Below are 115,343 nucleotides of genomic sequence, written 5' to 3'. Positions count from 1 at the left end.
CAGGTCGTTCGAGGTGATGTTCTTCAACTGATAGGCCGACTGGCCGGTGCCGAGCGCGTAGTTGGTGTAGCCGGCGAGATTGACCGAGCCCATGTCGACGTAGCTGTAGGCCAGTTCGAGCGTCAGATTCGGGCTGACCTTGTAGGCCAGACCGGCATGCGCCGCCCAGGCGAAATTCCACTTCGAGACGTTGTCGTAATAGGTGGTGCTGAGCACCGGGACCGAGCCCGGCAGATAGCCCGCGCCGTCGTCGCGGAAGCCGCTGATCTTGACGTTGGCCATGCCGACGCCGGCGCCGATGAACGGCGTGACGCACCACCAGGTGCCGAGATCGACATAGGCGTTGGCGAGCACCAGAAATTCCGACTTGTTGCCGGAATAGTTGTCGGCCAGGATCTGGCTCGGGCTGGTGTAGATGTTGGTGGCGCCGTGCAGCGCCGCCTTGCCGCGGTACTGGCCGGTCACGTCGGCGCGAAACCAGTTGTTGACCTGATAACCGACGCCGAGGCCGAACAGCGTCGAGCTCGCCGATTCGAAGCCGCGATCCTGATAGCCGGCGCTGGCCGGATTGGTATCCTTGAACTTCAAGTCCTGATTGGTCATGCCGATATCGCCGCGCAGATACCAGCCGCCGAAATCTTCGGCCGGCGGCGGCGCGTACATCGCCGGCGGCGGCGGGGCGATCGGCATGTCCGCGGCAAACGCCCCGGTGATCGGCAACAGAGAAGCCGCTCCGGCGGCCAATAGTGATTTCACGCTACGCATTGGCTTCGTCCTTTTGTCAAAGAGGCGATTACGGAGGCCCCGAACCTGAAACTGACAAAGCGACGATGGCAGCAATTTCTTAAGCGCCACTTAACCCTAATAATTAGGGTTGACATTTGGTGACGATTTTTGTTGCGGGTTCCGCGCCGGCCACGGGCCGGCGCCCCAATCACTAATAAAAGTTAACGACGAGCGGCGCCGGGTTAACGAACGGTTAGTGGGCGTGGCGCGGCATCTTCGGCAGGAACATCGCGAGCAGCCCGATCGCCGGCAGGAAGGCGCAGATCTGATAGACGAACTCGATGCCCTTGTGGTCGGCGACCTGGCCCAGCAGGGCGGCGCCGATGCCGCCGGCGCCGAACGAGAAGCCGAAGAACAGCCCGGAGATCATGCCGAAGCGATGCGGCATCAGTTCCTGGGCATAGACCAGGATCGCCGGCATCGCCGAGGACAGCACGAAGCCGATCACGATGCTGAGCACCGCGGTCCACATCAGGTCGGCATAGGGCAGCATCAGCGTGAACGGCAAGACGCCGAGGATCGAGAACCAGATCACGTAGCGCCGGCCGATGCGGTCGCCGATCGGGCCGCCGAAGAAGGTGCCGACCGCGGTCGCGCCGAGGAACATGAACAGGTAGATCTGCGAGGTCTGGGTGCTGACGCCGAATTTCTGCATCAGGTAGAAGGTGTAGTAGCTGGTCAGGCTCGACATGTAGATGAACTTGGAGAACACCAGCAGGATCAACAGGCCGATCGCCACCGCGACGCGGCGCGAACTCGGCGCCCCGGGGTGCCGCTGCGGCGCGGTGCGGCTGCGCGGCACGATCCGCGGCTTGTACCAGCTGCCGATCCGCCACAGCACCACGATCGCCAGCGCCGCGATCAGGCAGAACCAGCCGAGGCTGCCCTGCCCGAACGGCACCACGATCAGCGCCGCCAAGAGCGGCCCCATCGACTGGCCGAAATTGCCGCCGACCTGGAACACCGACTGCGCAAAGCCGTAGCGCCCGCCGGACGACAGCCGGGCGATCCGCGCCGATTCCGGGTGGAACACCGCCGAGCCGAGCCCGACCAGCCCGGCCGCCACCAGGATCACGAAGTAATGATGCGCGATGCTGAGCAGCGCCAGCCCGATCAGCGTCGAGCCCATGCCGATCGCCAGCGAATAGGGCTGCGCCTTCTTGTCGGTGATGTGGCCGATCACCGGCTGCAGCAGCGAGGCGGTGATCTGGAAGGTCAGCGTGATCAGCCCGATCTGGCCGAAATCCAGCGCGTAGTTCGCCTTCAGGATCGGATACACCGACGGGATCAGCGACTGCATGGTGTCGTTGAGAAAGTGCGAGAAGCTGATGCCGCCGAGCACCAGATAGGCCGGCCCGAGCGCCTTCGCCGTGCTGGTCGGCGGCATCTCGGCGATCACGATGGGGGCGGATTGATCTTCCGCGTTGACTACCACGGGCTTGTTCACGGCGTTTCCAGACGGTTCTGCAGGGTGATGAAAACAGGGTGATGGAACAGGTAAGCCGCCCCGTTGCCGGGGCGGCACCTTGGGAAAGTAGAAGATGCGAGGGCGAAGCGCTAGCATCGCCCGGCCATGGCTGGGTTGCGGCGGGCGCCAACGCTGCTCTCAGGCGGGCGCCAGCGCCGGTCTCAGGCGGCGGCGGCCGCGGCCTCGCCGAGCGCCGAGCAGATCGTATCGACGATCTCCTCGACCATCTCGCGGTCGTCGCCCTCGCCCATCACCCGGATCACCGGCTCGGTGCCGGAGGGACGGATCAGCAGCCGGCCGTGGCCATTCAGCCGGGTCTCGGCGGCGCGGATCGCCGACTTCACCTCGACATTGTCGAGCGGCTTGCCGGCGCGGTAGCGCACGTTCTTCAGGATCTGCGGCAGCGGCTCGAACAAATGGCAGACCTCTGACACCGGACGGCCGAGCTTCTGCACCACCGCCAGCACCTGCAGCGCGGCGACGAAGCCGTCGCCGGTGGTGGCGTAATCCGACAGGATGATGTGGCCGGAGGGCTCGCCGCCGACATTATAGCCCTGCTTCAGCATCTGCTCGAGCACGTAGCGGTCGCCGACCGGGGTGCGGATCATCTCCATGCCGTTGCTTTGCAGAAAGCGCTCCAGCCCGAGATTCGACATCACCGTGGAGACGATGCCGGGCTTCGACAGCCGGCCGTCTTCCTTCCAGCTCTGTGCGATCACCGCCAGCAGCTGATCGCCGTCGACCACGTGGCCGCGCTCGTCGACCAGGATCACCCGGTCGGCGTCGCCGTCCAGCGCGATGCCGATGTCGGCGCGCATCTCCCGCACCTTGCGCGACAACGCTTCCGGCGCGGTGGAGCCGCATTCCTTGTTGATGTTGAAGCCATCGGGTTCGACGCCGATCGCGATCACGTCGGCGCCGAGTTCCCACAGCGCCTCCGGCACCACCTTGTAGGCGGCGCCGTGCGCGCAATCGATCACCACGCGCAGCCCGTCGAGCGACAGGTCGCGCGGCAGCGTCCGCTTGGCGAATTCGATGTAGCGGTCGTGCACGCCGTCGATGCGCCGGGCGCGGCCGAGCTTGGCGCTCGGGGCGAGTTTCTTGTCGAGCGTCTCGTCGAGCAGCTGCTCGATCTGCATTTCGACGTCGTCGCTGAGCTTGAAGCCGAGCGGGCCGAACAGTTTGATGCCGTTGTCTTCGAACAGATTGTGCGACGCGGAAATCATCACGCCGAGATCGGCGCGCATCGACTTGGTCAGCATCGCCACCGCCGGCGTCGGCATCGGGCCGAGCAGCAGCACGTCCATGCCGACCGAGGTGAAGCCGGCGACCAGCGCGGTTTCGATCATGTAGCCGGACAGCCTGGTGTCCTTGCCGATCACCACGCGATGCCGATATTCGCCGCGCTGAAACACCAGGCCCGCGGCCTGCCCGACCTTCATCGCCAGTTCCGGCGTGATCAGGCCGTTGGCGCGGCCTCGAATCCCGTCCGTGCCGAAATATCTGCGACTCATCAAATCCCCCAGCATGGCCTGTGCCGGCCGGCAGTTCCGGCCGGGCACGAACCCGCCTTATAGGTCGTTTCCGGTTGAAATGACCTCAAAAAATATGATGAATCATTACCAATCGGGAACCATGGCCGCGCCAACCCCTTGATCGGGCCGGCTTTATCGCAGTGCGACGGGACCGCGACCGCGCCGTGACGGCCGCTCCCGCGGGACCGGAAGCTGGGGATTAATGCTTGGCTTTATGCTTCGGCTTGGCGTCGGCGTCCGGCTTCGAGGGCGCCGGCTGGGTCAGGCTGACCGGATCGGAACCCGGAAAGGATTCCTGCAGGGCCTCGTCGAGGGCCTTGTCTTCGGCCTTCTTGTCTTTTTCGGTGGCAGTATCGGGCATCGGGTTTCTCCGGTCTGAGGATCGAACCAACGCCGCCCTGTCCCGCGGGTTCCGCGGGCGCACGGAGCGTCCGGCCAGAGCGCGAGGCTGCCTCAAACCGAATTCCACTTCGGCGGAAAATGCTCTAGAGCACGGCACCAGCAAAAAAGGAAAAGGGCGGGGCCGCTCATGAAACAGATCACCTGCATCGACGACCTGCGCGAGATCCATCAGCGTCGGGTGCCGAAGATGTTCTTCGACTACGTCGATCGCGGCTCCTATGCCGAAGAAACCCTGCGCGCCAACCGCGACGATTTTCAGGACATCAAATTCCGCCAGCGCATCCTGGTGGATATTTCCGAGCGCGATCTGTCCACCGAGATCATCGGCGAGCGCGCGGCGCTGCCGTTGATCCTGGCCCCGGTCGGCTCCACCGGGATGCAATATGGCGACGGCGAAATCCACGCCTGCCGCGCCGCGCAGGCCGCCGGCATTCCCTACACGCTCTCCACGATGTCGATCTGCTCGCTGGAGGACGTCGCCGCCAATGTCGAGCAGCCGTTCTGGTTTCAGCTCTACGTGATGCGCGACCGCGGCTTCGTCAAAGCGCTGATCGAGCGCGCGATCGCCGCCAAATGCAGCGCGCTGGTGCTCACCGTCGACCTGCAGGTGATCGGGCAGCGCCATCAGGACATCAAAAACGGCATGTCGGTGCCGCCGGAAATCTTCCGTCTGAAGAATTTGATCGACATCGCCACCAAGCCGCGCTGGGTGAAAGGCATCCTCGCCGGCAAGAGCCGCAACTTCGGCAACATCGCCGGCCACCTGCCGGGCTCCAAGGACCTCGGCTCGGTGTCGGCCTGGGTGGCGTCGCAATTCGATCCGTCGCTGAACTGGAAGGACATCGACTGGATCCGTTCGATCTGGCCGGGCAAATTGATCATCAAGGGCATCCTCGACGTCGAGGACGCGGCGCTCGCGGTGAAAGCCGGCGCCGAGGCGCTGGTGGTGTCGAACCATGGCGGCCGCCAGCTCGACGGCGCGCCGTCGTCAATTGAGGTGCTGCCGGACGTGGTCGACGCGGTCGGCGACCAGATCGAGGTGATGTTCGACGGCGGCATCCGCTCCGGGCAGGACGTGATGCGCGCGCTGGCGATGGGCGCGCGCTCCTGCATGATCGGGCGGGCCTATATCTACGGCCTCGGCGCGTTCGGCGGCCCCGGCGTCACCAAGGCGATCGACATCATCAAGAACGAACTCTCCACCACCATGGCGCTGTGCGGCGTCAACTCGATCGAAGAAATCGACGATCACGTGCTGGCGCTGTAGTCGGGCAGCTATGCAAGGTGACGTCATCCTGAGGTGCACGCTGGCGGCGCTCTTGCGCCGGCCGGCGTGCCTCGAAGGATGAGCTGCAGGCGCGGCCCGCAACTACCTTGTAGCCCATCCTTCGAGACGCCGGCTTCGCGCTCCGCGCTCCGCCGGCTCCTCAGAGTTTGTGAATCTATTCGAATTTCAGCGTCTTTGCGGCAGCTAAGTGCTTGATTTGACTCAACTCGAAAAACGCAAAATCTAATAGATTCACAGGCTCTCAGGATGACGTCGCGTTGTGGAGAGGCGCAGTTGCCGAGCAACGCTGCGCGAGCAGGTCATACGTCCGGCCATGAGATTCTATTTCAACCTCAACCAAGGCGGCGGCGCGCTCCCCTCCCCCTTGCGGGGAGGGGTTGGGGGTGGGGGTGCCGCGGCGGGATAGTCTGACGTCGCACTACGCGATTGCACGCCGTCGGGCTTGGAACTCATCAGTCCGAGACAAATTCGACGAGCGCCGTGCTTGGGGAGCCCCACCCCCGACCCCTCCCCACAAGGGGGAGGGGAGAAGAGAACGCTGCGGTTCTTTAGAGCATGATCCCGAAAAGTGGATACCGGTTTTCGGAAAAGATCATGCTCAATCAAAAAGCTAGAGCAGGACGACGTTTCGAAGAAGCGTCATCCTGCTCTAGTTAGTCCCGGCCAGATCCGCCTCAAGCAACGCACGCAGTTCGGCCGTCACCGTCGGGCGCTGGCCGAACCACAGCTCGAAACCGCGCACCGCCTGGTGCAGCAGCATGCCGAGGCCGTCGGCGGTGCGTAGTCCCCGCGCGCGGGCGGCGGCGAGCAGCGGCGTCTCGAGCGGCACATAGACCAGATCGGCGACTGCGGCCTCCGCGGGCAACAGCCCGAGATCGATGTCGAGCGAAGGCTGCCCCTTCATGCCGAGCGAGGTGGTGTTGACCAGGAGTCTTGCCCGCGGCAGCACGCTCGCGATATCCGACCACGGCGTCGGCACCACGTCGGCGTTGAACTGATCGGCCACCGCCTGCGCGCGCTCCAGCGTGCGGTTGGCGAGATGGATGCGCTTGATGCCGCGCTCGATCAGCCCGAACACCACGGCGCGCGACGAACCGCCGGCCCCTAACACCAGCGCCTCGTCGATGGCGTCCCAGCCCGGCGCGCAGGCGTCGAGATTATTCAGGAAGCCTTCGATGTCGGTGTTGGTCGAGCGCAGCGTGTCGCCGTCGTACCACAGCGTATTGGCGGCGCCGACCGCGCGGGCGCGGGCGTCCGGCTCGGTGAGCAGCAGCGCCCGCTCCTTGTGCGGGATGGTGACGTTGGCGCCGAGATAGCCGTGCGTCGACAGATGCAGCACGAACTCGCCGAAACCCTCCGGCGGCACCGACTCGATGGCGTAGCCGCCCTCGATGCCGAGCGTGCGCAGCCAGTAGTGGTGAATGATCGGGGAGCGCGAATGCGCCGCCGGCCAGCCGATCAGGCAGGCGGCCTTGATCTTGTTCATGATCGAAGATCCTTTTCGCCGCGCACCGCCATGGCCTCAGGATCCCACCGGCGGCGGCGGTCCGGGCTGTTTCAGCCGCACGCCGCGCCCGCCGTCGTCGCTGCGGCCATGCTCGCCGATCAATTCCACCCCGGCGCGGTTCAGCGCCTCGACCACCCGGGTCAAGGAATCGACAATGCCGCGGACGTTGCCGACGCTGGCCTCCATGCGCTGGATGGTCGGCACCGAAACACCGGCCAATTCGGCCAGCGTGCGCTGGTCGATCCCCAACAGCGCGCGCGCGGCGCGCATCTGAAATGAAGTAATCAAGCTCGATATCCGATTTCGCGACGCAGGCCGCAAAGCGACACGCCGCGAATATAAACGGCTTCGATGATGTTTGATACATCATCGAAGCCGGTTTGTGTTTGACTCCGGCCGGCGCGAGGCGCCGCTAGGCCGCCGCGGGGCGGTGTGCCGCGATGATCTGCTCGGCGGCGCGGCCGGTGACTTCGGCCATGTGGTCGAAGGTCCGGGTGAAGCTGCCGGTGCCGGCGGTCGCCGAGCGCAGCTCGACGATCAGATCGCCGATCTCCGCCTCCGGCATCATCGCCCGGACGGTGTCCCAGCCGGGCCAGCCGTCGCGGGTGTCGAAGCCGAGAATCTGGCCGCGACGCCCGGACAGGATGGCGTTGACCTTGGCGGTGGCCTCGGTCGGGCAGACGATCTCGACAGTGTGGATCGGCTCCAGCAGCACCGGCTGGCACTGCGGCAGCGCTTCGGCGACGCCGATGCGGCCGGCGGTGCGGAACGCCATGTCGGAGGAGTCCACGGTGTGGAACGAGCCGTCGATCAGCGTCACCTGCACGTCGACCACCGGGAAGCCGAGCGGCCCGCGCAGCAAGGCATCGGCCGCGCCCTCCTCGACCGCCGGGATGTAGTTGCGCGGCACCGCGCCGCCGACCACCTTCTCGGTGAAGCTGAAGCCGCTGTTGCGCGGCAACGGGCCGATCTCCAGCACCACGTCGCCGAACTGGCCGTGGCCGCCGGACTGCTTCTTGTGCCGGCCGCGCTGGGTGATCGATTTGCGGATCGTCTCCTGATAGCCGATCGCCGGCGGATGCGACTTCACCGTCACGCCGAAGCGGTCCTGCAAGCGTTCCAAAGCCACCCGCAGATGCATCTCGCCCTGCCCCCACAGCACGATGTCATGGGTGCGGCTGTTGTGGATCACGGTGAGCGAGGGATCTTCCTCGTTCAACCGCAGCAAGGCCTGGCCGAGCTTGACGTCGTCCTTGCGGTCGGCCGCCGACAGCGCCATCGCCAGCACCGGCGGGGTCGCCAGCACCTGCACCAGCGCGGCCGGCGCGGTCTTGCCGGTCGACAGCGTGTCGCCGGTCTTGATCGCGTCGAGCTTGCCGAGCGCCACCATGTCGCCGGCTGCAGCTAGCGGACGCTTGGTGTCGTGACCGCCGGTGACGGCGTGGATGCCGGAGATCTTGCCGGCCTCGCCGCTGGAGGCGTGGACGAAATCGCCGTCCTCGAACTGGCCGTGCAGCACCCGGGCCAGCGACAGCTTGCCGCCGTGCTGCAGATGGTTGGTCTTGAACACATAGGCCTGCGCATCGGGACCCGAAGCGCCGAGCCGGGCCGCGGTCTCGGTGACGTCGGGCGCCTCGTGGCGCAGCGCCTTCAACAGCCGCATCACGCCGTTCTCGCGCAACGCCGAGCCGAGCAGCACCGGGCAGATCACGCCCTCGCGCAATTCGCGCGCGAGATCGTCGAACACCGCGTCACGCGGCGGCGCGACGTCCTCGAGCAATTGCTCCATCAAGGCGTCGTCGTGGTCGGCGAGCTTCTCCAGCATCGAGAACCGCGCTTCCTTGCCGCGGTCGAGATCGCCGCCCGCAAGCTCGATGACTTCGGAGGCCTTGTGCTCGCGATAGACGAAGGCGCGCTCCAGCGCGAGATCGACATAGCCGGCGATCAGGTCGTCGTTCCAGATCGGAATTTGTCGCAGCACCAGCGGAATCCGCGACGCCGGCTGCAGGATGCTCAGCGCGTCGCGCGTCGCCGTGGCGGCCTTGTCGATCTTGTTGAGAAACAGAAACCGGGGAATCCCGAGATCTTCCAGTTCGCGCAGGATGATCTGCAGCTGCGGCAGCTTGCGCTCGTCGGCTTCGCAGACCACCACGGCGGCGTCCACCGCCGGCAGCGCGGCGCGCATGTCATGCGCGAATTCGACCGATCCCGGACAATCGATGAAGGTGTAGGTGTCGTCCATGAAGCTGGTGGTCGCGGCGGAGAGCCCGACGCCCATCTTGTGATGACGCGCCTCCGGACTGGCATCGCCGAACGAGGTCCCGGCATCGACGCTGCCGGCGCGGGGGATCGCACCGGTGCGGGCCAGGATGGCTTCGAGCAACGTGGTTTTTCCGCTTTGGAAAGGGCCCACCAGTGCGATGCACCGTGGACCGCGGGGACTTCTGAGGTTCTGTCCCATCGCCGCCTCCGTGGTTGGAGCTCGGCCCATGATTGGGTCGGCGGCGGATCGTTTCAGGGGCGCAAACGCTTTGCAAGCAGGAAAATAGTCGCGCGAAATCGTAACAGTTGAGAAAGATCAAAGACATGCCAATTCGCCCGGACGCTGCGGGCGGCGCCGGCGTGCGATTCACACCGGCGATCAATTGATCAGCAGAGGAGTTGTTAGCGCCCCGGGCGCAGCTCGAGGCCCTCGAGCCCCACCGCGACGTTGAAGCCGGTGGAGCCCTGCAGGCTCAAGGGCTGCAGCGCGACCGAATTCGCCGAGCCGCCGACCAGCACGTTGGCGCCAAGCCCGACGCCGACCGATGCGGATCCCTGCGCGCCGGCGTAGTTGCCGGACAGGTTGCCCACCCTGGCGCGCTCGATCGGCGCGAACACCGCCCAGGCCAAGCCGGTCTCCTGGGTGATACCAAGATCGAGGCCGACCTTGCGGATGGTGGCGACATAGGGCTGGTCCGGATGGCCCTCGGCCCGCAGCACGCAGCCGAGATTGGTCACCGAGCCGACGATGAAGCCGACGCTGGCGCCGCCGCGGCACTCCAGCACGCCGATCTGGACCCGGGATTGCTGCGCCTCGGCGCTGCCGGCGACGAACGCCGCGGTGGTGATACCAAGCAGGAGCGAAAGTCGGCGCATGACAAATCTCCGGGGTGAGCAAGGTGATGCAGGATATTGCAGGCCGGTCAGGCGCGCAGCGCAGCGGAACTACGCGGCCGCAGTCTAGTCACAGCCGCTGCCAATCTTCAATCGGCGGCGCTGTGACGCGCCAACAAAAAGGGCCCGCCGAAGCGAGCCCTTGTCCGACCGCGGCCGAGCCGCGATGGTAACTAGTTATTAGCGATGACGGCGATGATGCCGGATGTGGCGGCGCGGGCCGCGCAGATCGGCGGGACGCAGCTGCAGGTCGGCGACGCCGGCGGTGACGTTCAGGCCGGTCTGACCCTGCAGGCTGAGCGGCTGCAGCGAGTAGGCATTGGACGAACCGCCAACCAGCAGGTTGCCGCCGAAGCCGACGCCGACCGACGCGTTGGCGCCGACGCCACCGTAGCTGCCGGCGAGATCGCCGCGGCCGAGCCGGTCGGTCGGCGCGTAGACCGCCCAGGCAAAGCCGGTGTCCTGGGTGAAGCCGAGGTCGAGGCCGAATCGATGAATGGTAGCAACGTAGGGCTCCGGACGACGACCGTCGGCACGGAAGGCGCACTGCAGCTCGGTCACCGAGCCGACGACGAAGCCGACGTTCTGGCCGCCGGAGCATTCGAGCACGCCGACCTGCAGCTGGCGCTGCTGCGCGTTGGCGGTTGCAACCGAAGCAACCAGCGAGAGCGCTGCGATACCGAACAAACTTGAAAGTCGCATAGTGGTAGTCTCCGATGAGGATTGTGCCGGGGCACAGGATGCAAGCGCCGTGTTCAAAACAAGGCGCTCACGTCAAATTTTGGCGAAAAGATTCCCAACCTTTGGCTTATTTGAGATTCCCGCAGAACCGTTGGATGCGCTTGCAGGCCTCTTCGAGGTCAGAGGTCTTGGTGGCGTAGGAAATCCGGAATGCCGGGCCGAGGCCGAACGCCGAGCCCTGCACCACCGCAACGCCTTCGGCCTCCAGCAGTTCGGTGACGAAGTCCTGGTCGTTCTCGATCACTTTGCCGGACGGCGCGGTCTTGCCGATGGTGCCGGCGCAGGACGGATAGACGTAGAACGCGCCTTCCGGCCGCGGGCAATCGATGCCGTTCGCCTGATTGAGCATCGACACCACCAGATCGCGGCGCTCCTTGAACACCTTGTTGTGAGTCGGGATGTAGTCCTGCGGGCCGTTCAGCGCTTCGACCGCGGCCCATTGGGCGATCGACGACGGATTCGAGGTCGACTGCGACTGGATCGTGGTCATCGCCTTGATCAGCTGCGACGGGCCGCCGGCATAGCCGATCCGCCAGCCGGTCATGCAGTACGCCTTGGAGACGCCGTTCACCGTCAGCGTGCGGTCGAACAGCTTCGGCTCGATCTGCGCCGGCGTGGTGAAGACGAAATCGTCATAGACCAGGTGCTCGTACATATCGTCCGTCATCACCCAGACATGCGGGTGCTTCACCAGCACGTCGGTCAGGGCTTTCAGCTCGGCGCGCGAATAGGCGGCGCCGGTCGGGTTCGACGGCGAGTTCAGGATCACCCATTTGGTCTTCGGGGTGATCGCGGCTTCCAGCGCCTGCGGCTGCAGCTTGAAGCCGAAGTCGGCGGTGCAGATCACCGGCACCGATTCGCCGCCGGCCAGCGCCACCATCTCCGGATAGCTCACCCAATACGGCGCCGGGATGATCACCTCGTCGCCGGGATTGAGCGTCGCCACCAGCGCGTTGTACAGCACCTGCTTGCCGCCGGTGCCGACGATGACCTGGTTCGGCATGTAGTCGAGGCCGTTCTCGCGCTTGAACTTGGCGATGATCGCCTGCTTCAACTCGGGAATGCCGTCGACCGCGGTGTATTTGGTCTTGCCGGCCTCGATGGCGTGGATCGCGGCGAGCTTGATGTTGGCTGGGGTGTCGAAATCCGGTTCGCCCGAGCCGAGCCCGATGACGTTGCGGCCAGCCGCTTTCAGCTCACGCGCTTTATCCGTCACCGCGATGGTCGCGGACGGCTTCACACGGTCGAGCGCAGCGGACAGAAACGGCATCATGATCTCCTTGCAAGCGTCGAGAACCAGCGATTGTCACGGGCTCGATCTGACGGGATGGGCGCACACTATGCGGCGCGCCGCCTCGCTGCAAGAACGTTACATGCATGGCGCGTGCGCTGTTACGCTCCCGACAGCGTTAAAACGGGCTCGCCCGGGTCTGCGCAACTTTTAATAAGTAGCGCGGCGGCATGGCTTTTTCGGCGATCGGGAAATCCTGACCGGGCGCAGCGGGCGGGGCTGACGCGGGCCCGCGCCGGCCGCTCGCCTGCGGCCGCTCGGTCGCGGCGCGGTGGCGATGCTCGGTTGGATGACCTGCGCGATCGCAGGCTGCGGTCGCGCAGCGGCATCCGCCGGTCGCCGCTTTCGCTTTCGGCTTTCGGCTTGCGGCGGGCGATGAGGGATTGCGCTGATTCAGCCGCAGCCGACGCGCTTCTGATCGCCTTTGATTGGCAAAATCTGCTCGACGGTTGCAGTGCGGCAGGCGATTTCGAGCTTTTCCGGATTGAGGGGCTTGCGAGCCACCCCCCGCCGCATCATTGTTTAGCCGCGGTGACGATGGACAACGAAAATCCACGCACAGGGCGGCGACGGAACCAAGCGGCGACAGAATGTACAAACTCTATTCGATGCAGCGTTCCGGCAACAGCTACAAGGTCCGCCTTGCGCTGGCGTTTCTCGACGCGCCGTACCATGCGATCGAGGTCGACATTCTCAGCGGCGAAAGCCGCACGCCGGATTTCCTCGCCAAGAATCCAAGTGGCCAGGTGCCGCTGCTCGAGGTCGCCGACGGCCGCTTCCTCGCCGAGTCGAACGCCATCCTGTGGTATCTCAGCGTCGGCACCTCGTTGTCGCCGGAATCGCGGATCGATCGCGCCGACGCGCTGCAATGGATGTTCTTCGAACAGCACGCGCTGGAGCCCAACATCGGCGCGGCGTATTTCTGGCTGTCGCTGGTCAAGGGCGGCCGCGACCTGCAGACCCACGCGCTGGAAGACTGGATGGAGCGCGGCTACGCGGCGCTGCAGGTGATGGAGAATCACCTCAAGAGCAACGATTACTTCGCCGCCGGCCGGCTGACCATCGCCGACATCGCGCTGTACGGCTACACCCACGTCGCCGATCAGTGCGACTTCGACCTCGACGCCTTTCCGGCGATCGGCGCCTGGCTGAAGCGGGTGCAGCAGTCGCCGGGCTACGTCTCGATGAACTGGCGCCCGGAGACGATGGCCACCGACGCGCCGGGCATCGCCGCCGAGGCCTGATCGGGCGGCCGGGCGAGCCCGAAGGCAAACCGGACAAAACTGCGTGGAAATGGGTAAATAGCGGGCACAACAGGCGAATTAGCCTTCGTTCTGCCATTTTCGAGGGCTTTGCCGCCGCAAAAATGCCTGCGAATGCAGGGAAATTCCCCCTGTCGCGGTGATTCGCCGCGTCTTTAGGGAATCCTGACCATGCAACGGTCGCCAGGCACGGCGGGCTTCAAAAGCCCCCGAGCGCTCTCCCCCTCGCGTTTGACCCACGCCGTCGTGGCCGCGCTGGCGTTCAGCTCGCTGTCGCTCTGCCTGATCGTGGCCATCACCGTGTTGTCGACCGGCATCACCATGGCGCAGCCACTCTGATTTCGCCTCGCCCTCCCAGCGCGACGCCACGCCGCGCGGGATTGCGAGCCTCAGCTTTCGAACGACCATCGCCGCATGAGGCTTTGCGATGAAAGCTCCTGTCGTCTGGGTCACCGGCTCGCTGGCCGTGGCCATCGTGCTGACCACCTCGTTCCTGATCGCCACCACGGCGAGTCGCGGCGAGACCACCTCGTTCGCCTCCTCCGCGGGTCCGCTGACGGTGCACACCGTGGCCTCCGGGCTGGTCAACCCGTGGGGCCTGGCGTTCCTGCCGGACCAGCGCATGCTGGTGACCGAACGGCCCGGCCGGATGCGCATCGTCACGCCGCAGGGCCAAGTCTCGCCGCCGCTGCGCGGCGTGCCCGAGGTCTGGGCCTCGGGGCAAGGCGGGCTGCTCGACGTCGCCCTCGACAAATCCTTTGCTGATAACGCCACGCTGTACTTCTGTTTCGCCGAACGCGCCGGCAATGGCGGCCGCACCGCGGTGGCGCGCGCCAAGCTCGACGAGACCGGCCCGCCGCGGCTCGATGACGTCAAGATCATCTTCCGCCAGGACGGCCCGCTGTCGAAGGGTCTTCACTATGGCTGCCGGATCGCCCAGGCGCCGGACGGCAATCTGTTCGTCACCCTCGGCGAGCATTCCTTCACGCCCAACGAGGCGCAGAACCTCGGCAACCATCTCGGCAAGCTGATCCACATCACCCCCGACGGCGCGGCAGCCAGCGACAATCCGTTTCTCGGCCGCGGCGACGCCAGAGCGGAGATCTGGAGCTACGGCCATCGCAACCCGCAGGGCCTCGCCTTCAATCCGGCGTCCGGCGACTTGTGGGAAATCGAGCACGGCCCGCGCGGCGGCGATGAAGTCAATATCATCGGCAAAGCCAACAATTACGGCTGGCCGGTGATCGGCTTCGGCATCGACTACAGCGGCAGCAAGATCCACGAGGCCACCGCCAAAGACGGCATGCAGCAGCCGATCAAATACTGGGTGCCGTCGATCGCGCCTTCCGGCATGGCGTTCTACAGCGGCGCGCTGTTTCCGGCGTGGAAGGGCAGCCTGTTCACCGGCGCGCTCGCCGGCCAGGCGCTGGTGCGGCTGTCGCTCGACGGCGACAAGGTCAGCGGCGAAGAGCGGTTGTTGAAGGAACTCGGCGAACGCATTCGCGAGGTCCGCCAGGGCCCCGACGGCGCGCTCTATCTGCTCACCGACAACGCCGCCGGCCGCATCCTGCGAGTCGCGCCGGCCGGCAAGTAGTTCGTGTCCCGGACCCGAAGCTGCGCGGCTTCGGGAGCCGGGACCGTTACGGATGCCATGCACCGCTACGGCCCCGGCTCGCTTCGCGCCACGCCGCATGCGCGGCGCGTCGCGAATCGTCCGGGGCACGCTGGCTGCCACGCCCGCCTCACGACCACTTGTGAAAGATGAAGAACGCGCCCGCCGCGATGAAGGCGAAGCCGACCGCGTGATTCCAGCCCAGCGGCTCCTTCAGATAAAAAATCGAGAAGCCGGCGAACACCACCAGCGTGATCACCTCCTGCATGGTCTTCAGCTGCGCCGCCGAATACACCTCGCTGCCCCAGCGATTCGCCGGCACCGCCAGCCAATACTCGAAGAACGCGATGCCCCAGCTGACCATCACCACCAGCGCCAGCGCGCTGCTCTTGTATTTGAGATGGCCGTACCACGCGAAGGTCATGAACACGTTGGACGCGAGCAGCATCAGGATCGGCAACAAATAGGGCGAGACCGGCATGGAATTCCTTCCAAAAAAGGGAGCTAACGAGACAGGCATCGGCAAGTTCCGGCATGGCGAAACGGCCTTGGCCACGCAGCAAACGGACCTGCTGTGGACAACTCCGACGTCATTACCGCGTAACAATGCCCAGCTAGCCTTCCGATGCGGTGATCGACAACCCCCGTCGCCGATCATCGCTCCCAACGCGGTCCCCGTCAGTCGCCGCGCCTGCCTGGGACCGCACCTTTTTGATCAGCCTCTCGCTGCCGCATCGTCCGGCTCGGTGATTTGCCTCGGTCGATCTGTGCAGCCCCTGCTCCGCCTGGCGCCTTGTGGCCGCCGCGGGAAAAGAACATTGCCATGATCCGTTTTGTCCTCGTGCTCGCCGCACTCGTCACCCTCACCCTCATTCTGCTGCCGTTCCAGCTGTTGGCGATGGCGTTCGATTGGCGGCTGCAGCGGACCATCCCGCAGCTGTTTCACCGCGCGCTGTGCCGGCTGATCGGCGTGCGCATCCGCCAGGTCGGGCAGCGCAGCGCTGACGCCCCGGCGCTGATTCTCTCCAATCACGTCTCCTGGCTCGACATCTGCGTGATCGGCGCGCTCGGTCCGGTGGTGTTCGTCTCCAAGAGCGAAGTCGCGCGCTGGCCGGTGTTCGGCTGGCTGTCGCGGCTGCAGCGCACCGTGTTCATCGACCGCAAGGCGCGTCATCGCACCGGCGCCGCCACCCAGGAAATCGGCGACCGGCTCGCCGGCGGCGACGCCGTGGTGCTGTTCGCCGAGGGCACCTCGAGCGACGGCGTCCGCATCCTGCCGTTCCGCTCGGCCTTGATCGGCGCGGTGCATCACGCGCTCGGCCAATCCACCAAGCACAGCGCCATCACCGTGCAGCCGCTGTCGCTGGCCTATGTGCGCTTCGCCGGATTGCCGGTCGGCCGCGCGCTGCGCGAGCGCGTCGCCTGGTACGGCGACGCCGACCTGATGCCGCATCTGATGGGCGTGCTGTCGGCCGGCGCGATCGACGTCACAGTGAGTTGGGGCGACGCCGTCGCGCACGATCTGTCCGCCGACCGCAAGGAAATCGCGCGCCGCGCCGAAGCCGAGGTGCGGCGGATGACCGGCGCGGCACTGCGCGCGGCCCCCCCCGCGCTGCCGGCGCCTGCCACCGAGAAGCTGCCGCTGCCCTGGCCGCAGCCGGCCTGAGCCGCTGCGCGCAGCCGCCCGCTGTCGTGGCGCGGTCCTGCAGGCGGTCGCCTCCCTTGCCGTCGCCCGGCGCGCACGCCACAATGCGCGCGGGGCGTTCGACAGGATCAATTCATGGAATTTCGCAATCTCGGCGGCTGCGGCCTGCGGGTCTCCGCGGTCGGGCTCGGCTGCAACAATTTCGGCCAGCGCACCGATCTCGACACCGCGCGCAAGGTGATCCACAAGGCGATCGATCTCGGCGTCACGCTGTTCGACACCGCGGATATCTACGCCAACCGCGGCGGCTCGGAGACCGTGCTCGGCACCGTGCTCGGCACCCGCCGCAAGGAGATCGTGCTGGCGACCAAATTCGCCAAGCCGATGAGCGACGACGGCGCCAAGCAGGGCGCCTCGCGGCGCTACATCATCGCCGCGGTCGAAGCCAGCCTGACCCGGCTGAAGACCGACTACATCGATCTCTATCAGCAGCACGATTTCGATCCGCTGACCCCGATCGACGAGACCCTGCGCGCGCTGGAGGACCTGATCCGCGCCGGCAAGGTGCGCTACATCGGCCATTCCAACTTCCCGGCCTGGCGGATTGCGGAAGCCGAGTATGTCGGCCGCGCGCTCGGCGGCAACCGTTTCGTCTCGGCGCAGGACGAATACAGCCTGCTGGTGCGCGACATCGAAAAGGACGTGCTGCCGGCGGCGCAGGCCTACAATCTCGGGCTGCTGCCGTTCTTCCCGCTGGCCGGCGGCATGCTCACCGGAAAGTATCAGCGCGGCGCCGCGGTACCGGCCGACACGCGGTTCGGCAAGACGCCGTATATGCGAGAGCGCTATCTGACGCCGAAAAATCTCGACATCGTCGAGGCCTTGCAGGCGTTCGCGCAGGCCCGCGGCCATACCATGCTGGAATTGGCGTTCAGCTGGCTGGCCGGCCGCCCGCAGGTCGCAAGCGTAATCGCCGGCGCCTCGACGCCCGAGCAGGTCGAACAGAACATCGCCGCGTTGAATTGGACGCTGAGCGCGGAGGAATTCGCCGAAATCGACAAGATCACGCTGGGGAAGTGAGGACACTCTCCATCGAGATCGTCGCGTAGCCGGCGTGACGAGCGAAATCGCACCGGGAATTCTTCTTTCTGGGCCGGCCCCAAACTGCTAGTCTCGCAGGATGACGATTTCGCTCGAACAGGCCGTGGCATCCTTGCGCGATCTGCCCGCGGAGACGCAGGACGCCTTGGCGCGACTGTTGTTGCAGTTCGCTGGCGTCGACCAGCCACCGCTCGAGATGAGCGCCGAGGAGACCGCCTCGTTCGATGAATCACTCGCGCAGGCTGAGCGCGGCGAATTCGCCACCGACGAACAGCTGCGCGCGATTTGGGCGAAGCATGGGCTGTGAAGCTACGCTTCACCATCCGCGCCGCCGCCGAGCTCGATGAAGTGCTCTCGTCGATCGAGCGGCAATCGCCGCAAGGCGCCCAGCATATCAAACAGCGGCTGTTCGCGGTCATTGCGCTGTTGCGGCAGTATCCGCAAGCCGGGCGATTGACCAACAAAGCCGGGCTGCGGCGGGTGGTCGCCTATCCTTACCCTTACCAGATCTATTATCGCGCCGGCGACGCCGAGATCGTGATTCACGGCGTGCGCCACAGCGCGCGGCGGCCTTTGTCGCGGCCGAAATAGCCATGCCCATGGACCCAGCCCGCGATTTGCTGGACACTGGCCCGCAGATTCGCACATCGCCAAAGGAAATACCCATGTCCTCGTTTCGCATTCGCACCGCGCTGGTCGCCGCGCTGGCGCTCGCCGGCCTCAGCGCCACGGCTCCCGCAAAGGCCGATAGCGGCACCATTCGCATCTCGGTGCTGAAAGGCGGCTGGTTCATCGGCGCCTCCGGCGGCAGCGGCACGCTGACGTTTCGCGGCCGCAAATATCCGCTGTCGATCGGCGGGCTGAGCGCCGGGCTGGTGTTCGGCGCCTCGCAGACCTATCTGGCCGGCCGGGTCAGCCACATCACCCGGCCGTCCGACGTCGCGGGCGTCTATGGCGCGGGCGGCGCCGGCGCCGCGATCGGCCGCGGCGTCCGCGGCATCGTGCTGACCAATGAGAAGGGCGCGGTACTGGAACTCAGCGGCCAGCAGACCGGGTTGATGGTCAACGCCGATTTGAGCGGGCTGGCGGTCTCGCTGAGGTAGGCAGGCGGAACACTTCACCTCTCCCCGCTTGCGGGGAGAGGTCGACCTGGCGTAGCGCAGCGAAGCCGGGCCGGGTGAGCCGGGTCGGGTGACGGGGCGTCTCGGCACATCATAAGCTTATGATCGAAGGCCACGCCCCCTCACCCCACCCCTCTCCCCGCAAGCGGGGCGAGGGAGCGCGCCGCGGATCTTGCGAGTCATCGCTCAATATCAACGCGACTACGCCACCAAGCCCGCCACCGATAGTTCCTGCACGTCGCCTTTCGCCGTCGCGGAGCATTCGGGCGGAAATGATAAGCGACGCAACCGTTGCGAGCGATTATACTCGGCCCTGCGATGAACCCGACATGAAAGCGGCGAGAGTGCGATCACCTTCATGACAAAACGCTCTGCAATCCCGGCGCCGGCGGCGCGCCGCCTGGTGTGTTCCTGTTGCGGCGCGGAGTTCGGCTGCAATCTCTCCAGCGACTGCTGGTGTGCCGACGAATCCGCCAAGCTGCCGATGCCGGAGCAAAGCAGCGACGGCGATTGCCTGTGCCGCGACTGCCTTCGCAAGGCCGCCGCCCCCGCGGTCCACTAAGCATCCGCACACGGAAGACCGCCGACGTGACCGAGCAATGGCAAGTCGAGGCGGTGCTGCTCGACATGGACGGCACGCTGGTCGACACCGAGCGGGTGTACATCACGAGCCTCACCGAGGTGCTCGACGGCTTCGGCTATCCGGATGCCAGCGCCGTCTGCCTCAGCATGATCGGACTGCCGGGTCCGGAATGCCAGCAGCTGCTGGTCGATCATTACGGCGCCGATTTTCCGCTGCCGAAGATCAACCGCGCCTTCGCGGAGAAGCGCGACGCCATGCTGGCCGACGGCCTGCCGCTGAAGCCCGGCGCGGTCGCATTGCTGGACGCGCTGCGCTTGGCCCGTTGGCCGATGGCGGTGGTGACCTCGTCGTCGCAACGCACCGCCGACGCCCACCTCACGCTCGGCGGCATCCGCGCGCGGTTCGAACTGATCGTCACCCGCGACGACGTCGCGCGCGGCAAGCCGAGCCCCGATCTCTATCTCTTGGCGGCCGAGCGGCTTGGCGTGGCGCCGCGGGCCTGCGTCGCGGTGGAGGATTCCAGCGTCGGCATCGCCGCGGCGGCGGCGGCCGGCGCCATCGCGCTGATGGTGCCGGATCTGCTGCAGCCGAACGACGCCACCCGCGGCCAATGCGCCGCGGTGCTGCCCGACCTCAACGCGGTGCTGGCGCTGCTGCGCGAGCGCGCGGGGCTGTGAGCCGGTGACCATGAGGGCTGCGGCGCTTTGGGGCGAGCCGAAGCGCTCCCCCACAAATAGGCTGTCATCCCGGGGCACGAGCAGCGTGAGCTGCGAGTGAACCCGGGATCCAGTACTCACCGCCCTGGAATACTGGATTCCGGGTTCGCTCGGCCTTTCGGCCTCGCGCCCCGGAATGACGGCTGCGCTATGAACTAACCGCAGCCGATCAGCACAACCGCCCTACACCGGATAACCTTCGGATTTCCGCGCCATTCCGTCGAAGGCGTCGAGCATCTTCTCGCGCCAGGCATAGACCGGGTCTTCCGGCTTCAGCAGCGCGAAGGCGCTGGTCACCCGCGCCCATTGGAAGCCGCCGAACATGATGTAGTCGGCGTAGTTCGGCGCCGCGCCGCCGACGAACGGCTGAGACTTCAGCGTCAGCCGCAGCGGATCGAGCCCCTTGCGGAACCCCTCGACTTTTGCGTCGCGATCAGCCGCCACCGCTTCCAGTGACTTGCCGAACCGCGCCTCGCGGGTGTTGCGGAAGTAGTCCTGATCCACCGGCCGCAGATGGCCGTGGATGTCGGCGGCGATCAGCGGAAACATCGCGCCGATCACCGCGATGTCGCCCCACCAGTTCAGCATCCGCGCCATCGCGCGACCGCCTTCGCCGCCGAACAGCGACGGCCGGTCCGGATAGGCGACTTCCAGATAGTTGGCGATCGCCCAAGAATCCACGACCGACGCGTCGCCGTCGAGCAGCACCGGCACCTTCTCGGACTTGTACGGACTAATGGCGTCCTTCTCGGTGAAGCGCCACGGGATCGAGGTGGCGTCGAGCCCCTTATGCGCCAGCGCCATCCGGATCCGCCAGCAATACGGGCTGAACGGCCGGGTCTCCTCGACGCCGACCAGTTCGTAGAGCCGCAGCGCCATTACTTCACCACCGAGGCGGTCTGGCCGAACAGCAGTTTGCGCTCTTCGTCGGTGCGGATCGTCGGCTGGCCGAAATCCGGGTTGACCTCCTTGGCCTTGGCGTAGGCGCGCTGGGTCGCCGGGCGCTGCTCGATCGCGGTGAGCCAGCGCTTCAGATGCGGGAAATCGTCGATGTTCTGGCCCTGGTTCTTGTACGGCACGATCCACGGATAGCACGCCATGTCGGCGATCGAATACTCGCCGGCGATGAAATCGCGGTCGGCCAGCCGTTTGTTCAGCACGCCGTACAGCCGGTTGGTCTCGTTGACGTAGCGGTCGATGGCGTAGGGGATCTTTTCCGGCGCGTAGTTGCTGAAGTGGTGGTTCTGCCCGGCCATCGGGCCGAGCCCGCCCATCTGCCAGAACACCCACTGGATCGCCTCGTAGCGCGCGTTGAGGAACGACGACAGGAACTGGCCGGTCTTTTCGGCGAGATACAACAGGATCGCGCCGGATTCGAAGATCGAAACCGGCTTGTCGCCGCTCTTCGGCGCGTGATCGACCAGCGCCGGGATCCGGTTGTTCGGCGCGATCTCGAGAAACTCCGGCTTGAACTGATCGCCCTTGCCGATATTGACCGGAATAATCGTGTAAGGCAGCGCCGCCTCTTCGAGGAACATCGTGATCTTGTGGCCGTTCGGCGTGGTCCAGTAATACAGATCGAGCTGCGGCGCGGTCATCGGCGGTCCCTGTCGGTCTTGAGGTGTGGGCACCCAGTTGGATGCGACTGCATGGACTTTTCACCCAATGCGAGGCGAAGTCAATGGCCTCGCGGGTTTATGGCCTCGCGGGTTACCGGCGCTTGAGTGTTGAACTGTGCACCGCACTGGTGCAATCTCAAGTAGTGGTGCAGGTGCCGGCGCAAGACCGGCCAAGACAAAGGGGATGAACCATGACGACGCGACGCACGGTGCTGCTGTCTCTGGCGCTGGGGATGATGGCGAGCAGTCCGGCTTTTTCGGCCTCGGCGCTGAAAGTTCTCGATCCGGACAAGGACGGCACCGTCGATCTTGCCGAGGCCAAGGCCGCGGCGTCCAAGCTGTTCGACAAGCTCGATGGCGATCATGACGGCACGCTCGACGCCCGCGAATTGCGCGGCCGGCTCGGCAAGGCGGATTTTTCCGCCGCCAATCCCGACAATGACCGCACCATCGACAAGACGGAATATCTGGCGCTGGTGGAAAAGCGCTTCGCCGCCGCCAATCCGGACAATGACGGCACGCTCGACGCCAAGGAACTGGCCTCGCCGGCCGGCAAGGCGCTGCTCAAGCTGTTGCTCTAAGGCGCGGAGCTTGCTACGCGGCGGCGCCGACGCTGCCGCGTAGCACCGCGTCCCTCGCAAATATCAAAAAAGCGGCGCGTCGACCGCCAGCGCGAACAGGCTGATTTCCACCAGACTCAGCAGCGCGAAGAAGGATTGCGCGCGGCGGCAGATCGCCGGGTCGTGCCACTCCCATTGTTTCAAATGGCCATAGACCGCGACGCCATCGGTGATCGCGAACAGCACCACCGCCACCGGCGCCCAGAGCACCGCCCACGGAGCGCCGCCGAACAGCGCCAGCGCGATCAGCCCGCGCGATCCGGTGTGGCCGATCAGCGCGAATAAGCGCTCCACCGGCACGCTGTAGCGCACGCACCACGACGCCCGCGCGCCGCGCACCCAGGCCGCCAGGTCGTCCTCGTTGGGTTTCGGGCCGAGCACGCCGAGCCACAGCACGTAGCCGGCCTCGGCCGAGCCGGCGCCGACGCCGAAACCGACCATGTCGATGACGCGCCACTCGAACGGCGCCAGCGCCGCCAGCGCCGCCAGATAGGCGGCTGCGGCCGCCAGTTCCACCGCCGACACGAAGCCCTGCAGCACCGCGTTGGCGGCCACCGAGCCCGGCTGCGGCAGCGCCGGGTTGCGCAAGGCGCGCACGATCCGGCTCTTGGCGACCACCGAGAGAAACCACACCACGGCGCCGGCGGCGACCAGATGCCAGGGCGCCCCCCCTGGCCCGATGCACAGCCAGGGAGGAACCAGGGTGATGGCCACCAGCGCCGCGAGCGACGCCAACGACCAGTGCCGGGGAATGTCATCAACGTCCGCCATAAGCCACGGGTCTATGTCAAACCGGAATGATGGTCCGGCACACGGAGCGCCGTGCGGCGCTCCGCATGGCCCGGCCTCGCGGCGGTTGTCGTGCAACTACTCGCGCTCCTTGGCCTCCAACGCGGACACCGCGACGCTGGAGACGGCGACGTTCACCACCGGCTTGGTGCCCTTGGTCAACACCCGCACCACCGGGCTGACGAAGGCCGCGACCGACGCATCGCTGACGTTGGTCGACGCCGCATCGCCAAGCCCAGCCGCAGCGGCGCGCGTTCGGGTATCGCTCAGCGCCTTCACCTGGTTGCTGTCGAGCGTGTAGCCGGCGGCCTTGAGTGTGCTCTCGGGATCGCTTTCGAGCCCTTGCGCGAACTTCTCGTCCGAGAAGATCCGGCCGACGATCTTGGAAAATTCTTTATCCGAGTTGGTTGCTGGTGCTGCCATGTCTGTCTCCTTTGGTTTGCGGGCCTATCGGTTGCTCACGTGGGCACTCGCCAGAACGATCACGCGCCGATGTGGCGGAGTGGCCGCTCCGTCGAGATCGCTCGACTGGACACCGGGTCGAGACGAATCGGCTGCAGCGTCTTTTCCGGCATCGCCACCTCGCGCAGGCTGGCCAGCCCGTCCGGATGCCGGGTCATCACCTCCTCCGGGTAGAACAGCGCGATCGGCTCGGGATGGCCGTACTCCACCATGGTGCGATCCGGATATTGCAGTCGCGACATGGTCTGCAGCGAGGTGACCAGCCCGGAGATCTGCCAGATCTCCTTCGGCGACAGCTTGACGCCGGCGCGGAACAGATAGAGGTCGCGGAAGAAACCGTAATTGTTGTACATCGCCTCGTTGACCAGCCCGGCGTCGCGATCGGCTTCCCACAGCCGCGAGCCCGGGATCTGGCAATACCATTGCAAGAGGATGCGCACGCCGTAGGTGGCGAACAGATGCGCCGCGAAGGCGCAGGTCTGGCGCACTTCCTTGGCGGTCTCCCACGGCAGGCCGATCACGAAGGAAAAGTCCGCTTGGCCGGACAGGCCGTGTTTGTGCAGCATGCGCGCGGCATCTTCGAGGATCTGCGTGGTGGTGCCCTTGCCGATCTTCAACAGCCCCTCGTCGTAGCCGCATTCGGCGCCGACCAGAAACTGTCCGGTGTAGGGGGCGATCGAAGCGATCAGTCCTTCATGGAGCAGATCGGTGGCGCGGGAATCGAACACCAGGGTCGGCGTCAGGCTGCGCTTGCGGAAGATCTCGGTGATCTCCAGGGTGCGCTTCGGGTTCATGGTGAACTCGTCGTCGATCACATGGATCATGTCGAGCTGGGTGCGCTCGGCCTGCGGCATCATCTGCTGCAACCGATCGACGAACACCTCGGCCGGCATGCCCCGCCAGGTCTTGCGGTACGAGGTGCTGCAGAACGAGCAGTCGAACGCGCAGCCGCGCGAGGATTCGATCGACAGCCCCTTGTAGAGTTTCATCGGCAAGCTGCTGAAGTCCGGCAGCGGGAAATCGCCGAGCGCGGTCTTGCTGAGCTTGGGGCCGATCGGGTTGCGCACCACCTGGCCGGAGCGGTCGCGCCACGACAGATTGGGCACGTTCTCGACGCCGTCGCCGCGCTCCAGCGCCGCGCACAGCGCCTGGATGGCGATCTCGCCCTCGCCGCGCACGATGTAGTCGACCTGGTAGGTGTTGAGAATGTAGTAATCGAACATCGTCGGATGGATGCCGCCGAGCACGATCGGCACGTCCGGGCGCAGCTTGCGGAGCTGGATGATCACCGACACCGCGGTCGGCCACGACATCGAGGTCGCGGCGATGCCGACCAGCCCGCAATCCTGCAGATCCTTGAGGTAGGGCTCGATCTGGTCGGAACCGTCGGCGATCAGGTCGGCGACGATCGCCTCGTGCTGGGCCTGGCGCAGCACCGCCTGCAGCAGATAGACCCCGTAGGGCGGGCACTCCCGCACCGCGTCCATCGCGATGGCCTGCGGCTTGTCCCAGAACAGGTCGTCCATGATCGGAGGCGCTACCAGCAGGACTTTCATCTCGTCGCCCTTTCCTCGGTCATGTTCGGGAAGAACAGCCTAGTACAACGCCGAGCCTTATGCAATCTCAAGTTGTGTTATTTATAACTTACAACCCGAACGGACGGTGGGATGCGGCGGCGCAATGGTGTTAGGTCGCGCAAAGGGCCGCCCGCGGCTCGCCGCGCGATCCACTGAACGACAACGCTGCCTGCGTCGACCAAGCGATGCCGGGTGGCGGCCCCTCTTTCGGAGTGCGAGACCGATGACCCCGACAACCCGCTTTGCTTCGCCCATCGGATCGGCCGCATGACCTACTCGCTTCGCGATCTCACCGCCGCCACCGAGGCCGGGATCATCTCCTCCGAGCAACTGACGGCGCTGCGCCAATTTCTCGACGCCCGCCGCAATGCCGACGACGACGGCCGCAGCGCGCCGCGGTTCGATCTCGTGCACCTGCTGTGGTACGCCGGCGCGCTGGTGGTGATGAGCGCGATGGGGCTGTTCTCGACGCTGGCCTTCGCCAAGATGGGCGGCGCCGCGCTGACCGCGACCGCGCTGGTCTATGCGGCGCTGTTCGGCGCCGCCGGGCACTATCTTTGGTACACCAAGCGGCTGCGCACGCCGGGCGGGCTGTTGATCGCGGTGGCGGTGTCGATGGCGCCGCTGGCGGTGTACGGCGTGCAGGACGCGCTCGGGCTGTGGACCGAGTTCGGCAAGCCCGGCACGGTCCGCGACTTCTACGTCTGGGTGAAAGGCAGCTTCGTGTTCATGGAGCTCGCCACCGTCGCCGCCGCGTTGCTGGCGCTGCGGTTCTATCGCTTTCCCTTCATCGTGCTGCCGATGGCGATCGCGCTGTGGTTTTTCTCGATGGACATCGTGCCGTGGATCACCGGCACCCAGCTCGGCAACTGGGAGATGGCGCGCAAGGTCTCGATCTGGTTCGGGCTCGGCGTCATCGCGGCGGCGGTGGTCGTCAATCTGCGGCAGCGCCGCGGCGATTTCGCGTTCTGGCTCTATCTGTTCGGCGTGCTGACGTTCTGGGGCGGCCTCACCGCGGCGTCCGACGGCACCGAGCTGCAGAAGGCGCTGTATGCCGCGCTGAACGTCGGCTTCCTGCTGGTCTCGGTGGTGCTGGCGCGGCGGGTGTTCGCGGTGTTCGGCACCATTGGGCTGGCGATCTATCTCGGCGACCTCGCCGAGAAGATCTTCCGGGACTCGTTGCTGTTTCCGTTCGCGCTGTCCTTGATCGGCATCGCCATCATCGCACTGGGACTGTACTTCCACCGCCACCAGGCGGCGATCACCGCCTGGGTCGACGCACGGCTGCCGGACGCCGTAAAGCGGCTGCGGCCGGCGTGACCGCGGCTGCGCATCGCCCCCGCATGGGACGCGCGTCCGGGGCTTTCGTCGCGGGGCGACTCTCCCCATATTCCCGTCATGGCGAAAACTCCCGACTCTTCGAAAAAGCCCGTCAAGAGCCCGAAATCCAAGGCGCATCGGCCCGACGTGAAGCCGATCGGCCCGGCTTTGGCCGAACTGCTGAATCCCGCGATCAATCGCGGCGACGCCGGCATGGGCTCCGGGACCGGGCTACAGCCGCCGCCGGACAATTCCCGCGACCGCCGCACCGGCGGCGAGGCGGCGATCCACCGCGCCCGGGCGTCGACGCCGAAGGGTTTTGAGGGCGATGGCGTCTCGCGGAAGGGCGCCGACTCAGCATCCGGAGCTTACCCCCCTCCCCGACCCTCCCCCGCAAGGGGGGAGGGAGAAGAAAGCCAGGCCGCGCCCCAGCCCTCCCCTCCCCCTCGCGGGGAGGGGGTGGGGGGAGACACGAGTGCTGACGCCAATCGTGACGCAGCAACAGGCGGCTTCTCCGAAGCCCCGCAATCCGACTTCGCCACGCCGAATTACGGCACCACAGCCACCATTCCGACGCTCGATCCGGAGCTCGCCAAGCAGCTCGGCTTCACCACCGAGGAAGAGGACGAGGCCGCGCTGGCCCGCCCGCCACGCAACAAGATGGAAGCGCTCGGCGTGCAGGCCACCGCCGACGCGCTGGAAAATCTGATCCGCGACGGCCGCCCGGAATTCATGGGCGAGGACGGCCGCGTCAAGCTGTGGACGCCGCATCGCCCGCCGCGCCCGGAGAAGACCGAAGGCGGCGTGCGCTTCGTCATCAAATCCGAATATGAGCCGAAGGGCGACCAGCCGACCGCGATCAAGGAACTGGTCGAAGGCATTTCGCGCAACGACCGCACGCAAGTGCTGCTCGGCGTCACCGGCTCCGGCAAGACCTACACCATGGCGAAAGTCATCGAGGCGACGCAGCGCCCGGCGATTATTCTGGCGCCGAACAAGACGCTGGCGGCGCAGCTCTATGGCGAGTTCAAGAGCTTTTTCCCCGACAACGCCGTCGAGTACTTTGTCAGCTATTACGATTACTATCAGCCGGAGGCCTACGTCCCCCGCACCGACACCTACATCGAAAAAGATTCCTCGATCAACGAACAGATCGACCGGATGCGCCACGCCGCCACCCGCGCGCTGCTGGAGCGCGACGACGTCATCATCGTCGCCTCGGTGAGCTGCATCTACGGTATCGGCTCGGTGGAAACCTACACCGCGATGACCTTCGCGCTGAAAAAGGGCGAACGGATCGACCAGCGCGCGCTGATCGCCGATCTGGTGGCGCTGCAATACAAGCGCACCCAGCACGACTTCACCCGCGGCACCTTCCGGGTGCGCGGCGACGTCATCGACATCTTCCCGGCGCACTACGAAGACCGCGCCTGGCGCGTCAATCTGTTCGGCGACACCGTCGAGACCATCGAGGAATTCGACCCGCTCACCGGCCACAAGCAGGACGAGCTGGAATTCATCAAGATCTACGCCAATTCGCACTACGTCACGCCGCGGCCGACGCTGTTACAGGCGATCAAGTCGATCAAGGCGGAATTGAAATGGCGGCTCGATCAGCTCAACGATCAGGGCCGGCTGTTGGAAGCGCAGCGGCTCGAGCAGCGCACCACCTTCGACATCGAGATGATGGAGGCCACCGGCTCCTGCGCCGGCATCGAGAACTACTCGCGCTATCTCACCGGGCGCCGCCCCGGCGAGCCGCCGCCGACGCTGTTCGAATACGTCCCCGACAACGCGCTGGTGTTCGCCGACGAAAGCCACGTCACCGTGCCGCAGATCGGCGGCATGTTCAAAGGCGATTTTCGACGCAAGGCTACATTGGCCGAATATGGCTTCCGGCTGCCGTCCTGCATGGACAATCGGCCGCTGCGCTTCGAGGAATGGGACATGATGCGCCCGCAATCGGTCGCGGTGTCGGCGACGCCGTCGGCGTGGGAGCTGAATGAGAGTGGCGGCGTGTTCGTCGAGCAGGTGATTCGCCCGACCGGGCTGATCGATCCGCCGGTCAATATCAGGCCGGCGCGCACCCAGGTCGACGATCTGGTCGGCGAGGTCCGCGCCACGGCCGCGGCCGGTTATCGCTCGCTGATCACCGTGTTGACCAAGCGGATGGCCGAAGACCTCACCGAATATCTGCACGAGCAGGGCATTCGGGTGCGCTATATGCACAGCGACATCGACACCATCGAGCGCATCGAGATCATCCGCGACCTGCGGCTCGGCGCCTTCGACGCGCTGGTCGGCATCAATCTGTTGCGCGAGGGCCTCGACATTCCGGAATGCGCGCTGGTGGCGATTCTCGACGCCGACAAGGAAGGCTTCTTGCGCTCCGAAACCTCTTTGATTCAGACCATCGGCCGCGCGGCGCGCAACGTCGACGGCAAGGTGATCCTTTACGCCGACCGCATCACCGGATCGATGCAGCGGGCGATCGCCGAGACCGACCGCCGCCGCGAGAAGCAGGTCGAATACAACACCGAACACAACATCACGCCGGAGAGCATCAAGAAATCCATCGGCGACATTCTCAACAGCGTCTATGAGCGCGACCACGTGCTGGTCGAGATCGGTAGCGGCGGCCAGAGCGGCAGCTGGTCCGACGACGTCGGCGCGATCGGGCATAATTTCGAGGCGGTGCTGGCCGATCTCGAAGCCCGGATGCGCGAGGCCGCGGCCGATCTGAACTTCGAGGAAGCCGCGCGATTGCGCGACGAGGTGAAGCGGCTGCGCGCCACCGAATTAGCAGTGGTCGACGATCCCACCGCCAAGCAGCGCACCGTGCAGGGCAAGGCGGGCTCCTACGCCGGCGCCAAGAAATACGGCGCCGCCGCCAACCTGCCGGCTCAATCGAAAGAACGCGGCGGCAACAACACGCCGAAGGTGCGCGGCGCAACCGGCTCTTCGACGCAGCGCGACGGCTCTTCTCCCTCCCCCCTTGCGGGGGAGGGTCGGGGTGGGGGGTCTAAAGCGGCAGCCTCTCGCATCCACAAGCCCGATCTCGACGAGATGGGCATCGCCACCTGGCACGAGGTCAAGCCGGATCGCAAAGGCCGCGCCAAGCCGCGCAAACCGACGCTCGACGAGATGGGCCCGGGCACCGAGAGCAGGATCTTTCAGCCGAAGACGTCGCGCGAATCCGGCCCCTCCCCGCGCTCATCGGGCGGCGCGCCGGGGCATCGGGGTGGGTGGAAGAAGAGGTAGTTGGCGCCGCTGAGGCGATTAGCGCGTTCCAACATGCTTGAATGTCCCCGCACCTGCGCTATCGTCCCAGCGTAAGGTCACCAGGAGGCCATGATGTCGCCGAGCCTGACCATTCAGGTTGACTACGATGAGGACGCGCGAGTCTGGGTCGCCCAAAGCGACCAGATTCCACTGGTCACCGAGGCCGAGACCTTCGAGATCCTGTTCCGCAAATTGCCGGACATGATTCAGGACGTGCTCGCCGACAACGCCGATCCGCGCGCCGGGACCGACGTCCGCTTCGAACTGATCACGCACTCCCATGCGCGCCCGCGGAGCCGGGTCGCCTGAATGACCGACTTCGCGCCGGCCGTGAAGGACATCCTCCGCCAGAACGGCTGCGAATTCGTCCGCCAGGGCAAGGGCGACCACGAGATGTGGAAAAGCCCGATCAGCGGCAAGACTTTCCCGGTCGATTCCAAGATCAAATCCCGACACACCGCCAACGGCATCCTGAAGCAGGCGGGATTGCCGAAGGCATTTTGAATGAAGGGATGCGCATCGGCACTGTATTGACAGGGTAAGGAATCTTCCTTACTTTGGACATCGACCCGAGGAGCCGCCATGCCCCACCCGTTCGAAGAACTCAGCACCTTGTCATCGAAGGGTCAGACCACGGTCCCGAAATCGGTGCGGCAGGCGCTGGGCCTCAGCGAAGGCGATCAGATCGCGTTTCGGGTCGATGACAGCGGCGTCACGCTGCGCCGCGCCGACGACGCGCAGGACGATCCGGCGCTGCAGGCGTTCCTCGGCTTTTTGGCCAAGGACATCGCCCGCCGGCCGAGCCAGCTCAAGACGCTGTCGCCGGCCACCGCCAAGCACATTGCCACGCTGACGAAGGGCATGACGTTCGACGCCGACGAGCCCATCGAAGGCGACGTCGACCTTTGAGCGCGCGATGATCGTCAACGGCTGGACGATCTACTGCCATCCGCTGTTTCTCGATCAGCTGGCGCGGCTGATCGCCGGCGTGGAACGCGACCGGCAGAAACATCCGGCCGACTACACCAAGAAATCGAACGCGAAACTGCTGAACGCGATCCGCACCATCGCGCTGGAGCGGATTCCGCAGGACCCAACCGACAAACGCTACCGGCTTGGCGCCACGCTGGGCGAGCAGCACAAGCACTGGTTTCGCGACAAGTTCGGCAACGGCCGGTTCAGGCTGTTCTTTCGTTACGATCTGCGTGCCAAGATCATCGTCCACGTTTGGGTCAACGACGCCACGACGTTGCGCGCCTACGGCGCGCGGTCCGATGCCTATGCGGTGTTTGCGTCGATGCTGAAGGACGGCAATCCGCCGGACAGTTGGGATCGGTTGCTCGAGGCGTGCAAGACACCGGACGTCACGTCGCGCGCGGCGGAGTTGCTGAACAAGGACGACGACTGAGCCTCGTGCGGCGCCGCGATTGTCGGCCCCATCCGCGCGCTCATCCCTCCCCCATCAGCACCCCCGCCGCCTCTTCAGCCTGCCCCGCGTCCTTCACCAACACATACTCCCCTCGCCCGAGCGTCGCGGCGCTGGCGGTGACGACGGCGCGTTTCGGGCAGATGCCGAAGCAGCCGGTCATCACCACGCGCGGGCGTTTCACGCCGCGGCTCTGGCTGCGCTGTTTCAGTTCGGATTTCAAAGCCTGCTTCAGCGCCTTGCCGTCGTCGACGCGCGACAGGCATTTGCGGCAGATCAGGACGGGCGGGGTGCCGCGGGGACGCGCGACGATCGGCGATGGAGGAAGGAGCATGATTGGAATATAGGCGGCCGGGCCGCGGATGCCAGCCACCGCCGGCCGCGGCGTCGGGGACACAAACTGAATCCGCTTAGCGAACACGACCGAACAGATCCGCGCCGCGTGCAGCCGCTTTGGCTGCCTAGGCCTTACGTCCTACCGCCTCCGACCAGATCCAGACCTCGCTGTTGGAGCTGCGCGGCAATCCGGCCACCCCGGCCAACGTCAGAGCCGCGCTCGACAAGATGCAGGAGGTGTTCGTCGAACGCTTCGGCAAGGAATTGAAGCTGGTCAAGGCCGGCGCGGTCAGCGGCAAGTACGAGCACGATACCGAGACCTATTTTGCCGAGACCCAGCTCGGCCTCAACACCGTGATCGGGGTGCGCGAGGCGTTCTACGACAATGCCGAGGCGCTGCTGGCCGACGCCCATGGCGGCGCGCGGCTGAGCTTCTTGATCGCGCTGTTGGTGCTGCTGGTGGTCGCCGCGGGCAGCGTCGGCATGATCGTGATGGTGCGTCGCCGGATCTGCCAGCCGATCGTCGAACTCACCGCCTCGATGTCGCGGCTCGCCGGCGGCGACGCCCAGGGCGCCATTCCGGCCAGCGATCGCAAGGACGAGATCGGCGCGATGGCGGCCGCCGTGCAGGTGTTCAAGGACAACATGATCCGCGGCGAGCAGCTCGCCGCCGAGCAGACCGTGGCCAACGACGCCAAGATGCGCCGCGCCAGGCTGATCGACGAGCTGACGCAATCCTTCGAGGCCCGGATCGGCGAACTGGTCGAGGGGCTGTCGTCGTCCTCCGCCACCATGGAGTCGACCGCGCGCTCGATGTCGTCGACCGCCGCCACCACCGACCGCCAGGCCGGTCTGGTCGCCGGCGCCTCCGAACAGACCTCGTCCAATGTGCAGATGGTGGCCAGCGCCACCGAGCAATTGACCTCGTCGATCAGCGAGATCAGCCGCCAGGTGGCGCAATCCGCGCAGATCTCCGCCCGCGCCGTCGCCGACGCGCGGCGCACCGGCGATACCGCGCAGTCGCTCGCCGCCGGCGCGCAGAAGATCGGCGACGTGGTGACGCTGATCCAAAGCATCGCCTCGCAGACCAACCTGTTGGCGCTCAACGCCACCATCGAGGCGGCGCGCGCCGGCGAGGCCGGACGCGGCTTCGCGGTGGTCGCCTCGGAGGTGAAATCGCTGGCCGGCCAGACCGCGCAGGCCACCACCGAAATCTCCGAGCAGGTCGCGGCGATTCAGAACGCCAGCGCCGACACCGTGACGGCGATCCGCAACGTGCTCGAGGTGATCACCGAGATCGAGCAGATCGGCGGCGCCATTGGGGCTGCGATCGAACAGCAGGGCTCGGCCACCAAGGAGATCGCCCGCAACGTCCAGCAAGCCGCGCACGGCACCCAGGAGGTCAACGCCAACATCTCCGGCGTGCAGCAGGCCGCCAACGAGACCGGCTCGGCGGCGAGCCAGGTGCTGAATGCGGCCGAGCAATTGTCGCAGCAGTCGCAGGACCTCGCCGGCCAGGTCAACCGCTTCCTCGCCGACGTCCGCGCCGCCTGATCGCGACCTCTTGCCAGGCGCAGCAAAATCGCTAAGCCATGCGCAACCGCATAGTTAGCACGCAGACTCGTTGCTGCGACACGCAAAGGACTTGAAGCCATGGCGGACGCCGATCTCGATGTCATCATCCGGCAGCTTGCAAAGCAGCAGAGCAAGACGCTGACCGCCGCCACCAAGACCCGGCGCGACCGCTATCTCGGGCTCGCCGCCGAGGCCAAGGACGCCGCCGCCAAGGCGCGCTTCAAAGCGCTCGCCAAGGAAGCCTTCGAGCAAGGCTCCGCCGCCGCCAAGCGGCTGCAGACCTCCGCCGACAATGCCGCCGACTCGTATTCCCGGGCGATGCGCAAGGCGACCGAGGCGGCTGCCGCGCAGCCGGCGGCGAAGACGGCTGCTCCGGTGAAGAAGACGCCAGCCAAGACTCCGGCGGCCGACAAGCCGGCGAAGCAAGCCGCGTCGGCGAACAAGCCCGGCAAGGCGACGAAAAAGCCGGCCAAGAAGCGCTGATTGCAGCGCGGCGGCGGCGCGAAAAAACGCGCCGCGCTCAGCGGCGGAAATCCGGCCGGAACGGCCGCGGCTGCCAGCCGATCTCGGTCGCAGCCGGCGTGAGGTCGAAGGTCATGTTCTTGGCCATCCGCCCGACGATCGCGCCGGAAATCCCCGGCACCACTTTGGCCGCCAGCGGCACCACCACCGCCCAGACCAAGCCCGGCAACGGAATAATCATCCGCCGCAGCCCCAGCCCGTCGAAGATCCGGCCGACCATTTCGCGATAGCTCAACGTCTCGCCGCCCGGCAGATTGTAGGTCTTGTTGAAGCAGGCCGGCCGCGCCGCGGCGGCGATCGCCGCTTGCGCCAGATCGTCGGCATGCACCGGCTGGCGCAGCCCCTCGCCGCCGCCGGCCAGCGGAAAGAAACGAAAGCGGCGGATCAGCGCGGCGATCCGCGACACGTTGGCGTCGCGGCCCTCGGCATAGATCAGCGTCGGCCGCAGCACCGTCCAGGCGATGCCGCGCGCGGCGCATTGCTCGATGATGCGGCGCTCGGCGTCGGCCCAGCGGCGGATCAGTTCGCGCTCGTCGGGATCGTCGGAGTTCTGCTTGGTCTCGAGGCTGGTCGAGGTGAAGACCACGAGCCGCGTCATGCCGTGCGCGGCGAGCGCGGGGATCGCATCGGCCACCAGCGCCGCCGGACTGGTCGCATACACCGTCTCAAGCGAAGGCAGCGCCAAGCCGGCGGGATCGGCGAGGTCCGCGGTCAGCCATTCGATGCCCGGCGCGGCCTGCGGATGCCGCGACACCCCGATCGGCTGTTGTCCGGCTTCGGCGAGCCGCCGCAGAATCAGCCCGCCGACCATCCCGGTCGCACCGATCACCAAGGGCCGCGGCGCGGTGGTATGGCCGCCAGTTGCGGCGCTGTGCCCCGAGAGAGTCATCAGCAACGAATCTATCCTCGTCCATCGAATGTCAACGTTCGTTCCTTCCCTTCCACGCTTGCTCGCCAACCTTTCAATGACTATTTTGCAGTCATTGACTGATGGAGGCCGGCATGGCGGTGATGACGATCCGGAATATCGACGATGCCATCAAGAAGCGGCTCCGCGTGCGCGCCGCCGTCAACGGGCGCTCGATGGAAGACGAGGCGCGGGACATCCTGCGGTCGGCGCTGTCGACCGACGAGCCGCGCGCGCGCAATCTCGCGCAGGCCATCCATGAGCGGTTCGCGGCGCTTGGCGGCGTCGACCTTCCCCACACCCCGCGCGAGGCGATCCGGCCGCCGCCGGATTTCGGCGAATGATCGTCCTCGACACCAACGTCATTTCGGAACTGATGCGTGCAAAGCCGGATGCCGCGGTGATGGCGTGGTTCGGCGAACAACCGATCGCCGGCGTGTTCACCACGACCCTGACGCAGGCTGAGATTTTTTACGGCCTGGCACTGTTGCCCGAGGGCCGCCGCCGGGACCAACTGATCGCCGCCGCGCGACCGATCTTCGAGATCGATCTGGCCGGTCGCGTGCTGCCGTTCGACACCGACGCGGCCGACGCCTATCCGGCCATCGCGGCGAGCCGGCGACACGGCGGACGACCGATCAGTCAGATCGACGCCCAGATCGCCGCCATCGTCCGCTCCCGCGGCGCCCGGCTGGCAACGCGCAATGTTGCGGATTTCGCCGACTGCGGGATTGCGGTGGTCGATCCGTGGATGGGGAGGTAGCGGTCCACGTAGCAAGCGTAGCCCGGATGGAGCGAAGCGTAATCCGGGTCTTCCGATTGCCGACGCAGCTCCCGGATTTCGCTTCGCTTCATCCGAGCTACCGGCTCAAGCAATCGCAGCGGGAGTGGAAGATCCGGCTGATCGAGCAGCAGAACCCGGATTGGATTGATCTCTACTTCGGCTTGTCACATTGACACTGGGGGTTATGGATTCCGGGCTCGCTTGCCGCTGGCGCGGCTCGCGCCCCGGAATGACGAACTCTTGCGTTGCTCAGCAAAAAGCCCCGGATCGCTCCGGGGCTTTTGTCGTGATGGATAGCGGGTCGAGCCCGCGATGACGGGCGTTGGTATCAATACCGATAATGATCCGCCTTGAACGGCCCTTCGACCTTGACGCCGATATAATCCGCCTGGTCCTTGCGCAGCTCGGTCAGCTTCACCCCGATCTTGGCGAGGTGCAGCCGCGCCACCTTCTCGTCCAGCGACTTCGGCAACACGTAGACTTCCTTCTTGTACTTGCCGTCCTTGTTGTTGGCGTAGAGTTCGATCTGCGCCAGCGTCTGGTTGGTGAACGAGGCCGACATCACGAAGGACGGGTGGCCGGTGGCGTTGCCGAGGTTCACCAGGCGGCCTTCCGACAGCAGGATGATGCGGTGGCCGTCCGGGAAGGTGATCTCGTCGACCTGCGGCTTGATGTTGTCCCACTTCAGGTTCTTCAGATGCGCGATCTGAATCTCGTTGTCGAAGTGGCCGATGTTGCAGACGATGGCGCGATCCTTCATCGCGCGCATGTGCTCGATGGTGATGATGTCCTTGTTGCCGGTGGCGGTGACGAAGATGTCGGCGCGGGGTGCGGCGTCTTCCATCGTCACCACTTCATAGCCTTCCATCGCCGCCTGCAGCGCGCAGATCGGATCGACTTCCGACACCATGACGCGGGCGCCGGCCTGGCGCAGCGACGCCGCCGAGCCCTTGCCGACGTCGCCGAAGCCGGCGACCATCGCGACCTTGCCGGACATCATCACGTCGGTGCCGCGGCGGATGCCGTCGACCAGCGATTCCCGGCAGCCATAGAGGTTGTCGAATTTCGACTTGGTCACCGAGTCGTTGACGTTGATGGCGGGCCACAGCAGCGTGCCGGCCTTCTGCATGTCGTACAAACGATGCACGCCGGTGGTGGTTTCTTCGGAGACGCCCATGATGTTCTTGGCGATCTCGGCGAAATAGCCCTTCGGCTTGTCCTTCAGCTGCTTCTTCAACAGCGCGAAGAACACCACCTCCTCGTCGGAGCCGGGCTTGTCGAGGAAGGCGGTGTCGCCGTTCTCGGCGCGCAGGCCGAGATGGACGTACATGGTGGCGTCGCCGCCGTCATCGAGGATCATGTTCGGGGTGAGGATTTCACCCGGCTTGGCGCCGTGCCAGTCGAACATCTTGGCGGTGTAGGCCCAGTAGTCCTCCAGGCTCTCGCCCTTGATGGCGAACACCGGAACGCCGGCGGCGGCGATCGCCGCGGCGGCGTGGTCCTGGGTCGAGTAGATGTTGCACGACACCCAGCGGACGTCGGCGCCGAGCGCGACCAGCGTCTCGATCAGCACCGCGGTCTGGATCGTCATGTGCAAGGAGCCGGCGATCCGCGCGCCCTTCAACGGCTGCTTGGGGCCGTATTCCTCGCGGGTGGCCATCAGGCCCGGCATCTCGGTCTCGGCGATCGAGATTTCCTTGCGGCCGTAATCGGCGAGGCCGATGTCCTTGACGATGTAGTCGGTGAAGCTGGGCTTCTTGGCGGTGGCGGTCATATGGGTTTCCTGAAACGGAGTAATTCGGACACGTCGATACGAAATAAAATCGAGCGTTTTGTGACGATTCCCGCGAGCACAGCGTCATCCTGAGAGCCCGCCCCGGACTCGATCCGGGGTGCGCGCACTGTTGTGCGCGCCTCGAAGGATGGCCGCGGGCACTTCGCCGGGTCATCCTTCGAGGCGCGCCGAAGCCGGCTCACACCTCAGGATGACGGCACGACCTCCCCCGGCGAGCTGCCAGGGGAGCGACTTGCTGACTTAGATGGCGCGCTTCAGCGCCTCGGCCAGATCGGTCTTTTCCCAGGAGAAGCCGCCTTCGGCGTCCGGGGTGCGGCCGAAATGACCGTAGGACGAGGTCCGCGCATAGATCGGCTTGTTGAGGTCGAGATGCTTGCGGATGCCGCGCGGGGTGAGGTCCATCGCCTCGGCGACCGCCTTCTCGAGCTCGGCCTCGGTGACTTTGCCGGTGCCGTGGGTGTCGATGTAGATCGACAGCGGCCGCGCCACGCCGATCGCGTAGGCGAGCTGCAGCGTGCAGCGGTCGGCGAGGCCGGCGGCGACGATGTTCTTGGCGAGATAGCGCGACGCATAGGCCGCCGAGCGGTCGACCTTGGTCGGGTCCTTGCCGGAGAACGCGCCGCCGCCATGCGGGGCCGCGCCGCCGTAGGTGTCGACGATGATCTTGCGGCCGGTCAAGCCGGTGTCGCCGTCCGGACCGCCGATGAAGAACTTGCCGGTCGGGTTGATGTGCCAGATCGTCTTGTCGGAGATCCAGCCTTCCGGCAGCGCCTGCCGCACATAGGGCTCGACCCGGTCGCGGACCTGGTTCGAGGTCATGTCCTCGACCAGATGCTGGTGCGAGACCACGATCTCGCGGACGCCGACCGGCTTGCCGTTCTCGTACTGGATGGTGACCTGGCTCTTGGAGTCGGGGCCGAGCACCTTCTCCTGGCCGGAGTGGCGGGCTTCCGAGATCAGCCGCAGGATCTTGTGGGCGTAGAAGATCGGCGCCGGCATCAGGTCGGGGGTCTCGTTGGTGGCGTAGCCGAACATGATGCCCTGGTCGCCGGCGCCCTCTTCCTGGTTGGTGCCGGGCTGCAGCGCGTCGACGCCCTGCGCGATATCGGCCGACTGCGGATGCAGCAGGATCTCGATGTCGCAGTTCTCCCAGTGGAAGCCGTCCTGCTCGTAGCCGATGTCCTTGATGGCTTCGCGCACCACGTGCTCGATGTGCTCGTTGGTGACCGAGGCCGGGCCCCGGGTCTCGCCGGCGATCACCACCTTGTTGGTGGTAGCAAGCGTCTCGCAGGCGGCGCGGATCGCCCAGGGGTCGATGCCCGCCTTCGGGCCTTCGCGGAAGAACAGATCGACGATCTCGTCGGAAATCCGGTCGCAAACCTTGTCGGGATGACCTTCTGAAACTGATTCACTCGTGAACATATAAGACGCGCGCATCAAACCAACCCCTTTCCGCCGGCACCCGGCGGCCCTTTCCTGATCATGTCCTGATTAGTCAATCGCGTCGACGCGAGATGACGTAGGATTCGTCGTAAAACCAAAGCCCGCTATACTTCCGCAGAACCTCTCTGGTGGCGTCCAGATAGGAACCGCCTTGAGTCATTTCCGTTAGTCGGTCGTCCTCGATTTGGGCCACATAGACCGCGGCATTCCAGGCTGCGAAAGCCGTCGAGGTTCCAATCGATCCGGTGACCTCGTTGGGCAGCGCTTCCATATCATATCGGAAGATCGAACGGCTATCGGCATAAGCGTTAAAGTTAAGGTCACGGCCGGCCGACCCCAGCTCGTATTTCACCGCGCGCAATAGCTCATGACGGCTCACCGCAAAAGGATTTTCTCCGGGCCACACCGCGCGGACGATTTCCAGCCCCGGATCCTGGCCGTGCGAGTGGATCCCGATCAGCCGGCCGCCGGGACGCAGCGCGCGGGCCAGCGGCGCGATGATCCGCTTGGCGCGGAAATTCACAGAAGATTTCGCCCGGTACGGCTGCGAGGCGATCACCAGGTCGAAATTGGCCTCGCTGCGGCCCGCCCGGGGAATCATCGAATCCAGCAAAAAGCGGTGATCTTCCCGATAGATAACGATGGCGACCGGGCGCTCATAGATCGGCATGCCGGATTGCTTGCTGATGCTGGCGCGCCAGTTCTCTTCCAGGAACGGGCCGAGTTCCGCGATCTGGGTCTCGAACTCCCCGGAGGAGGCGCCGCGTAGCACGACTTCGTGCCAGATCATGCCGGCCGCCGCGGCCGGTGAGGCCGGGGTCAGCCAGGGCGCTTCGGCGTAATACATATTGGTAAGAACGAACACCGTGGCCGGGTGCTCGAACAGCCGGTCCGGAACCTTGTCGAGGGTCAGCCGGACGTCCTCCAGGCTGAGTTCCTTGCCGGCGATATAGAACGGCATATGCGGGAACCGGCCATGCATCGCGCGCAACACGCGCGCCAGCACCGTCCCATCGCCGACGCCGGCGTCGAACACCCGAATCGCCGGTGGGCGGGGATGGATGCTGCCGAGCTCCAGCGTCACGCGCTCGGCGATCACCCGCTTTTCGCTGCAGGTGTGAACGAACAGCAGATACTTCTGGCGGTTCTCGAAGAACCGGAAATTGCCTTGCGGATCGCGCCGTTCCGGCGGCACCACCAGGCCGCGCGGCGGCGCCACGCCGTCGGTCCCAGCCGCGATGAAGGCCCGGATGCGGTCCAGCGTGTCGACGGTGATGCGCTTGCCCTCGCGCAGCCGATGCACCAGCTTGCCGTCATTGACAGCGCGGCGGCCGAAGGTGGTCTCGGCCACCCCGGCGCGCCGGCAGTAGTCGGAAATCTCGCCGAGCAATTGGTCGTTCTTCATGGGGTGCCGGTGGGCAGGAGGATTTGGCGTTGCTGGTAACACAATCTGCCCACCGATGAAAACGCCCGGCCACGCGGCCCGCTGCTGCCATGCAGCCGTCGTATCGCTGCGCTAGGAAACGGTGATCCGGTGCAAGCCCGGCTTTGGCAGCCGTGCGGGGGTCTGCTAAGACGCGGCACCGCAGCGGCCTGCCCGGGCCATCACCAGCGACAGGTTTTTCGATGAAAATTGCCATGATCGGCACCGGCTATGTGGGGCTGGTGTCCGGCGCCTGCTTTGCCGATTTCGGCCATCAGGTCACCTGCGTCGACAAGGACGAAGCCAAGATCGATGCGCTGCGGCGCGGCGAAATTCCGATCTTCGAGCCCGGTCTCGACGCCCTGGTGGCCTCCAACGTCAAAGCCGGGCGGCTGGATTTCGCCACCGAACTCACCACCGCGGTCGGCGAGGCCGACGCGGTGTTCATCGCGGTCGGCACGCCGTCGCGGCGCGGCGACGGCCATGCCGACCTCAGCTACGTCCATGCCGCCGCCCGCGAGATCGCGGGCGCGCTGAAAGGCTTCACCGTGGTGGTGACCAAGTCGACGGTGCCGGTCGGCACCGGCGACGAGGTCGAACTGTTGATCCGCGAGGCCAATCCCTCCGCCGACGTGGTGGTCGCGTCGAACCCGGAATTTCTGCGCGAAGGCGCTGCGATCCGCGACTTCAAATTCCCCGACCGCATCGTGGTCGGCACCGACGACGAGCGCGGCCGCAAGGTGCTGGGCGAGATCTACCGGCCGCTGTCGCTGAACGCCGCGCCCTTGATGTACACCGCGCGGCGCACCGCCGAACTGATCAAATACGCCGCCAACGCCTTCCTCGCCACCAAGATCACCTTCATCAACGAGATCGCGGATCTCGCCGAAAAGGTCGGCGCCGACGTCCAGGAAGTGGCGCGCGGCATCGGCATGGACAACCGGATCGGGCCGAAATTCCTGCACGCCGGCCCGGGCTTCGGCGGCTCCTGCTTTCCCAAGGACACCCGCGCGCTGGTCAAGATCGCGCTCGACCACGACGTGCCGCTGCGCATCGTCGAGGCGGTGCTGGCGGTCAACGACAACAGGAAGCGCGCGATGGCCCGCAAGGTCTCGCACGCACTCGGCGGCCATATCCGCGGCAAGACCGTCGCGGTGCTCGGCCTCACCTTCAAGCCCGACACCGACGACATGCGCGAGGCGCCGTCGATCCCGCTGGTCACCGGCTTGCTCGACATGGGCGCCAAGGTCCGCGCCTTCGATCCGGTCGGCATGGAGCAGGCCCGCGCCGAACTGCCCGACATCACCTATTGCGACGACGCCTATGCCTGCGTCGAGGGCGCCGACGCGCTGGTAATCGTCACCGAATGGGTCCAGTTCCGCGCGCTCGATCTCGGCCGGCTGAAGGCCGCGATGAAGCAGCCGGTGGTGATCGACCTGCGCAACATCTATCGCCCGGAGCAAATGGCCGCGCACGGCTTCGTCTATGAGAGCGTCGGACGGGGGACGTCGTAGTTCCGGCCGCGGTTACGAGCCCGCCCCGGGGCGACCGAACACCGCCTCGATAAATCGCAAACGGCCCCCGCCGCCGTCGAGCGCCATCGACATGTGGAGCCGGTCGCCGCGCAATTCGAACTCGACGATGAAGGTCTTGCCGTCGAGCGGGTTGTTCGGCGCGCGCCATTGGCCGCCACCGCCCGCCGTCGCCATGCCGTTGCGTTCGTGCTCAACAATGGTCGCGGTCCAGCCGTTGCTGGCAGTCACGCGCAGCGCGCCGATGCCGTCGATGGTGATCCGGCAGCTCGGACAATTGCCCGCATTGGAACTGATTTGCTGCCACGGGCCGGTCAAGGCTTCGACCTGAGCCCGCGCGACCGATGGGATCGCTGCGGCAAGGACCATCATCAACGTCAGACCGCGCAGCATCGCTACCTGCCCCACACCTCTTGCGCGACCTCGACCGCGAGCCGCAGCTTGTCCCATTGCTGGTCTTCGGAGAGGCCCGCTTCGGCGAAGCCGCTTTGCGGCGACAGCGCGAGTTGCTCGAGCGGCACCAAGGCGGCGGCCTCGGCGATCCGCCGCTTGAGGTCGTCCTTGCGCTCCAGCGCGCCGCGCGACGGGTCGATCAGGCCGAGCACCACCGTCTTGTTGCCCTTCGGCAGAAACCGCAGCGCCTCGAAGCCGCCGGCGCGATCCGGCTCGAACTCCAGCAGATAGCCGTCGTAGTGCGTGCCGGCGAGCAGCGTCTCGGCGACGCGTTCGTAGCCGCCGGTAGCCAGCCAGTTGCCGCGAAACGCGCCGCGGCCGGCATAGCTGGTGATCACTATGTCGGACGGCCGTTCGGCGATCGCGTAGTTGATGACGCGGGTGTAGGCTTGCTGCAGCTGGCCGGCGTCCTCGCCGCGCTGCCGCAGCATCTGCCGCTCGGCCTCCGAACACAGATGCGCCCACACCGGATCGTCGAATTGCAGGTAGCGGCAGCCGGCGTCGTAGAGCGCCTTCACCGCGCGGCGATAGGTCTTGGCGAGATCCTCGAAGAACAGCCCGAGGCTCGGATAGGCCTCCGACGCGATCGCCTCGGGGCCGCTGCGCCAATGCAGCAGCGCGGGCGATGGAATCGCCAGCTTCGGCGTCACATGGGCGATCTCGGCGTGGCGCTGCAGATGCTTGAACTGCGAAAGCAGCGGATGATCGTCGGGAAATTCCAGCTTGCCGGTCACCCGCAGCGAGCCGGGCTCGCCGCCGGCCGCACCGGGCTCGCAGCCGCCGAGCGCGGTGAAAAAGTCGAGCTGCTCGGCCGCGCCGCGGAATCCGCCGTCGGTGGCGAGCTTCAGCCCGTAGCCCGACTGCTTGTGCGCCAGCTTTTCGATCTCGACGTCTTCGATCTTGCGCAGATCGTCGGCGGTGATCGCCCCGGCCGCGAATCTGCCGCGCGCCTCCTCAAGTTTTGGCGGGCGCAGCAGGCTGCCCACATGCTCCGCCCGAAACGGCGGTCTGGTCCGTTGCATCATGCTCCCCGTCGGTCGACTACGATCGGCGCGCACACCGCTACACGTTCGACCGGCACTCCCAAACGAGGTTAGGAAGACATCATTAATCGAATGCAAACCAAACAAAGACAGCTTGCCGCGCCTCGGCCCGCCGCGTGGCAGCCGCCCTCGATTGCTGGCAAGCCGGCAGCGGCAGCCATATCATTGCCATGGAGGCCAGGATCTATCATGAGGGTCCGGTGAATTGCTGTGGCGTGCGGCATCTGGTTTGCGAGGCGACGATCGTGTGGGTTTCTGATTTGCTGAACGTCGTCTGCTGGCAGCGCCGCGGCGCGCTCGCCGCCGTGCTGCTGGCGTGTAGCCTCGGCGGCTGCGGAACCATCAACGAAAAGCTCGCCGCCGGCTCCGGCGATTACGTGCCGCAATGGGCCGGCGGTCTGCCGGCCGACGCGCCGCCGCGGCCGGGCACCCCGAAATACGAGGCCTGGCAGAAGGAGATGGCGCGGCGCCGCGCCATGCCGGCCCCCCAACGCCAGGAGCTGGAAAAGACCGATCCGTCCGGCTTGCGGCAGTCGAGCGACCAGTAGTCGGTTCGGCGATTCCGGCGATCATCGGGCGGGCTGCCCTGCCGCCGGAAGCCGCCCGATGGACGGCGAAACCGCGATCCCCTATACCGCGGACACCGCACGGCTTGCCCGCACCCCTGAGCCTCGATCCCGCCATCCATGCCGAACGACGCGCTGCATCCCGCCTGGTTGATCTGCCTCGGCATCGGTGCGGCGGCGCTGCTGGCCGCGGCGCTGATCCGCCTCAGCCTGCCGCTGCTGCAGCGCTACGCGCTGGCGCGGCCGAACGCGCGCTCCTCGCACAGCATTCCGACCCCGCAAGGCGCCGGCATCGCGGTGGTCGCCGCCGCGCTCGGGGTGGCCGGCACTCTGATCGCGTTGCAGGCGCCCACGGCGCTGGCGACGTTGGCTCCGGTGTTCGCCGCGGCCTTGCTGCTCGCCGCGACCGGCGCCATCGACGACATCGCGCCGTTATCGGTGACGCCGCGGCTGATCGCCCAGGCCGTGGCCGTCGCCGCGATGGTCTGGGCGCTGCCCGACGACCTGCGGATCGCGCCGTTTCTCCCGGCCTGGCTGGAGCGCGCCGGGCTGCTGCTCGGCACGCTGTGGTTCGTCAACCTGGTCAACTTCATGGACGGGCTCGACTGGATCACGGTCGCCGAAGTGGTGCCGGTCAGCGGCGCGCTGGTCGCGCTTGGCCTGCTCGGCACGCTGCCCTGGCCCGACGCGGTGCTGGCGGCGGCGCTCGGCGGCGCTTGCCTGGGCTTTGCGCCGTTCAACAAGCCGGTGGCCCGGGTGTTCCTCGGCGACGTCGGCAGCCTGCCGATCGGGCTGCTGCTGGCGTGGTGCCTGATCGGCTTGGCGGCGCAGTCGTGGGCCGCCGCGCTGCTGCTGCCGCTGTACTATCTGATGGACGCCACGCTGACGCTATTGCGGCGGCTGTGGCGGCGCGAGGCGGTCTGGCAATCGCACCGCTGCCATTTCTATCAGCAGGCCACCAGCAACGGCTTCACGGTGATGCAGGTGGTGACGCAGCTGTTGGTGCTGAACCTGGCGCTGGCCGCGTTGGCGATCGGCGCGGCGCTGAGCCGCTCCTGGGTCGTCGAGGCAGCGCTGCTGGCGCTCGGCGTCGCCGCGGTGGCGCTGCTGCTGCGGCGGTTTTCCCGGCCGCGCCGCTGATCACCGCGCCGCGCTGCGCAGCTCCGGCTCGGTGTGGAATTCCGGCACCGCGTCTTTCAGCACGCTGGTGATGTCGGTGCAGGTTTCGTTGGCGACGCCGTGCTCGAGCTGCACCAGCCATTGCCGCAGCAATTCCATCGGCGGCTGGTTCGGCTTGGCGGCGACGATGCCGGCGATGCCGGTCTCGCTGATCGGCTCCTGCTCGGCGAACAGGATCTCGTTGAGCCGCTCGCCGGGCCGCACCCCGGTGAACACGATCTCGATGTCGTAGCCGGGCTGCAGCCCCGACAGCCGGATCATCCGCTCCGCGAGATCGACGATCTTCACCGGCTGGCCCATGTTCAGCACATAGACCGAGGCGTCGAACCGCTCCGGGCTGAGCGCGTGGGTCGCAGCCGTGATCACCAGGTCGCAGGCTTCGCGGATCGTCATGAAGTAGCGCACCATGTCCGGATGCGTCACCGTGATCGGGCCGCCGGCTTCGATCTGCGCCTTGAATTTCGGCACCACCGAGCCGTTCGACGCCAGCACGTTGCCGAACCGCACCGAGATCAGCCGCATCGGCGGCGTGCCGCCATTGGCGGCGATCATCAATTGGCTATCCAGCGCCTGGCAGTACATTTCGGCGAACCGCTTGGTCAGCCCCAGCATCGACACCGGCTGAATCGCCTTGTCGGTGGAAATCATCACCATCGCGGCGGCGCCCGACGCCAAAGCGGCGTCGGCGACGTTGACCGAGCCGAAGATGTTGGTCTTGACGCCCTCGGTCCAGTCGCGCTCCAGGATCGGCACGTGCTTCAGCGCCGCGGCGTGAAACACGATGTCCGGCTTGAACGCCGTCAGCAATTGGTGGATGCGGTCGCGATCGCGGACGTCGGCCATGCGGCCTTCCACCGCGACCGCCGGCCCCTTGCCGAGAATCGTCTCCATCGCCGCATGCAGCGCCGGCTCGGAATTCTCGATGATCAACAGCCGCGCGGCGCCGAAGGTGGTGACGCGGTCGCAGATCTCGAAGCCGATCGAGCCGCCGCCGCCGGTGACCACCACCGATTTGCCGCGCACTAAGGCCTCGAGCCGGGCGTAGTCGATCTTGACGCTGGGCCGCAGCAACAGATCTTCCACCGCGACCGGCGCCAGCCGCGGCGTGTCGCGGCTTTCCTCCAGCGACGGCAGCCGGCTGACCGCGAGCCCCAGTTTGCGCGCGCGCATCAGCACCGATTCCGGCTGCGCGTCGCTTTCGAACGCCGACGGCGTCATCACCATGCGCTTGATCGGTTTGTCGCGGCTGGCGAAATCGTCGACCACGTTGGTCAGGTCGTCGATCGTGCCGAGCACCGGGATGCCGCGAATCAGCTGCCCGCGATCGGACAACGCCGGCGACAGAATGCCGACCGGCCACAACCGCTGCACCGCGCCGCTTTCGACCGCGCGCAGGAACACTTCGGCGTCGGCCGCCCGCCCGATCAGCAAGGTGGCCGCGGCGTTCTTCGCCAGCGCCTTGTTGCGGGTGCGGGTGTAGCGGAAATGCCGATAGGCCAGCCGCGAGCCGCTGAGGAAGAACACCTCCAGAAACCAGTAGATGATGATGGTGGTCTTGCCGAGGAAGAAGGTGCCGAACACGTTCGGCGCCAGAAAGATGTAGTCGAGCACCAATAGCGCGACGGTCAACACGCTGGCCGCGCGCAGGATGTTCAACAGGTCGGGGACCGAAATGAACCGCCACTTGGTGGTGGTGAGCTGGAAGAAGTAACAGACGAAAAAACTGAAGACGACGAAATACGGCAGGATGGTCAGCAGCAGCGGCAGCCGGTCGGTGAAGTTCTCGCCCTGGAAGCGGAGGAAGAAGCTGGCGACGACCGCGAACGCCGTCACCCCGGCGTCATGGATCGCGATCAGCCAGTTCCGATAGGTGAATGCGGAGATCCGGGTCATCGAGCGGCGGGCAATCTGTGGGGGTGCTTCATCACTCACTTTCACTTACGCCGGGCACGCGATGCGTGGTCAGCCTGCGGTAGCGTGGCATAGCAGATTGGGAGACGCGCGCCCGCTGCAAATAGCGGCACGCAAGCTTTCGCTGTCGCAGTGCGACGGGTGGGGAACAGCGCTGGTAACATCAAACTTCGAAACCTTTGGCAATCGCTTGCAATCCGGCTCGGCTTCATCCCGACCATCGCAATAGGCGGGGCCTTGCTGCGGTTCCCGTACGGCCCAACCAAGTCGAATTTAAGAATATGAATTTATGTTCAATTATTCCGTTCACGCGTCAGCCGCGGCGCTGCAACGGCCTCAATCCATGAAAATCACGGTCTTCTTGCCGTTCAGGATGACACGATCCTCGAGGTGATAGCGAATCGCGCGCGACAACACCCGGCGCTCGATGTCGCGTCCCTTGCGCGCCAGATCTGCCGGGGTGTCGCGATGGCTGATTCGCTCGACGTCCTGGTCGATGATCGGGCCTTCGTCGAGGTCGCTGGTGACGTAATGCGCGGTGGCGCCGATCAGCTTGACGCCGCGCTCATGGGCCTGGTGGTACGGCCGCGCGCCCTTGAAGCCCGGCAGGAACGAGTGGTGGATGTTGATGCAGCGGCCTTCCAGCCGCCCCGACATCTCGTTCGACAGGATTTGCATATAGCGCGCCAGCACCACCAGGTCGGTCTTGGTGTGGGCGATCACGCCGGAGATCGCGGTCTCCTGCTGGCGCCGGGTCTCCTTGTTCACCGGCAGATAGTGGAACGGGATGTCGCCGAACTCGATGTCCTTGTAGGTCTCGCGCGGGTGGTTGGAGATGATCGCGGTCGGCTGCATTTCCAATTCGCCGGTGCGCCAGCGATACAGGATATCGACCAGGCAATGATGCGACTGCGACACCAGCAGCATCACCCGTCGGCGATTGGAGCGGTCGCGCAGATGCCAGCGCATCCTGAACCGCTCGGCGACCGGCAGGAAGGCCTCGCGCAAGCCCTGCAGCGAGGCCCTGGTCTGCGCCGCGTTGAACACCACCCGCATGAAGAACAGGCCGGTTTCGCTATCGTCGAACTGCTGGGCGTCGATGATGTTCTGGCCGTTGTCGAACAGGAAGGTCGAGACCGCTGACACGATGCCCGGCAAATCGGGGCACGACAGCGTCAGCACGAATTGATGATGAGGCATGAGGCCAGCTTGATGGGAGGACGAAGCAGGAACGCGGGGCGAAACGACTCTGCTCTAACATCCGGGGCGGCCTTGCGCCAATCCCGTCCAAAGCGGCAAGATGCCGAGGCCACGAGCGCAGGACATCCCATGGTCGAACGACTGGACGGCTACCGCATTCTGATCCTGGAAACCCGCGAGGAGGCGCAGTTCGCGAGGCTGCTGACCGAACAGGGCGCCGCGGTGCTGCAATGCCCGATGTTCACCATCCACGACGCCCCCGACCCCGCCCCGGTCGAAGCCTGGATCCGCCGCGCCATCGCGCAGCCGTTCGACGACCTGGTGCTGACCACCGGCGAAGGGCTGCGCCGGCTGGTCAAGGCGGCGCGGCGCGTCGAGCTGGGCGAGCCGTTGATCGTCGCGATCGGACATTCGCGAAGCTTTGCGCGCGGGCCGAAGCCCGGCCGGGCGCTGCGGGAGATCGGCCTTGCGGCCAGCGTGGTCACCGAGGTGCCGACCTCGGACGGCATCGCCGCGACGCTGAAGGGCGTCGACCTGCACGGCCGGCGGGTCGGATTGCAGCTCTACCCCGACAAGGACCACAGCGCGCTGATTGCGGCGATCGTCGCCGGCGGCGGCGCGGTCGATCCGGTGCTGCCTTATGTGTATGACGCCCGCGCCGCCGAGAGCAACGTGCTGGAGGCGATCGACGCCATGGCGGCGGGCCGCGTCGACGCGCTGGCGCTGACCAGTTCGGGGCAGATCCGCCGGCTGATCGACGTGGCGCGGGCGCATCACTACGAGCCGCGGCTGCGCGCCGCGCTGGAGGCCACCCCGATCGCCTCGGTCGGCCCGGTGGTGTCCGAGGAACTGGCCGCCTACGGGCTGCGCACCGACATCTATCCGGCCAACGACGCCTTCTTCATGAAGCCGTTGATCGCCGCGATGGCGACCGCGCTGAGCACCCGCAAGCCGCGCGCCGCGGCGCAGTGAGCGGCGCTATTGCTCGTCGAGGATGCCGCGGAAATGCGCGATGGTCCGTTGCAGCCCCTCGCGCAGCTGCACCTTGGGCTCCCAGTCGAGCAAGCGCGTCGCCAGCGAGATGTCCGGCTTGCGCTGCCGCGGATCGTCGGACGGCAACGGTGCGAACACCAGCTTGGAACGCGCGCCGGTCAATTCCACCACCTGCTCGGCCAATTCGCGAATGGTAAACTCCACCGGATTGCCGAGATTGACCGGGCCGGTGATGTCGTCGGCGGTTTCCATCAGACCGATGATGCCTTCGATCAGGTCGTCGACGTAGCAGAACGAGCGGGTCTGCGCGCCGTCGCCATACAGCGTGATGTCCTCGCCGCGCAGCGCCTGCACCACGAAATTCGACACCACGCGGCCGTCGTTGACGTACATCCTGGGCCCGTAGGTGTTGAAAATCCGCGCCACCTTGATCGCGGTGGCGTGCTGGCGGTGATAATCGAAGAACAGCGTCTCGGCGCAGCGCTTGCCTTCGTCGTAGCAGGAGCGCAGCCCGATCGGATTGACCCGACCCCAATAGCTCTCGACCTGCGGGTGGATCTCCGGATCGCCATAGACCTCCGAGGTCGAGGCCTGGAAGATCTTGCACTTCAGCCGCTTCGCCAGCCCCAGCATGTTGATGGCGCCGTGCACGCTGGTCTTGGTGGTCTGCACCGGGTCGTGCTGATAGTGGATCGGCGAGGCCGGGCACGCCAGATTGTAGATCTGGTCGACCTCGATATAGAGCGGGAAGGTGACGTCGTGGCGGATCACCTCGAAGTCGGGGTTGGCCAACAGATGCTTGATGTTGCGGCGCTGCCCGGTGAAGAAATTGTCGACGCAGATCACCTGATGGCCGAGCCCGAGCAACCGCTCGCACAGATGCGATCCCAAGAAGCCGGCGCCGCCGGTGACCAATACTCGCTTGCCAAACTTCATCTTCAGACTTCCAGAGCTATGCCGCCGTCCCGTCGAGGAGACGCCGCAGGGTATGGACGCATTGCGCGAGCGATGCCAGCCCGCAGCGGACACCGCAATCGGCCGATTGGATCATCCGTGCCGCGGCAGCCGGATCGCGCGGTGCGCGGTGCGGGACATGCCGCGCGACGACAACCTGCGGTTCGGATGCGGCCCCGAGTGACGCTTCACCTCGATGCGATCAATCGTCGCGCGGTGCCAACGCTTCGATCGCCGCCGCGGCTATTGCGGCGCGCGACATTGCGCAAATTGCGCGGCCGATCGCAAGCCCCATCCCGCTGCGCGGAATGACCAGCGCCTTGCCGCAAGACAGCGATGCCGGCAAGCCCGCACACCGCCAAATCATGGTTCCCAAAGCGAATGGCGGGCCCGAACAAACCATGCGCGTGTCACCATCGGCGCCCTTGCGGCGCCGCGATCATTGCCGCACAATCAAAACCAAATCGGGATTGTCGGACGGCTTGAAAACTCAAACTCGTTCGGCAATACCCGGGACATAACAAAAAACCAAGGAGGAGACCCCGATGCGTAGACTCGTAGTGGCTGCCGCGCTGGCTCTGCCGATGCTCGGCCAGGCCGCGATCGCCCAGGAGACCGTCAAGCTCGGCTACATCGACCCGTTGTCGGGCGGCGGCGCCAGCGTCGGCGAAGGCGGCCTGAAGACCTTCCAGTATCTGGCCGAGGAGTTGAACGCCAAGGGCGGCATTCTCGGCAAGAAGGTCGAGATCGTGCCGCTCGACAACAAGACCAACCCGCAGGAAAGCCTGATCCAGGCGCAGAAGGCGATCGACGCCGGCGTGCGCTACGTGACCCAGGGCAACGGCTCGGCGGTCGGCGGCGCGTTGTCCGACTTCGTCACCAAATACAACGAGCGCAACCCCGGCAAGGAAGTGCTGTACTACAATTACGCCGCGGTCGATCCGATCCTGACCAACGACAAGTGCAGCTTCTGGCACTTCCGCTGGGACGCCAATTCCGACATCAAGATGGAAGCGCTGACCAACTACATGAAGGATCAGCCGGCGATCAAGAAGGTCTACCTGATCAACCAGGACTATTCGTTCGGCCAGTCGGTGCGTACCACCGCCCGGGCGATGCTGGCGAAGAAGCGGTCGGACATCCAGATCGTCGGCGACGAGCTGCACCCGCTGTTGAAGATCACCGACTTCGCGCCCTACGTCGCCAAGATCAAGGCGTCCGGCGCCGACACCGTCGTCACCGGCAATTGGGGCCAGGACATCGCGCTGTTGCTGAAGGCCTCGGCCGACGCCGGACTGAAGGTCAACTGGTACACCTATTATGCCGGCGGCTCGGGCGGCCCGACCGCGATCAAGCAGACCGGGCTCAATCACCAGGTGTTCCAGATCACCGAGGGCTTCGCCAACGTCGATCACAAGGAGTCGCAGGACTTCGAGAAGGCGTTCCGCGCCAAGGTCGACTTGAGCCTCTGGTATCCGCGCGCCGTCAACGAAATGCGGATGTTCGCCGCCGCGGCCGAAAAAGCCAAGTCGCTGGAGCCGATCAAGGTCGCGCAGGCGCTCGAGGACATGAAGTTCGAAGTGTTCAACGGCGGCGAAGGCATCATGCGGAAGGACGACCATCAGTTCTTCCAGCCGATCTACATCTCGTCGTTCGGCGAGCGCAGCGAAAAGGAGCCGTTCGACGATGAGAAGACCGGCTGGGGCTGGAAGCTGGTCGCCAAGGTCGACACCGCCCAGACCATGCTGCCGACCACCTGCAAGATGGACCGGCCGTAAGCGCTCGCGGAAGAAGCACGGCGAATATGCGCGCACGGCGCGCTCCCTCTCCCCGCTTGCGGGGAGAGGGTCGGGGTGAGGGGGCGCCTTCGCAAGACGCGGACTCCGCGTTCTAACCGAAACGCCCCTCACCCGACCCGGCTTCGCGGAGCCTGTACGCGGACGGCGCAAAGCGCCGATCCGGGCGCTCCGCCGGATCGACCTCTCCCCGCAAGCGAGGAGAGGTGAAGACGCAACCTCTATTCTCAAGATCGCAGGCCACAACCGTGCTTGAACTGATCGTCATCTCCACCTTGAACGGCGTGCTGTACGGCATGCTGTTGTTCCTGATGGCCAGCGGCCTCACCGTGATCTTCAGCATGCTCGGCGTGCTGAACTTCGCCCATGCCAGCTTCTACATGCTCGGCGCGTTCTTCGGCTTCCAGATCAGCCGCTGGGTCGGGTTCTGGCCGGCGCTGCTGATCGCCCCGTTGCTCGCCGGCGCGATCGGCGCCGCGGTGGAGCGCTACGGGCTGCGCCGCGTGCACAAGAACGGCCACGTCGCCGAATTGTTGTTCACCTTCGGCCTCGCCTTTGCGATCGAGGAGATCGTGCAGATCATCTGGGGCAAGAGCCCGGTGGATTTCCGGGTGCCGCCGCTGTTGGACTTCCCCGCCTTCACGATCTTCTCGACCAACTACCCCGCCTTCAAGATGTTCATGCTGCTGGTCTCGGTCGCGATCTTCTTAGGCCTGCTGCTGGCGCTGAAGAAGACCCGGATCGGGCTGATCGTGCAGGCCGCATTGACCCATCCGCACATGGTCGGCCATCTCGGCCACAATGTCGGGCGCATCTTCATGCTGGTGTTCGGCGTCGGCACCGCGCTCGCCGCGGTCGCCGGCGTGATCGCCGGCCCGGCGCTGGTGACGCAATCCAACATGGCCGGGCTGCTCGGCCCGATCCTGTTCGTCGTCGTCGTGGTCGGCGGGCTCGGCTCGCTGCCCGGCGCCTTCATCGCCTCATTGCTGATCGGCCTGTTGCAGACCTTCGCCGTCTCGATGAACGCTTCGCTCGCCGGCCTGCTCGGCCCGCTCAGCCCCGACCTCGCGCAAAGCTGGCTCAGCGACATCTGGAACGTCACCATCGCGCAGATCGCACCGATCATGCCCTATCTGCTGTTGGTGCTGGTGTTGATCTTCCGCCCGATGGGCCTGTTGGGGACCCGCGACACATGAGAGATATCACCGTGAGCGCAGCCCCTCCGCCGCCGGCGCTGGCCGACAAGCTGAAATTCTACGGCATCTGGGTCGGCGTGGCGCTGATACTGTTGCTGTTGCCGAAGATCCTCTCCTCCGGCGGCTCGCTGACCACCTTCAGCCTGATCGGCATCTCGATCATCTTCGCTTTGTCCTACAACATCCTGCTCGGCCAGACCGGGATGCTGTCGTTCGGCCATGCGGTGTATTACGGGCTCGGCGGCTTCCTCGCCATCCACGCCATCAACTTCATCGTCGGCCACAAATTCCCGATCCCGCTGCCGCTGGTGCCGATGATCGGCGGCGCCACCGGGCTGTTTTTTGCGGCCTTGATCGGCTGGGTCTCGACCCAGCGCTCCGGCACGGCGTTCGCGATGATCTCGCTGGGGCTCGCCGAACTGGTCGCCTCCTCGGCGCTGATCCTGCGCAGCTTCTTCGGCGGCGAGGCCGGCGTCTCCGCCAACCGCACCAAGCTCCTGAAAGTGTTCGACTGGAATTTCGGCCCGCAGATCCAGATCTACTATCTGGTCGCGGCCTGGACGCTCGTCGCGGTGATCGCGATGTACGCGCTGACCCGCACGCCGCTTGGCCGGATGTGCAACGCGGTGCGCGACAATCCGGAGCGGGTGCAGTTCGTCGGCTATGATCCGCACGTCATCCGCTATCTGGCGTTCTGCTTCGCCGGCTTCTTCGCCGGGATCGCCGGCGCGCTCGCGGCGATCAATTTCGAGATCGCCAATTCCGCCTATCTCGGCGCGGTGCAGTCCGGCACCGTGCTGTTTGCGGCCTATATCGGCGGCATCGGCTTCTTCATCGGTCCGATCGTCGGCGCGATCTTCGTCACCTTCCTGTCGCTGGGCTTGAGCGACGTCACCCCGGTGTGGCAGCTGTATTTCGGCCTGTTCTTCATCGCGGTGGTGATGTTCGCCCCTGGCGGCATCACCGGCCTGTTGATGATGCACCGGCCGCTGCTGAAGGGCGGCACCATGCTGCGGGTGTTGCCGAGCTACGCGGTGGCGCTGCTGCCGACGCTGGCGATGGTGATCGGGCTGATGCTGGCGATCGAATCCACCGTGCATTACACCGTCAATCCCTCCGAGAACCCGCACATCCGCGCCTTCGGCATTCCGTTCAACGCGGCGAGCCCGCTGACCTGGGCGGCCGCGCTGGCGCTGATCGTGGTCGGCTTCGCATTGGCGCGGCTGAGCTGGCGCCGCGTCGGCCATGCCTGGGACGAGGCCTTGACCACCGCACGGCAAAACGGAGTTGCGGCATGAGCGGCAAAGAGCCCAACGCCATCGAACTGCGCGATGTCGAAAAGAGCTTCGGCATCACCAAGGTGATCCAGACCATCAATCTCAAGGTCGCGCAGGGCGAACGCCACGCGCTGATCGGCCCGAACGGCGCCGGCAAATCGACCACCTTCAACCTGATCTCGGGCTACATGAAGCCGACCTCCGGCAGCATCCAGCTGCGCGGCGAGGAGATCGCCGGGCTGCGCCCGTTCCAGATCAACCGCCGCGGACTGTCGCGCAGCTTCCAAGTCACCAACGTGTTCGGCAACATGACGGTGTGGGAAAATCTGCGCTGCGCGGTGCTGTGGGCCACCGGCCAGCGCTACGCGTTCTGGAAGAACATCGACAAGCTGCCCGAGGTCCGCGAACGCACCGCGCGCATTCTCGAAGACATCCATCTGGTCGGCCGCCGCGATGTCCCGGCGGGCCTTCTGACCTATGCCGAGCAGCGCGCGCTGGAGATCGGCATCACCATCGCGGGCGGCGCCAACGTCATCCTGCTCGACGAGCCGACCGCCGGCATGAGCCACGCCGAGACCGAACGCGCGGTGTCGCTGATCCGCCGCCTGACCGAGGGCCGCACCCTGCTGATCGTCGAGCACGACATGAGCGTGGTGTTCGGCCTCGCCGACCGCATCTCGGTCCTGGTCTACGGCCAGGTGATCGCCTCGGGCACGCCGGAGGAGATCCGCGGCAATCCCAAGGTCAAGGAAGCCTATCTCGGCGAGGAGGCGGCGTGATGCTCGAAGTCCGGGACCTGCACGCTTATTACGGCAAGAGCCACATCCTGCAGGGCGTCGACATGCAGATCGCTGCCGGCGAGGTGGTCAGCCTGCTCGGCCGCAACGGCGTCGGCCGCTCCACCACCGTGAAGGCGATCATGGGCGAAGTGCCGCCGGTGGGTGTGATCCGCTTCAAGGGCGCCGACATCGCCGGGCTGCCGAGCTACAGAATCGCGCATCGCGGCCTCGGCTACGTGCCGGAGCATCGCGACATCTTCCCGGGGCTCACGGTGCGGCAGAACCTGATGCTCGGGGTCAAGGACCCGCGCAATCCGGGCAAGTGGCGGCTCGACGACATGCTCGACATGTTCTCCAACTTGAAGGCGCGCGCCGACACCGCTGCCGGCGTGCTGTCAGGGGGCGAAAAGCAGATGCTGACGATCTGCCGCACGCTGATGGGCAACCCCGATCTGGTGATGATCGACGAGCCGACCGAGGGGCTCGCGCCGATCATCGTGCAGCAGGTCGGCGACCTGATCGCGGAAATCGCGCGGCGCGGCGTCGCCATCCTGCTGGTCGAGCAGAAGCTGTCGATCGCGCTGCGGATCTCGCACCGGGTCTATGTGATGGGCCACGGCCGCATTGTGTTCGAAGGCTCGCCGGCCGACCTCAAGGCCAACGACGCCGTGCGCAAGGAATGGCTCGAAGTCTGATCGCGGCGCCGACCCGACGGTCGCCGCCCCGGCGGATCAACGCGGCCGATCCGAACCCCGGAAGGCGCGCGCCAGATTTGCCGCGGTGCAGCACGTCGCTTGCGCGGCGCCGGGCCTGCGACATACCGCCTCACCTGGTAGTTCCCCCAGGTATTCCGACTACGCGCGGCCCCGCCAGGCCGGCAGCGCTGGATTTTGGCGCCGCCGCTTCGCTCGCAAGTAACCCGCTCGCCGTCGCGAGCGGCCAGCGAGTTATCAGCAACAACGGAACGTTAAGCACGCTCGCAATGGAACAGTGCACTTCGGAACGAGACGCGTCATGTCGGATTGTCCGTATCCGTGAGTAAGCGAATCCCGCGCCACCTTCTGGAGGCCAGCGAATGACCCAAGCCCCGAGCGAAGGCGACCAGTCCCTGCCGCTGCTGTTTGCCGCGGTGAAACGCGAAGGCGATGCCAGCGATCGGATCCGCCGCTCATTGCAGGCGGTGCGCAGCCATCTCGGCCTGCAGGTCGCCTACGTCTCGAAGTTCGAGGGCGACGAGTCGGTGTTTCGCGTGGTCGATGCGCCAGGGTTGGAGCACGTGATCAAGCCCGGCGACCGCCGCTCCCTTGACGATATCTACTGCCGGCACATTCTCGAGGGCCGGCTGCCGCAACTGATGCCGGACACCGCCGCCCAGCCGCTGGCGATGGCGATGCCGATCACCGCCGCCTGCCATATCGGCAGCCACGTCAGCGTGCCGATCGAGCTGCCGAACGGCGAGACCTACGGCATGTTCTGCTGCATCGGCTTTCAGGCCGATCCCTCGCTGAACGAGCGCGACCTGCAGACCATGAAGGCGTTCGCCGAAATGGCCTCGTTCGAAATCAGCTCCGAGTTGGACGCGCAACGCGAGCTGCAGGTCAAGCAAGCCCAGCTCAGCCAGGTGATCGCGCAGGACCAGATGTCGATCGTGTACCAGCCGATCTGGAATACCGACGTGATGCAGCCGGTCGGCTTCGAATGCCTGGCGCGGTTTTCGCCGCTGCCGCTGCGCTCGCCGGACAAATGGTTCGCCGAGGCCGGCGAGGTCGGCATGGGCGTCGAACTCGAGCTGCACGCCATCCGCAAGGCGCTGCAGGCGCTGCACAGCTTTCCGGCGCCGACCGAGCTCGGCGTCAACGCCTCGGCGGCCACCATCCTGGAGGGCAACCTCGAAGCGTTGTTCGCCGGCCTGCCGCTCGACCGGGTGATCGTCGAGATCACCGAGCATTCCACCGTCGGCAATTACGACGCCATCCTCAAGGTGCTGCGGCCGCTGCGCGAGCGCGGCCTGCGGCTCGCGGTCGACGACGCCGGCGCCGGCTATTCCAGCCTGCGGCATATCCTCAACATGCAGCCGGACTTCATCAAGCTCGACATCGGGCTGACCCAGAACATCGACCTCGACCCGGCGCGCAAGGCGCTGGCCCGCGCGCTGGTCGGCTTCGCCCGCGACACCGGCAGCCGCATCGTCGCCGAAGGCGTCGAACGGCAATCCGAACTCGACGCACTGCGCTCGATCGGCGTGAAGAAGGTGCAGGGCTATCTGCTCGGCCGCCCGATGTCCTTGCAGGATGCGCTCGGCCTCTGCCCGGCCCGCCGTCGCCGCAAGACCGTGGCAGCCTGAGCCGCCCCCCCGGTTAGCATTCCCGGCTACCACGTTGCCCGCTCACGGCCTGCCCGGCGAGACCGGCCAACCGGCGTTTGCTGCGTTGCAGCAGCTTGCTCAGCTCCGAAGCGGAAATACGTCGCAGCCCGCAGGCTTTGACATTGCCGAACCCAATAGTCGAATATGGCGCGGGTTCGATCCGTGTAAGCTCAGCCAAGCGGGCAACCGCGTGAGACAGAGCGACGAACGCGCGGACCAAGGGCGTTGCGATGGCAGGTGCGAAAAGCACCGCCGCGACAACGGGGACAGGGGAGGACATGCGTGGATCACGCATTGGAGGTGCGCGCAGTCTCGCTGCGCTTCGGCGGTGTCCGCGCGCTGACCGACGTCAGCTTCGCGGTCGCTGACGGCGAACTGTTTTCCATCATCGGCCCGAACGGCGCCGGCAAGACGTCCATCGTCAATTGCATTTCCGGCCGCTACCGGCCGACCGAAGGCCAGCTGTTCTACCATGGCCGCGACATCACCGGCTTGAAGCCGAACGCGCGGGCCTCGCTCGGCATCGGCCGCACCTTCCAGAATCTCGCGCTGTTCCACCATATGAGCGTGCTCGACAACATCATGGTCGGCCGCCATCATCTGTTGAAGAACAACTTCCTCACCGGCTCGTTGTACTGGCTGACCGGCGCGCGGCAGGAAGAACTCGAACATCGCCGCAAGGTCGAGGAGATCATCGACTTTCTCGACCTGCAGAGCGTGCGCAAGGCCACCGCCGGAACTCTCCCCTATGGGCTGCGCAAACGCGTCGAACTCGCCCGCGCGATGGCGCTGGAGCCGCGACTGATCCTGCTCGACGAGCCGATGGCCGGCATGAACTTCGAAGAGAAGGAGGACATGGCGCGCTACATCGTCGACCTCAACGAAGAATACGGCATGACGGTGATGATGATCGAGCACGACATGGGCGTCGTGATGGACATCTCGCACCGCGTCATGGTGCTGGATTTCGGCCGCAAGATCGCCGAGGGCGACCCCGCCGCGGTGCTCGCCGATCCGCACGTCAAGCGCGCTTACTTGGGCGAAGAGGACGAGGTGCTGGTCGATCCCGACGACAAGCCGGATCATCCGGTGGTGACGGAGACCGCCGCATGATGAACTATGCGGCGCGCGTCGCCGAAGCTGACACCTATCCGAAGCTGTTGCGGCTCAATGCGAAAGAGCACGGCGAGGAGATCGCGCTGCGCGAAAAGGATTTCGGGCTGTGGCGCGAATTCTCCTGGGCCGACTATCAGGAACGCGTCCAAAACTTCGCGCTCGGCATGCTCGAGCTCGGCGTGCAGCGCGGCGACGTGATCGGCATTATCGGCGACAACCGTCCGGACTGGGTCGCGGCCGAGATCGCCGCCCACGCGCTCGGCGCGCTCAGCCTCGGGCTCTACCGCGACGTGCTCGACGACGAGGCGGCCTACCTCTTGAGCTATGGCGCGGCGAAACTGGTGTTCGCCGAGGACGAGGAGCAGGTCGACAAGCTGTTGCTGCTCGGCGAGCGCGTGCCACAGCTTTGCCACATCGTTTATTCCGACCCGCGCGGCATGCGCAAATACGACGATCCGCGGTTGATCGACGCCGATCAACTCGCCGCAATGGGCCGCGCCCGCGCCGGACATAATCCGACGTTGTACGACTCGCTGGTCGATGCGACGCGCGGCGAAGACGTCGCAATCCTCTGCACCACCTCGGGCACCACCGCCCATCCGAAACTCGCGATGCTCGCGGCCGGGCGCGTGCTGCGGCACTGCGCGGCGTATCTCTCCTTCGATCCCAAGGATTCGTCCGACGAATACGTCTCGGTGCTGCCGCTGCCGTGGATCATGGAGCAGGTCTATGTGCTCGGCAAAGGCCTGTTGAGCCGCATGAAAGTGAACTTCGTCGAGCAGCCCGACACGCTGATGAATGACTTTCGCGAGATCGCGCCGACCTTCGTGCTGTTCGCGCCGCGGGTCTGGGAAAGCATCGCCGCCGACGTCCGCGCCCGGGTGATGGACGCTTCGCCCTTGAAACAAGGGCTTTACAACCTCGGCATGAAAGCCGGATTGTCGGCGCTGGCGCGCGGCGAGACCTCGCTGTTTGCCGACGCCGTCCTGTTTCGGGCGCTACGCGATCGGCTCGGCTTCACGCGGCTGCGCTCGGCGGCGACCGGCGGCGCCGCGCTCGGCCCCGACACCTTCAAGTTCTTCCAGGCGATGGGCGTGCCGCTGCGCACGCTGTACGGCCAGACCGAACTGCTCGGCGCCTACACGTTGCATCGCGAGGGCGAGGTCGATCCCGACACCACGGGCGTGGCGATGTCCGAGGAGATCGAAATCCGCATCGACAATCCCGACATCCACGGCGTCGGCGAGATCGTGGTGCGGCATCCCAACATGTTCCTCGGCTACTACAAGAACGACGAGGCCTCCGCCGACATCATCGACGGCTGGATGCAATCCGGCGACGCCGGATATTTCAACAAGGGCGCGCAGCTGGTGGTGATCGACCGTATCAAGGATTTGGCCGAGACCTCGCAAGGCGAACGCTTCTCGCCGCAATATATCGAGAACAAGCTGAAGTTCTCGCCCTATATCGCCGAGACCGTGGTGCTCGGCGCCGGTCGCGATCAGCTTGCGGCAATGATCTGCATCCGGTTCTCGATCATCTCGAAATGGGCGGAGAAGAAGCGGATCTCCTTCACCACCTACACCGACCTCGCCTCGCGGCCGGAGGTCTACGCACTGCTGCGGAAAGAAGTCGAGGCGGTCAACGCCACGCTGCCGCCGGCGCAGCGGATCGGCAAGTTCCTGCTGCTCTACAAGGAGCTCGACGCCGACGACGGCGAACTGACCCGCACCCGAAAAGTCCGCCGCAGCGTCATCAACGAGAAATACGCCGATATCATCGAAGGCATCTACGGCGGCGCGCCGGAGATTCCGGTCGACACCGTGATCCAGTTCCAGGACGGCACCACGCAACGCATCCGCACACGACTGACGGTTGTCGACCTCGCCCGCGACGCGGCCGCGATGGAGGCGGCGGAATGAACGGGGTGATTTGTGAAAAGCCCAATCCCGTCGCAATGCCCCCTCTCCCGGATCATCGCTGCGCGATGATCCGACCTCTCCCCGCAAGCGGGGAGAGGTCGCGCGCGGCGACTCAGCAGAATCACCTCACCATCGCAGGCGTGGAAAGATTAGCCGAAGCGTCGCCACACGTTCACCTCTCCCCGCCTGCGGGGAGAGGTCGGATCGCGTCAGCGATCCGGGTGAGGGGGCGCCTCAGCAAGGGCGGCGGCAATGGTTTCCAAGACTCCAGTCATGTTGCTCAACACGTCGTTGTTCCAGAACCGCAGCACGCGATAATTGTGATCTCGCAGCCATTGGTCCCGCGCCGCGTCCGTCGCGCTGTCGGCATGCTGCCCGCCGTCGACCTCGATGATCAGCCGACGTTCGCGGCAGATCAGATCCACGGTGTAAGGGCCGACGGGCTCCTGCCGCACAAATTTGTGGCCATCCAACGCACGCGCGCGAAGCCGCTGCCACAGCGCGTTCTCGGCGTCAGTTGCGGCGCGTCGCAACCGCCTGGCTCGCGCGGTTTGAACGTCGTTAGCTTCTCGCATGAGGAAACGCCCCCTCACCCGGATCATCGCTGCGCGATGATCCGACCTCTCCCCGCGAGCGGGGAGAGGTTAGCTCAGCACGCGTGGAAATCTTATACCACCCAACGGGTCGAGTTTACCAAAATCCAACGCTTCCGTCAGCCCGGAGCTCTCCCCAAATGAATTCCCAGCTCCTGATCCAGCTGCTGGTCAACGGCCTCGTGGTCGGCACGCTGTATGGCGTGGTGGCGATGAGTTTCGTGCTGATCTACAAGGCCACGCAGGTCGTCAATTTCGCGCAGGGTGAACTGTTGCTGATCGGCGCCTGGGTGTGCTGGACGCTGCTGACCAAATATCAGGTGCCGTTCTATGTCGGCATGCCGATCACCCTGGCGTTCATGTTCTGCTTCGGCATCGCGGTGCAGATCGTGGTGCTGCGGCCGATGATCGGCGAGCCGATCATCTCGGTGATCATGGTGACGATCGCGCTGTCCACCGTGTTCCAGGCGGCGCTGAAGTGGATCTACGGCGTCAGCCCGCAGCCGTTCCCGCGGGTGTTCGAGAGCCAGTCAGTCTCGTTCGCCGGACTGCAGATCCAGACCGTCTATGTCATGAGCCTGGTCGTCTCGGTGGCGATGATGATCGGCATGGCCTGGTTCTTCAAGGTCTCGAAATATGGTCTGGCGATGCGCGCCACCGCGTTCAACCAGCAGGTCGCGCAGTCGCTCGGCATTTCGGTGAAAAGCGTGTTCGCGATGGCCTGGGCGATTTCGGCGACCGTCTCGGCGGTCGCCGGCGTCGTGGTCGCGGTGGTGAACGGCGTGTCGTCGGGATTGTCCACTTACGGCATCAAGGTGTTTCCCGCAGCGATTCTCGGCGGCCTCGACAGTATCGGCGGCGCGGTGGTCGGCGGCCTGATCATCGGGCTTCTGGAAAACGTCGCCCAATATGTCGACAGCGAATATCTGCACTGGGGCAATCTCTACGAGGTGGCGCCGTTTTACGTGCTGATCATCATCCTGATGATCAAGCCCTACGGGCTGTTCGGCACCAAAGACATCGAACGGATCTGATCCTTATGGCCACACCTTCGATCATTCCGGCCGGCGATTTCCGCACCTCCTACGCCGCCGACACCACGATCTTCCCAACCCCGATGAGCCGCAACGCGGCACTCGCCGGCATCGTGCTGGTGTGCTTCGCGCCGCTGCTGCTCTCCGAATATTGGCTGAGCATCCTGATTCAGATCGGCATCTACGGCATTGCCGCGCTCGGGCTGAATATCCTGGTCGGCTTCACCGGGCAGATCTCGATCGGCCACGCCGCGTTCTTCCTGCTCGGCGCCTTCACCTCGGCCTATATCTCCAACACCCTGCCGATCCCGGTGTTCTTCGCGATTCCGCTGGCCGGCCTCTTGACCGCGCTGATCGGGCTCGTGTTCGGCTTGCCGGCGGCGCGGCTGAAGGGGCTGTATCTGGTCATCGCCACGCTGGCGGCGCAGTACATTCTGCTGGATTTCTTCTCGCGCGCCGAATGGTTTAGTGGCGGCTCGGTGCCGGCGATGGCACAGCCGTTCTCGCTCTTCGGCTATGTGCTGCGCGGCGACCGGCAATATTTCTACGTGGTGCTGGCCTATGTGCTGGCGAGCTATCTGTTGGTCACCAATCTGATGCGAACCCGCGACGGCCGCGCATTGGTGGCGGTGCGCGACCATTATCTCTCCGCCGAGATCATGGGCATCAACCTCACCAAATATCGCACGCTGTCGTTCGGCTTGGCCGCGTTCTTCGCCGGCATCGCCGGCGCGCTCTACGCGCATTATCAGCTCGTGGTCTCCAACGAAGGCTTCGGCATCGAGCGCTCGATCATCTTTCTCGCCATGGTGATCATCGGCGGCACCGGCTCGATCATGGGCACGCTGATGGGCACCGCCTTCGTGGTGCTGCTGCCGGAATCGATGGAATGGCTCTCCGCCGGCTTGAAAGGGAGCGCGATCGACCGCGCGCTGTCGCTGAACAACAACCTGACATTCTTACGCGAGATCGCCATCGGGGTGATCATCATCCTGTTCCTGATCTTCGAACCCGATGGGCTGGCGCATCGCTGGCGGCAGATCAAGACCTACTGGAAACTCTACCCGTTCTCGCATTGAGGCGGGACCGCAACGATCGAATGAAACGTCAACGAAAAATCACCGGAGGACACAACATGACGATGAAATCCTTGTTGGGCACCGCCTCGCTGGCGCTCGTGATCGCGGGCTTTGCCGCCGGCGCGCAGGCGCAGATCGCGATCGGCCATCTCGCCGACTATTCCGGCGGCACCTCGGACGTCGGCACGCCCTACGGCCAGGGCGTCGCCGACACCTTCGCCTGGGTCAACAAGCACGGCGGCGTCGGCGGCAAGCAGCTCGCCGTCGACACCAATGATTACGGCTACCAGGTGCCGCGCGCGATCGCGCTGTACAAGAAATGGTCGGGCGGCGACAAGGTCGCGGCGATCATGGGCTGGGGCACCGCCGACACCGAGGCGCTGACCGGCTTCCTCGCCAACGACAAGATCCCCGACATGTCCGGCTCCTATGCGGCGGCATTGACCGATCCCGAAGGCAGCAGCGGCAAGGCCAAGGCCGCGCCGTACAATTTCTTCTACGGTCCCTCTTATTCCGACGCGCTGCGCGCCGAACTGACCTGGGCGGCGGAAGACTGGAAGGCCAAGGGCAAATCCGGCAAGCCGAAATTCGTCCATATGGGCGCCAACCACCCCTATCCCAACGCGCCGAAGGCGGCCGGCGAAGCGATGGCGAAAGAGCTCGGCTTCGAGGTGCTGCCGCCCTTGGTCTTCGCGCTGGCGCCGGGCGACTATAGCGCGCAGTGCCTCAGCCTGAAAAGCGCAGGCGCCAACTACGCCTATCTGGGCAACACCGCGGCGTCGAACATCTCGGTGATGAAGGTCTGCAAGACCGCCGGGGTCGACGTGCAGTTCATGAGCAACGTCTGGGGCATGGACGAGAACGCCGCCAAGACCGCCGGCGACGCCGCCGACGGCGTGATCTTCCCGCTGCGCACCGCGGTCGGCTGGGGCGGCGATGCTCCCGGCATGAAGACCGTGCAGGAGATTTCCAAGATCTCCGACCCCACCGGCACCGTCTATCGGCCGGTGCATTACATCGCCGGGGTCTGCAGCGCGCTGTACATGAAGGAGGCGCTGGAATGGGCCGCGGCGAACGGCGGCGCCACCGGCGAGAACGTCGCCAAGGGTTTTTATCAGAAGAAGGACTGGGTGCCGGCCGGGATGGAAGGCGTCTGCAATCCCTCGACCTGGACCGACAAGGACCATCGCGGGACGCTCAAGGTCGACCTGTATCGCTCGCGCGTCTCCGGCCCGACCGACGGCGACCTCAACGACCTGATCAAGAAAGGCACCGTCAAGCTCGAAAAGGTCAAGACCATCGACCTGCCGCGCAAGGCGGAATGGGCGGGATGGTGATATAATTGCGAAGCGCTCCTTCCCCGTGCGGAAGGAGCGCAACGCCGGAGTTCGCGAATTGAGGATGGCTATCAGCACGTCGCCGCACGCAGCCGTCGCGCCGGATCCTGGCCGCCCCCAGGCGGCGGTGGTGATGGCGGTCTATAACGACCAGCGCTTTCTCGACGAGGCGGTCGACAGCATTCTTCGGCAGGACTTCCGTGATTTCGAGTTCATCATCGTCGACGACGGATCGAGCCGGCCTGCGGTCTTTGACGAGCTGGCGCAGCGCGATCCGCGGATCCGGATCGTCACCAATCCGACCAATCTCGGCGCCGCGGAGGCCGCCAATCGCGGCATCGCGGCAGCCCGCGCCGACATCATCATTCGGCTGGACGCCGACGATATCGCCGAACCCCGCCATATCGCTGAGCTGGTGGCGGCGCTGGCGGCCGATCCCGAGCTTGGCCTGGTCGGCAGCGCGGTCGACCTGATCGACGAGGCCGGGCATTTTCATCGGCTACAGAAGATGCCCGAGAGCGATCTCGAAATCCGCTGGACCATCCTGTTCCACAATCCGTTCTATCACTCCACCGTCGCCTTTCGTCGCAGCTGTTTCGAGGCCGCGGGACGCTATCGGCCCGAGGAACTGGTGTCGCAGGATCATTATCTGTGGGCCGCCCTGCTGCCGCTGTGCCGCGCCCGCAACCTCGCCGAACCGTTGACCCGCTATCGGCTGAATCCGCAGGGTCTCACCGCAACCAACGCGAACAACCCGCGCAGCAGAACCCACCCGATCCGCGAAGCCTTATGGGCCGGTCTCGGCCTGAGCTATGAGCTCTACGACAATGCCGCCGCGGGCGATGTGTCGCATTTCCTGCGAGGGTTCGAGATCGTGGACGCCACACGGCGGGAGGCTGCCTATCGGACCATCCTGACGGTATTGCAGCGCTTTCTGGCAGCCCGGCCGCGTGCGCGCGCCGAGGACGACGAGGCCGCGCGGCAATTGACGCGGAGCCTGATGGCGCGAATCCTGAACAGTCCCCCGGCCGATCTGCAAGGTCGGTTTGCGACGTTGCGCCGCTGCGTCAAGCTCGACATGATTGCCGCCCTGGCGACCCTGAGCCGCGGCCTCGCGACAGGCTTCACGATCCGGTTGGCTCGCCCCTCGGAGTGATTGCGCGCAGAAATAATGACGTACGTCCGCGTCATCGATACAACCAAACCAAGGCGTCGACGCTCGCACATCAATAGGCTAAGGCTTGCCGGTCGACGACGGTTTTTGCTGGCGATTACCCGGAACTGGGAGCCGGCGGCTGTAATTGGCAACAAACCGATCAATACGTGCGAACCGCCGGCCATCCTGCATTGGCCCAACGACTGAGCTCTTCTCTCAGGTTCCCTTTGAGTGTCATGAGCCCAAATGCTGAAAAAGCCCGAGTATTCCGTAGAGTTCGTTATGATCGCGGAGGCCGGCGCTCTCGAAGCCCAGGCCTTGTTACTATGCGAAAGCATCCGGCGGTTTGCCGGGACATACGCGGATTGCCCGATCACGGTGATTTCGCCGCGGAGCGATCGGCGCCCCTCCGAGGCCTCGATCCGCGCGTTCGACCGGCTCCGGGCGGATTATCTGCCGATTGAAATCGACAGTTGTTGCCCACAATACGGCAGCTCGTATCGCGTCCACGCACTCGCCTTTGCCGAGCGCCGTCCGGGCCCCCCGGTCCTGGTGCAGCTCGACAGCGACACCATCTTCATTGCCGAACCCGACTTCGCGCTGCGCGACAGTTCGGTCGCGGCCAGGCCGGTCGACGTCAAGGGGATGTGCAGCACCGGCAGCGGCGACGGGTTCGACGATTACTGGCGAGGGCTCTGCGCGCTGGTCGACGTCGACTGCGATGCGCTTCCGCTGCTCGAGACCACCGTCGAACGCCAGGCGGTGCGGGCCAGCTACAATGGCGGGCTGGTGGCGGCGCGACGCTGCTGCGGCCTGTTTTCACGTACCGAAGAGATCTTCCGACGCCTGGTCGACGCCGAGATGAAGCCATGGACCGACTGCGGTCCGACCATCCGCACCGGCACTGGACTCTTGGGCGGCGCAGCGACAGCCTATTGGGGCACCAGCCAGGCGGCGATCTCGCTGGCCGCCGTCACCGGGCATCACGCAGTCGAGGAGCTGCCCGCCTCGCATAATTTCCCGATGCACCTGATCGACCAGCTGACCACGCCGATTCCGCCGCGGCTGGTACATCTGCATTATCACGATCTGTTTTCCGCCGAACACGCCGGATCGAATCCGATCTTCGACGGCAGGCTCGAGCTTCCGGACGAGGTCACGCGATGGCTGCAGGCCCGGTTGCCGCTGCGCGCGCAGAGCGGGCGAATTGCGCCGCGGGACGCGCATGGATCGGGGCCGCAGCGACAGGCCATCCTGGTGCTCGGCATGCATCGCAGCGGCACGTCGGCTCTGGCCGGCGCAATCAACGCGCTGGGCGCCGCCGGCCCGAAGCACCTGATGCCGGCCAACCACGCCAATCCGAAGGGTTATTGGGAAAGCTCGCTGCTCGCCGCCGCCAACGACGCGATGCTCGCCGCCGCCGGCTCGTCATGGGACGACTGCCGCCGCTTCGACCCGCGATGGATCGAGACCCGCGCGGCGCAACGCCATCGTCAGCTGATCAAGGCGGTGCTGATCGAAGAGTTCGATGACGCGCCGCTGATCTTGATCAAAGACCCGCGGATTTGCCGTTTCGTGCCGCTGATCGCATCGATCCTGCCGGAACTGGACCTTGCCGCCGTGGCGATCCTGCCGATTAGGCACCCGCTGGAAGTCGCCGCCTCGCTGCGGCGCCGGGACGGTTTCGACGTCGCCAAGTCGTTGCTGATCTGGCTGCGGCACGTGCTCGACGCCGAGTATGCGTCGCGGGACATGCCGCGCTATGTGTTGCGCCTGGAAAGCTTCCTCGGCGATTGGCGCGGGCATTTGCGCCGTGCCGCCGAGGCCACCGGCGTTGCCTGGCAGCCGTCGGAATCCTCCGAGGCGGAGGTCGACCGGCTCCTGACCGAGGAGCTCTACCATCAACGGGCCTCGATCGACGAGTTGCAGACCCAGCCGGCGCTGGTCCGCGAGACCTACCAGGTGCTGATCGCCATGGCGGCCGAGGGCGACAGCGCCGAATTGCGCGAGTGGCTCGACCGCCTGCGCGCGCAGCTCGACGAGGGCTGCGAGTTGTTCGGCGCCGGGCCGCGGACCGACGAAACGGTCTCCGAACCATTGCGACGCGAGCTCGATCGACAAACCGCCGCATGCGACGCTCTCGTTGCGGCCAACCGCGACCTGAGCGCGCGCAACGACACGCTTGCCCAAGCCTACCAATACGCGGCCGCGGAGCGCGCCGCACTGTCGGCAAGCAACGCCAATCTCAGACTCGCGCAGGACATCGTCGCGACCGAGCGCGACCGGCTGCGGCAACAGCGCAACGGCCTGCAGACGGAGCGCGACGCGCTTCGCGCCTCGCGCAGTTGGCGATGGACCGCGCCGTTGCGCTGGCTGCGACGCCACCTGCTACCGCCGGCCTAGACTACCCGTCCGGCCGCGACATGCGGTGTCGCCGAGAGCCTCCCTCGAGAAGCCAACGTTTTTTGCGGACCGGACGATTGCGCCCGCGGCCGTTCCGGATCATGCTTCGGCAACAGCGGACGCAACTCCGCTGAAACAATCGCCCGGAACGGGCGGACGCTACTAATCGTGGAGAAACGTCCGTGGATACCCACTCGCAAACCGACATCCGCGATGCGGCTGCTCCGACGCTTCAACTGCTGCTCAGCGTCAAGAACATCGAGGTGGTGTATGACGACGTGATCCTGGTGCTGCGCGGGCTCAGCCTCGACGTGCCGCAGGGCGCCATCGTGGCGCTGCTCGGCGCCAACGGCGCCGGCAAGTCGACGACGCTGAAGGCGATCTCCGGCCTGTTGAAGACCGAGGACGGCGAAGTCACCCGCGGCGAGATCAACTTCAACGGCGAGCGGATCGACGGCATCGATCCCTACAAGATCGTGCGCCGCGGCATCTTCCAGGTGATGGAGGGCCGCCGCATCATCTCCGACATGACCTCGCTGGAGAACCTACGGCTCGGCGCCTTCACCCGCAACGACAACCAGATCGGCGCCGATATCGAGATGGTCTACAATTACTTCCCGCGGCTGAAGGAGCGCACCGGCCTCGCCGGCTATCTGTCCGGCGGCGAGCAGCAGATGCTGGCGATCGGCCGCGCGCTGATGGCGCGGCCGAAGATGATCTTGATGGACGAGCCGTCGATGGGGCTTTCGCCGCTGCTGGTGAAAGAGGTGTTTTCGATCATCAAGCAAATCAATCGCGACCTCGGCGTCACCATCCTGTTGGTCGAACAGAACGCCCGCGCAGCACTCTCGGTGGCGAGCCACGGCTACATCATGGAACAGGGCAAGGTGGTGCTCGACGGCACCGCCGACGAACTGCGCGACAACGAGGACGTCAAGGAATTCTACCTCGGCGGCGCCGGCGACCAACGCAAGAGCTTCAAGAACCTGAAGAGCTTCAAGCGCCGAAAGCGGTGGCTGTAGGGAGGACGTCGCGGCGCTGACTGATCAGGGCAGCGTTAACGGTGTATTAACCATAATCGTGCAACCTATGGGCGCATCACCACCTCGGGAGATGACTATGCGTCATTCAGCGCAAGTTCTCAGGATGGTTGCAATACCCGTGGCGATGCTGGCGTTTCTCACCGCCGCGGGGGTCTCCGGCGGCTTCGTCTTGCGCACCAGCGCGCCGATCCACGTCGCGGCGGTCAATTAGACCGCCGAATGGGCGCTCATCGGCGAGGCTTAGGGCCGCCCCCTGATGCAGGAATCCTCGCTGCCTGCGCAGACCAGCCTGCCGAACTGCCTGGATGCCTCCGCCCGCAGCAGCGCAATCTCGTCGGCGGGGCCCTCAGAAATGAGATTGTGCAACTCGTCGGGGTCGTTGCCGAGGTCGAAGAACTCCTCGCTCTCGATCTTGTTGTCGTGTTTGCATTTGATGTACTTGAACAACCGCTCCCCGGTCTTGTGCACGAACGCCAGGCAGGGCGTCTCCCGCCACCTGGTCTGGTGAACGGTGAGCCGATCCTGCGGCGGTCGCAGCAGCGACACGCCCTGCCAGGACGACGGCACCGGCAACCCAAGACGATCGACAATGGTCGGGGCGACGTCGATCTGCGTCGCAAATTTCGTGTTGTTGTAGCGCGTCAGGTCGTCATCGACCAGGATCAAGGGCACGTGGATGCTCTCCTGATAGAGAAAGCGGCCGTGCGACGCGCGGCCGCGTTCACCCAATTCCTCGCCATGGTCCGACAGGATGACGACCAATGAGTTCTTCAAATATCCCTTCTGTTCAAGGATCGTGAAGATCTCCCGGATCATGGCATCGGCTTGCAGCACGCCATTGTCGAACTGATCGCCGAGCAGCATGCGATCCTTGTCGTCGACCGGCGGGTAGCGCGTCACGCCGTGACTGTCGAACGACTGCGGCGGCTGCGTGATCAGTCGTCCGATCAAAGGCTTTGCCGACGTGAGCGGCCCGAACTGATTGAACTCGGGAAACCTGCGGCCCAGATTGTGCGACGACATCAGAAAGAAATACAAAAACCGCGGCGTGCCGTCATAGGCCTCGATCCCGCGAAATGTGCCGATGGTCTCACGATCGTCGGTGACGATCTTGGCGTTTCGCAGCACCGGATCGTACATGCCGTCGATGTCGGTTCCATAGAAGTCCCACAAGAACGACCAGCCGCGATGCTTTCCCGACAGATAGTAGTTGACGCGATAGCCCACGCTGCGCAGCAGCGAGTTGAGTTTGAAATTGTGCGTCGACAGCTGATGGAACGGCCGCGACGCCAGCGTCGTTGCGATCCCGCAATAGGACTCCGAGCAGCTCGAGAGCGCCATCTCGACGCGGGTCGCCGCGTGCCGGGCCTGCAGCTCCGAGAGGAACGGCGTGGTCTGCCGCGGATAGCCGTACACGCCCATCCGATCCGCGCGCAGCGAATCCGACAAGATCAGAATGACGTTCTTCTTTTCGAACGCCGGCTGTTTGGGATAGGACGCCTGGCTCTCGCGGTCCTGCAGCGCGGCCACCAGACGCTTCTGGTCCAGATCCATCAGCTGCGACACTTTGGTGAATCCAAAGAAGTTCAGCAGCGGTTCGCCGGCCAAAAGATCTTTCTTTGCGATGAAGATATAGGCGCCGGCGCTGCTGGAGAACGCCGCCAATCCGACCAATGCCAGGGCCGCGGCACGTATCGAGCGGCGCCGCGATGAGCCGTCGAAAGTGTAGGCCACGGCGGCGAGCACGCGCGAGACCACGCCGTAAAGCGCCCCCAGCGCCAGGGGCACCGCCAGCGCAACGACGCCGATGATCGGTGCAAGGTGCTGGTCGAACCCCGTGAGATCCAGCAACGAGCGTGGCCGCATCAAGGATTCCGAGACCAGATCGAAAGTGAGACCATCGCCCCACAACGCCGTCGCGTAGTAACTTCCGACATAGATCGCCGCGACGGCACCGATCAAGACCGCGACCGCGAGCGCCAGTGCCTCGGCGAGATAGCGCGTGCCGCGACGGCGGCTGTGCAGCAGCCGCAAATGACCGGCGGTCGCCAGCGACAGTACGCAGACGCAGATCGCCTCGGAGAAGGCGATGGCGTATCCGTCGATCTGCAGCAGGCTCCGGGTTCGATACAGAAACACGCCCGGCGCGACCAGCAGGGCTAAGAAGATCACCAGCGCGACAGCGCGGCGATAGGGCACGGCAACGGTCATCCACGCTTCAATTCGACCAGGCACCGTTGCAGCCCCCCTCCCTCTTTACTCGGCGTATTGTACGATCCTGTCATCATCGGATGTCAAGCGGCGCGGAGCTCGGCGGTTCCGCCGCGAGGAAGCCGCAGCGGCGCCTACCGATCGGGCGACAACAACTCACAGCTGCCGAACGCCGCCAGTCGCCGCCGTCCGGCGACGAAGGCCTGCACCCGCGGCGCGCGGTCGCCATACCGGGCGAGTTGATCAGCGCAATACACAATGCCGCCGAGCGTCGCTCCGCCGAGGAAGGGCGTCGGGTCGCTGAGCAGCGAATCAAGGATCGGCTTGACCGCATCGCGATGCCGCCACCCCGGAGCCATCACCGACCGGCGATTGGAATAATACGGGATCACCGACGACCAGTCGCCGTCGATGATGATCAGCACCGCTTTCGGATCGGTGGCGTCGCGCGCCGCCTGGGCGATCAGCAGCGCGGGATTCTGGCTGTAATCAAAGCGCTGATACGGCATGAAACGATCGTAGAACAGCCATAGCTGCCCGGCGACGATGATCGCCAACAGCGTCACCGCCAGCGCCCGCGACGCCGTCTCGAAGACGCGGCTGAGCCCCAGCCCGACGGCGACGATCAGAAACAGCGCATTGGCGTTCTGATAATAATTGTGCACGATGTGCAGATTGCTGAAGATCACGAACGGCATCAGGAATCCGGCGGCCGCGATTGCCGCCAGGATCAACGTGCGCCGGCTTGTCAGCGTGGCGCCCAGCACCAGCAGCGCCGCCGCGGAGAAGTACCCCAGGACATCCGGCAGCGCCCGGCTCCAGACCGTGTCGACCCACAGCGTCGCGCTGAGGCGTTGGCTGAGACTGCCGAAAGTCCACGCGCCGAGTGCGTCGGCGGTCAGCATCTGCCCGAACGGATTGGCGCTCTTGATGTGGTCGGAGTAACGCACCCAGGCCAGCCCCACCAGGAACGGGATCAGCAAGTTAGAGGCCGCCGCCGAGACGGCCCGCAGCAAGGGCCGCCCCGAGGTCTCCGAGCGCAATCGCCAGATCCGCCACACCGTCCACAGCCCGCCCAACACGGCGAACGGTACGAAGGTCGTCGATTTGGTGAGGATGGCGGCACATCCGCAGCCGATCGCCGCGAGCAGCCAAACGCGATGGGGCGCCGCGAGATATCGCAGCGTGAGCGCGAGCCAGCTCAGCGAAAAGAACAGCGCGCAGGATTCCATCAGGAACGTGCGGCTCCAATACAGGTAGATCGGAGAGGTCAGGTAGAGGATCGCGGTCACCGCGAAAGCCACCCGGCCCAGCCCCGCCATCCGGAACAACAGCGCCAGCGGCGCCAGCATCATCAAGAAGAACCCGAAGCCGACCAGCCGCCCGGCGGCATCCAGCGGAACCCCGATCCATGCCAGCAGCGCTGCCAGCAACTGATAGATCGGAAACTCGAAAGGGATCGACCACGGCGCGCCCAGCACCGGCGTCTGGTAGGCGATCCACGGCCCGCCGTGCAGGATGGTGTCAGCGCTCAGCGCGGTCTGGGTCTGCCGAAACGAATGCAGGTCGAGCAGCGGAAGATTGATGCCGGTCGCCAGCACCACCAGGGCATGGCCGGCGGCCAACACCAGCATGATCATCAACGCCAGGCGCCAGACCGAGCCGGGGGCCGATCGTCTCAAGGCGTGCTCGCTTCCGATCGCTCTCAGCATAATTGCCCCTGCCCCCCCCGGATGGCCCCTCCTGGAGCGACGGCCAAGCCGCATTGCGCCGCCCCAACGCCCACCTTGCCGCGCTTGGCACCGCCGGCCGCGACGCGAGCCGCGCGCCGCGAGCTGTCGGCCCCGTCGTCTGCGGCCCGCGCGACGACATGTCCGGCTGCGGCCGCATGCCGAGTCGAGGCGCGAGCCAAGCCAGCTAGATCGGCTTCGGCCGATCCCTGCGGCTGCCGATGTAGAACAGCCCCTCCGGTCGCAGCAAACGGGTCGCCCGCATGAAACGATCGAGCCCGCACAGGACGTTCACGATCAGACGATCGCGCCGCCGTTCCATCCGGTAGTTGCAGCCGTAGATACTATCCGACACCCGCCGCAGGAACGTCATGCCGCGGCCGAAGTGAATGGTCTTGAAATATTTCGGCAGCAGCCCCGGGATCTCGCCCGAGCGAATGCTCTCGAACGTCCAGCCGCTGCGATCATACTCGTTGTAATAGCGATCGACGCGCTTCTCGCCGGGATAATCCTGGTGATTGATGCGCAGCCTTGCCGGCAACAACAGGAACAGCAGCCCGAGGAACACCCGCGTGGCGCGGAACAGGTACATGCCATTGCGCATCACCGGCTCGTAGGTCACGAACATGCCGGTGTCGTTCAAGGCGCCGTGCAGACGCTCCAGCACGGCCTCCAATTCGACGAAGTGATGCAGCGCCGCGCAGATGATCACCAGATCGTACTTTTCCTCGAACACGATTTCGTTGAGATCGGCGACCACCGGCCTCAGATTCATGCCGCGCTGTTGCGCGCGACGGGTGGCGTCCTGGATCTGCTTCTCGTTGAGGTCGAGGCAATCGATCACGTAGGGCTTGGTGAACTTCTCGGCGATTTCCATCTCGACCGCGCAGGGACCGCTGCCCACCGAGAGAATACGGGTGTAGTCGCGGCTATTGACGACGTGACGGATGAAATCCCAATAGTCCATTCCCTTGTAGGCGGACAGCTTGCGTTCGAGCAGCAGGTATTTGTAGACGAACATATTGTCGGGCGCGATCTCATTGCCGGTGTTCTCGTCGCGCGGCTTGGTGTCGAAGGTCCAGTTCTCGTTGATGATCCGCTGCTCGTAGCTGACATCGGTCTTCTTGAAGTCCTCGACCGTCTTGATCGCCACCGGCGGCTCGTGATCGACGATGATCTTTTCGTAGAACTCCCCGAGTGCTCGGCGGGCTCGCGACGCCGCCTTGCGGATCGCGCCGGTGACCGACGACCGACCGGACGTCTCCGGGCCTTCGGTCGCGGATGGCTGGGCGACGCGGCCGGCATCGGCCTGCCGCTCACCAGCCGCCAGGGCCGGCATGGTCGGGCGGTGCTCCTGGCTGCCGAACAGCACCCAATGCACGAAGGGGTTGATGTCCGCCGCCCGAACGTCCGGCGACGTCTCCAGATAGAAGCTGGTCGAAAAGGACGGCGTCGGGTTCCGCCCCTCCTTCCAGCCAAATGACATGTAATGCTGAAGCGGATCGAAGCCGCTGGAGGCGATGTCCGGATAGGTCGCCAAGTAGAAGGCGCGATCGAACGTCGCTGCAATTCGCTGGACGTCGGAGGCCGCAAGATTCTGCAGTCCGGGCAGACCACCGATGCCGCTCGCCCCGGTGCGCTCCGCGGCTTGACCGCCCGACAACTTGTTGCCGAACACATCCGTCGCGGTCTCCGGCAAGCTGAGGATCGCGGTCAGCGAACGTCGCAGCCTGGCCACCGCGCGCCGCACGACGCGCAACGGCCGCGTCAGCCGCCAGGAATGGCTGGCGAACAGCGCGTGGAGCTGCTGGTTAGCCGCCCCAAGCGCCTGCGTGCCGGCCTGCAGCTCGCTCTGCAGCGTGCGCAGTGCGGTCTCGGACGCCTGTTTGCCGGCCTGCAGATCCGCCACCAGATGATCGAGCTCGGCGATCCTTGCCCAGGCCGCCGCCACATCGCGCGACAGCGTGGAGTTCTGCAGGTCGCGACGGTCGAGCGCCTGCGAGAGCAGCGTGATCTGGCTGGTCTGCGCAGCCAGCAGCGCAAGCTCCGCGTGCTGATCGGAGACCAGCTTGGTCAGCGTCGCGAGCTCGGCTTCCAGCTTTTCCCGGTGCGCGCGGGCCGCGGCCTCCGCAGCCGCGGACTTGGAGTACATCGCGGTCGCCGGCGGGCGCGTCTTGCTGAAGTCGTTGATCAGTTCCGGCGCCACCGTGGAATGGTACGCCGATCGCAGGTCCTCGATGCTGACGTCGGGAAAGATCGGCTGAATGTTCTCGACGAAATAATCCACATCATTGGCGAAACGCGGAAAGTGCAGGAACGTCATCGGCACGCCGTTTTCCGACAACGTAAACAGCAGGCGATGGAACATCTCGGCGAGATAAGCCTCCTGCTCCGCGGGATCCGAAATTCCCCACAGCCCGCCGGCGACGTGCTGGTCCGTGTTCTGCGCGCGCTGCACCCGGCGCCGGCTCTCGGCGGCGTCGTTGAGATTTCTCATGCAGATGATCGCATGATCGATCTTGATGTCGTTGTCGGCAATGACCTCGTCGATGTAGGCCGCGATCCATGGCGACTTCACCAACCTGCAGTCCGGCTTGTTGCGCAGGTCCATTTCCAGCCCGGCGTGGGCGACCGGGTCAATGGCGGCGTCGGGGTCGAATCCGGTATCGATTCCGGCCTTCATCAGGATGCGAACCAACAACGTGGTGCCCGCGCGGCCGGTGCCCGAAATGATCGTGTAATTCTTCATCTGAGGCCTCGACTATGCATGCGGGGCGACCGCGGTTCTTGATCGGTTCTCGATGCAGGCATCTCGGAGTGGGGCAGCTCGGAGGGCCTGCCGAGCGAGTTACTGGATATCCGTATCAAAGAACGGGAAATACCGCGTCTTGTAGCGCAGATTGCGGGACCGATCGGTGATGAAGCGCGCCGGATTGCCACCGTAAATCGTATAAGGCGGGACGTCCTTTGTCACCACTGCTCCCGCGGCGACCACGGCTCCCTCACCGATCGTCACGCCCGGCATCAGGATGGCCCGCGCGCCGATCCAGGCGTGGTCCATGATCGCCACCGGCTTCTCGATGCAGACGAAATCCGGATTCTGCGGGTCATGGCTCAGCGTCTGGATCAGGGTGCCGTGGGAAACATTGACGTTGTTCCCGATGTACAGCGGAACCCGGCCGTCCAGATAGGTGCCGCGGTTGATCACGGTGTTGCTGCCGATGGTGATGAAGTTGCCGGTGACGAAGCAGCCCATCGCGATGCTGGTGTCCGCCCCGATCCGCATGTTGCAGAACCGCCGCAGGTAGGCGTGGCGGATGCGATACGGCATCCAGTTCATGAACAAATGATTGCCCAGATAGAATCTGAGCGCCAAAGAAAATCGCCGCAGCCACCCCAAGATTCTCATCGCTTCAAGACGTCCTTCAGCACGCTTACGTATTGCCCAATGATGCGTTCGAATCGGTATTTTTCCAGGATCTTCTCTCGCCCGCGCTGTCCGGCTTTGCTCCAATGCTCGCGATTGTCGGCGAACTCCAACATCGCCCTGGCGAGCCGGGGCGCAGTGGCATATTTCCGTCTGGAGTAAGCCAGTTCATCAAGCAGCGCACTGTTCAGATTGGTGACCTCGCCGTATTCGTTGGCGACAATCAGGCCGATGTCGTTATCCTCGATCACCTCGCGGGAGCCGCCGGTGTCGCTCAGGATCATCGGCTTGCCGTTGAACATCGCTTCGTTCATGGCGATGCTCCACCCCTCGAGGAACGACGGCAGCAGGAACGCGTCGGCCATCTGGTGCAGCGGCGTGACGTCGTCGATATAGCCCGGCATGAGGATGTGGCGGGACAGCCCCGCCTCGCCGAGAAACCGTGTCAGTTCCTCGATATGCGGCGGGTAGATCACGTTGCCGACGCACAGGACCTTGATGTCCGAGCGCAGATGCAGAATCAGGCTCATCGCATCCGCCATCAAGTAATGGCCCTTGTGAAGGTTGTAGGAGGCCACGTTGAGGAACACGTAATCGTCGTCGCTCAGTCCGAATTGACTGCGATCCGCCGGCACCGCCTCGGCTTCGCGCCGAAGATGCTCCTCGATGATCAGGCCGTTCGGGATGGTGTCGATCTTCGCCGCATCGATGCCGAGCGGACCGACGGCAAATTCGGTCGCCTTGCGCGACACCGAAATGTAACGGTCGACATAGGCGTCGTCGGCCTGGAACGCGGCGACGCCGGCGGTGTCGAGCATGGCGTAGACGTTGTGAATGAACGTCACGTTGGGGATGCCGCGCTGACGAAAGATCGGATAGCCCAGCCGGGAAAAATGCGACATCGCAATGTCGATGCGGCGGCCGGACACCAGCGCGCGGTAGGCCTCAAGCGTATTGGTCTGCGGCAGGCTGACGACCTCGACGTCGGCGGCCTTCGCCACTTCGGCGAGATGACCGGCCGGCCGGCACGACACGATCAGCGGCCGAACGCCCAACTCCCTGAGCAGAATCGCGGAATCCAGCACGACCTTTTCCAGCCCGCCTTTGTCGAACGCCGACACCTCGATCAGCGCATTGATCTCCAGGCCGCAGTCCGCCGCGGGGCGGTTCACGCCGGCAAAGGACTTCGCGCTCTCGGCCCAGGTCTGGCCCTTCAACAGCCGCGTCGCGCTCTCCGGCGCCGTCAGGTGCTGCAGCGTTCCCAGCGCCGAGGCCGAGGTGATGGTTTCGAAAAATGCCAGTTTGGCGCTGCCGCTCCGCAGCGGCAGCAGCGTGCAGATCAGATCGGAGAGGCCTTTTCCCGACAACGCCCGGAACAGATCGATCACGCGCGTGCGCTCGAACTCCGCGGTGAACCCCAGTGCATTCTCAAACAACGCATTGACCAACACGCCGGCGATCTCGACCCGGATGTTGTCGAGACGCTGCTTGATGGTGTTGTTGGGGTGCACCCGATACTTGGTGTGAATCCGATCCTGATCGAACAACACCTTGCCGCGGCCGAGGGCGGACAGCACGAACTCCAGATCGTGGCAATAGCGCAGCGGCATGAAGCCGCCGTTCGCCTGCCAGATCGCCCTGCGAAACACCATGTTGGAGGTGGTGGTGGCGAAATTCTCGCTGACCAGACCGATGTCGGTGCCGGCCCGCCGCGCAAAAGCGATCGATCGCGTCAGCCAGTCCACGGTCGGGCCCTTGGCGACCGCCGCGTCATTCTCGTCGATGATCGCCAACCGGCCGAACACCAGGCCGAGATCCGGCTGCTCGGCGAACATCGCGGCGCAGCGCTCCAGCTTGTCCAGTTCGAAGATGTCGTCGGAGTTCAGCACCGCGACGAACTCCGTCGTGGTCGCCTCGATGGCGCGGTTCAGCGCATTGTGGGCGCCGGCGTTCTGCTGCACCAGGACCAGCGCGCCTTCGACGCCGTCCAGCTTGGCTCGGCAGATCTCGACGCCGTCGTCCGACGAGCCGTCGTCGACCACGACGATCTGCGCCGGCCGCCGCGTTTGGTTCAATACGCTGTCAAGCGCGGCGCCGATGTAACGCGCATGGTTGTACAGCGGAATGACGACCGCAACATTGCTATCAAGCATTTCGACGGCCCGCCACCGATCGCCCCAGATTTCCCGGCAGCCGTACGCCAAGTTGCCGCAGATGCGACTTCAGGATTTCTCGACCGGCCTCCAGCGAGTAGTTCTCGCGAATGAACGCGAGCCCCGCCTGCGACAGTCGCTGCCAATGCTCGTTGTCGTTGTAGAGTCTCAACACCTGCTCGGCAAACGCCGCCTCGGAGTCGACCACCACGATGGTCTCGCCGTCCACCAGGCCCATGCCCTCGGCGCCGATCGCAGTGCTCACGCAGGGTACGCCCGAGCCGACGCTGGAGACGATCTTGCCCTTGGCACCGGCCCCGTAGCGCAGCGGCGCCACGGTGAGCCTTATATTTGCCAGCCACGCCGGCAGGTCCTCGACGAAGCCGATCGGCACCACGCCGCGGACGTCGAGATCGCGCAGGCGCTGCGGCATATTCGAACCGACGATATAAAACTCCATGTCGGGCTGCCGCTGCACGATCGCGGGCCATATCGACCCGACGAAATACTCGACCGCGTCGACATTCGGCTGGTGCGCGAAGCCGCCGATGAAGCAGATGCCCCTTCGCGTGTCGAAGTCCGGCACCGCCTCCGCGGTCCATTCGCGGATCAGCGGAATCGTGATGACGTTGGCGCCCTCGACCTCTTTCGAAATCATTTCCGCCTCGCGTTGCGACACCACGATGGTCAGATCCGAGGATTTTATGAAGGTGGTCTCCTTGGCGCGCGTTTCGCGCGCCTTGCGCGCGAGTTGTTCGTCGCGCCGCAGCGTGGCTTCACGTTGTTCGCGCAGGTGGTGGATGTCGACGGTATTGAAGATGATCGGCGACCGCGGACAGAATTCGCGCAGAATGTCGTAGCAACTCTCCATCAGCGCGACACGCGACACGAAGGACGCGACGATCGATTTTCCGTTGAACAACAGGAACTCGTCGAGATTGCGGAAATCCGGCGACCGGACGCACTCGACGCCCAGTGCGCTGAGCTCCTGCTCGCGCTCCGGATTGCCGCCGAACTCCCAGGTCGGGCAGAAATACACCCGGAACCCGAGCGAGATGAAGATGCGCATGAAGCCGATCTGATCCAGCGAGCCGGAGTCCTGATCGGGCCGCGGAAACAGCGCGTCGATCATCAGGATGCTCGGCGCGCCGCCCTCCCGCAGCCGCGCGTCCGGCATCGACCAGATCGATCTGGCGGACGACGCCTCGCCGCGTGCGAGGTATTCCAACAACGGGTTGCTGCGCCCGGAGCCCGACGTCAACAATTGCCCATACAATTCCGGATTGGGATCTCGGCCCTCTTTCCAGCCGTAGGTCAGGTAGTGCACCAGCGGGTTGACCCCCACCGCCGCCACGTCGGCATTCACCGCCAGATAATACTCGGTGTGAAACAGCGGGTGCGGCCGCCGCCCCTCGCGCGCGCCGAACAACACGAAATGCACCAGCGGATTGAGGCCGGCCGCCATGACATCGGGATTCTGCCCGAGATAATACGCGCTGTCGAACAGCGGATGGGGATTGCACAGCGGATTGCGAATGTAATGCTCCAACGGCGTCAAGCCGCTGTGCCGGACGTCAGGATAACGCTCCAGATAGCTCTTGGAGTCGAACAACGGATGCGGGTCGAAGCCCTTATCCGCCCCGTAATGGATGTAGTGCAGACACGGCGTCATTTGGAACGCCGCGACTTCGGGATGGCTCGCTCCATAAAACTGATTGTCGAGCAGCGGATGGATACAGCGATCCTCGGCGCGGCCCCGCGTCACGAAATGCGAGAGTGGGCTGAGCCCAGACGCCGCGACGTCGGAATACATCGTACTGTAGTCGATGGCGGAGAACAGCGGCAGATCCATCAGCTCGGATCCGATTTCCACGCAGGTCTGCAGGATGCGCAGACGGGTCGACTCCGCCGTCCCGCGGAACTTGTTGTACTCCCGGACGTACGCTTCGATCGCGTCGACATCCCTGGCGATCGAGTCGAGAATGCCGGTGAGGCGAAAGCGCATCTGGCGCCCCGCTCCGAACAGCAGCGAGCCGCGATTGGCCGCCGCCCAATCCAGCAGCGGCAATAATTTGCGGACCGCGACGGCCGCGTTGCCGCTCGCAGCCTTCGCCGCCCGGCGCGCCTGAAGCAATTCGCCGTACAGGACGTCCCGCTCGTGGCCGACCCGAGTCAGTTCATTCTGGGCCGCCGACAGCTGCGCCGCCACTTCGTGCAGCTTGCGGGAGAACAGTTCGTCGTCATGCGACTTGGGGCGCAGTGGCGGCAGCTTCGACGGCGCCGCCACCTGCCGGACCACGATCGACAATTCGTCGCGACCTTGCTGTTCGTCACCGGCGTCACCGCGCTCTCTGTCGAGGGGTGACTTCGCAACGACCAACTTGTCAATATTATCCGCCTGCCCCATGCCATTCCGGGCAACCATGTCTTCTGCGTCGCGGCCGTCGGCGTCCGCCGCGCCCTCGTCGGCCGAGGGCAACCGCTCGGCAGATGTTTCGGGGGACCGATGCCGCTGCAGCAGAAGTCCCCGCACGCCGGTTCCGCCATTGGCGTCGCGACGTGCTTTGGCGCTCCCGGCCGCCCGATGCAGCTGCGACGCCTGAGCCGTGAAGCCGTCGAGCGCAGCCTTGTAGTCGGCCGCGTCGAAGATTCCCGCAGCCAGTTCGTAATTGAGAACCTCGACGACACCGGACATCCGCAACGGGAACGGCGACCGGGTGAGGATCGGCCAGGTCACCGGGATTTTGAGCGCCGGCTTGATACTGGCGTAGCCCGCTCTGGCGCTTTCGAGGTCCGGATGAACCGTCAGCGCAATGCGGAGCAGCCCACAGAAGTCTCGCCACGCAAACGGCTGCTCGTCGTCGGCCTCTCCCCAGAACGCAAACGGCGTCCCGTAGGCGGCCGCGATCGTTGCGCCATGGAACGCACCGGCCAGCACGAAACCGGCCGAAGCCAGCGCGTCGATGAAGCCGTGGATCGCGGGCTGCTTCGCCTCGACCGGGGGCCGCAACACCAGGTCGCAGCCGCTGGCTTCGAGGATTTCCCGGTCGGGACGATTGTCGTCATGGTCCGGAACACAGACAGACTTTCCGAGGTATCGAACGTCCCGCCGCGGCTGATACAACGCCGGCAGCAGCAGCGCCGGTTCGCCGACGGGGATGGATTCGCCGGGCCGCAATGCGGACGCCGTCAGCGGGCCGCGCACCGCAAGGATCGCCAGCCGGTCGGCGCCGCTTGCGGTCAGGGCGCCGGGCGCCAGCAGACCGCTTCCCCAGCAACAGACCCGCTTTTCCGCCTCACGACTCTTCCCTTGACCCGGGCCCCCCGGTTGAGGAACAATGTCGTCGGACAGAAACCCGCCGACGATGCAGATGTCGAAATCGGACGGCGGCGCCGCTTGGAACAATCCCTCGGCTATCACCAAGAAAAGCCCGTCTTCAAAGTTTCCGCGGTCCCTCTCGTACCACCAGTATGACGACGCCCCCGCAGGATTCTCCATAATACACTGCCCGCCCCGGAATATTGCAACTTTATTGGCTTAAACCTCTGGTCTAGTCAAACAGAATATGGCCGCTCCGCTGTTCACCACCGCTTTGAAAACGCAACCTTTTCGGGATTGATCCTGTTACCAGCGCTGCTGACAGTACATTTTGTAACCTTAGAGCCTGACCGAAAAAGCAGCGAGCAAAACCAGGGGTTTTGTCATTGCGAGCCGAGGGCGGCGCGCAGCGCCGCCCGAACAGCGAAGCAATCCAGGGGCGGCACGCGTTGAGTCAGGCTCTTAGGCCAGACCACGGGAGGCGCTCGCCCCTGCAACGGCCGCCTTACCGCTGGGGTCGCGATTGACGCTATGTATCGCGGCACCGCGCGCGATCAGCTGTCGGTTGATAGATGACTACTTCCCGTGATCGATGGCTACTTCCCGCGGAGACTTGACGAACACTCGTCGTCGAAATCCCACTCGCGGTTGATCCGAGTATTTGTCACCGAGACTTCGAGTTCCAAGAACAGCGGCAACGTGCACGCCGCAGATCCGCCGGGCGGCGGGAACGGCCCCTGTCGGCATGCCTTTCGTGCCTCGCAAGTCTCAACGATCTTCAACGTTGATTGACAAAGCGAATGTTCGCGTTCAAATGTCCGCGCTTTTCGAGGGGCAACTCACCGCTTCCACGCCGCAATCATTTCATCCGTTGCGACGAGCTTTGGGATTTGCAGCCAAGATCGGCTGGAGCGAGTCCAGAACAATGCAGCGTGGTATTTCTTCCAATATTTCGATCGCGGCAGTCCCGGCGAGCGATGCCTGGCGCAAGGTACTGACGCTCCTGCTCGGTTTGGCGATCGTCCACGCCTTGATCGTCCTCTGCACCGGCATCACCAATCCGCTGATAGATCTGCATTCCTTCCGGCAGACCCAGACCGCGCTGACCGCCTACACGATTTTGAAGGGCGGTCCCTGGCTCGCCTATGAAACTCCGGTGCTCGGCTATCCGTGGTCGGTACCATTCGAATTCCCGATCTTCCAACTTTTGACCGCGGCTGTAGCATGGACCGGCATTCCGCTCGACGTTGCCGGCCGGCTGGTCGGGTTCGGCTTCTTCCTGGCGGTGCTGCTACCGCTCGGCCTGCTTTACAAGACCGCCGGCTTTCGCCGCACGACCTATCTGGCCACCGCGATACTCTACCTCACGTCGCCGCTCTATCTGTACTGGAGCCGGACGTTTCTGGTGGAATCCTGCGCGCTGTTCTTCTCGATCAGTTGGCTTGCGCTCACCGCGCGCTACTTCGTAGCGCCGAACCGCTACTGGCTGCTCGCAGCGGTGCTCTGCGGATGCCTTGCGACCTTGGCGAAATCGACGACGTTCCCTGCGTTCGCCGTGATCGGCGGCGTTCTGACGCTGGTGCGGCTTTGGAACTGTCTCCACGCCGAACCGCGCGCCCGCTTTGTCCGGATGGCATTGCTGACCACCGTCAACCTGCTGCTGCCGTTCGTGGTCGGCATCATATGGGTGTGGTATTCCGACCGGATCAAACTGGGCAATCCGTTCGGGCAATTGCTGACCTCTGAAGCCCTGACGACCTGGAATTTCGGCAGCATCAACCAGAAGCTGAGCACCTTGCTGTGGATCGATACCATCCGCCACCGGGTGCTCCCCGACGTGCTCGGCCGTTTCGTGCTCGTCGGACTGATCGTGTTGGGCGCGACGCTGACCAGCCGGCGCATGATGACCGCCGCGGTCCTCGCGCTGATCGGTTTTGTGATTCCATTCCTGGTGTTCACCAACCTTCACATCGTCCACAATTACTACCAATACGCCAATGCGATCTTTCTGATCGCCGCGATCGGATTTGGCCTGGGGCAGATCTACGAGTCCGCGCAGCGTGCGCTGGCGGTCACCCTTACCGTGGTGATCGTCGCCGGTCAGTTGCTGTTCTTCTACGAACGCTTCTCGCCGTATATGACCCAGGACTACAGCCAGCAGCCGCTGCTGCGGGTCGCCCAGTTCGCGCACGACACCACCGACGAGCGCCAGTCTCTCATCGTGATTGGAAACGATTGGTCCTCTGCCGTCCCGTATCTTTCGAAGCGACGCTCACTGGCGATCGCCAGCTGGACGCCAAGGCCGCTGCTCGAGAGCATCCTCAACGATCCGCAGCGGTTCCTGGGGGATGCGCCGCTGGCCGGCATCGTGGTTTGTCCGGGCCAGATTCCCGGCTACAAGGATAACGCGCCGCTCATCACCGCGTTTCTCGCCGGGCGCAAACAGCTGGGCGAATTCGGCGGCTGTGAATTGCTCTCACCAGACAGGTTGTGACGCCAGCCCCCTGACGTAGCGGGCGTACTCACTTTTTCCCATCGCAACGCCGAGCTGCAGCAGCTGCTCGCGGTCGATGAACCCCGCGTTGAAGGCGACCTCCTCCGGACAGGCGATGCGAAAGCCCTGGCGCTTTTCCAGCGTCGCCACGAAGTCCGCCGCCTCGAGCAGGCTGTCCGGAGTGCCGGTATCCAGCCAGGTAAAGCCGCGGCCCATGCGCTCGACGGCGAGCTCGCCGCGCGACAGATAGACCTGGTTGAGGTCGGTGATCTCCAGCTCGCCGCGGGCCGAGGGCTTGATATCGGCGGCGAAATCGACCACCTGCTGATCGTAAAAATACAGCCCCGTCACCGCAAAATTCGACTTCGGCTGCGCGGGTTTTTCTTCGATCGAGGTCGCCTTGCCTGCGCCGTCGAAGGCGACCACGCCGTAACGTTCCGGATCGGAAACCCGGTAGGCGAACACGGTCGCGCCGCTGGTCCGGGCGGTGGCATTCGCCAGCAGCACCGGCAGGCCATGGCCGAAGAAGATGTTGTCGCCGAGAATCAGCGCCGACGGACCGCCTTCGACGAATTTCGCTCCGATGATGAAGGCCTGCGCCAGGCCTTCCGGCTTCGGCTGCGGCGCGTAGGACAGCGACAATCCCCACTGGCTGCCGTCGCCGAGCAGCGCCTGGAACAGCGGCAGGTCATGCGGGGTCGAGATCACCAGGATCTCACGGATGCCCGCCAGCATCAGCGTCGTCAGCGGGTAGTAGATCATCGGCTTATCGTACACCGGCAACAGCTGCTTGGAGGTCACCAGCGTCATCGGGAAAAGCCGCGAGCCGCTTCCTCCCGCGAGAATAATACCCTTCACTATCGTCCCCTATCTATTGCCCAGCAGTCGATCCAAACAGTTCGCCAGCGACTGCGTCATTGGCGGAAGATGAACCCCGAACGTCGAATTCAGTCGCACGGTCGACAGCTGCGAATTGGCGGGCCGGGCCGCGGGCGTGGGATAATCCGCCGTGCTAATCGGATCGACCGGCACCGAGCGCCCGCCGCGAGCTGCAGAACCCGCGATGATCTCGCGCGCAAATCCGCACCAGGTCAGCGCGTCGGGACCGGCCAGATGGGTAACACCCGCGAGCTGCGAACTCCAGCCGGAATCCGCCCAGCGCCGCGCCACCGCGATGATCGCATCGGCAATGTCCGGCGCGTAGGTCGGACATCCCCGCTGGTCATCGACCACGCGGAGCCGGTCGCGCTCGGCCGCCAGCCGGAGCATGGTGCGGACAAAATTACCGCCGAACGGCGCATACACCCATGCGGTGCGCAGCACGATGTGCCTTGGGTTTGCCACAGCGACCGCCAGTTCTCCCTCGAGCTTGGATCGCCCGTAAACGCCTTGCGGTGCGACCGCATCGCTCTCGACATAGGGCCCCTGCTTGGCGCCGTCGAAAACATAGTCGGTCGAAAGATGGATGATCGGCAGTCCACGCTCGGCCGCGATCCGCGCGGCGGCCCGCGCGCCGTCGCGGTTCAGCGCAAAGGCTTGCTCCGGTTCTGCTTCGGCCTTGTCGACCGCCGTATAGGCGGCCGGGTTGATCACAATGTCCGGGCGGAAATCGTCGATCGCTCGCGCCAGCGTGTCGGGCTGCAGCAGATCGACCTCGGGCCGCGCGCCGTAGCCGAAAACGACGCCGGGCGCGTCCGTGGCCGCCTCGCGCAGCGAGCGGGCCACCTGGCCCTCGGCGCCAATCACGTAAAGCCGCATTGCGCCCCTCACGCCTTCACGAGGCCGAGGCGCTCGCCGCCGTAGACGCGATCGCGCAACGGCTTCCACCAATCCGCTCGATCGAGATACCAACGCACGGTCTTTTCAATCCCGGTCTCGAAAGTCTCGTGGGCGCGCCAGCCGAGTTCGGTTTCCAGCTTGGTCGCGTCGATCGCATAGCGATGATCATGCCCGGGACGGTCCGTCACGAAGGTGATCAGATCGTGGTGGGAGGTCTCGGCGGGCCGCAGCCGATCCATCCAGGTGCAGATCTGCCGCACCACGTCGATGTTCTGGCGTTCGTTCCGCCCGCCGATGTTGTAGGTCTCGCCCGGCAGGCCCTTGGCCAGGATGACGCCGAGCGCGCGCGCGTGATCCTCGACATACAGCCAGTCGCGGACGTTGGAGCCGTCGCCATAGACCGGCAGCGGCTTGCGATCGAGCGCGTTCAGGATCACCAGCGGAATCAGCTTTTCCGGAAAGTGATAGGGCCCGTAATTGTTGGAGCAGTTCGACACGATCACCGGCAGGCCATAGGTGCGCTGCCAAGCCTTGGCGAGGTGGTCGGACGCCGCCTTGGTCGCCGAATACGGCGAACTGGGATCATAAGGGGTGGTTTCGGTGAACAGCCCGTCCTCGCCCAGCGACCCGTACACCTCGTCGGTGGAGACGTGAATGAAGCGAAACTCCGGACCATGACTGTTGCGGCGGGAGGCAAGGTAGCGGCGCGCCGCTTCCAGCAGCGTAAAGCTGCCGAGCACGTTGGTCTTGACGAACACGTCGGAGCCGGAGATCGAGCGGTCGACGTGGCTTTCGGCGGCGAGATGCACCACGGCGTCCGGCTGATACTTGTCGAAGATCGCCTTGACCGCGTCGGCATCGCAAATGTCGTGCTTTTCGAACACGTAGTGCGGACTGGACGCCACCGGCGCCAGCGAGGCGAGGTTTCCCGCATAGGTCATCTTGTCGACGACGACGACGTCGTACTGCAGGTCGTCGATAAAATGCCGGCACACCGCCGAGCCGATGAAGCCGGCGCCCCCCGTGACGATCACGCGCATTCTCGACTCCTAGCTGGCAAAGTGGAAGGCTGCAGCAGCATCCTGAAGGCGCGGCTGCTTCTTGTCCTTGTCGGAAAGAATGATGTCGGAGGCCGGAATCCGCCAATCGATCGCCAGCGCCGGGTCGTCCCAGGCGATCCCGCGATCGCAGTCCGGCGCGTAATAGTCGGTGACTTTATAGATCACCTCACAATTGTCTTCCAATGTGACGTAGCCGTGAGCAAACCCGGGGGGCACCCACAATTGCCGCCAGTTCTCCGCCGACAACTCGGCGGCGACATGCTGTCCGTAGGTCGGCGAGCCCACCCGGATGTCGACCGCGACGTCGAGGATCGCGCCGCGGGTGCACCTGACCAATTTGCCCTGCGCATGCGGCGGGGTCTGAAAGTGCAGGCCGCGAACGACGCCACGCTGCGTCGAGAGAACATGATTATCCTGCACGAAGTTCGCGTCGCCGCCGGCGGCTGCAAACACATCGGCGCGAAAGGTCTCTGAGAAGAACCCGCGCTGGTCACCGTGTTTTTTGGGGGTCACCAGCAGCAAACCCGAAATGCTCAACGTTTCAATATTCATGGGGCGTCCGAATCAACGATTGCGAAGTGCAAGGCGCGGTTGCCGGCCACAACCGGCTCCGTCTGTTACGACTATCGAGTTCGGACCGAGCGGTCAAATTCCCCCGATTTGACATTGGCAGTCAATGACTTGGCCGATTTCCGCGCTCGCCTTGCCGTGCGCTGGCGACCCGGCGTGCGTCGGCCTCGTGCGGCTCGGCCTCGATCAGAGAGGGGCTGCGCGCCGCGAGGCAAGGGTGAGGTGCCCGACGGCGAGAATGCCGCGTCAGTCTCGGGCGCGCTCAGGAACCCGCACCGCGAACCCGGGAGGGTTGGTCTCGATGAGCTGCGCTCCGGCCCGAAAGTGATCACGCCAGCGCGCATCGGGCGGCGCCGGCTTCTGCAACGCAGTGGGATCGGCAAACAGCATTGCCGCCACGAACAGCGCGCCGAGCAGAGCGGCCACGAAGTCCTTGAAGAGCAGCGTGACCGCGCACAGGAGCAAGGCCACGCGGGGAATGTAGAAATATCTTGCGCCGTTCACCTCGGCATCGAGCACATCGGGTGCGTGCATGAACTTCAAGACCACGCCCAGCGCGACGGCTGCTGCAAGGAACAGCCCACACAATCTCAGCCATCTGTGCCCTCGCCACAGCAGGGCGTACAGCAACACGGCTGCGCCGAGCACTAAGCAGACCGGGCTCGAGACGAAGCACCGGAAGACCACCACCCCCGCCAAATGTGCGAGGTCCGGTTCGCTCTGGCCGAGTGGCGTCGCGGCCGCCATGCTCAGAGCGGCGAGTTGGATCAGCCCTGCCGCGCCGATCGTCGCAGCGACGATGTCCTTTCGCGCGATGGCGCGAGCGGCGGCCAGCGGCAGAAGAAACACGCTGAACGGACCGGACAAGCCAGCAATCGCCGCAAACGCCACTCTGTTCGGCGCCGGCTTGCTCGCCAGCAACAGCGCCAGCGTCGGCGCCATCAGCCATTGCGTATTGGTCACGTTCCCGAAGACTTCGCCACCGTAGATTGGAGGCAGCAACAAGCCGATGGCGAGCAACACCCCCAAGCGGGGATCGTCGACACAGGTCGAAGCGGTGCAGGCGGACCACAGCGTCAACGCGATCGCCGCCAGGCCGAAAACCCGTGGCGCATGAGCCGGATTCAACCACGACGCCAGAGCGGCCACCAGGCGCGGCGCGACGTTGAAATAGCCGGCGTAGGGTTTGAACAGCGCGCGCCAGCCGAGCTCGGCCTGATCCTGCCAGAACACCGGACCGTCCTCTGCCCAGAACTGCGGGTTGATGAAAACGTCGGGCGAGCGGAGGAAGAGAACAAGCGCGCCGACGAGGCCCGCGGCAATCCAGATCGGGACACGGACATTCGCGATCGCTGCGGCGCACCCCGCATACGCCGACTTCGGCAAATCCGCCTCCCGACCGAAGTGGCCAGATCGCCACCGCACCCATTAACAGGACGCCGCGCGCCGTCGCAACTCCCAAGGCAACAGCCGGCGCAACATCGGCGCCTGACAAAAACTGCGTCTGACTCGGCATTCGCGACTGTGACCGGAGCAATTCGTCTCAGTGATTTGTCAAAGTATGCTCGCTTGGCCGCGGCTAACGGCGACGTTTGAAGCCAATGAGCTCATCTGCTCAACTGTCGCATTGACGAAGAGATATCTATCGTATGTACATGGGCTATCGAAACCGAATTTCGCAAATCATCTTCGACTGCGTGCATCGCGATTCTTCTAAGTAAGCGCTGCTGGACGTCACGCCCGTTCGACGACCGGCTCATTCGGCAATGCGTCCGCAGGCCTCGTCTCGGCATCCTGCCCCCGGCGTCGCCGCCATCCGAGCATTCCGCCCGCAAAGGCCAACGCAACACCGACGCCGGCCAAGACCTGAGCATGGCTCAGGATCTGGCGTTTGATCCGGCTCGACGCGCCGCGCAATCGCCCCTTCAGCCAGGTGTGATCCAGCCGTGCGCGATCGTCGATGTCGCCGGACCGCAGGGCGTCGGGCAGCACCTGTCGGATGACCGGATCGGATAACAGAGCGGCCAGCCGCTCGGGCACCGGATAGGGGATCGCCTGCCCTGCCTTGCCTTGCAGTTCCGCCAGATTCCCGGTGCGCAGATAGGCCATGACATTGCGCTCCTGCTCTCGCCCCTGCATCCCCTTGTCGATCACCGCGGGGATCGACGAGATGATCATGTTCCAGATCAACGCGGGAACGACGATGCACAGCCAGCCGACGGTCAGCAGCACCGCCGCGCCGCGCTTCCGATCGCCCGACACCCAGCTCTGGGCGAACAGCAGGATCGCGAAGTTGACCGGCAGTCCGACGATGATGACGTCGAGATAGCGCGGAGAGGTGACCAATACGGCTCGCCCATAGGACAACGAGATCGACTGCGTGAGCAACCAGATGATCAAGCCGAGCACCACCCAGTGCGGGGACCGCAGCGACGGTCGTCGGAGCAACACCGCGACGGCGTAGATCGCGGCCGGCAGATTGATCCACAGCCCCGAATACGGGCTGATCCGCGGGAACGACAGGCAGGCCAAGAAGGCGCGGCCGAATTCCGCAAAGTTGTGCGCCTTCAGCATCTCGTGACCCGGCACGCTCCGGATGAAGGCCAGCATCGCCACGGTCATCACGACCAGGACGGTGAGACCGAGCTGTTCTTTCCGGCCTGTGCGATGGCCGCAGACCATCTGGGCGGCGAGCATCGCCACCGCGGCCGCGGCAGTCAGGGCGCCGGAGGCCATCGAAAAATACGCCGCCAGGCAGCAAAGCACGCTGCCCCACCACACCGGCCCCCACGCCGGCGCGCGCGAAAACCCGATCAGCGCCAACAGCGAAAAGATCAGCAGGAAATAGAATTGGCTTTGAAAGCCGGCGAGCAGATTTTCCCACCCGATCGGCAGCGCGAACAGCAGGATCGAAAACAACACCAGAAGAACGAACTGATCCGGCCGGATGATACGCCGCAGCGTCAGCATCAGCAGGATGATGGCCACGACATGCAGCACCGCATTCGCCATCATCTGCAGGATCGGGTCCCAGCCGCCGTCCAGTTCGAACAGCGCCAGCGCGAAGATGCGCGAAATCAAGATGCGGTGCTCGTTGTGCGATGAAAACAGCGTCGAGAGCGACAGATTGGAGTTGAAGTACGGCTTGTAGATCAGGTCGGCTTCAGCATCCCACTGATCCCAATACGGCATCGCCGTGCCGAAATGGCGAATGAACAGCAGCTTGACGCCGAAGATGATCAGCGCGAGCGCCGCCAGCCACAGCAAGCGCGTCAACAGGTCGGTTGGAACGCGCCCGGGGTATTTTACGTCCTCGACAGTCATCGTGCGTCTGACCTTCCTGGGAAACGACCGCAGTCCATGGCCGACGCACCCACCAGCGGGGCCATCGCTCGACCGGACGCCGGCTATTTGAACGTGAATACCTTATGCGCATAGTAACTCGTCAGCACCGGGCTGCACACAGCGATGGTATGCGCCAGCAGCTCCGGATAGAAGGTCCAGCCGATCATCGGGAATAGCCATTGCGCCAGCCCGACGCTGACCAGCCACACCTGCACCAGCGCCACCAGATTGACGAGAAAGAAGCGGAAATACTGCCCCCAGGCCGAGCTGGCGCTGGGTTCGAACACCAGCAGCCGCGACATCACGAAGGCAAAGGTCAAAGCCACCGGGAACGCCAGCGCGACGGCGTATTCGAAGGCGACGAATTGCGAGATGACGACGCGGCTGACGATATTGATCGCCGCCGCGGTGACCCCGACCAGCAGGAAGCGGGCAAAGCGCGATGTCACGACTGCTCCGACTGGGCTGCTCGCGGATCGATCCACGATCACTTTCGGGCGACGAGGAAGAACTGCTTGCCGAGCAGCTTCCACGCCAGCGGGATCCGCAAGTAAAGCCGGATCATCCAGTCCGCGGTGGGTGTCGCGTTGTTCATGGTGTAGGGCAGGAACCTGTCGATCACCACCTCCGGCTGGTATCCGGCCAGCAGCAGCCCCTCACCGAGCGACAGATGCGAGAGCGCCAAGTAGTGGTCGTAATAGTCCCAGTATTCCTTGTAGGCGTAGCGGATGTTCGGTCCGAGGATCATGAACTTGCCGCCCGGCTTGAGGACCCGCCGCACCTCCTTGAGCACGGTGTCGCAAGCCGCCTTGTCGGGCAGATGCTCGAGGAAATTCGAGGTGAACACCCGATCGACGCTGTCGTCGGCAATGTGCGACAGATCGTAGGCCGGGGTCAGCTTGAATTCGACCTCGGGCGACAATTGCGATCGCGCATCCGGGTTGAGGTCGACTCCGTATTTCTTCGCGGCGGCGATGTGATTGATGAATTCGCCATAGCCGCAGGCCAGATCGAGCACCACCGATCCCGGCGGCACGTAATTCTGAAAGAATTCGGCGCACAGGATGCTCCAGACCCGCTTGCGCTTGTCCAGCCCGGTATTGGAGAAGCGGGACTTATAGATGCTTGCCAGATCATTCATCAAAATCGTCCTCGCTGCGCTTCCAGTGGGATCTTTATCAGGTTTGTTGCGGCGGTTGCGCGCCGGTCCCGCCGGCGTATTCCGCCATCCGCCGACCGAGCCGAATGCTCTCCGCCACGCCGCGGTCCTCCGGATAATAATAGCAGGTATCGGCGATCTGCAGACCCGCGATCGGCGTCTGGATCGGCGGCAGCTTGTCGGCGAAATTCGGCTCGCAGATCGGCTGGGCATAGCGCAGCCGCCCGACCTTGGCATCGATCAGGTCGGCGTCGGTGATGTTCGGGTTGATGCGCTTGATGTAGCCGAACGCTTCGTCGAGGAACTGCTGATCGGCCCATCCCCATTTCGGCTGCGTCACCGGCATGTAATACGGCACGTAGACGATGGTCTCGCCGACCGGCCGCAGATTGGAAAATTCGATCAGCCCGGGAATCTCGATATCGTCGGCAACGATGTTGAGCCAGAAGTGCGGCGTCACCGACTTGCGCAGTTTGAACAGCAGGCAGACCACGCCGATGTTGCGGATGGCGGCGTATTTGTCTTGCAGCGCCTGCGGCAGGTCCGGCACCAGCTGGTTGACCAGCGGAATCGGCACCGTAGCGATCACCGCGTCCGCGGCGAATTCCCGGCCGCCGGCGCGCACCGCGCGGACGGCGCCGTTTTCGACCAGCACCCGCTCGGCCGGCGTGCCGAGGTGGATCCGCCCGCCGCCGCGGCGGATGTCGTCGGCGATCGTCTCGACCAGGGTTTCGGAGCCGCCCTCGATATAGCCGAGCTGTTCCTGAAAGATCGATTTGCGGGAATTGCCGATCCGCTTGATCCTTGTCGCGATCCACGACGCCGCGACGTGATCGGCGAACTCGTAGAACTTCAGTTCCTGCAGCCGTTTCCACAGCTTGTCGTAGACCGATTTGCCGGAGCCGCGCTCGATCCATTGCCGCGACGTCAATTGCTCGATGGCATCGAAATTGCGCGCTTTGGTGGTCAGGAACATCTGCAGCCCGGTGCGAAACTTCTCCACCATGGTGAGATGCGGAAAGCGCAACAGCGAAATCGGATCGCCCCAGCGGTGCACCTTGCCGTGGGTGTAATAGGCCATCGACGTATTAGCCCATCGCATCTTGTCGGCGATGCCGAGTTCGGCCATCAGCTCGAAGGTCGGCGCGTCGGACTTGCAGATGAAGTGATAGAACCGCTCGATCGACACCCCGGAAAAATCGAAATGCGCAGCCATGCCGCCGACCTTGCTGTCGGCTTCGATGAGGTCGACCTGATGTCCGAGCCGCACCGCGCGCTGCGCGGCGGCCAACCCCATCGGTCCGGCTCCTAACACGACGATCCGGCTCATCACGACGGCTCCTAGAACGACAGAACGATTTTGGAGAATTCCGGATCAAGAAACGTCTCGGTCAGCGCCTGGCGCAACGCCGTCGGCTTGACGCCGAATTCACCCGGCCAGTCGATCACCGGGAACGTCTCCGGAATGACCAGCGCTTCGAGTTGCCCGGTGGTGAACGGAGGATTCTTGTCGAACTTGGCGTACAGCCACAGCAGCGCCCAGAACATCGCATAGGGAATGTGGACGATACGGGCGCGCGGCTTGACGATCTCCTGGATCAAACCGATCAGCTCGCCGTAGCTGATCTGCTCCAGCCCCGAAATGTCGAAGGTGCCGGCCTTGCGCTGCTCGATCGCGGCGATGATGATCGAGACGAAGTCGCCGACATACAGCGGCTGCCGATCGAATTTGCCGTCGCCCGGGATCGGAAACACCGGCGCGCGGTCCATGAATCGGCGCAGCCAGCCAAGATGCTTGCGGTCGAACCACCCGAACATCAAGGTCGGACGCAGCGTCACATGCGGCACCGAGGATGCGTCGAACAGCTTTTCCTGCGCGGTCTTCGAGCGGGTGTAGAAATCATCGGCGGCGGAGTTGACCACCGACGAGGAAATGCCGACGAAATACGGCACCGCGTGGCGTTCGATCGCCGCGAGGATGTGCCGCGTGGCGGTGACGTTGTTGGCCTCGAATTCCTCGCCGAACAAACCGCCGATCTGCGCCTGGTTGATCACGACGGTATCGGCGCCGGAAAAACAGTCGGACCATGCGCCGGGCTCGGCGAGGTCCGCCTCGATGATCCTGACCTCGGGATGAACCTGGCGGAACAGCGCGACGTTGGCGGCGTGCTTGTCGATGCCGACCAATTCGAGGTCGGGGCGCGACTTCAGCCGCGCCACCAGATTTTGGCCGACCAGGCCGGCCGCGCCGGTGATGACGATCTTGCGCATGGCTCTAGAAGTTCATCTTGTTGAAGATCGCCGCGGGGATCGCGCGGATGATGGTCATGATCAGCCACCACCGCGCCGGGGCGTAGACCACCGGGCCGCCGCGGTCCGCGGCTTTGCGCACCACCGCCGCGACGGCTTCGGGCGTCGCCCATAAAGGCCCGCCCTTCGCCATGCCGGCGGTCATCGCGGTGTCGGTCGGTCCCGGTTTGACGATCACGGCGCGTGGCCCGCGTCCGCGGAAGCGGTGGTCGATGCCCTGAACCAGCACGGCCAGCCCCGCCTTGGCGGCGCCATAGACGTAGTTCGAGCGCCGGCCGCGGTCACCCGCCACCGATCCTAATACCACCAACGATCCGTGCCCCTGCTGTTCCAACAGGTTCGCCGCCGCCAACGCCCAGCCGGCGGCGGAGCGGAAGTTCACGTCGAGGATGGTCTGGGCCGCGGTCAGGTCGCGCTCCGCCGCCGCCTGATCGCCCAGCACGCCATAAGCCAGAATGAAGTGATCACCGCCGCCCAACTTGGCCACCATGTCGGCGAGCGCCTGCGCCGGCTCCGCGGTGACAAAATCGATTTCGAATATCTCGACGCGGCTGGCGCCGCGCGCCGTGAGATCGTGGGCGATGGCATCAAGCCGCTCGGCGTTGCGTCCTGCCAGGCCGATCACCGCCCCCTCGGCCGCGTAGAGTCGCGCGGTCGCCTGGGCGATCCCGGAACCCGCGCCCAGCATCAGCACATGAAGGGGTGTTAGCGTTGTCATAGCTGCATCCGACGCCAGAATGTCGAGGACATTCCTGGATCCATGTGAGGTGTGAATTGATTCAGCGCCGGATAGCCAGCCCTGAACATCGCTGGCGGAAGCCGACCGTCCTTGGCCGGATACAGGCGCCCTCCGGCTTCTCGGACAATCGCGTCGAGTTTGTCAAGCAGCGATAGCGTCGAACGCCCGCGATTAGCAAAATCCAGCGCCAGCGTCGTTCCCTGCATCGGGAACGACAGCAGTCCGGGCGAAGGCACATCGCCGAAGGTCTTCAGTACCGCCAGAAACGAGCCCTGGCCGGCCGAGGCGATGGTTCGCAGCATTTCGGTGGTAGCGGCCTCCGCGACCGCGGGCGGTACCACGCTTTGATACTGATAGAAGCCGCGCCGGCCATACAGTCGATTCCAGCCGCCGATGGCGTCCAGCGGATAGAAGAACGGATCGTAGCTGACGCTGGCCTGGCGCGGCCGCCCGGCGATCCGGTAATAAGCTTCGTTGAAGGCCGACAGCGTCAGCCGATTGAGCAAGAAGCCCGGCGCATCGATCGGAACCGACGGACCGCTCTTGTTACTAACACGCAATTCGCCGTCGCTGCTGGGCCGCGCCCGCGTGAAGATCCCGCGGCCCAACTTGTCGCCTTGGGCCAGACAGTCGATCCAAGCGACGGTATAGTCATGCGATGCCTCGCTCTCCGCCGCGAGCGAGAAGAACTCCGAAAGCCGCCCGAACGGAATCGTCTGCAGATCGATCCGCGAGCTCGCAATCGGCATCAGTTCAAGCGTCACCCGGGTGATCACGCCGGTCAGCCCCAGTCCACCAATGGTCGCCGCGAACAGGCCGCTGGCGTCGTCGCGGCCGACGACTTGCTGGGACCCATCGGTGCGCGCCAGGCTGAATTGACGGACCCAGCGGCCAAACGTCCCGGCGCGGTGGTGGTTCTTGCCATGGACGTCGTTGGCGATCGCTCCACCCAAGGTGACGAACTTGGTGCCGGGGGTGACCGGTAGAAAATAACCGGCGGGTATCGCCACCCGCAAAATCTCGGCAAGGGTGACGCCAGCCTCGGCCTCCAACACGCCGGTGCGACGATCGAAACTGATGAACCGCTCGAGACCCGCCATCTCGATCGCCGAGCCGTCGCCGTTGAGGCAGCTGTCGCCATACGACCGCAGCTTCCCGACCGCCAACAGACCGTGATTGCCGGCCGCGCCGGCCCGGATCAGACCGTCCAACTGGTCGCGGAACGCCGGATGTGCGACCTGCATCGGCAGGCGCGGCGTTCGGCCCCACGACAGCAGGTCCGTGCGTGGCGCAAACCCGGTCACAGCGCCAACACGATGGCGATGGCGACGCAGACGCCGAGCCCCAGGCTGACGCGATCGCGCAAGGCGAATGCCACCGGGTCGTCGGTCATCCGCCCGCGATGCGACAGCCCCCAAATTCGGCAAATGAACAAGAAGATGGCAATCGGCGCCACCCATAGCCACGCCGGGGTGCTGTAAAGCTCCCGCGCGAACACTTCTTCCACCAGATAGATGACGACGATCACTATCGACGCCATCGCGGCGGCGGTACCGAAGGCGAGCGTGAGGCTTTCGTCGCCGGCCTGATAGCCGCGGCCTTCCAGTTTCTTCATGTCGTGTTCGGCGGCGCGCAGAATCTCGGTATGCCGCTTGGCCATCGCCAGCGAAAAGAAGAAGAACATCGAGAAGGTCAGCAGCCAGGCGGACGGCACGAGCTGCGCGGCCGCGATGCCGATCAGAATGCGGATGGTGAACAACAGGGAGATGATGAAGGTATCGAACAGCGGAATTCGCTTCCAACCAAACGAATATCCCAGCGTGACCGCGACGTAGAACAGCACGCAGAGGCCGGCCAGCGGGGCAATCAGCAACGCCGCGGCGCAGGCAATCGGCAGAACAACACCAACCGCCAACAACCCGTCGCGCACCGGGATCGCCCCGGAGGCAAACGGACGCCGGCGCTTCGACCAATGGTGGCGGTCCGCAGTCAGATCGGCCATGTCGTTGACGACGTAGGTCAGCGAGGCGATGACGCAGAGCAGGCCGATCATCAGCAGCGTCGTCACCAAGCCTGCCGGCGTGACGTCGCGCCACCCCAGGGCCAGCGGCACCAGAACAATGAGATTCTTGGCCCATTGATGCGGGCGCAGCGCCCTCAGCCAGGAGGTCCGCAGCGCGGGCTTGTCCTCGAAGCTGCGCTCCACCGGAATGCCCGCCGCCTGGACTGCCTTGCGCACCGAGACCGCCGGCGCAACCAGGATCGCGGCGCGGGCAGTCTTCCATACCGGCAAGTCGGCGGAACTGTCGCCAGCATAGACGAATCCGTCGGGAAATCGACTCGCCAGATGCGCCGCCTTGTTGACGCCTTTCAGATTGAGGTGGGGGTCGCTTCCGTTCGCCGATTTGAAAAGTGGGAATCGCTCGGCCACGCGCGATGCGATCGCCTGATCGGCCGCCGTGGCCAGATGCAATTCGCGCCCGGTTGCGGCTTGTTCACCGAGGTAGCCGAGGAACTCCTCACGAACCGGGAGATGCTCGACATCGATGGTCGCCAGCGTCGCCAGTCTGCGCTTGAACGCCGCCCGGCCGTTGAACAGCGCCAATATGGCGGCCATCGCGGCCCACGGCCGGGTCAGCAGCACAGATGCAAATTGTTCATAGAGGGTATCGACCTTCAACAGAGTTCCGTCGAGATCGACCACCAAAGGAAGATTAGGCCGGCAGCAAGAATCCATCGTAGACCGCTCGTTCCACATCCACAGCCGCGCAGAGCGATCTGTATCGCACTCGAACCATTGACAAAAGCTAGATTCAACCAACGGTTTATACGTGCGATCGGCGTAACGGGCAAATCCGGATTGCAAATCGCCGTGCCATTGCGGTGGTCCTGCCGGTCCTTCAGCGCAATAAGCATAGCCGGGCCGAAGCCGTCAAACCGGAGCGGCCCTGGTCGAGTGTACCAAATTCATCAGTCAATTCGGTGAGCAACGCTTAATGATTGACCGACGATCGCCGGCGCCATAGACCGCCTGCACCGTCCGGTAGCTCCAGATCGCCGGCGCCACCCAGCAGCTTTGCCTCTCGCCTCAGCCAAGCCGTTTTTGACCGCGGCGGCGGCCAACCGCTATCACAGGTTGCTTCGTCCCGACGTAGCGGCTTAAAATGCAGCGAGGGATCCGAGACTGCGGATCGAAAGGGAGAAGTCAATTTGTTTTGCCATACGTTTGACAGTCTGACTGGTCCATAAGCGACCGCTACTCGGCAATTTATCGATTCGGATGGCGACAACCGAATCTTTCAGCGGCGAGGCGCCTTACGAAACACCAGCAGCCTTCAATGCTTGCGAGACGAACGCCCGCAACGGCTCGCAAGTCGGAGATGGAAATGTCTAACGCCGATCAACACTGGACCGAACTGCAACACGGCGGCTGGTTCTCCAGAATCCAGCGCTCCGAGGCACTGGCCAGAGGCTTGGGACGAGGTCTGCCGGCCCCGGTCAAGCGGCTGATCCGAATGCTCTTCCGCCCGTTCTACCGACTTGGCAAGGGTCTGCTGCGGGCGCTGATCAAAGCGATGCCCAGAGCCCCCAGCGAGCAATGTGACACGCTTTATGATCATTGGGTCCGCGAATTCGATACGTTGACGGACCGCGATCGCGAATTGATCCGCGCGCACATCGATCGGCTCGACTACAAACCGCTGATTTCCATCATCATGCCGGCCTACGAGACGCCGGCGTGGCTGCTGCAGCAATCGATCGACAGCGTCCGCGCGCAACTCTATCCGTTTTGGGAGCTCTGCGTCGCCGACGACGCGTCGCCATCGCCCCACGTTGCAGAATTCCTTCGTTGCGCAGCCGAGAGTGATCCCCGGATCAAATGGATCCGGCGCTCGACCAACGGCCACATCTCCGCGGCGTCGAATTCGGCGCTGGCGCTGGCATCGGGCGAATTCGTCGCGCTGATGGATCACGACGACCTGCTGCCGCAGCATGCGCTCTACGAGGTGGCCGCCTGCCTCAACGACAATCCGTCGCTGGACATGATCTACAGCGACGAAGACCAGATCGACCACAAGGGGCGGCGGATGACGCCGTATTTCAAGACCGACTGGAACGCGACGCTGATCCTGGCGCACAACATGATCAGTCATCTCGGGGTCTACCGCCGCTCTCTGCTGGAGCGTGCCGGCGGTTTCCGCCAAGGCCTCGAAGGCAGCCAGGACTACGATGTCAGCCTTCGCTGCGCCGACTCCACGACGCCGGATCGCATCCATCATATCCCGGCGATTCTCTACCATTGGCGCCGCGAATACGGCGTTGCCTCGTTCTCGGAGAGCAACCTCGGGCGATGCTCCGACGCGGCGCTGCAGGCGGTCGGCGAGCATCTCAAACGCAACGGCGAGCTCGCCACGGTGGCGGTCGACGCCAAGCTGCCGCAGTGGATCCGGGTGCGGCGCGCTATGCCGGACCCCGCCCCTCTGGTGTCCTTGATCGTCCCCACCCGCGATCATGCCGAGTTGCTGGCGATGTGCGCGGACGGCATCCTGCATCGTACCGACTACCCGGCGCTCGAATTGCTGATCGTCGATCATCAAAGCGTCTCGCCAGATACCAAGCGGCTGTTTGCGCAGCTGCAGCGCGATCCCCGCGTCCGCGTGCTCCGCTTCGAGGGCCCGTTCAATTACTCTGCCATCAACAATATGGCGGCCCGGGCGGCAAAGGGCTCGATCATCGGCCTCGTCAACAACGACATCGACGTCATCAACCGCGACTGGCTTTCGGAAATGGTGTCGATCGCCGTGCTGCCGGGCGTCGGCGCCGTCGGAGCGAAGCTGCTGTACCCCGACGGACGGTTGCAGCATGGCGGTGTGGTGCTCGGCGTCGGCGGCGTCGCCAACCATTTCAATCACGGAATGTGCCGCCACAACGCGGGATATTTTGGCCGTAATCTGCTGGCATCCGATGTCTCCGCGGTCACCGGCGCATGTCTGCTGGTGCGGAAATCGGTGTTCGACGAAGTCGGCGGTTTGAATGAAAAGGACCTGGCGGTTGCGTTCAACGACGTTGACCTCTGCCTCAAGATTCTCGCAAAGGGCTATCGCAACGTCTGGACACCGCACGCCGAGCTTTATCACCATGAATCCGCCAGCCGCGGCGCCGAGGACACCCCTGCCAAGGCGGCGCGGTTTCGCGGGGAAGTCGATTACATGCAACGCACCTGGGCGGCCGCTCTGGCGCGCGATCGATTTTACAACGACAATCTATCGGTCACGATGTCGGACAATTTTGGCTTGGCGTTCCCGGCGCGCCGGCAAAAGCCTTGGATGAAACAACCGACGCCGAAGCAGACCCAGCAAACCGCCGAGCGTTCTTCTGCGGTCAACCCATAAAGCAGCGGTTCGGGAATCGATTCCCGTCGAGTCGTTTGGATCTTATCGCTTGACAGAAACCGGCCGCCGTGGCGTTGACAGGCGGACTTCAGCAGGGTGTGCGTGCATCACGCTGCCCACACTTCGTGGCACGCGCGGCTAATCGTTTCGCAGAGACTTGGTGCTTCCCTTTGAGAACAAACCTGGAAATCGATCGCGCCGACCTGATGGGGGCAGCCCGCCCGCAGACGCCGTTCCATGTCGCCTTACAGGACCTGACTACCGGCCTGGCGTTGTGGCCGCTCTGGGTGCGGCTCGGCTGGAATGACATTCTGCAGCGCTATCGCCGCTCGCTGCTGGGGCCGTTCTGGCTGACCGCCAGCATGGCGATCATGGTGGTCTCGCTCGGCGTTCTGTACAGCGAATTGTTCAACACGCCGATCCACGACTTCCTGCCGTTCCTGTGCGTCGGACTACTCGTCTGGACCCTGCTCGCCAGTTTTGTCACCGAGGGCGGCACGTTATTCACCGGCGCGGAATCCTATATCAAACAGATCCGCCTGCCCTACTCGGTCTATGTCTATCGTTCGACATGGAGCAAGTTCGTCATCTTCGTTCACAATTTTGTGATATATTTCGGCGTGCTTCTGTACTTCCAGCTGTGGCCCGGCGTCACCGCGCTGTGGGCGATCCCCGGCCTGCTACTCGTCATCCTGAACGGCAGTCTGATCAACCTGTGTATCGGCATCGTGTCGGCCCGCTTTCGCGATATTCCGCAGGTGGTGAATTCCGCGATCCAGATCATCTTCTTCGTCACCCCGATTTTCTGGAAGCCGGAACTGCTGAAGTCCCGAACCTTCATCGTGGATTTCAACCCGTTCTTTCACTTGATCGAAATCGTGCGGGCGCCGTTGCTGGGAAACATGCCGGGAATAAAAAGCTACCTGGCGGTTCTGCTGATCACCGCCGTCAACCTGGCCATCGCCGGAGCGCTGTTTTCCCGCTTCCGGGCGCGCATCGCGTATTGGGTGTGATCGACATGAAAATCACTCCGATAGCTCCATCCACCGCGCCCGAGCTGCTGCTCCAGGACGTCAGCGTGTCGTTCCCGATCTATCACGGCGGGTCGCGGTCGTTGAAGAAGAGCATCCTGTTCCGGGGCTCCGGCGGCCATATCGCCACCGATGCCAATCAGCGCATCATGGTCGAGGCGCTTCGGGACATTTCGCTGCAATTGCAGGCCGGCGACCGGGTGGCGTTGATCGGATCGAACGGCGCCGGGAAGACCACGCTGTTGCGCGTGCTGGCCGGCATTTACGAGCCGATCGCCGGCACCGTCCGCACCCGCGGCCGGATCTCTCCGATGTTCGACATCGCGCTCGGCATCGACAGTGAAATCAGCGGTTACGACAACATCCGGCTTCGCGGCATGATTCTCGGCCTGAGCGCCAAGGAAATCGAAGAGCGCATCCCGGACATCATCGAATTCACCGAACTCGGCGATTATCTCAACCTTCCGGTCCGCACCTATTCGTCCGGGATGATGACCCGCCTGACCTTCGCGGTCGCCACCTGTTTCGCGCCCGAAGTCCTGCTGATGGACGAATGGATCATGGCCGGCGACGCGACCTTTCTGACCAAGGCGAAGAATCGCATTCAGTCGTTCGTCGCCAAGGCCAGCATCCTGGTGTTGGCGTCGCACAGCCTCGAAACCTGCCGACGCTTCTGCAATCTGGCGATCTGGATGGATCAGGGACGGATCAAGGCCTCGGGCCCGATCAACGAGATTCTGGACGCCTACTCGGAAGAGATGTCGAACTGAGTGCCGGATTGGGTCATGACGCCCCACGCCACCGATCGAACGCGCCGGTGGCCTCATGAACCAGTCGCCCCCGATGCGCGCGGCCGCCGGCCGCGACCGGCGCGGCTGATGGCGCGATCGCCGGCATCTCGCCCGGCGCAAACGCCGGGCGCTGGCAGGACAGCCGGCTGGAACGCACGATGAGTCAGTTCAAGGACTTCGCCAGGTCGATCCGGTCGGCGTATTATGTCGCCCAGGACGCAGTGATCCGGCCGGTTGCACGCAGTTGGCGGCGCCACAGCCTGCTCCGCGAAACCCTCCCCGGCGACGACCTACAGCATGCGTCGCGGCAAGCCGCAGTGTACGTTCATTTCGACCGTGATGGTCTGGTCCACGACTACGTGGTGCATCAGCTTCGCGAACTCGCCGCGGCGGGCTTTCGGACCACATTCGTCACCAACTCGCCGAGCTTTCCCTCCGAAAGCCGGACGCGGGTCGCGCCGCACTGCCGCGCCATGCTATGGCGATACAATACCGGCTACGACTTCGGCGCCTACAAGGACGGCATCGCGGCGATCGACGATCTGCAGAGCCTCGATGGGCTGGTGCTGATGAACGACAGCGTCTATGGGCCATTCTGGAGCCTTGCCGAAACGCTCGCAGCCGTCGATCGCAGCCGCGCGGATTTTTGGGGCATCGTCGACAGCTGGGAGCTCCGCTACCATATCCAATCGTTCTTCCTGCTGCTGACGCCCGCCGCGCTGCGCTCGAAGGCATTTGCGGCGTTTTGGCAGGCGATGCCCTACGTCAATAACAAGGGCTGGGTGATCCGCAACGGCGAAGTCGGCTTGTCCCAGGCGCTGGCGCGGCAAGGGCTGCGCGGCGGGGTGCTCGCGCCCTATTGGGCCGTCGCCGAAACGATGAAGGACAGGCTGGCCGATCTCGGGTCGCGGCAGCTTGACCCAGACGAGATCCGCAGCCTGCGATTTGTGCAATCGATCCTGCTGCAGGGCCGCCCGATCAACGCCATGCATTTCTTCTGGGATGTGCTGATTACCGACTACAAATGCCCGTTCATCAAGCGCGAACTGCTGCAATCCAATCCGGCGAAGCTTCCAACCTCGGCCTGGCGCGAGCTGATCGGCTCCGCGAGCGCTTATGATGTCGCGATGATCGACGATCATCTGAAATCCCGGTAAGACCGGCCGTGGATGCGTAGCGCTCAGCTGAGCTCCTCGTGCGGAGAGTGACGAGAGCGTGCGATTCTTGTCTCGGATCGACATCTATCGGGGTGCAGACGGCACAACGGACGACCAAGGGCACGTCTCGGAGGCAAGACGGGGTAAGGTCGCTCCGCTGATGGTCGTATCTGACCTGCTGAACGATGCTTATTCTAGTGGCGTGAGCGGCTGCATGGCGCAATCGTTCTACGCCAGGATATCAAAACAACGCTAAACCGAACTCCACGTGATTTCAGAAATCAGGATCGCTGGTATAACTTGGCGGGGGCAGGTCACGGTTAATGGCACCCCCATATTTTTCTAAACCGACGACCTGAAACTCTCGATTAGTTTCTCTGAGCCGGTTCCGCTGCTTGGACAGCAAATCACAAAGGCGCTGCCGCTCATTCACCGGCAACGCCTCGCATGACAAACGCTTCTCTATTGCTGATATCTGGGTCGTTAGGCCCATCATTTGATAGATGCGCGAAAACTGATCCCCGACAAACATGCCGCCCGAGAACAGTTGTCTGTCGTCCCCCAAGTCGAACCGATTCAGGAATCCGTGTAGCTTTTCGACATCGACGCCAAACAAGCTCTTTAGATCAAGATCCGGGCCGATCACATCTGCATCGTTTGCGTCCGATGCGGTAACAGCCCATGGGTGCCTGACGTACAACCACATCGGCACGGAATTCTCCAGCCTCAGAGTATCAAAGCCGAGAATTTCCAGCATGTGCGGCCATGCTAAGTGACGACAGGACCACGCTGAAATCCCCGTCGAAGCCCTGGCCACGATGGAAACCGACAAACTACTGAAGGCGAGCGTGCGCCGCTTGTATCTATCGGATGTTGCGTAATAAACGAGGCCATTCTCAAACGTGATACCAAGGCCCGCCGAATGAGAGAGATGCGAGCCTCGACCCGCTTCTTTTCGCTTCAGATCGGCCACCCGTTCAGCCGCGGCCTCGTTAACACGGGCGACAAAAGTCGTGTTGAGGGCATCGTCAGCATCAATCGTCGACGTGATTATGTATTCTGAAGGGTCCTCAATCAGAAGGTGCCCGAAGATGTAATCGTGACAGGCACGATACATCCAGTTATGCCCTCCCATCTGAGCCATTTCCTGCGAACTCAAATCTGCTTCGACCAGATGAAAATTTTTATGATCCGCAATTAGCGGCAATATCCTTGAGGCAAGGTTGGCGCTCTTATCGACCAAAACGATGAAATGGAAATCTTGATTCGTTTGAGCAATTAACGACGAGAGTGTCACCGCCTCGAATAATGCGAGGGCTCTATCAAACCAATCATTGTTACGACAACCCAAACCTAGCCGACAAAGGATCAGGTGTACCATCGGCCCGCAAATTGCCTCTAATAAGTGATCGTGCTAGTGTACTCACGAATAAATAGTGAGGTCAAGCTTTTGGCAAGGATGCTCGTAAGCGCGCCAAAAACAGCGGCCGAATGAATAGCTCATTGTCGTTGCCGACCTGCGACCGGGTGATATTACTCACGAAAGTATTGTTGCTCATCTCTGAAAATCCTACAAAATCTCTTCGGGGCGAAATTTCGATCACTGAAGATATGCCTCGCGAAGCAATGGCCTCAACTTCGCGTAGAGGCGCCTCCTCACGGCTAAAGATATCGGATTCGTAGGTCTGTCGGAAAACCCCCATGCTCTCTACTAAGCGCCGCTTTGGAGATATCGCACAACAGGCCCGAGAGATCTTCCGCAATGGTGATCTCGCCGGCGCGACCAAGTTCTTATTGTTCTCAATGCTGAACTGGAAATTTCCGGTATGGGTGAAGTTGCAGGCTCGCCGGATTTGGATCCGCCCGGCAACGCCTGATTTCCTGGTCGCCAAGTCCTGTTTTAGCGGCGAGTTCGACGGTGCTATCGCTGCCGCCAATCCGCTTGGGTTTCAATTCATTGTCGATGCAGGCGGCTATATCGGCACTTCCGCGATCGTTCTTGCCGAAGCCTTTCCGACCGCGCGCATCATCTGCCTCGAGCCTTCCCAAGCGAACTTCGCACAACTATGCCGCAACGTGGCACCTTGGCCGAACATCATCGCTCTGAAAAAGGCACTAGGTCCCAACGACGGCATCGCCAAGCTGATCGACCGCCGCACAGGCGAATGGGGCTTTTCGATCGTGGAGCGCCCGGTCGATTGCATCAACCCCGAATTGATCGAGGAGGTCGAGGTGACTTCGATCCCGAGCTTGCTGGGTGAGTTCGGCGCGAATGGCATCGATATTCTAAAGCTCGACATTGAGGGGGGCGAACGCGACTTGCTCTATGCCGAACCGGCCTGGTTAGACATGACACGGGTCATCGTCGCAGAACTGCACGACCGCATCGTGCCGGGCTGTCGCGACGCTTTCGATCGCGCGACTCGCCCACGGTCGCCGCCGCACTATTTTGGTAATAAAGTCTTGTGGCTGCAGACTTAGTTATCAAATCCGGCCGAGCAAGGCGCCCAGATAGAGACCAACGGTCTCGAGGCTGGTTTGCCGATAGACCCCGGCGCTCCACAACAGATACGGCCTGAGCAGCGCGCTGGCGCGCCGCGCGCGGGCGTAGCGCTCCAGCACCCGGACGTTGCCGGAACGCAACAAATGCCGAACGCTGTCGAGGGCCGCGATGTTGATTGCATTCCAGTCGACCACCCGCCCGCCGGCGAACGCGACCAGGCGGACCAAACGCGCGCGCAACCCGATGTTGGAGCCAACCAGATTTTGCCCGTGCTGCCGATATTTCAAGCTCGGCCACGGATCGTAATGCGCGATCCCGCCGGCCCCGGTGATCAGCTGATAGGCCCACCAGTCATGCGAGACCAGCGGCACATCGCTCGGCGTTTGCGCCAACAGGCTGCGGGCGGCTTCGTTGAACACCATGGTGTTGCCGCCGCCGATGTTCTGCACCAGAGCGTTCTCGAACACCGGGGGACGTCGGAACAGCGGCGACAGCCCGAGGGCGGCGCCGTCGCGGGCGACCAATGCGGTGCGGGAGAAATACAGCGCCGGACATCCCGCCGGCACGGATTCTAGCCACGCCACTGCCTTGGCGAGCTTTTGCGGGTGCCAGATGTCGTCCTGGTCGCTGAAGGCGAAGTAGGCGGCGTCGGTTTGGCGGCGCGGGATCAGAGACAGGAAATTGCGGCAGAAGCCTACCCTGGCGCCGGCACGAATCTCTACCGGTCGCTCGGCGGTCGTCGCAAACGCTTCGACGATGGCCAATGTGTCGTCGGTCGAGCCGTCGTCGGAGACATGCAGTTCCCAGTCGCCATGCGTCTGGGCGCGAAACGACTGAAGCTGTTCCTCGAGAAATTCGGCCCCGCAATAGGTCGCAAGCAGAATGGCTACTCGTGAAGGCGCAGGCGACATCGCGTGGCTGATTTCCACCAGAACTCGGCGCGTGAGAATCCGCGCCGCGCTGCCTCATAGACGATTTCGCCGGCCGGCGAAACCAGTCATGCAGGAACGACGGGGGATACATACGGACATACCCAATTCATCGCCGGAAACATTGCGCACCGACGAGCCTTTGAATGTCTGCCGCGCCCGGCGGGCCCGCCCGCGCCAAACCGTTTGCGTCCTCTGCCGGCACGCCATCTTGATCGCACCGCCACGGCACCGCGTGTGCGCGTCGTCGTGGCGATTTTCATTGCGACGGCTCGGCGGATCGCGCGCGTGCTGCGGCCTCATCTCACCCACACGCGCGCCGATTTTGACCAACGACTATTGCAGCGCGACCGGCGTCGGCGCCGGGCCGTTGTTGGTGTTGAACTGCAGAACGTTGTTGCCGTAGGAGTAGACTACCCCGCCGCCGACCGCGTTCGAGCCGAGACTGTTCCCGGTCACCGAACTTCGGTTCAACACCAGCTGGGCTTTTGCACCATTGGCCACGATGCCGTTGGATGCTGCGGAGATGTCACTGTCTTCGATGAAGACGCGCGCCGTGCCGCCCGCTGTGCCGGAGGCGGCCGAGACCGCTGTCGCGCCGACGCCGTAGACCAGCGACCGCGACAGCAGAATCTTCACGAAGCCGGTGGTGTTCTGGCTGTCGGCGCGAACGCCCAGCGTGCTGCAATTGTGAATTCGGGAGTTGATGATGTAGCCATTGCCGGCAATCCCGTTCGGCTGCAGCAGCACGCAACTGTTGCTGTTCTCCGCGATATCCGAGTCGACGATCAGCACATCCGAACTGGTGCCGCCGCTGGGCGTGAGATTCAGCGCGGGCCCGCCGAAACCGCGGACCTGCACGTTGTGCAATTCGAGGCGGCTGCCGCCATTGAAGGCAATTGCATTCAGCGCGGCGCCGCTCCCTCCCCCGAAGTAAAGATTGTAGATCCTGATCGAGTCACTGGTCCCTGCATTGATGGTTATTCCAACGCCTCCGGAGGGCGGGGCGAGCACCACAAACCCGCCGTTGGCCACCGTGATCTCGGCTGCTGTGGTGATCGTCACCGCTTCCTGAAACACACCGTTCGACGCGATCACCACGCGCGCGAAGCCGCCCCCGGTGACCGCGTTGCTGAGCGCGGTGCCGATCGTCAGGCATGGCGCCACACCAGTCCCACCACAGGTCGGCGAATCCGTTCCCGACTTACCCACAATCCGCGTGTCCGCTAACGCCGACGATGAGGCCAGCGCAACCGCCAAAATCCCGGCGCAAGTCCATTTGTAGGCCATGAAATTCCTCCCTTGGTTATGCAATTCGAGCAGGCTGACATAGTTTGTCCGCACTAACAACACGATCGTAATCATGCCGGCCTTGTTTTTGGCGGAACAACTAATCAATACACTACGTGTTCGCTACGCGCGATTGTTAAGCGACGACGGCAGGCTCTGAATACGCCGTTCCATCACCGGCGCGCCGTCACATGCACGCGACGCGAAGGGCGCAGTCAGCACCTTCAGAGAGCCCAATGACCGCCTTTGCCTTCACTCATTTCCATCACCGGACGTAGCCCGAGTCCGTCACACCTTTCGGATTAGGCAGAGTCATCCGCGGCATTGCTGTCTCGGGTGGGGCTTGTGAAACGGGAGACGGCACGGCCGCGGCTGGCGGAGCAGGATCCGCGGCTCGCGCGGCTCCCTTCTGCATGGCGTAGACAACGACCGAGACCTCTTGCCCCGACAGCCGGGTCACGAACTGGCTGCCGGAAAGCAGGCGACCGACCACCTGCTGCAATGAGCCGGTGTACCTTCCCGTGACGGTTTGAGTCAGAGGGACGACGCTCTTGAACTGAAACGGGTAGTTCAGGCTCAACTGCCGCAGCACTTCATGAAGCTCGACATTCTCAGCTTGCAATTCGATCGCCGCCGGCGAGCCGGCGACGCGGACCCCACCGAACGCCGGCGAACCGACCCATGCCACGCCCGCGATGACCACAGCGAGGAGAGTCGTCGGACGATATACGCCCGCTTTTAGCGTCTCGCCGGGACGCAGCAACCACAACCACATTGTCTCAATCTCGTAGTCCCGACGAGCGGGCACATGCCCGCTCTCGATCGTCAGTACGAAGCCAGCAAACCCAACCCGACACCGCTGCCCGCATCACTGCGGGACGATCGTTCCGGTTCGAGCGCCATCCGGGGCATTGCCGGCGACCCAGTTATTCTGCCAGGTCAAGATCTGTCCACCATTGGCGAATAATCCCGTCCCGGTGTTTGCGATCACGCTCGTATTCGTCAATCGCACGATTCCGGAGGCCTGCGCCTGAACGCCAAATCCGTTGTTGGTAACCGTCGACTGATCAAGGCTCACCTGGCCGGTCGCGGCATTGGCGAGCACGCCACCGACGCCGTTGTTGGAGATGACGCTGCTCCAGATTTGCACCGAACTGTTGGCGCCGCTGGTCACCGCGACCGAGGATCTGTAGATTGTCGATCGATTGATCTGCACGAGATTGGTGCCGCCGCTGGTCGCCGAGCTGCTCAGCCCGCCGCCCAGGCATCGGTCGAGGGCGCTGTTGGTGATGATCAGGTTCGCCTTCACGGTGGGCTGAAAGCGGACACAGTTGGCGCTGAAGTTCATGATCTTCACATTTTCGATCTCCAGCGAGCTGCCGGCAAGGAAATTGATGCCGTTGGTGCCGGTCCCGACTCCGTTGATAGAGAGGTTGCGAATGATGATCACATCAGACGGCTGCGCGTTGACGTTGATTCCCACGGTGCCTGAGGCGAGAATTCCTGCGACCTGTCCACCCTGACCGCCACCGCCATCGATGGTGATCGATTTGGTGATGGTCACGGCGCCGAATCCGCCCGGATCGAGCGCATCGATTTCACCGCCGGCCGCGGTCTTCGAGATGGCGCCTGCGAAGGTCTTGCACGGCGCCGTGCGGCTGCAGGGATTGGCGTCGTCCCCGACGCCCGACACCCAGGTTCGGCTCGCTTGTGCACTGGCCGGCGCTGCGGACAGCATCACGACTGACAGCAGTCCTAACAGGATCGAAATCAGGATTTTGCTCAATTCTTCCTCCCATGCTGTTGGGCTTTCGCCGCCTATGATTGTCCCGCGGATCAGGCTGATCCCTCGTCGTGACATCTCGGCTGGTCCACGGTGATATGTCGTCTTTGAAGCACCCGTGCTGCGGGCTTCAAGAAATGAGATCGTGAGTCTTGGACAATCAGCATCTTGCGCTCAAGGCATCGATGAAATCATCGTTTCGAAAACGTCTCGTCATCTGCGGTTGCCAGCACCGCGTCGTGATTTCTGTTCCGGGCCGCGCGATAAATCCGCGATCCGCCCCGATTGGACTCCGGTCAGCGGTGCCGGCGTGCCGCGCTTCAAATTGTCCGCCGTGGCGGTCGACTGCGACGCTAATACTTCAACAACAATAACCGATGCCACCGACAACGTAGCGGTTGGCGGCGCTGGATACTGCGACCGGCCGAGTTGCTAGTCAACCACCGTCGAGGGATTTGTTCTTTGGATCGCGCAGGAAGCAGTCGCCCTCGCCTGCGCGCAACCGTAGCGCATGGACGGCCGGGATCTCCACGCCCGGTCCCAGCGAAGCCCATGCCGCATTGCAAAACCGATTCCGAGCCTGGGCGGCGACTCGGCTGCGGCGACACAACAGCCGCCCGACGCACCCGCGCTACGAGCGCGCGATCAGCCTGCGCGCCAGAAGAACGCTGATGACCCGATCGGCCAGCTGCTCGGCGGTCAGGCCCGGGGTCTTCAGGTGAATTTCCGGAGCGTCGGGTGCTTCATAGGGCGCGTCGAAGCCGGTGAAGTTCGTCAGTTCGCCGCTGCGGGCGTGGCCATACAGGCCTTTCGGATCGCGGGCGATGCAGGTCTCGATCGGCGTATCGACGAAGATCTCGATGAACTCGTCCGGCCCGAACAAATCGCGGACCTTCGCCCGCTCGGCGCGATGCGGCGAAATGAACGCGCACAAGACGATGAGACCGCCTTCTACCATCAGCTTGGCGACCTCCCCGGCACGGCGAATGTTCTCGACGCGATCCTCGGTGGTGAAGCCGAGATCGCGGCTCAGCCCGCCGCGCAGATGGTCACCGTCGAGCATCATGGTGTGATGGCCCGCGGCATGCAGCCGGGCTTCCAGCAGGCGGGCAATGGTCGATTTGCCTGCTCCCGACAGCCCGGTCAGCCAGAGCACCGCCGGATTCTGTTGCTTGAGGGCGGCGCGCGCGGTCTTGTCCACGGTTCGTTGACCGGCTTGCCGTTCGTCGCGGCGATCGAGATTGAATGCGATCATGCCGGCGCCGACCGTGCGATAGCTGTGGCGGTCGATGACGATGAACGCGCCCATTTTCGGGTTGTCGACGTAGGGATCGAACGCCACCGGGGCTGCGGCCACCAGATTGCAGAACGCCACCTCGTTCAGGCCGATGCTGTTGCCCGGAACCCGCACACGGGTATTGATATCGATCTTGCAGTCGATCGAAATCGACGCGGAGATCAGGTTGGTTCCGATCCGACACAGCACGGAGCGCCCGGAGATCAGCGGCTCTTGGTCCATCCAGAGTACGTGGGCGGCAAACCTGTTCGTGACCTCCGGCAACTCCGTCGGCGCGCAAAGCACGTGGCCGCGCGCAAGGTCGATGTCGTGTTCCAGCGTGAGCACGATGGCATCGCCGGCCTCGGCGACGTCGTGCGATGCCTGATAGCTGATGATGTCCTGAACCCGGGACCGTTGCCCCGAGGTCGGAACGACGATCGGGTCGCCTTTGCGGATGCGGCCCGACGCGACCGTCCCGGCGTAGCCGCGGAATTCGGAGTGCGGCCGGTTGACCCATTGCACCTGGAAGCGGAACGGCTTCGAAAGCACGTCGCTGTAGACGTCGATGGTCTCCAAATACGGCAGCAGCGCCGGGCCGACGTACCACGGCGTCCGCGGCGATCGTTCGGTGATATTGTCGCCGTCACGCGCCGAGATCGGAACGACATGGACCGACCGGAACCCGAGCGGAGCGGCGAAGGCTTCGGCCTCCTCGGCGATGCGCCGAAAGGCGTCCTCGCGGTAGCCCACCAGGTCGATCTTGTTCACCGCGAACACGACGTGCTTCAATCCCAGCAGCGAGCAGATGTAGGTATGCCGCCTGGTTTGCTGCAGAATTCCCTTGCGCGCGTCGATCAGCACGACGGCGAGTTGCGCGGTCGAGGCGCCGGTGGCCATGTTCCGGGTGTATTGCTCGTGACCCGGCGTATCGGCGACGATGAAGGAGCGATGCGGCGTTGAAAAGAAGCAGTAGGCCACGTCGATGGTGATGCCCTGCTCGCGTTCGACCTGAAGGCCGTCGACCAGCAGCGCGAGATCGACCCCGTCGTTGTGGCTGCCGTAGCGGCGCGAATCCTTGGTCAGCGCGTGGAGGGTGTCCTCCATGATCAGCTTCGAATCGTGCAGCAACCGGCCGATCATCGTCGACTTGCCGTCATCGACCGAACCACAGGTGATGAAACGGAGCAGATCCTTGTCCGCCGCCTGGCCGGGGGTCGCACTCACTAGAAGTATCCTTCGCGCTTCTTTTTCTCCATCGATCCGACCTCGTCGGTATCGATGAGCCGACCCTGCCGTTCGGAGAATCGCGTCTCGGCCATCTCGGCAACGATCTGCTCGACGGTTTCCGCGGCGGATTCGATCGCTCCGGTCAACGGATAGCATCCCAGCGTCCGAAACCGCACCCGCCGCATTTCCGGCACCTCGTCCGGACCGAGCGGTAAACGGTGATCGTCCACCATGATCCAGGTATTCGCGCGGCGAACCACCGGCCGGAGCGCCGCGAAATACAACGGAACCACCGGAATGTTCTCCAGACCGATGTAGGTCCAGACATCGAGCTCGGTCCAGTTCGAGAGCGGAAACACCCGAATGGATTCGCCGGGATGGATCAGCGGGTTGAACAGGTTCCACAGCTCCGGGCGCTGATCGCGCGGATCCCACACCTGGTTCTTGGAGCGAAACGAGAAGATCCGCTCCTTGGCGCGGCTCTTCTCCTCGTCGCGTCGCGCGCCACCCAGCGCGGCGTCGAATTGATAGTTGCCCAGCGCCTGTTTCAGCGCTTCGGTCTTCATGATGTCGGTGTAGGTCGAGGAACTGAAGGTGAATGGATTGACGCCCTTTTCCACCCCGTCCTGGTTCACGTGAACCCGCAGATCGACCCCGTTGGCCCGCGCCTGCTCGTCGCGAAACGTGATCATGTCCTTGAACTTCCACGTCGTATCGACATGAAGCAGCGGGAACGGCAGCGGCGCGGGATAGAACGCCTTGATCGCCAACCGCAACATGACGCTGGAGTCCTTGCCGACCGAATAGAGCATCACCGGATTGCGAAACGTGGCGACCACGTCGCGCATGATTTCGATCGACTCGGACTCAATTCGCTTCAGATTCGGCGGGAGTTCATTCTGCAAGGGACGATCCGATTGGTTCGGTAACGACCGCCCGGCGCGCACGGCACCGCCGCTGTTCCGGAGCGCGGCCGCGGGACCGCGTCGCCGCATTTACCTCGCTGGATAGCAGCCCTTCAAGGGATAACTTCGTATTGAACCGACCGACGGCGTGGCCGTCCCGGTGCTATGGCAAGCACGTCCGCCGGCATGATGCGGCCGGGCCCCTCGGCCAGGCGTCTCCCTCCGGCGAGGGCCGCCTTGCTGGGTTAGGCGGATTGCTCTGTAACAGCACTTATGGACAGCCATAAGTGCAGTACACAGGTTGAGCGGCTCGAAGTCGTCGAGACCGGCCGGCGCCGGCAATGGACGGATGACGAGAAGCTCAAGATCGTTCTGGAGAGCATGCAAACGCCGCGGGCGATCTCGTCGACAGCGCGGCGTCACGGAATATCGCGCTCGTTGCTACTGACGTGGCGGCGGTCATTCGGCGCTGTTCGTGCAGGAGAGGTCGAACAGCCCAAGCCTGCGTTTGTGCCGGCGGTCGTGACGAGCACGGCAGCGCCCGCGAATGCGCCGTCATCCGCTGCCGTGCCGGCGAGCGGCCGGATGGTGATCGAGCTGGGCAATGATCGCCGGATCATCGTCGACGCTGACGTCGACGCGGCCGCGTTGGCGCGAGTGCTCGACATTCTGGAGCGCCGATGATCCCGATCGCAGCAGGCGCGCGGATCTGGATCGCGACCGGGCATACCGACATGCGCAAAGGCATGCAGGGGCTGGCGCTTCTGGTGCAGGAAGGTTTTGGCCGCGATCCGTTCGCCGGCGACGTCTTCGTGTTCCGCTGCCGCGCCGGCACGCTGATCAAGGCGCTGTGGCACGACGGGATCGGGCTGTCGCTTTACGCCAAGCGGCTGGACCGCGGTCGCTTCATCTGGCCCTCGACGGTGGACGGCGTGGTGGCGCTGAGCGCGGCCCAGATGGGTTATCTGCTGGAGGCGATCGACTGGCGCAATCCGCAGCACAGCTGGCGGCCGCAGAGCGCCGGATAGGCGGCACAAAAAATCCCCTAAGATTGCAAAAAGCCCGCGCCAAATCGCAGGTTTTGTGATTCCATCGAGGCATGGGAAACGGCGCTGCGAAACTGCCGGACGATATCGAGGCGCTGCACGCGGCGTTGCTTGCGACGCGTGCCGAACTCGCCATCGTTCGCGCCCAGCAGTCCGACGATCAGGCGCTGATCGCGCATCTGAAGCTGCAGATCGAAAAGCTGAACCGCGATCGTTTTGGCCCGCGCTCGGAGCGCACCGCGCGTCTGTTGGACCAGCTCGAGCTGACGCTTGAAGACCTCGAAACGTCCGCGACCGAGGACGAACTCGCCTCCGAAATCGCCGCCGCCAAGGTCGCTAACGCGACCACCACCGTGGCCTCGTTCACCCGCCAGCGGCCATCCCGCAAGCCGTTCCCCGACCATCTGCCGCGCGAGCGCGTGATCGTGCCGGCGCCGACGTCGTGCGCCTGCTGCGGCGGGACGCGGCTGTCGAAGCTCGGCGAAGACATCACCGAGACGCTGGAGGTGATCCCGAAATCCTGGAAGGTGATCCAGCACGTCCGGGAGAAGTTCAGCTGCCGGGATTGCGAGACCATCAGCCAGGCGCCGGCGCCATTCCACGTGCTCGCCCGCGGCTGGGCCGGTCCCAGCCTGTTGGCGATGGTGCTGTTCGAGAAGTTCGGCCAGCACCAGCCGCTGAACCGGCAGGC

The 115,343-nt window shown here is 64.5% G+C and carries 100 protein-coding genes and 2 pseudogenes (1 of these 102 running past the window's edge); 49 read left to right on the top strand and 53 right to left on the bottom strand.

All coding sequences use genetic code 11. The annotated features are described in order from the left end of the window. From HNR60_RS09105 to HNR60_RS09090, 4 genes are all read right to left on the bottom strand, one after another. On the bottom strand, nucleotides 1-765 hold the 5' portion of the coding sequence (locus tag HNR60_RS09105) for an outer membrane protein (RefSeq protein WP_184256591.1). 72 nt of this gene lie to the left of the window's left edge; the window shows 765 of its 837 coding nt (coding positions 1-765); it begins with the start codon at nucleotides 763-765; its stop codon lies off the left edge, out of view. A gap of 214 nt (nucleotides 766-979) precedes the next feature. Continuing rightward, nucleotides 980-2,233 (bottom strand): MFS transporter, encoded by a 1,254-nt coding sequence (locus tag HNR60_RS09100; protein ID WP_184256589.1) that lies wholly within the window; start codon nucleotides 2,231-2,233, stop codon nucleotides 980-982. Between the two features lie 182 nt (nucleotides 2,234-2,415). Further along, nucleotides 2,416-3,768, bottom strand: a complete 1,353-nt coding sequence (glmM, locus tag HNR60_RS09095; protein ID WP_184256587.1) for a phosphoglucosamine mutase — start codon at nucleotides 3,766-3,768, stop codon at nucleotides 2,416-2,418. A 220-nt stretch (nucleotides 3,769-3,988) separates the two neighbouring features. Beyond that, nucleotides 3,989-4,150, bottom strand: a complete 162-nt coding sequence (locus tag HNR60_RS09090) for a hypothetical protein (protein ID WP_184256585.1) — start codon at nucleotides 4,148-4,150, stop codon at nucleotides 3,989-3,991. Between the two features lie 168 nt (nucleotides 4,151-4,318). Between HNR60_RS09090 and HNR60_RS09085 the strand changes: the two genes are divergently transcribed. Further along, nucleotides 4,319-5,458 (top strand): alpha-hydroxy acid oxidase, encoded by a 1,140-nt coding sequence (locus tag HNR60_RS09085; RefSeq protein ID WP_184256583.1) that lies wholly within the window; start codon nucleotides 4,319-4,321, stop codon nucleotides 5,456-5,458. Between the two features lie 670 nt (nucleotides 5,459-6,128). Here HNR60_RS09085 and HNR60_RS09080 read toward each other — a convergent pair. The 6 genes from HNR60_RS09080 to HNR60_RS09055 all read right to left on the bottom strand — a co-directional run bounded on the left by HNR60_RS09080 (nucleotide 6,129) and on the right by HNR60_RS09055 (nucleotide 12,153). Further along, nucleotides 6,129-6,965: a shikimate dehydrogenase gene (locus HNR60_RS09080; protein WP_184256581.1), complete on the bottom strand. Its 837-nt coding sequence runs from the start codon at nucleotides 6,963-6,965 to the stop codon at nucleotides 6,129-6,131. A 36-nt stretch (nucleotides 6,966-7,001) separates the two neighbouring features. Then, on the bottom strand, nucleotides 7,002-7,274 hold the full coding sequence (locus HNR60_RS09075) for a helix-turn-helix domain-containing protein (protein ID WP_184256579.1): 273 nt from the start codon (nucleotides 7,272-7,274) through the stop codon (nucleotides 7,002-7,004). Between the two features lie 124 nt (nucleotides 7,275-7,398). Continuing rightward, the gene (locus tag HNR60_RS09070; protein WP_184256577.1) at nucleotides 7,399-9,447 is read right to left on the bottom strand and encodes an elongation factor G; all 2,049 of its coding nucleotides are present in this window, start codon (nucleotides 9,445-9,447) and stop codon (nucleotides 7,399-7,401) included. A 203-nt stretch (nucleotides 9,448-9,650) separates the two neighbouring features. Further along, nucleotides 9,651-10,124 (bottom strand): DUF992 domain-containing protein, encoded by a 474-nt coding sequence (locus HNR60_RS09065; protein WP_184256575.1) that lies wholly within the window; start codon nucleotides 10,122-10,124, stop codon nucleotides 9,651-9,653. A gap of 198 nt (nucleotides 10,125-10,322) precedes the next feature. Continuing rightward, nucleotides 10,323-10,844 (bottom strand): DUF992 domain-containing protein, encoded by a 522-nt coding sequence (locus tag HNR60_RS09060; protein ID WP_184256573.1) that lies wholly within the window; start codon nucleotides 10,842-10,844, stop codon nucleotides 10,323-10,325. Between the two features lie 106 nt (nucleotides 10,845-10,950). Then, nucleotides 10,951-12,153: a pyridoxal phosphate-dependent aminotransferase gene (locus HNR60_RS09055; RefSeq protein WP_184256571.1), complete on the bottom strand. Its 1,203-nt coding sequence runs from the start codon at nucleotides 12,151-12,153 to the stop codon at nucleotides 10,951-10,953. A 611-nt stretch (nucleotides 12,154-12,764) separates the two neighbouring features. Between HNR60_RS09055 and HNR60_RS09050 the strand changes: the two genes are divergently transcribed. The 3 genes from HNR60_RS09050 to HNR60_RS09045 all read left to right on the top strand — a co-directional run bounded on the left by HNR60_RS09050 (nucleotide 12,765) and on the right by HNR60_RS09045 (nucleotide 15,030). Further along, the gene (locus HNR60_RS09050; RefSeq protein ID WP_184256569.1) at nucleotides 12,765-13,418 is read left to right on the top strand and encodes a glutathione S-transferase family protein; all 654 of its coding nucleotides are present in this window, start codon (nucleotides 12,765-12,767) and stop codon (nucleotides 13,416-13,418) included. A gap of 189 nt (nucleotides 13,419-13,607) precedes the next feature. Continuing rightward, nucleotides 13,608-13,775: a hypothetical protein gene (locus HNR60_RS23975; protein ID WP_210313389.1), complete on the top strand. Its 168-nt coding sequence runs from the start codon at nucleotides 13,608-13,610 to the stop codon at nucleotides 13,773-13,775. 88 nt (nucleotides 13,776-13,863) lie between these two features. Beyond that, nucleotides 13,864-15,030 (top strand): PQQ-dependent sugar dehydrogenase, encoded by a 1,167-nt coding sequence (locus HNR60_RS09045; RefSeq protein ID WP_184256567.1) that lies wholly within the window; start codon nucleotides 13,864-13,866, stop codon nucleotides 15,028-15,030. A gap of 148 nt (nucleotides 15,031-15,178) precedes the next feature. Here the strand turns inward: HNR60_RS09045 and HNR60_RS09040 are convergent, their stop codons facing one another. Then, nucleotides 15,179-15,529: a DMT family protein gene (locus HNR60_RS09040; protein WP_184256565.1), complete on the bottom strand. Its 351-nt coding sequence runs from the start codon at nucleotides 15,527-15,529 to the stop codon at nucleotides 15,179-15,181. A gap of 342 nt (nucleotides 15,530-15,871) precedes the next feature. On the opposite strand from HNR60_RS09040, the gene olsA reads away from it, so the two are divergent. From olsA to HNR60_RS09005, 7 genes are all read left to right on the top strand, one after another. Next, a complete protein-coding gene (gene olsA / locus HNR60_RS09035) occupies nucleotides 15,872-16,714 on the top strand; it encodes a lyso-ornithine lipid O-acyltransferase (RefSeq protein WP_184256563.1) in 843 nt (280 codons plus the stop codon). A 114-nt stretch (nucleotides 16,715-16,828) separates the two neighbouring features. Further along, on the top strand, nucleotides 16,829-17,773 hold the full coding sequence (locus tag HNR60_RS09030) for an aldo/keto reductase (RefSeq protein WP_184256561.1): 945 nt from the start codon (nucleotides 16,829-16,831) through the stop codon (nucleotides 17,771-17,773). 100 nt (nucleotides 17,774-17,873) lie between these two features. Further along, nucleotides 17,874-18,101, top strand: coding sequence for a hypothetical protein (locus tag HNR60_RS09025; RefSeq protein ID WP_184256559.1), 228 nt, complete (start codon nucleotides 17,874-17,876; stop codon nucleotides 18,099-18,101). Further along, on the top strand, nucleotides 18,098-18,385 hold the full coding sequence (locus HNR60_RS09020; RefSeq protein ID WP_347339329.1) for a type II toxin-antitoxin system RelE/ParE family toxin: 288 nt from the start codon (nucleotides 18,098-18,100) through the stop codon (nucleotides 18,383-18,385). The genes HNR60_RS09025 and HNR60_RS09020 overlap by 4 nt, the downstream gene beginning before the upstream one ends. Before the next feature lie 74 nt (nucleotides 18,386-18,459). Further along, nucleotides 18,460-18,897, top strand: coding sequence for a lipid-binding SYLF domain-containing protein (locus tag HNR60_RS09015; RefSeq protein ID WP_184256555.1), 438 nt, complete (start codon nucleotides 18,460-18,462; stop codon nucleotides 18,895-18,897). 376 nt (nucleotides 18,898-19,273) lie between these two features. Beyond that, nucleotides 19,274-19,477 (top strand): hypothetical protein, encoded by a 204-nt coding sequence (locus HNR60_RS09010; RefSeq protein WP_184256553.1) that lies wholly within the window; start codon nucleotides 19,274-19,276, stop codon nucleotides 19,475-19,477. A gap of 26 nt (nucleotides 19,478-19,503) precedes the next feature. Further along, complete coding sequence (locus HNR60_RS09005; protein WP_347339328.1) at nucleotides 19,504-20,175, top strand: HAD family hydrolase; 672 nt, start codon at nucleotides 19,504-19,506, stop codon at nucleotides 20,173-20,175. Between the two features lie 222 nt (nucleotides 20,176-20,397). On the opposite strand, the gene HNR60_RS09000 is transcribed toward HNR60_RS09005, so the two are convergent. Together HNR60_RS09000 and HNR60_RS08995 are read right to left on the bottom strand one after the other, a co-directional pair. Further along, a complete protein-coding gene (locus HNR60_RS09000) occupies nucleotides 20,398-21,093 on the bottom strand; it encodes a glutathione S-transferase family protein (protein WP_184256551.1) in 696 nt (231 codons plus the stop codon). Further along, entirely contained in the window at nucleotides 21,093-21,812 is a 720-nt protein-coding gene (locus tag HNR60_RS08995) for a glutathione S-transferase N-terminal domain-containing protein (protein ID WP_184256549.1), read from the bottom strand. Before HNR60_RS08995 ends, HNR60_RS09000 begins: the two co-directional genes overlap by 1 nt. Before the next feature lie 212 nt (nucleotides 21,813-22,024). Between HNR60_RS08995 and lanM the strand changes: the two genes are divergently transcribed. Next, a complete protein-coding gene (lanM, locus tag HNR60_RS08990) occupies nucleotides 22,025-22,414 on the top strand; it encodes a lanmodulin LanM (protein WP_184256547.1) in 390 nt (129 codons plus the stop codon). A 63-nt stretch (nucleotides 22,415-22,477) separates the two neighbouring features. On the opposite strand, the gene HNR60_RS08985 is transcribed toward lanM, so the two are convergent. The 3 genes from HNR60_RS08985 to HNR60_RS08975 form a co-directional block, all read right to left on the bottom strand. Further along, nucleotides 22,478-23,224 carry a hypothetical protein gene (locus HNR60_RS08985; protein WP_184256544.1) on the bottom strand — a complete coding sequence of 249 codons (747 nt, stop codon included), beginning with the start codon at nucleotides 23,222-23,224 and terminating at the stop codon, nucleotides 22,478-22,480. Between the two features lie 96 nt (nucleotides 23,225-23,320). Next, nucleotides 23,321-23,665, bottom strand: a complete 345-nt coding sequence (locus HNR60_RS08980; RefSeq protein ID WP_184256542.1) for an Os1348 family NHLP clan protein — start codon at nucleotides 23,663-23,665, stop codon at nucleotides 23,321-23,323. Nucleotides 23,666-23,724: 59 nt separating this feature from the next. Beyond that, on the bottom strand, nucleotides 23,725-25,260 hold the full coding sequence (locus HNR60_RS08975; protein WP_184256540.1) for a B12-binding domain-containing radical SAM protein: 1,536 nt from the start codon (nucleotides 25,258-25,260) through the stop codon (nucleotides 23,725-23,727). 288 nt (nucleotides 25,261-25,548) lie between these two features. On the opposite strand from HNR60_RS08975, the gene HNR60_RS08970 reads away from it, so the two are divergent. From HNR60_RS08970 to HNR60_RS08945, 6 genes are all read left to right on the top strand, one after another. Further along, entirely contained in the window at nucleotides 25,549-26,601 is a 1,053-nt protein-coding gene (locus tag HNR60_RS08970) for a hypothetical protein (protein WP_184256538.1), read from the top strand. Between the two features lie 78 nt (nucleotides 26,602-26,679). After that, the gene (gene uvrB, locus HNR60_RS08965) at nucleotides 26,680-29,862 is read left to right on the top strand and encodes an excinuclease ABC subunit UvrB (RefSeq protein WP_184256536.1); all 3,183 of its coding nucleotides are present in this window, start codon (nucleotides 26,680-26,682) and stop codon (nucleotides 29,860-29,862) included. A gap of 93 nt (nucleotides 29,863-29,955) precedes the next feature. Further along, complete coding sequence (locus HNR60_RS08960) at nucleotides 29,956-30,192, top strand: DUF1902 domain-containing protein (RefSeq protein WP_184256534.1); 237 nt, start codon at nucleotides 29,956-29,958, stop codon at nucleotides 30,190-30,192. Continuing rightward, on the top strand, nucleotides 30,193-30,387 hold the full coding sequence (locus tag HNR60_RS08955) for a type II toxin-antitoxin system HicA family toxin (protein ID WP_184256532.1): 195 nt from the start codon (nucleotides 30,193-30,195) through the stop codon (nucleotides 30,385-30,387). A gap of 78 nt (nucleotides 30,388-30,465) precedes the next feature. Continuing rightward, nucleotides 30,466-30,792, top strand: a complete 327-nt coding sequence (locus HNR60_RS08950; protein WP_184256530.1) for a type II toxin-antitoxin system PrlF family antitoxin — start codon at nucleotides 30,466-30,468, stop codon at nucleotides 30,790-30,792. Between the two features lie 7 nt (nucleotides 30,793-30,799). Beyond that, entirely contained in the window at nucleotides 30,800-31,291 is a 492-nt protein-coding gene (locus tag HNR60_RS08945) for a type II toxin-antitoxin system YhaV family toxin (RefSeq protein WP_184256528.1), read from the top strand. A 40-nt stretch (nucleotides 31,292-31,331) separates the two neighbouring features. Here the strand turns inward: HNR60_RS08945 and HNR60_RS08940 are convergent, their stop codons facing one another. After that, nucleotides 31,332-31,706 carry a (2Fe-2S) ferredoxin domain-containing protein gene (locus HNR60_RS08940; RefSeq protein WP_430694897.1) on the bottom strand — a complete coding sequence of 125 codons (375 nt, stop codon included), beginning with the start codon at nucleotides 31,704-31,706 and terminating at the stop codon, nucleotides 31,332-31,334. A gap of 86 nt (nucleotides 31,707-31,792) precedes the next feature. Between HNR60_RS08940 and HNR60_RS08935 the strand changes: the two are divergent. Together HNR60_RS08935 and HNR60_RS08930 are read left to right on the top strand one after the other, a co-directional pair. Then, a pseudogene (locus HNR60_RS08935) lies at nucleotides 31,793-33,199 on the top strand (methyl-accepting chemotaxis protein); the annotation flags it as partial. Between the two features lie 99 nt (nucleotides 33,200-33,298). Beyond that, a complete protein-coding gene (locus HNR60_RS08930; RefSeq protein WP_184256526.1) occupies nucleotides 33,299-33,703 on the top strand; it encodes a hypothetical protein in 405 nt (134 codons plus the stop codon). A 37-nt stretch (nucleotides 33,704-33,740) separates the two neighbouring features. Here the strand turns inward: HNR60_RS08930 and HNR60_RS08925 are convergent, their stop codons facing one another. Further along, nucleotides 33,741-34,631 carry an SDR family oxidoreductase gene (locus tag HNR60_RS08925; RefSeq protein ID WP_184256656.1) on the bottom strand — a complete coding sequence of 297 codons (891 nt, stop codon included), beginning with the start codon at nucleotides 34,629-34,631 and terminating at the stop codon, nucleotides 33,741-33,743. 113 nt (nucleotides 34,632-34,744) lie between these two features. Between HNR60_RS08925 and HNR60_RS08920 the strand changes: the two genes are divergently transcribed. Both HNR60_RS08920 and HNR60_RS08915 read left to right on the top strand, forming a co-directional pair. Next, the gene (locus HNR60_RS08920) at nucleotides 34,745-34,993 is read left to right on the top strand and encodes a FitA-like ribbon-helix-helix domain-containing protein (RefSeq protein WP_184256524.1); all 249 of its coding nucleotides are present in this window, start codon (nucleotides 34,745-34,747) and stop codon (nucleotides 34,991-34,993) included. Next, a complete protein-coding gene (locus HNR60_RS08915; protein WP_184256522.1) occupies nucleotides 34,990-35,412 on the top strand; it encodes a type II toxin-antitoxin system VapC family toxin in 423 nt (140 codons plus the stop codon). Before HNR60_RS08920 ends, HNR60_RS08915 begins: the two co-directional genes overlap by 4 nt. A 349-nt stretch (nucleotides 35,413-35,761) precedes the next feature. Here HNR60_RS08915 and ahcY read toward each other — a convergent pair whose 3' ends face one another. The 3 genes from ahcY to HNR60_RS08900 form a co-directional block, all read right to left on the bottom strand. After that, entirely contained in the window at nucleotides 35,762-37,207 is a 1,446-nt protein-coding gene (gene ahcY / locus HNR60_RS08910) for an adenosylhomocysteinase (RefSeq protein ID WP_184256520.1), read from the bottom strand. A 261-nt stretch (nucleotides 37,208-37,468) separates the two neighbouring features. Further along, the gene (gene metK / locus HNR60_RS08905) at nucleotides 37,469-38,665 is read right to left on the bottom strand and encodes a methionine adenosyltransferase (RefSeq protein WP_184256518.1); all 1,197 of its coding nucleotides are present in this window, start codon (nucleotides 38,663-38,665) and stop codon (nucleotides 37,469-37,471) included. 58 nt (nucleotides 38,666-38,723) lie between these two features. Next, nucleotides 38,724-40,076 carry a hypothetical protein gene (locus HNR60_RS08900; protein WP_184256516.1) on the bottom strand — a complete coding sequence of 451 codons (1,353 nt, stop codon included), beginning with the start codon at nucleotides 40,074-40,076 and terminating at the stop codon, nucleotides 38,724-38,726. A gap of 221 nt (nucleotides 40,077-40,297) precedes the next feature. Between HNR60_RS08900 and HNR60_RS08895 the strand changes: the two genes are divergently transcribed. Next, nucleotides 40,298-41,608 (top strand): UDP-glucose dehydrogenase family protein, encoded by a 1,311-nt coding sequence (locus HNR60_RS08895; RefSeq protein WP_184256514.1) that lies wholly within the window; start codon nucleotides 40,298-40,300, stop codon nucleotides 41,606-41,608. Nucleotides 41,609-41,620: 12 nt separating this feature from the next. Here the strand turns inward: HNR60_RS08895 and HNR60_RS08890 are convergent, their stop codons facing one another. Together HNR60_RS08890 and HNR60_RS08885 are read right to left on the bottom strand one after the other, a co-directional pair. Then, nucleotides 41,621-42,019, bottom strand: coding sequence for a hypothetical protein (locus tag HNR60_RS08890; RefSeq protein WP_184256512.1), 399 nt, complete (start codon nucleotides 42,017-42,019; stop codon nucleotides 41,621-41,623). Between the two features lie 2 nt (nucleotides 42,020-42,021). Further along, the gene (locus HNR60_RS08885) at nucleotides 42,022-43,101 is read right to left on the bottom strand and encodes a 5-methyltetrahydropteroyltriglutamate--homocysteine S-methyltransferase (protein ID WP_184256510.1); all 1,080 of its coding nucleotides are present in this window, start codon (nucleotides 43,099-43,101) and stop codon (nucleotides 42,022-42,024) included. A 266-nt stretch (nucleotides 43,102-43,367) separates the two neighbouring features. Here HNR60_RS08885 and HNR60_RS08880 point away from each other — a divergent pair, with 266 nt between their 5' ends. Then, on the top strand, nucleotides 43,368-43,670 hold the full coding sequence (locus HNR60_RS08880; protein WP_347339327.1) for a hypothetical protein: 303 nt from the start codon (nucleotides 43,368-43,370) through the stop codon (nucleotides 43,668-43,670). A 138-nt stretch (nucleotides 43,671-43,808) separates the two neighbouring features. Next, a complete protein-coding gene (locus HNR60_RS08875; RefSeq protein ID WP_184256508.1) occupies nucleotides 43,809-44,828 on the top strand; it encodes an MraY family glycosyltransferase in 1,020 nt (339 codons plus the stop codon). Here HNR60_RS08875 and HNR60_RS08870 read toward each other — a convergent pair whose 3' ends face one another. Both HNR60_RS08870 and purU read right to left on the bottom strand, forming a co-directional pair. After that, entirely contained in the window at nucleotides 44,829-46,760 is a 1,932-nt protein-coding gene (locus HNR60_RS08870) for a nucleoside-diphosphate sugar epimerase/dehydratase (RefSeq protein WP_184256506.1), read from the bottom strand. 354 nt (nucleotides 46,761-47,114) lie between these two features. Next, on the bottom strand, nucleotides 47,115-47,978 hold the full coding sequence (gene purU, locus HNR60_RS08865; protein ID WP_184256504.1) for a formyltetrahydrofolate deformylase: 864 nt from the start codon (nucleotides 47,976-47,978) through the stop codon (nucleotides 47,115-47,117). Between the two features lie 129 nt (nucleotides 47,979-48,107). On the opposite strand from purU, the gene HNR60_RS08860 reads away from it, so the two are divergent. Continuing rightward, nucleotides 48,108-48,950, top strand: a complete 843-nt coding sequence (locus tag HNR60_RS08860; protein ID WP_184256502.1) for a uroporphyrinogen-III synthase — start codon at nucleotides 48,108-48,110, stop codon at nucleotides 48,948-48,950. 6 nt (nucleotides 48,951-48,956) lie between these two features. Here HNR60_RS08860 and HNR60_RS08855 read toward each other — a convergent pair whose 3' ends face one another. Beyond that, nucleotides 48,957-49,907 carry a UDP-glucuronic acid decarboxylase family protein gene (locus HNR60_RS08855; RefSeq protein ID WP_184256500.1) on the bottom strand — a complete coding sequence of 317 codons (951 nt, stop codon included), beginning with the start codon at nucleotides 49,905-49,907 and terminating at the stop codon, nucleotides 48,957-48,959. A 563-nt stretch (nucleotides 49,908-50,470) separates the two neighbouring features. On the opposite strand from HNR60_RS08855, the gene HNR60_RS08850 reads away from it, so the two are divergent. The 8 genes from HNR60_RS08850 to HNR60_RS08815 all read left to right on the top strand — a co-directional run bounded on the left by HNR60_RS08850 (nucleotide 50,471) and on the right by HNR60_RS08815 (nucleotide 60,376). Continuing rightward, nucleotides 50,471-51,703, top strand: coding sequence for a branched-chain amino acid ABC transporter substrate-binding protein (locus HNR60_RS08850; protein ID WP_184256498.1), 1,233 nt, complete (start codon nucleotides 50,471-50,473; stop codon nucleotides 51,701-51,703). A gap of 266 nt (nucleotides 51,704-51,969) precedes the next feature. After that, entirely contained in the window at nucleotides 51,970-52,917 is a 948-nt protein-coding gene (locus HNR60_RS08845; RefSeq protein ID WP_184256496.1) for an ABC transporter permease subunit, read from the top strand. Then, entirely contained in the window at nucleotides 52,914-54,215 is a 1,302-nt protein-coding gene (locus HNR60_RS08840) for a branched-chain amino acid ABC transporter permease (RefSeq protein WP_184256494.1), read from the top strand. The genes HNR60_RS08845 and HNR60_RS08840 overlap by 4 nt, the downstream gene beginning before the upstream one ends. Next, on the top strand, nucleotides 54,212-54,973 hold the full coding sequence (locus HNR60_RS08835) for an ABC transporter ATP-binding protein (RefSeq protein ID WP_184256492.1): 762 nt from the start codon (nucleotides 54,212-54,214) through the stop codon (nucleotides 54,971-54,973). The genes HNR60_RS08840 and HNR60_RS08835 overlap by 4 nt, the downstream gene beginning before the upstream one ends. Next, a complete protein-coding gene (locus tag HNR60_RS08830; RefSeq protein ID WP_184256490.1) occupies nucleotides 54,973-55,668 on the top strand; it encodes an ABC transporter ATP-binding protein in 696 nt (231 codons plus the stop codon). Before HNR60_RS08835 ends, HNR60_RS08830 begins: the two co-directional genes overlap by 1 nt. A gap of 380 nt (nucleotides 55,669-56,048) precedes the next feature. Further along, the gene (locus HNR60_RS08825) at nucleotides 56,049-57,317 is read left to right on the top strand and encodes a sensor domain-containing phosphodiesterase (protein ID WP_184256488.1); all 1,269 of its coding nucleotides are present in this window, start codon (nucleotides 56,049-56,051) and stop codon (nucleotides 57,315-57,317) included. Nucleotides 57,318-57,620: 303 nt separating this feature from the next. Beyond that, entirely contained in the window at nucleotides 57,621-58,451 is an 831-nt protein-coding gene (locus HNR60_RS08820; protein WP_184256486.1) for an ATP-binding cassette domain-containing protein, read from the top strand. Next, on the top strand, nucleotides 58,448-60,376 hold the full coding sequence (locus tag HNR60_RS08815) for a long-chain fatty acid--CoA ligase (RefSeq protein WP_184256484.1): 1,929 nt from the start codon (nucleotides 58,448-58,450) through the stop codon (nucleotides 60,374-60,376). The genes HNR60_RS08820 and HNR60_RS08815 overlap by 4 nt, the downstream gene beginning before the upstream one ends. Before the next feature lie 209 nt (nucleotides 60,377-60,585). Here HNR60_RS08815 and HNR60_RS08810 read toward each other — a convergent pair whose 3' ends face one another. Further along, nucleotides 60,586-60,951: an endonuclease domain-containing protein gene (locus tag HNR60_RS08810; protein WP_184256482.1), complete on the bottom strand. Its 366-nt coding sequence runs from the start codon at nucleotides 60,949-60,951 to the stop codon at nucleotides 60,586-60,588. 158 nt (nucleotides 60,952-61,109) lie between these two features. On the opposite strand from HNR60_RS08810, the gene HNR60_RS08805 reads away from it, so the two are divergent. The 6 genes from HNR60_RS08805 to HNR60_RS08780 all read left to right on the top strand — a co-directional run bounded on the left by HNR60_RS08805 (nucleotide 61,110) and on the right by HNR60_RS08780 (nucleotide 69,000). Next, the gene (locus HNR60_RS08805; RefSeq protein WP_184256480.1) at nucleotides 61,110-62,003 is read left to right on the top strand and encodes a branched-chain amino acid ABC transporter permease; all 894 of its coding nucleotides are present in this window, start codon (nucleotides 61,110-61,112) and stop codon (nucleotides 62,001-62,003) included. Nucleotides 62,004-62,008: 5 nt separating this feature from the next. After that, nucleotides 62,009-63,082: a branched-chain amino acid ABC transporter permease gene (locus HNR60_RS08800; RefSeq protein ID WP_184256478.1), complete on the top strand. Its 1,074-nt coding sequence runs from the start codon at nucleotides 62,009-62,011 to the stop codon at nucleotides 63,080-63,082. Nucleotides 63,083-63,138: 56 nt separating this feature from the next. Beyond that, nucleotides 63,139-64,419, top strand: coding sequence for an ABC transporter substrate-binding protein (locus tag HNR60_RS08795; protein WP_184256476.1), 1,281 nt, complete (start codon nucleotides 63,139-63,141; stop codon nucleotides 64,417-64,419). Between the two features lie 64 nt (nucleotides 64,420-64,483). Further along, nucleotides 64,484-65,575: a glycosyltransferase gene (locus HNR60_RS08790; protein ID WP_184256474.1), complete on the top strand. Its 1,092-nt coding sequence runs from the start codon at nucleotides 64,484-64,486 to the stop codon at nucleotides 65,573-65,575. 246 nt (nucleotides 65,576-65,821) lie between these two features. Next, a complete protein-coding gene (locus HNR60_RS24140; protein WP_246432875.1) occupies nucleotides 65,822-67,978 on the top strand; it encodes a sulfotransferase family protein in 2,157 nt (718 codons plus the stop codon). 182 nt (nucleotides 67,979-68,160) lie between these two features. After that, complete coding sequence (locus HNR60_RS08780) at nucleotides 68,161-69,000, top strand: ATP-binding cassette domain-containing protein (protein ID WP_184256472.1); 840 nt, start codon at nucleotides 68,161-68,163, stop codon at nucleotides 68,998-69,000. A 261-nt stretch (nucleotides 69,001-69,261) separates the two neighbouring features. Here HNR60_RS08780 and HNR60_RS08775 read toward each other — a convergent pair whose 3' ends face one another. The 6 genes and pseudogenes from HNR60_RS08775 to HNR60_RS08750 all read right to left on the bottom strand — a co-directional run bounded on the left by HNR60_RS08775 (nucleotide 69,262) and on the right by HNR60_RS08750 (nucleotide 81,963). Next, nucleotides 69,262-71,232, bottom strand: a complete 1,971-nt coding sequence (locus HNR60_RS08775) for a sulfatase-like hydrolase/transferase (RefSeq protein WP_184256470.1) — start codon at nucleotides 71,230-71,232, stop codon at nucleotides 69,262-69,264. 134 nt (nucleotides 71,233-71,366) lie between these two features. Next, nucleotides 71,367-72,914, bottom strand: a complete 1,548-nt coding sequence (locus HNR60_RS08770; RefSeq protein WP_184256468.1) for a hypothetical protein — start codon at nucleotides 72,912-72,914, stop codon at nucleotides 71,367-71,369. A 235-nt stretch (nucleotides 72,915-73,149) separates the two neighbouring features. Then, nucleotides 73,150-75,711 (bottom strand): class I SAM-dependent methyltransferase, encoded by a 2,562-nt coding sequence (locus HNR60_RS08765; RefSeq protein ID WP_184256466.1) that lies wholly within the window; start codon nucleotides 75,709-75,711, stop codon nucleotides 73,150-73,152. 99 nt (nucleotides 75,712-75,810) lie between these two features. Next, nucleotides 75,811-76,038: pseudogene (locus HNR60_RS24465) on the bottom strand (acyltransferase); the annotation flags it as partial. Nucleotides 76,039-76,367: 329 nt separating this feature from the next. Further along, nucleotides 76,368-78,542 carry a glycosyltransferase gene (locus HNR60_RS08755; protein ID WP_184256463.1) on the bottom strand — a complete coding sequence of 725 codons (2,175 nt, stop codon included), beginning with the start codon at nucleotides 78,540-78,542 and terminating at the stop codon, nucleotides 76,368-76,370. After that, on the bottom strand, nucleotides 78,535-81,963 hold the full coding sequence (locus HNR60_RS08750; RefSeq protein ID WP_347339330.1) for a glycosyltransferase: 3,429 nt from the start codon (nucleotides 81,961-81,963) through the stop codon (nucleotides 78,535-78,537). Before HNR60_RS08750 ends, HNR60_RS08755 begins: the two co-directional genes overlap by 8 nt. A 682-nt stretch (nucleotides 81,964-82,645) precedes the next feature. Between HNR60_RS08750 and HNR60_RS08745 the strand changes: the two genes are divergently transcribed. Further along, nucleotides 82,646-84,355 (top strand): hypothetical protein, encoded by a 1,710-nt coding sequence (locus HNR60_RS08745; protein ID WP_184256458.1) that lies wholly within the window; start codon nucleotides 82,646-82,648, stop codon nucleotides 84,353-84,355. On the opposite strand, the gene rfbA is transcribed toward HNR60_RS08745, so the two are convergent. The 13 genes from rfbA to HNR60_RS08680 form a co-directional block, all read right to left on the bottom strand. Continuing rightward, entirely contained in the window at nucleotides 84,338-85,213 is an 876-nt protein-coding gene (rfbA, locus tag HNR60_RS08740) for a glucose-1-phosphate thymidylyltransferase RfbA (protein WP_184256456.1), read from the bottom strand. The two genes, HNR60_RS08745 and rfbA, sit on opposite strands and share 18 nt — an antisense overlap. A gap of 9 nt (nucleotides 85,214-85,222) precedes the next feature. Next, nucleotides 85,223-86,113, bottom strand: coding sequence for a dTDP-4-dehydrorhamnose reductase (rfbD, locus tag HNR60_RS08735; RefSeq protein WP_184256454.1), 891 nt, complete (start codon nucleotides 86,111-86,113; stop codon nucleotides 85,223-85,225). Nucleotides 86,114-86,121: 8 nt separating this feature from the next. Continuing rightward, nucleotides 86,122-87,174: a dTDP-glucose 4,6-dehydratase gene (gene rfbB / locus HNR60_RS08730; RefSeq protein ID WP_184256452.1), complete on the bottom strand. Its 1,053-nt coding sequence runs from the start codon at nucleotides 87,172-87,174 to the stop codon at nucleotides 86,122-86,124. Between the two features lie 9 nt (nucleotides 87,175-87,183). Beyond that, nucleotides 87,184-87,747 (bottom strand): dTDP-4-dehydrorhamnose 3,5-epimerase, encoded by a 564-nt coding sequence (gene rfbC / locus HNR60_RS08725; RefSeq protein ID WP_184256450.1) that lies wholly within the window; start codon nucleotides 87,745-87,747, stop codon nucleotides 87,184-87,186. Nucleotides 87,748-88,011: 264 nt separating this feature from the next. Continuing rightward, on the bottom strand, nucleotides 88,012-89,151 hold the full coding sequence (locus HNR60_RS08720) for a hypothetical protein (protein WP_184256448.1): 1,140 nt from the start codon (nucleotides 89,149-89,151) through the stop codon (nucleotides 88,012-88,014). 348 nt (nucleotides 89,152-89,499) lie between these two features. Then, nucleotides 89,500-91,089 carry a hypothetical protein gene (locus tag HNR60_RS08715; protein ID WP_184256446.1) on the bottom strand — a complete coding sequence of 530 codons (1,590 nt, stop codon included), beginning with the start codon at nucleotides 91,087-91,089 and terminating at the stop codon, nucleotides 89,500-89,502. 83 nt (nucleotides 91,090-91,172) lie between these two features. Continuing rightward, nucleotides 91,173-91,559 carry a GtrA family protein gene (locus HNR60_RS08710; RefSeq protein WP_184256444.1) on the bottom strand — a complete coding sequence of 129 codons (387 nt, stop codon included), beginning with the start codon at nucleotides 91,557-91,559 and terminating at the stop codon, nucleotides 91,173-91,175. A 38-nt stretch (nucleotides 91,560-91,597) separates the two neighbouring features. Then, nucleotides 91,598-92,251 (bottom strand): class I SAM-dependent methyltransferase, encoded by a 654-nt coding sequence (locus HNR60_RS08705; RefSeq protein ID WP_184256442.1) that lies wholly within the window; start codon nucleotides 92,249-92,251, stop codon nucleotides 91,598-91,600. 37 nt (nucleotides 92,252-92,288) lie between these two features. Beyond that, nucleotides 92,289-93,599 (bottom strand): NAD(P)/FAD-dependent oxidoreductase, encoded by a 1,311-nt coding sequence (locus tag HNR60_RS08700; protein ID WP_184256440.1) that lies wholly within the window; start codon nucleotides 93,597-93,599, stop codon nucleotides 92,289-92,291. Between the two features lie 11 nt (nucleotides 93,600-93,610). Beyond that, a complete protein-coding gene (locus HNR60_RS08695) occupies nucleotides 93,611-94,540 on the bottom strand; it encodes an NAD-dependent epimerase/dehydratase family protein (RefSeq protein ID WP_184256438.1) in 930 nt (309 codons plus the stop codon). Between the two features lie 4 nt (nucleotides 94,541-94,544). Then, on the bottom strand, nucleotides 94,545-95,297 hold the full coding sequence (locus HNR60_RS08690; protein WP_184256436.1) for an SDR family NAD(P)-dependent oxidoreductase: 753 nt from the start codon (nucleotides 95,295-95,297) through the stop codon (nucleotides 94,545-94,547). Then, entirely contained in the window at nucleotides 95,294-96,622 is a 1,329-nt protein-coding gene (locus tag HNR60_RS08685; protein WP_347339326.1) for an FAD-binding oxidoreductase, read from the bottom strand. The genes HNR60_RS08690 and HNR60_RS08685 overlap by 4 nt, the downstream gene beginning before the upstream one ends. Then, nucleotides 96,619-97,998: a UbiA family prenyltransferase gene (locus HNR60_RS08680; protein ID WP_246432874.1), complete on the bottom strand. Its 1,380-nt coding sequence runs from the start codon at nucleotides 97,996-97,998 to the stop codon at nucleotides 96,619-96,621. The genes HNR60_RS08685 and HNR60_RS08680 overlap by 4 nt, the downstream gene beginning before the upstream one ends. Before the next feature lie 706 nt (nucleotides 97,999-98,704). Here HNR60_RS08680 and HNR60_RS08675 point away from each other — a divergent pair. The 4 genes from HNR60_RS08675 to HNR60_RS08660 all read left to right on the top strand — a co-directional run bounded on the left by HNR60_RS08675 (nucleotide 98,705) and on the right by HNR60_RS08660 (nucleotide 103,690). Further along, nucleotides 98,705-100,711 carry a glycosyltransferase family 2 protein gene (locus tag HNR60_RS08675; RefSeq protein WP_184256432.1) on the top strand — a complete coding sequence of 669 codons (2,007 nt, stop codon included), beginning with the start codon at nucleotides 98,705-98,707 and terminating at the stop codon, nucleotides 100,709-100,711. A 206-nt stretch (nucleotides 100,712-100,917) separates the two neighbouring features. Beyond that, complete coding sequence (locus HNR60_RS08670; RefSeq protein ID WP_184256647.1) at nucleotides 100,918-101,724, top strand: ABC transporter permease; 807 nt, start codon at nucleotides 100,918-100,920, stop codon at nucleotides 101,722-101,724. Between the two features lie 5 nt (nucleotides 101,725-101,729). Beyond that, a complete protein-coding gene (locus tag HNR60_RS08665; protein ID WP_184256430.1) occupies nucleotides 101,730-102,512 on the top strand; it encodes an ABC transporter ATP-binding protein in 783 nt (260 codons plus the stop codon). Nucleotides 102,513-102,691: 179 nt separating this feature from the next. Then, the gene (locus HNR60_RS08660) at nucleotides 102,692-103,690 is read left to right on the top strand and encodes a rhamnan synthesis F family protein (RefSeq protein ID WP_184256429.1); all 999 of its coding nucleotides are present in this window, start codon (nucleotides 102,692-102,694) and stop codon (nucleotides 103,688-103,690) included. Between the two features lie 274 nt (nucleotides 103,691-103,964). On the opposite strand, the gene HNR60_RS08655 is transcribed toward HNR60_RS08660, so the two are convergent. Further along, on the bottom strand, nucleotides 103,965-105,071 hold the full coding sequence (locus HNR60_RS08655; RefSeq protein ID WP_184256427.1) for a glycosyltransferase: 1,107 nt from the start codon (nucleotides 105,069-105,071) through the stop codon (nucleotides 103,965-103,967). 320 nt (nucleotides 105,072-105,391) lie between these two features. Here HNR60_RS08655 and HNR60_RS08650 point away from each other — a divergent pair, with 320 nt between their 5' ends. After that, nucleotides 105,392-106,171, top strand: a complete 780-nt coding sequence (locus tag HNR60_RS08650; protein WP_184256425.1) for an FkbM family methyltransferase — start codon at nucleotides 105,392-105,394, stop codon at nucleotides 106,169-106,171. A gap of 3 nt (nucleotides 106,172-106,174) precedes the next feature. Here HNR60_RS08650 and HNR60_RS08645 read toward each other — a convergent pair whose 3' ends face one another. The 6 genes from HNR60_RS08645 to cysD all read right to left on the bottom strand — a co-directional run bounded on the left by HNR60_RS08645 (nucleotide 106,175) and on the right by cysD (nucleotide 113,549). After that, nucleotides 106,175-107,122, bottom strand: a complete 948-nt coding sequence (locus tag HNR60_RS08645; protein WP_347339325.1) for a glycosyltransferase family 2 protein — start codon at nucleotides 107,120-107,122, stop codon at nucleotides 106,175-106,177. Between the two features lie 336 nt (nucleotides 107,123-107,458). Next, complete coding sequence (locus tag HNR60_RS08640; RefSeq protein ID WP_184256423.1) at nucleotides 107,459-108,487, bottom strand: hypothetical protein; 1,029 nt, start codon at nucleotides 108,485-108,487, stop codon at nucleotides 107,459-107,461. Nucleotides 108,488-108,677: 190 nt separating this feature from the next. Next, a complete protein-coding gene (locus HNR60_RS08635; RefSeq protein WP_184256421.1) occupies nucleotides 108,678-109,187 on the bottom strand; it encodes a hypothetical protein in 510 nt (169 codons plus the stop codon). Between the two features lie 93 nt (nucleotides 109,188-109,280). Next, the gene (locus tag HNR60_RS08630) at nucleotides 109,281-110,198 is read right to left on the bottom strand and encodes a right-handed parallel beta-helix repeat-containing protein (protein ID WP_184256419.1); all 918 of its coding nucleotides are present in this window, start codon (nucleotides 110,196-110,198) and stop codon (nucleotides 109,281-109,283) included. 628 nt (nucleotides 110,199-110,826) lie between these two features. Further along, the gene (gene cysC / locus HNR60_RS08625) at nucleotides 110,827-112,698 is read right to left on the bottom strand and encodes an adenylyl-sulfate kinase (RefSeq protein WP_184256417.1); all 1,872 of its coding nucleotides are present in this window, start codon (nucleotides 112,696-112,698) and stop codon (nucleotides 110,827-110,829) included. Further along, the gene (cysD, locus tag HNR60_RS08620; protein ID WP_246432873.1) at nucleotides 112,698-113,549 is read right to left on the bottom strand and encodes a sulfate adenylyltransferase subunit CysD; all 852 of its coding nucleotides are present in this window, start codon (nucleotides 113,547-113,549) and stop codon (nucleotides 112,698-112,700) included. The genes cysC and cysD overlap by 1 nt, the downstream gene beginning before the upstream one ends. Before the next feature lie 330 nt (nucleotides 113,550-113,879). Between cysD and tnpA the strand changes: the two genes are divergently transcribed. The 3 genes from tnpA to HNR60_RS08605 form a co-directional block, all read left to right on the top strand. Then, nucleotides 113,880-114,290, top strand: coding sequence for an IS66-like element accessory protein TnpA (gene tnpA, locus HNR60_RS08615; RefSeq protein ID WP_184256413.1), 411 nt, complete (start codon nucleotides 113,880-113,882; stop codon nucleotides 114,288-114,290). Then, nucleotides 114,287-114,634 (top strand): IS66 family insertion sequence element accessory protein TnpB, encoded by a 348-nt coding sequence (gene tnpB, locus HNR60_RS08610; protein ID WP_184256411.1) that lies wholly within the window; start codon nucleotides 114,287-114,289, stop codon nucleotides 114,632-114,634. Before tnpA ends, tnpB begins: the two co-directional genes overlap by 4 nt. Before the next feature lie 71 nt (nucleotides 114,635-114,705). Further along, nucleotides 114,706-115,343: IS66 family transposase (locus tag HNR60_RS08605; RefSeq protein ID WP_184256409.1), on the top strand; the 638-nt coding region annotated here is incomplete at its 3' end.

Source organism: Rhodopseudomonas rhenobacensis (assembly GCF_014203125.1).
Taxonomy (GTDB): Bacteria; Pseudomonadota; Alphaproteobacteria; order Rhizobiales; family Xanthobacteraceae; genus Rhodopseudomonas_A; species Rhodopseudomonas_A rhenobacensis.
Note: the sequence above shows the minus strand (reverse complement) of the source record. Positions and strands in the feature narration are given on the sequence as shown.

Bases quoted from the DNA above. Each gene is read 5' to 3' on its own strand.
- glmM (WP_184256587.1), bottom strand. From the start codon at position 3,768: ATGAGTCGCAGATATTTCGGCACGGACGGGATTCGAGGCCGCGCCAAC.
- HNR60_RS09090 (WP_184256585.1), bottom strand. From the start codon at position 4,150: ATGCCCGATACTGCCACCGAAAAAGACAAGAAGGCCGAAGACAAGGCC.
- HNR60_RS09085 (WP_184256583.1), top strand. From the start codon at position 4,319: ATGAAACAGATCACCTGCATCGACGACCTGCGCGAGATCCATCAGCGT.
- HNR60_RS09080 (WP_184256581.1), bottom strand. From the start codon at position 6,965: ATGAACAAGATCAAGGCCGCCTGCCTGATCGGCTGGCCGGCGGCGCAT.
- HNR60_RS09070 (WP_184256577.1), bottom strand. From the start codon at position 9,447: ATGGGACAGAACCTCAGAAGTCCCCGCGGTCCACGGTGCATCGCACTG.
- HNR60_RS09065 (WP_184256575.1), bottom strand. From the start codon at position 10,124: ATGCGCCGACTTTCGCTCCTGCTTGGTATCACCACCGCGGCGTTCGTC.
- HNR60_RS09060 (WP_184256573.1), bottom strand. From the start codon at position 10,844: ATGCGACTTTCAAGTTTGTTCGGTATCGCAGCGCTCTCGCTGGTTGCT.
- HNR60_RS09055 (WP_184256571.1), bottom strand. From the start codon at position 12,153: ATGCCGTTTCTGTCCGCTGCGCTCGACCGTGTGAAGCCGTCCGCGACC.
- HNR60_RS09050 (WP_184256569.1), top strand. From the start codon at position 12,765: ATGTACAAACTCTATTCGATGCAGCGTTCCGGCAACAGCTACAAGGTC.
- HNR60_RS23975 (WP_210313389.1), top strand. From the start codon at position 13,608: ATGCAACGGTCGCCAGGCACGGCGGGCTTCAAAAGCCCCCGAGCGCTC.
- HNR60_RS09045 (WP_184256567.1), top strand. From the start codon at position 13,864: ATGAAAGCTCCTGTCGTCTGGGTCACCGGCTCGCTGGCCGTGGCCATC.
- HNR60_RS09040 (WP_184256565.1), bottom strand. From the start codon at position 15,529: ATGCCGGTCTCGCCCTATTTGTTGCCGATCCTGATGCTGCTCGCGTCC.
- olsA (WP_184256563.1), top strand. From the start codon at position 15,872: ATGATCCGTTTTGTCCTCGTGCTCGCCGCACTCGTCACCCTCACCCTC.
- HNR60_RS09030 (WP_184256561.1), top strand. From the start codon at position 16,829: ATGGAATTTCGCAATCTCGGCGGCTGCGGCCTGCGGGTCTCCGCGGTC.
- HNR60_RS09025 (WP_184256559.1), top strand. From the start codon at position 17,874: ATGACGATTTCGCTCGAACAGGCCGTGGCATCCTTGCGCGATCTGCCC.
- HNR60_RS09015 (WP_184256555.1), top strand. From the start codon at position 18,460: ATGTCCTCGTTTCGCATTCGCACCGCGCTGGTCGCCGCGCTGGCGCTC.
- HNR60_RS09010 (WP_184256553.1), top strand. From the start codon at position 19,274: ATGACAAAACGCTCTGCAATCCCGGCGCCGGCGGCGCGCCGCCTGGTG.
- HNR60_RS09000 (WP_184256551.1), bottom strand. From the start codon at position 21,093: ATGGCGCTGCGGCTCTACGAACTGGTCGGCGTCGAGGAGACCCGGCCG.
- HNR60_RS08995 (WP_184256549.1), bottom strand. From the start codon at position 21,812: ATGACCGCGCCGCAGCTCGATCTGTATTACTGGACCACGCCGAACGGC.
- lanM (WP_184256547.1), top strand. From the start codon at position 22,025: ATGACGACGCGACGCACGGTGCTGCTGTCTCTGGCGCTGGGGATGATG.
- HNR60_RS08985 (WP_184256544.1), bottom strand. From the start codon at position 23,224: ATGGCGGACGTTGATGACATTCCCCGGCACTGGTCGTTGGCGTCGCTC.
- HNR60_RS08980 (WP_184256542.1), bottom strand. From the start codon at position 23,665: ATGGCAGCACCAGCAACCAACTCGGATAAAGAATTTTCCAAGATCGTC.
- HNR60_RS08975 (WP_184256540.1), bottom strand. From the start codon at position 25,260: ATGAAAGTCCTGCTGGTAGCGCCTCCGATCATGGACGACCTGTTCTGG.
- HNR60_RS08970 (WP_184256538.1), top strand. From the start codon at position 25,549: ATGACCTACTCGCTTCGCGATCTCACCGCCGCCACCGAGGCCGGGATC.
- uvrB (WP_184256536.1), top strand. From the start codon at position 26,680: ATGGCGAAAACTCCCGACTCTTCGAAAAAGCCCGTCAAGAGCCCGAAA.
- HNR60_RS08960 (WP_184256534.1), top strand. From the start codon at position 29,956: ATGTCGCCGAGCCTGACCATTCAGGTTGACTACGATGAGGACGCGCGA.
- HNR60_RS08955 (WP_184256532.1), top strand. From the start codon at position 30,193: ATGACCGACTTCGCGCCGGCCGTGAAGGACATCCTCCGCCAGAACGGC.
- HNR60_RS08950 (WP_184256530.1), top strand. From the start codon at position 30,466: ATGCCCCACCCGTTCGAAGAACTCAGCACCTTGTCATCGAAGGGTCAG.
- HNR60_RS08945 (WP_184256528.1), top strand. From the start codon at position 30,800: ATGATCGTCAACGGCTGGACGATCTACTGCCATCCGCTGTTTCTCGAT.
- HNR60_RS08930 (WP_184256526.1), top strand. From the start codon at position 33,299: ATGGCGGACGCCGATCTCGATGTCATCATCCGGCAGCTTGCAAAGCAG.
- HNR60_RS08925 (WP_184256656.1), bottom strand. From the start codon at position 34,631: ATGACTCTCTCGGGGCACAGCGCCGCAACTGGCGGCCATACCACCGCG.
- HNR60_RS08920 (WP_184256524.1), top strand. From the start codon at position 34,745: ATGGCGGTGATGACGATCCGGAATATCGACGATGCCATCAAGAAGCGG.
- HNR60_RS08915 (WP_184256522.1), top strand. From the start codon at position 34,990: ATGATCGTCCTCGACACCAACGTCATTTCGGAACTGATGCGTGCAAAG.
- ahcY (WP_184256520.1), bottom strand. From the start codon at position 37,207: ATGACCGCCACCGCCAAGAAGCCCAGCTTCACCGACTACATCGTCAAG.
- metK (WP_184256518.1), bottom strand. From the start codon at position 38,665: ATGCGCGCGTCTTATATGTTCACGAGTGAATCAGTTTCAGAAGGTCAT.
- HNR60_RS08900 (WP_184256516.1), bottom strand. From the start codon at position 40,076: ATGAAGAACGACCAATTGCTCGGCGAGATTTCCGACTACTGCCGGCGC.
- HNR60_RS08895 (WP_184256514.1), top strand. From the start codon at position 40,298: ATGAAAATTGCCATGATCGGCACCGGCTATGTGGGGCTGGTGTCCGGC.
- HNR60_RS08890 (WP_184256512.1), bottom strand. From the start codon at position 42,019: ATGCTGCGCGGTCTGACGTTGATGATGGTCCTTGCCGCAGCGATCCCA.
- HNR60_RS08885 (WP_184256510.1), bottom strand. From the start codon at position 43,101: ATGCAACGGACCAGACCGCCGTTTCGGGCGGAGCATGTGGGCAGCCTG.
- HNR60_RS08875 (WP_184256508.1), top strand. From the start codon at position 43,809: ATGCCGAACGACGCGCTGCATCCCGCCTGGTTGATCTGCCTCGGCATC.
- HNR60_RS08870 (WP_184256506.1), bottom strand. From the start codon at position 46,760: ATGACCCGGATCTCCGCATTCACCTATCGGAACTGGCTGATCGCGATC.
- purU (WP_184256504.1), bottom strand. From the start codon at position 47,978: ATGCCTCATCATCAATTCGTGCTGACGCTGTCGTGCCCCGATTTGCCG.
- HNR60_RS08860 (WP_184256502.1), top strand. From the start codon at position 48,108: ATGGTCGAACGACTGGACGGCTACCGCATTCTGATCCTGGAAACCCGC.
- HNR60_RS08855 (WP_184256500.1), bottom strand. From the start codon at position 49,907: ATGAAGTTTGGCAAGCGAGTATTGGTCACCGGCGGCGCCGGCTTCTTG.
- HNR60_RS08850 (WP_184256498.1), top strand. From the start codon at position 50,471: ATGCGTAGACTCGTAGTGGCTGCCGCGCTGGCTCTGCCGATGCTCGGC.
- HNR60_RS08840 (WP_184256494.1), top strand. From the start codon at position 52,914: ATGAGAGATATCACCGTGAGCGCAGCCCCTCCGCCGCCGGCGCTGGCC.
- HNR60_RS08835 (WP_184256492.1), top strand. From the start codon at position 54,212: ATGAGCGGCAAAGAGCCCAACGCCATCGAACTGCGCGATGTCGAAAAG.
- HNR60_RS08830 (WP_184256490.1), top strand. From the start codon at position 54,973: ATGCTCGAAGTCCGGGACCTGCACGCTTATTACGGCAAGAGCCACATC.
- HNR60_RS08825 (WP_184256488.1), top strand. From the start codon at position 56,049: ATGACCCAAGCCCCGAGCGAAGGCGACCAGTCCCTGCCGCTGCTGTTT.
- HNR60_RS08815 (WP_184256484.1), top strand. From the start codon at position 58,448: ATGATGAACTATGCGGCGCGCGTCGCCGAAGCTGACACCTATCCGAAG.
- HNR60_RS08810 (WP_184256482.1), bottom strand. From the start codon at position 60,951: ATGCGAGAAGCTAACGACGTTCAAACCGCGCGAGCCAGGCGGTTGCGA.
- HNR60_RS08805 (WP_184256480.1), top strand. From the start codon at position 61,110: ATGAATTCCCAGCTCCTGATCCAGCTGCTGGTCAACGGCCTCGTGGTC.
- HNR60_RS08800 (WP_184256478.1), top strand. From the start codon at position 62,009: ATGGCCACACCTTCGATCATTCCGGCCGGCGATTTCCGCACCTCCTAC.
- HNR60_RS08795 (WP_184256476.1), top strand. From the start codon at position 63,139: ATGACGATGAAATCCTTGTTGGGCACCGCCTCGCTGGCGCTCGTGATC.
- HNR60_RS08790 (WP_184256474.1), top strand. From the start codon at position 64,484: ATGGCTATCAGCACGTCGCCGCACGCAGCCGTCGCGCCGGATCCTGGC.
- HNR60_RS24140 (WP_246432875.1), top strand. From the start codon at position 65,822: ATGCTGAAAAAGCCCGAGTATTCCGTAGAGTTCGTTATGATCGCGGAG.
- HNR60_RS08775 (WP_184256470.1), bottom strand. From the start codon at position 71,232: ATGACCGTTGCCGTGCCCTATCGCCGCGCTGTCGCGCTGGTGATCTTC.
- HNR60_RS08765 (WP_184256466.1), bottom strand. From the start codon at position 75,711: ATGAAGAATTACACGATCATTTCGGGCACCGGCCGCGCGGGCACCACG.
- HNR60_RS08755 (WP_184256463.1), bottom strand. From the start codon at position 78,542: ATGCTTGATAGCAATGTTGCGGTCGTCATTCCGCTGTACAACCATGCG.
- rfbD (WP_184256454.1), bottom strand. From the start codon at position 86,113: ATGCGGCTTTACGTGATTGGCGCCGAGGGCCAGGTGGCCCGCTCGCTG.
- rfbB (WP_184256452.1), bottom strand. From the start codon at position 87,174: ATGCGCGTGATCGTCACGGGGGGCGCCGGCTTCATCGGCTCGGCGGTG.
- rfbC (WP_184256450.1), bottom strand. From the start codon at position 87,747: ATGAATATTGAAACGTTGAGCATTTCGGGTTTGCTGCTGGTGACCCCC.
- HNR60_RS08715 (WP_184256446.1), bottom strand. From the start codon at position 91,089: ATGACTGTCGAGGACGTAAAATACCCCGGGCGCGTTCCAACCGACCTG.
- HNR60_RS08705 (WP_184256442.1), bottom strand. From the start codon at position 92,251: ATGAATGATCTGGCAAGCATCTATAAGTCCCGCTTCTCCAATACCGGG.
- HNR60_RS08700 (WP_184256440.1), bottom strand. From the start codon at position 93,599: ATGAGCCGGATCGTCGTGTTAGGAGCCGGACCGATGGGGTTGGCCGCC.
- HNR60_RS08695 (WP_184256438.1), bottom strand. From the start codon at position 94,540: ATGCGCAAGATCGTCATCACCGGCGCGGCCGGCCTGGTCGGCCAAAAT.
- HNR60_RS08690 (WP_184256436.1), bottom strand. From the start codon at position 95,297: ATGACAACGCTAACACCCCTTCATGTGCTGATGCTGGGCGCGGGTTCC.
- HNR60_RS08675 (WP_184256432.1), top strand. From the start codon at position 98,705: ATGTCTAACGCCGATCAACACTGGACCGAACTGCAACACGGCGGCTGG.
- HNR60_RS08670 (WP_184256647.1), top strand. From the start codon at position 100,918: ATGGGGGCAGCCCGCCCGCAGACGCCGTTCCATGTCGCCTTACAGGAC.
- HNR60_RS08665 (WP_184256430.1), top strand. From the start codon at position 101,730: ATGAAAATCACTCCGATAGCTCCATCCACCGCGCCCGAGCTGCTGCTC.
- HNR60_RS08660 (WP_184256429.1), top strand. From the start codon at position 102,692: ATGAGTCAGTTCAAGGACTTCGCCAGGTCGATCCGGTCGGCGTATTAT.
- HNR60_RS08655 (WP_184256427.1), bottom strand. From the start codon at position 105,071: ATGGTACACCTGATCCTTTGTCGGCTAGGTTTGGGTTGTCGTAACAAT.
- HNR60_RS08650 (WP_184256425.1), top strand. From the start codon at position 105,392: ATGCTCTCTACTAAGCGCCGCTTTGGAGATATCGCACAACAGGCCCGA.
- HNR60_RS08640 (WP_184256423.1), bottom strand. From the start codon at position 108,487: ATGATTACGATCGTGTTGTTAGTGCGGACAAACTATGTCAGCCTGCTC.
- HNR60_RS08635 (WP_184256421.1), bottom strand. From the start codon at position 109,187: ATGTGGTTGTGGTTGCTGCGTCCCGGCGAGACGCTAAAAGCGGGCGTA.
- cysD (WP_246432873.1), bottom strand. From the start codon at position 113,549: ATGCGCGACGTGGTCGCCACGTTTCGCAATCCGGTGATGCTCTATTCG.
- tnpA (WP_184256413.1), top strand. From the start codon at position 113,880: ATGGACAGCCATAAGTGCAGTACACAGGTTGAGCGGCTCGAAGTCGTC.
- tnpB (WP_184256411.1), top strand. From the start codon at position 114,287: ATGATCCCGATCGCAGCAGGCGCGCGGATCTGGATCGCGACCGGGCAT.